At 71.3% G+C, this 115343-nt stretch carries 95 protein-coding genes and 3 pseudogenes; 50 read left to right on the forward strand and 48 right to left on the reverse strand.

Translation table 11 applies throughout. The annotated features are described in order from the left end of the window. Positions 1–574: 574 nt before the first annotated feature. Complete coding sequence (locus ACIBF8_RS25000; RefSeq protein ID WP_396786041.1) at positions 575–1297, reverse strand: dienelactone hydrolase family protein; 723 nt, start codon at positions 1295–1297, stop codon at positions 575–577. Between the two features lie 65 nt (positions 1298–1362). After that, positions 1363–1551 carry a hypothetical protein gene (locus ACIBF8_RS25005; RefSeq protein ID WP_112582944.1) on the reverse strand — a complete coding sequence of 63 codons (189 nt, stop codon included), beginning with the start codon at positions 1549–1551 and terminating at the stop codon, positions 1363–1365. 19 nt (positions 1552–1570) lie between these two features. On the opposite strand from ACIBF8_RS25005, the gene ACIBF8_RS25010 reads away from it, so the two are divergent. From ACIBF8_RS25010 to pulA, 5 genes are all read left to right on the forward strand, one after another. Continuing rightward, the gene (locus ACIBF8_RS25010; RefSeq protein ID WP_396786042.1) at positions 1571–2260 is read left to right on the forward strand and encodes a hypothetical protein; all 690 of its coding nucleotides are present in this window, start codon (positions 1571–1573) and stop codon (positions 2258–2260) included. Between the two features lie 36 nt (positions 2261–2296). After that, complete coding sequence (locus tag ACIBF8_RS25015) at positions 2297–2686, forward strand: hypothetical protein (RefSeq protein WP_396786043.1); 390 nt, start codon at positions 2297–2299, stop codon at positions 2684–2686. Between the two features lie 136 nt (positions 2687–2822). Then, entirely contained in the window at positions 2823–3503 is a 681-nt protein-coding gene (locus ACIBF8_RS25020; RefSeq protein ID WP_396786044.1) for a cellulose binding domain-containing protein, read from the forward strand. A gap of 100 nt (positions 3504–3603) precedes the next feature. Beyond that, the gene (locus ACIBF8_RS25025) at positions 3604–4296 is read left to right on the forward strand and encodes a cellulose binding domain-containing protein (protein WP_396786046.1); all 693 of its coding nucleotides are present in this window, start codon (positions 3604–3606) and stop codon (positions 4294–4296) included. 110 nt (positions 4297–4406) lie between these two features. Continuing rightward, positions 4407–9902, forward strand: a complete 5496-nt coding sequence (gene pulA / locus ACIBF8_RS25030) for a pullulanase-type alpha-1,6-glucosidase (RefSeq protein WP_396786047.1) — start codon at positions 4407–4409, stop codon at positions 9900–9902. A gap of 106 nt (positions 9903–10008) precedes the next feature. On the opposite strand, the gene ACIBF8_RS25035 is transcribed toward pulA, so the two are convergent. The 3 genes from ACIBF8_RS25035 to ACIBF8_RS25045 form a co-directional block, all read right to left on the reverse strand. Then, positions 10009–11667, reverse strand: coding sequence for a hypothetical protein (locus ACIBF8_RS25035; protein WP_396786048.1), 1659 nt, complete (start codon positions 11665–11667; stop codon positions 10009–10011). A 293-nt stretch (positions 11668–11960) separates the two neighbouring features. Further along, positions 11961–13862: a hypothetical protein gene (locus ACIBF8_RS25040; RefSeq protein ID WP_396786049.1), complete on the reverse strand. Its 1902-nt coding sequence runs from the start codon at positions 13860–13862 to the stop codon at positions 11961–11963. Between the two features lie 548 nt (positions 13863–14410). After that, positions 14411–15892, reverse strand: coding sequence for an aminopeptidase P family protein (locus ACIBF8_RS25045; RefSeq protein WP_396786051.1), 1482 nt, complete (start codon positions 15890–15892; stop codon positions 14411–14413). Positions 15893–16023: 131 nt separating this feature from the next. Here ACIBF8_RS25045 and asnB point away from each other — a divergent pair, with 131 nt between their 5' ends. After that, positions 16024–17985, forward strand: a complete 1962-nt coding sequence (gene asnB, locus ACIBF8_RS25050; RefSeq protein WP_347664621.1) for an asparagine synthase (glutamine-hydrolyzing) — start codon at positions 16024–16026, stop codon at positions 17983–17985. An 86-nt stretch (positions 17986–18071) separates the two neighbouring features. Here the strand turns inward: asnB and ACIBF8_RS25055 are convergent, their stop codons facing one another. Further along, positions 18072–19157 (reverse strand): lytic polysaccharide monooxygenase, encoded by a 1086-nt coding sequence (locus ACIBF8_RS25055; protein WP_396786052.1) that lies wholly within the window; start codon positions 19155–19157, stop codon positions 18072–18074. A 351-nt stretch (positions 19158–19508) separates the two neighbouring features. On the opposite strand from ACIBF8_RS25055, the gene ACIBF8_RS25060 reads away from it, so the two are divergent. Together ACIBF8_RS25060 and ACIBF8_RS25065 are read left to right on the forward strand one after the other, a co-directional pair. Then, positions 19509–20672, forward strand: coding sequence for an XdhC family protein (locus ACIBF8_RS25060; protein WP_396786054.1), 1164 nt, complete (start codon positions 19509–19511; stop codon positions 20670–20672). A 110-nt stretch (positions 20673–20782) separates the two neighbouring features. Beyond that, positions 20783–21718, forward strand: coding sequence for a carbohydrate kinase (locus ACIBF8_RS25065; protein WP_396786056.1), 936 nt, complete (start codon positions 20783–20785; stop codon positions 21716–21718). Positions 21719–21993: 275 nt separating this feature from the next. On the opposite strand, the gene ACIBF8_RS25070 is transcribed toward ACIBF8_RS25065, so the two are convergent. Beyond that, positions 21994–22824: an MBL fold metallo-hydrolase gene (locus tag ACIBF8_RS25070; protein WP_396786057.1), complete on the reverse strand. Its 831-nt coding sequence runs from the start codon at positions 22822–22824 to the stop codon at positions 21994–21996. Then, the gene (locus ACIBF8_RS25075) at positions 22821–23225 is read right to left on the reverse strand and encodes a thioesterase family protein (protein WP_396786058.1); all 405 of its coding nucleotides are present in this window, start codon (positions 23223–23225) and stop codon (positions 22821–22823) included. Before ACIBF8_RS25075 ends, ACIBF8_RS25070 begins: the two co-directional genes overlap by 4 nt. A 126-nt stretch (positions 23226–23351) precedes the next feature. Here ACIBF8_RS25075 and ACIBF8_RS25080 point away from each other — a divergent pair, with 126 nt between their 5' ends. Further along, a complete protein-coding gene (locus ACIBF8_RS25080; protein WP_396786060.1) occupies positions 23352–24446 on the forward strand; it encodes a phosphatase PAP2 family protein in 1095 nt (364 codons plus the stop codon). Between the two features lie 182 nt (positions 24447–24628). On the opposite strand, the gene ACIBF8_RS25085 is transcribed toward ACIBF8_RS25080, so the two are convergent. From ACIBF8_RS25085 to ACIBF8_RS25095, 3 genes are all read right to left on the reverse strand, one after another. After that, complete coding sequence (locus ACIBF8_RS25085; protein WP_396786061.1) at positions 24629–26026, reverse strand: PH domain-containing protein; 1398 nt, start codon at positions 26024–26026, stop codon at positions 24629–24631. Between the two features lie 43 nt (positions 26027–26069). Then, entirely contained in the window at positions 26070–26621 is a 552-nt protein-coding gene (locus tag ACIBF8_RS25090) for a PH domain-containing protein (RefSeq protein WP_396786232.1), read from the reverse strand. A 224-nt stretch (positions 26622–26845) separates the two neighbouring features. Next, positions 26846–27079: a hypothetical protein gene (locus tag ACIBF8_RS25095; protein ID WP_396786063.1), complete on the reverse strand. Its 234-nt coding sequence runs from the start codon at positions 27077–27079 to the stop codon at positions 26846–26848. A gap of 241 nt (positions 27080–27320) precedes the next feature. Here ACIBF8_RS25095 and ACIBF8_RS25100 point away from each other — a divergent pair, with 241 nt between their 5' ends. The 3 genes from ACIBF8_RS25100 to ACIBF8_RS25110 are packed head-to-tail and all read left to right on the forward strand — an operon-like array spanning position 27321 to position 30354. Next, positions 27321–28427 (forward strand): AAA family ATPase, encoded by a 1107-nt coding sequence (locus tag ACIBF8_RS25100; protein WP_396786065.1) that lies wholly within the window; start codon positions 27321–27323, stop codon positions 28425–28427. After that, positions 28406–29407 carry a DUF58 domain-containing protein gene (locus tag ACIBF8_RS25105; RefSeq protein WP_396786233.1) on the forward strand — a complete coding sequence of 334 codons (1002 nt, stop codon included), beginning with the start codon at positions 28406–28408 and terminating at the stop codon, positions 29405–29407. The genes ACIBF8_RS25100 and ACIBF8_RS25105 overlap by 22 nt, the downstream gene beginning before the upstream one ends. After that, positions 29404–30354, forward strand: a complete 951-nt coding sequence (locus ACIBF8_RS25110; protein ID WP_396786067.1) for a VWA domain-containing protein — start codon at positions 29404–29406, stop codon at positions 30352–30354. Before ACIBF8_RS25105 ends, ACIBF8_RS25110 begins: the two co-directional genes overlap by 4 nt. A 354-nt stretch (positions 30355–30708) precedes the next feature. On the opposite strand, the gene ACIBF8_RS25115 is transcribed toward ACIBF8_RS25110, so the two are convergent. The 4 genes from ACIBF8_RS25115 to ACIBF8_RS25130 form a co-directional block, all read right to left on the reverse strand. Continuing rightward, complete coding sequence (locus ACIBF8_RS25115; RefSeq protein WP_396786068.1) at positions 30709–31941, reverse strand: acyltransferase family protein; 1233 nt, start codon at positions 31939–31941, stop codon at positions 30709–30711. Then, positions 31938–32843 (reverse strand): alpha/beta hydrolase, encoded by a 906-nt coding sequence (locus tag ACIBF8_RS25120; protein ID WP_396786070.1) that lies wholly within the window; start codon positions 32841–32843, stop codon positions 31938–31940. Before ACIBF8_RS25120 ends, ACIBF8_RS25115 begins: the two co-directional genes overlap by 4 nt. A 99-nt stretch (positions 32844–32942) precedes the next feature. After that, entirely contained in the window at positions 32943–33605 is a 663-nt protein-coding gene (locus tag ACIBF8_RS25125; RefSeq protein WP_396786071.1) for a response regulator, read from the reverse strand. Beyond that, complete coding sequence (locus tag ACIBF8_RS25130; RefSeq protein ID WP_396786072.1) at positions 33602–34837, reverse strand: sensor histidine kinase; 1236 nt, start codon at positions 34835–34837, stop codon at positions 33602–33604. Before ACIBF8_RS25130 ends, ACIBF8_RS25125 begins: the two co-directional genes overlap by 4 nt. Positions 34838–34992: 155 nt before the next feature. On the opposite strand from ACIBF8_RS25130, the gene fabG reads away from it, so the two are divergent. From fabG to ACIBF8_RS25150, 4 genes are all read left to right on the forward strand, one after another. After that, positions 34993–35697 (forward strand): 3-oxoacyl-ACP reductase FabG, encoded by a 705-nt coding sequence (gene fabG, locus ACIBF8_RS25135; protein ID WP_396786074.1) that lies wholly within the window; start codon positions 34993–34995, stop codon positions 35695–35697. A 27-nt stretch (positions 35698–35724) separates the two neighbouring features. Continuing rightward, positions 35725–36492: an enoyl-ACP reductase FabI gene (gene fabI / locus ACIBF8_RS25140; RefSeq protein WP_130402568.1), complete on the forward strand. Its 768-nt coding sequence runs from the start codon at positions 35725–35727 to the stop codon at positions 36490–36492. Positions 36493–36592: 100 nt separating this feature from the next. Then, positions 36593–37621: a ferrochelatase gene (locus ACIBF8_RS25145; RefSeq protein ID WP_396786076.1), complete on the forward strand. Its 1029-nt coding sequence runs from the start codon at positions 36593–36595 to the stop codon at positions 37619–37621. Positions 37622–37636: 15 nt separating this feature from the next. Further along, a complete protein-coding gene (locus ACIBF8_RS25150) occupies positions 37637–38416 on the forward strand; it encodes an HAD-IIA family hydrolase (RefSeq protein WP_088988620.1) in 780 nt (259 codons plus the stop codon). 133 nt (positions 38417–38549) lie between these two features. Here the strand turns inward: ACIBF8_RS25150 and ACIBF8_RS25155 are convergent, their stop codons facing one another. Next, positions 38550–39344 (reverse strand): hypothetical protein, encoded by a 795-nt coding sequence (locus ACIBF8_RS25155; RefSeq protein WP_396786078.1) that lies wholly within the window; start codon positions 39342–39344, stop codon positions 38550–38552. 187 nt (positions 39345–39531) lie between these two features. Between ACIBF8_RS25155 and ACIBF8_RS25160 the strand changes: the two genes are divergently transcribed. Further along, entirely contained in the window at positions 39532–40344 is an 813-nt protein-coding gene (locus ACIBF8_RS25160; protein WP_396786080.1) for a DUF3097 domain-containing protein, read from the forward strand. Positions 40345–40375: 31 nt separating this feature from the next. On the opposite strand, the gene ACIBF8_RS25165 is transcribed toward ACIBF8_RS25160, so the two are convergent. After that, complete coding sequence (locus tag ACIBF8_RS25165; protein WP_396786082.1) at positions 40376–41677, reverse strand: serine hydrolase domain-containing protein; 1302 nt, start codon at positions 41675–41677, stop codon at positions 40376–40378. A 120-nt stretch (positions 41678–41797) separates the two neighbouring features. Here ACIBF8_RS25165 and ACIBF8_RS25170 point away from each other — a divergent pair, with 120 nt between their 5' ends. From ACIBF8_RS25170 to ACIBF8_RS25185, 4 genes are all read left to right on the forward strand, one after another. Then, positions 41798–42271 carry an NfeD family protein gene (locus tag ACIBF8_RS25170; protein ID WP_396786084.1) on the forward strand — a complete coding sequence of 158 codons (474 nt, stop codon included), beginning with the start codon at positions 41798–41800 and terminating at the stop codon, positions 42269–42271. Positions 42272–42276: 5 nt separating this feature from the next. After that, a complete protein-coding gene (locus ACIBF8_RS25175; protein ID WP_396786086.1) occupies positions 42277–43383 on the forward strand; it encodes an SPFH domain-containing protein in 1107 nt (368 codons plus the stop codon). A 150-nt stretch (positions 43384–43533) separates the two neighbouring features. Further along, a complete protein-coding gene (locus tag ACIBF8_RS25180; RefSeq protein ID WP_396786087.1) occupies positions 43534–44301 on the forward strand; it encodes a hypothetical protein in 768 nt (255 codons plus the stop codon). A gap of 206 nt (positions 44302–44507) precedes the next feature. Beyond that, on the forward strand, positions 44508–46706 hold the full coding sequence (locus ACIBF8_RS25185; protein WP_396786088.1) for a transglycosylase domain-containing protein: 2199 nt from the start codon (positions 44508–44510) through the stop codon (positions 46704–46706). A 202-nt stretch (positions 46707–46908) separates the two neighbouring features. On the opposite strand, the gene ACIBF8_RS25190 is transcribed toward ACIBF8_RS25185, so the two are convergent. Next, positions 46909–48798, reverse strand: coding sequence for a thiamine pyrophosphate-requiring protein (locus ACIBF8_RS25190; RefSeq protein WP_396786089.1), 1890 nt, complete (start codon positions 48796–48798; stop codon positions 46909–46911). Between ACIBF8_RS25190 and ACIBF8_RS25195 the strand changes: the two genes are divergently transcribed. From ACIBF8_RS25195 to ACIBF8_RS25205, 3 genes are read left to right on the forward strand one after another with little or no spacing between them, the layout of a single operon-like run. Further along, positions 48783–49697 carry a TrmH family RNA methyltransferase gene (locus tag ACIBF8_RS25195; RefSeq protein ID WP_396786090.1) on the forward strand — a complete coding sequence of 305 codons (915 nt, stop codon included), beginning with the start codon at positions 48783–48785 and terminating at the stop codon, positions 49695–49697. The genes ACIBF8_RS25190 and ACIBF8_RS25195 overlap by 16 nt on opposite strands. Positions 49698–49744: 47 nt before the next feature. Continuing rightward, positions 49745–51196 (forward strand): argininosuccinate synthase, encoded by a 1452-nt coding sequence (gene argG, locus ACIBF8_RS25200; RefSeq protein ID WP_396786091.1) that lies wholly within the window; start codon positions 49745–49747, stop codon positions 51194–51196. Between the two features lie 6 nt (positions 51197–51202). Further along, positions 51203–53080: a PucR family transcriptional regulator gene (locus ACIBF8_RS25205; RefSeq protein WP_396786235.1), complete on the forward strand. Its 1878-nt coding sequence runs from the start codon at positions 51203–51205 to the stop codon at positions 53078–53080. 158 nt (positions 53081–53238) lie between these two features. On the opposite strand, the gene ACIBF8_RS25210 is transcribed toward ACIBF8_RS25205, so the two are convergent. Further along, positions 53239–54591: a hypothetical protein gene (locus tag ACIBF8_RS25210; protein WP_396786092.1), complete on the reverse strand. Its 1353-nt coding sequence runs from the start codon at positions 54589–54591 to the stop codon at positions 53239–53241. An 82-nt stretch (positions 54592–54673) separates the two neighbouring features. On the opposite strand from ACIBF8_RS25210, the gene murD reads away from it, so the two are divergent. After that, positions 54674–56020 carry a UDP-N-acetylmuramoyl-L-alanine--D-glutamate ligase gene (murD, locus tag ACIBF8_RS25215; protein WP_396786093.1) on the forward strand — a complete coding sequence of 449 codons (1347 nt, stop codon included), beginning with the start codon at positions 54674–54676 and terminating at the stop codon, positions 56018–56020. Between the two features lie 61 nt (positions 56021–56081). Here the strand turns inward: murD and ACIBF8_RS25220 are convergent, their stop codons facing one another. Beyond that, positions 56082–57041: a hypothetical protein gene (locus ACIBF8_RS25220; RefSeq protein ID WP_396786095.1), complete on the reverse strand. Its 960-nt coding sequence runs from the start codon at positions 57039–57041 to the stop codon at positions 56082–56084. Positions 57042–57126: 85 nt separating this feature from the next. Here ACIBF8_RS25220 and ACIBF8_RS25225 point away from each other — a divergent pair, with 85 nt between their 5' ends. The 4 genes from ACIBF8_RS25225 (at position 57127) to ACIBF8_RS25240 (ending at position 61785) form a co-directional block, all read left to right on the forward strand. Then, positions 57127–58002 (forward strand): hypothetical protein, encoded by an 876-nt coding sequence (locus tag ACIBF8_RS25225; protein ID WP_396786097.1) that lies wholly within the window; start codon positions 57127–57129, stop codon positions 58000–58002. A 30-nt stretch (positions 58003–58032) separates the two neighbouring features. Further along, the gene (locus ACIBF8_RS25230; protein WP_396786099.1) at positions 58033–58800 is read left to right on the forward strand and encodes a hypothetical protein; all 768 of its coding nucleotides are present in this window, start codon (positions 58033–58035) and stop codon (positions 58798–58800) included. A 202-nt stretch (positions 58801–59002) separates the two neighbouring features. Continuing rightward, positions 59003–60301 (forward strand): aspartate aminotransferase family protein, encoded by a 1299-nt coding sequence (locus tag ACIBF8_RS25235; protein WP_396786100.1) that lies wholly within the window; start codon positions 59003–59005, stop codon positions 60299–60301. Further along, on the forward strand, positions 60298–61785 hold the full coding sequence (locus tag ACIBF8_RS25240) for a CoA-acylating methylmalonate-semialdehyde dehydrogenase (RefSeq protein WP_396786102.1): 1488 nt from the start codon (positions 60298–60300) through the stop codon (positions 61783–61785). Before ACIBF8_RS25235 ends, ACIBF8_RS25240 begins: the two co-directional genes overlap by 4 nt. On the opposite strand, the gene ACIBF8_RS25245 is transcribed toward ACIBF8_RS25240, so the two are convergent. Further along, the gene (locus ACIBF8_RS25245; protein ID WP_396786104.1) at positions 61757–63211 is read right to left on the reverse strand and encodes an acyltransferase; all 1455 of its coding nucleotides are present in this window, start codon (positions 63209–63211) and stop codon (positions 61757–61759) included. The genes ACIBF8_RS25240 and ACIBF8_RS25245 overlap by 29 nt on opposite strands. A 192-nt stretch (positions 63212–63403) precedes the next feature. On the opposite strand from ACIBF8_RS25245, the gene ngcE (ACIBF8_RS25250) reads away from it, so the two are divergent. The 3 genes from ngcE (ACIBF8_RS25250) to ACIBF8_RS25260 all read left to right on the forward strand — a co-directional run bounded on the left by ngcE (ACIBF8_RS25250) (position 63404) and on the right by ACIBF8_RS25260 (position 66680). Continuing rightward, the gene (gene ngcE, locus ACIBF8_RS25250) at positions 63404–64819 is read left to right on the forward strand and encodes an N-acetylglucosamine/diacetylchitobiose ABC transporter substrate-binding protein (protein ID WP_396786106.1); all 1416 of its coding nucleotides are present in this window, start codon (positions 63404–63406) and stop codon (positions 64817–64819) included. A gap of 65 nt (positions 64820–64884) precedes the next feature. Next, positions 64885–65793: a carbohydrate ABC transporter permease gene (locus tag ACIBF8_RS25255; protein ID WP_396786107.1), complete on the forward strand. Its 909-nt coding sequence runs from the start codon at positions 64885–64887 to the stop codon at positions 65791–65793. Next, entirely contained in the window at positions 65790–66680 is an 891-nt protein-coding gene (locus tag ACIBF8_RS25260; protein WP_396786109.1) for a carbohydrate ABC transporter permease, read from the forward strand. Before ACIBF8_RS25255 ends, ACIBF8_RS25260 begins: the two co-directional genes overlap by 4 nt. A gap of 199 nt (positions 66681–66879) precedes the next feature. Here the strand turns inward: ACIBF8_RS25260 and ACIBF8_RS25265 are convergent, their stop codons facing one another. Continuing rightward, the gene (locus ACIBF8_RS25265; protein ID WP_396786111.1) at positions 66880–67866 is read right to left on the reverse strand and encodes an N-acetylglucosamine kinase; all 987 of its coding nucleotides are present in this window, start codon (positions 67864–67866) and stop codon (positions 66880–66882) included. Positions 67867–68072: 206 nt separating this feature from the next. Between ACIBF8_RS25265 and ACIBF8_RS25270 the strand changes: the two are divergent. The 5 genes and pseudogenes from ACIBF8_RS25270 to ACIBF8_RS25290 form a co-directional block, all read left to right on the forward strand. Continuing rightward, positions 68073–69011, forward strand: a pseudogene (locus ACIBF8_RS25270) (MurR/RpiR family transcriptional regulator); the annotation flags it as partial. 176 nt (positions 69012–69187) lie between these two features. Then, positions 69188–69937, forward strand: coding sequence for a sugar isomerase domain-containing protein (locus ACIBF8_RS25275; protein ID WP_091403970.1), 750 nt, complete (start codon positions 69188–69190; stop codon positions 69935–69937). A 26-nt stretch (positions 69938–69963) separates the two neighbouring features. After that, complete coding sequence (gene ngcE / locus ACIBF8_RS25280) at positions 69964–71400, forward strand: N-acetylglucosamine/diacetylchitobiose ABC transporter substrate-binding protein (protein ID WP_396786113.1); 1437 nt, start codon at positions 69964–69966, stop codon at positions 71398–71400. Positions 71401–71418: 18 nt separating this feature from the next. Next, the gene (locus ACIBF8_RS25285) at positions 71419–72327 is read left to right on the forward strand and encodes a carbohydrate ABC transporter permease (RefSeq protein WP_396786115.1); all 909 of its coding nucleotides are present in this window, start codon (positions 71419–71421) and stop codon (positions 72325–72327) included. Continuing rightward, positions 72327–73253, forward strand: a complete 927-nt coding sequence (locus tag ACIBF8_RS25290; protein WP_396786117.1) for a carbohydrate ABC transporter permease — start codon at positions 72327–72329, stop codon at positions 73251–73253. Before ACIBF8_RS25285 ends, ACIBF8_RS25290 begins: the two co-directional genes overlap by 1 nt. 9 nt (positions 73254–73262) lie before the next feature. On the opposite strand, the pseudogene ACIBF8_RS25295 reads toward ACIBF8_RS25290, so the two are convergent. Then, positions 73263–74954, reverse strand: a pseudogene (locus ACIBF8_RS25295) (ABC transporter ATP-binding protein). Positions 74955–75004: 50 nt separating this feature from the next. Continuing rightward, a complete protein-coding gene (locus tag ACIBF8_RS25300) occupies positions 75005–76771 on the reverse strand; it encodes an ABC transporter ATP-binding protein (protein WP_396786238.1) in 1767 nt (588 codons plus the stop codon). A 120-nt stretch (positions 76772–76891) separates the two neighbouring features. On the opposite strand from ACIBF8_RS25300, the gene ACIBF8_RS25305 reads away from it, so the two are divergent. Then, a complete protein-coding gene (locus tag ACIBF8_RS25305) occupies positions 76892–78604 on the forward strand; it encodes a bifunctional 3'-5' exonuclease/DNA polymerase (RefSeq protein ID WP_396786240.1) in 1713 nt (570 codons plus the stop codon). A gap of 172 nt (positions 78605–78776) precedes the next feature. Continuing rightward, a complete protein-coding gene (locus ACIBF8_RS25310; protein WP_396786242.1) occupies positions 78777–79370 on the forward strand; it encodes an NTP transferase domain-containing protein in 594 nt (197 codons plus the stop codon). A gap of 86 nt (positions 79371–79456) precedes the next feature. On the opposite strand, the gene ACIBF8_RS25315 is transcribed toward ACIBF8_RS25310, so the two are convergent. After that, entirely contained in the window at positions 79457–80530 is a 1074-nt protein-coding gene (locus ACIBF8_RS25315) for an MFS transporter (protein ID WP_396786118.1), read from the reverse strand. A 184-nt stretch (positions 80531–80714) separates the two neighbouring features. Here ACIBF8_RS25315 and ACIBF8_RS25320 point away from each other — a divergent pair, with 184 nt between their 5' ends. Continuing rightward, positions 80715–80861: a hypothetical protein gene (locus ACIBF8_RS25320; RefSeq protein WP_396786120.1), complete on the forward strand. Its 147-nt coding sequence runs from the start codon at positions 80715–80717 to the stop codon at positions 80859–80861. Between the two features lie 54 nt (positions 80862–80915). Here the strand turns inward: ACIBF8_RS25320 and ACIBF8_RS25325 are convergent, their stop codons facing one another. From ACIBF8_RS25325 to ACIBF8_RS25395, 15 genes and pseudogenes are all read right to left on the reverse strand, one after another. Beyond that, positions 80916–81761, reverse strand: a complete 846-nt coding sequence (locus ACIBF8_RS25325; protein ID WP_396786122.1) for a helix-turn-helix domain-containing protein — start codon at positions 81759–81761, stop codon at positions 80916–80918. Positions 81762–81770: 9 nt separating this feature from the next. Next, a complete protein-coding gene (locus ACIBF8_RS25330) occupies positions 81771–82607 on the reverse strand; it encodes an alpha/beta fold hydrolase (RefSeq protein WP_396786124.1) in 837 nt (278 codons plus the stop codon). A 148-nt stretch (positions 82608–82755) separates the two neighbouring features. Continuing rightward, on the reverse strand, positions 82756–84165 hold the full coding sequence (locus tag ACIBF8_RS25335) for a GH1 family beta-glucosidase (RefSeq protein WP_396786126.1): 1410 nt from the start codon (positions 84163–84165) through the stop codon (positions 82756–82758). Further along, the gene (gene yicI / locus ACIBF8_RS25340) at positions 84162–86393 is read right to left on the reverse strand and encodes an alpha-xylosidase (RefSeq protein WP_396786127.1); all 2232 of its coding nucleotides are present in this window, start codon (positions 86391–86393) and stop codon (positions 84162–84164) included. Before yicI ends, ACIBF8_RS25335 begins: the two co-directional genes overlap by 4 nt. After that, positions 86390–87277, reverse strand: coding sequence for a carbohydrate ABC transporter permease (locus ACIBF8_RS25345; RefSeq protein ID WP_396786130.1), 888 nt, complete (start codon positions 87275–87277; stop codon positions 86390–86392). The genes yicI and ACIBF8_RS25345 overlap by 4 nt, the downstream gene beginning before the upstream one ends. Position 87278: 1 nt before the next feature. Next, on the reverse strand, positions 87279–88247 hold the full coding sequence (locus ACIBF8_RS25350) for a carbohydrate ABC transporter permease (protein ID WP_396786131.1): 969 nt from the start codon (positions 88245–88247) through the stop codon (positions 87279–87281). Between the two features lie 67 nt (positions 88248–88314). After that, complete coding sequence (locus ACIBF8_RS25355; RefSeq protein WP_396786133.1) at positions 88315–89619, reverse strand: ABC transporter substrate-binding protein; 1305 nt, start codon at positions 89617–89619, stop codon at positions 88315–88317. Between the two features lie 84 nt (positions 89620–89703). Continuing rightward, the gene (locus ACIBF8_RS25360; protein ID WP_396786244.1) at positions 89704–90753 is read right to left on the reverse strand and encodes a LacI family DNA-binding transcriptional regulator; all 1050 of its coding nucleotides are present in this window, start codon (positions 90751–90753) and stop codon (positions 89704–89706) included. Between the two features lie 444 nt (positions 90754–91197). After that, positions 91198–92105 (reverse strand): annotated as a pseudogene (locus ACIBF8_RS25365) (amidohydrolase family protein). Beyond that, positions 92102–92911, reverse strand: coding sequence for a metal-dependent hydrolase (locus tag ACIBF8_RS25370; RefSeq protein WP_396786135.1), 810 nt, complete (start codon positions 92909–92911; stop codon positions 92102–92104). The pseudogene ACIBF8_RS25365 and the gene ACIBF8_RS25370 overlap by 4 nt, the downstream one beginning before the upstream one ends. A gap of 103 nt (positions 92912–93014) precedes the next feature. Further along, a complete protein-coding gene (locus ACIBF8_RS25375; RefSeq protein WP_396786137.1) occupies positions 93015–94640 on the reverse strand; it encodes a protein kinase in 1626 nt (541 codons plus the stop codon). A 119-nt stretch (positions 94641–94759) separates the two neighbouring features. Further along, positions 94760–95194 carry a hypothetical protein gene (locus ACIBF8_RS25380; protein ID WP_396786139.1) on the reverse strand — a complete coding sequence of 145 codons (435 nt, stop codon included), beginning with the start codon at positions 95192–95194 and terminating at the stop codon, positions 94760–94762. After that, on the reverse strand, positions 95191–95352 hold the full coding sequence (locus tag ACIBF8_RS25385) for a hypothetical protein (protein WP_396786141.1): 162 nt from the start codon (positions 95350–95352) through the stop codon (positions 95191–95193). Before ACIBF8_RS25385 ends, ACIBF8_RS25380 begins: the two co-directional genes overlap by 4 nt. An 83-nt stretch (positions 95353–95435) precedes the next feature. Beyond that, positions 95436–96770 (reverse strand): glycosyltransferase family 4 protein, encoded by a 1335-nt coding sequence (locus ACIBF8_RS25390; RefSeq protein WP_396786143.1) that lies wholly within the window; start codon positions 96768–96770, stop codon positions 95436–95438. A gap of 137 nt (positions 96771–96907) precedes the next feature. Beyond that, on the reverse strand, positions 96908–98851 hold the full coding sequence (locus ACIBF8_RS25395) for an amylo-alpha-1,6-glucosidase (RefSeq protein ID WP_396786145.1): 1944 nt from the start codon (positions 98849–98851) through the stop codon (positions 96908–96910). Between the two features lie 42 nt (positions 98852–98893). Here ACIBF8_RS25395 and ACIBF8_RS25400 point away from each other — a divergent pair, with 42 nt between their 5' ends. Further along, positions 98894–101602, forward strand: a complete 2709-nt coding sequence (locus ACIBF8_RS25400) for an MGH1-like glycoside hydrolase domain-containing protein (RefSeq protein WP_396786147.1) — start codon at positions 98894–98896, stop codon at positions 101600–101602. A 188-nt stretch (positions 101603–101790) separates the two neighbouring features. Here the strand turns inward: ACIBF8_RS25400 and ACIBF8_RS25405 are convergent, their stop codons facing one another. Continuing rightward, entirely contained in the window at positions 101791–102168 is a 378-nt protein-coding gene (locus tag ACIBF8_RS25405) for a DoxX family protein (RefSeq protein WP_396786149.1), read from the reverse strand. Positions 102169–102353: 185 nt separating this feature from the next. On the opposite strand from ACIBF8_RS25405, the gene ACIBF8_RS25410 reads away from it, so the two are divergent. Further along, the gene (locus ACIBF8_RS25410; protein ID WP_396786151.1) at positions 102354–103241 is read left to right on the forward strand and encodes an RNA polymerase sigma-70 factor; all 888 of its coding nucleotides are present in this window, start codon (positions 102354–102356) and stop codon (positions 103239–103241) included. Positions 103242–103271: 30 nt separating this feature from the next. On the opposite strand, the gene ACIBF8_RS25415 is transcribed toward ACIBF8_RS25410, so the two are convergent. Further along, positions 103272–104489, reverse strand: a complete 1218-nt coding sequence (locus tag ACIBF8_RS25415; protein WP_396786153.1) for a low temperature requirement protein A — start codon at positions 104487–104489, stop codon at positions 103272–103274. A 178-nt stretch (positions 104490–104667) separates the two neighbouring features. On the opposite strand from ACIBF8_RS25415, the gene ACIBF8_RS25420 reads away from it, so the two are divergent. The 3 genes from ACIBF8_RS25420 to ACIBF8_RS25430 all read left to right on the forward strand — a co-directional run bounded on the left by ACIBF8_RS25420 (position 104668) and on the right by ACIBF8_RS25430 (position 107266). Further along, entirely contained in the window at positions 104668–105246 is a 579-nt protein-coding gene (locus tag ACIBF8_RS25420; RefSeq protein WP_396786155.1) for a TetR/AcrR family transcriptional regulator, read from the forward strand. A gap of 128 nt (positions 105247–105374) precedes the next feature. After that, a complete protein-coding gene (locus tag ACIBF8_RS25425) occupies positions 105375–106085 on the forward strand; it encodes an HAD family hydrolase (protein WP_396786156.1) in 711 nt (236 codons plus the stop codon). 401 nt (positions 106086–106486) lie between these two features. Next, entirely contained in the window at positions 106487–107266 is a 780-nt protein-coding gene (locus ACIBF8_RS25430) for a L,D-transpeptidase (RefSeq protein ID WP_396786158.1), read from the forward strand. A gap of 7 nt (positions 107267–107273) precedes the next feature. Here the strand turns inward: ACIBF8_RS25430 and ACIBF8_RS25435 are convergent, their stop codons facing one another. The 5 genes from ACIBF8_RS25435 to ACIBF8_RS25455 all read right to left on the reverse strand — a co-directional run bounded on the left by ACIBF8_RS25435 (position 107274) and on the right by ACIBF8_RS25455 (position 109933). After that, on the reverse strand, positions 107274–107549 hold the full coding sequence (locus ACIBF8_RS25435) for a hypothetical protein (RefSeq protein WP_396786160.1): 276 nt from the start codon (positions 107547–107549) through the stop codon (positions 107274–107276). A 47-nt stretch (positions 107550–107596) separates the two neighbouring features. Then, positions 107597–108028, reverse strand: a complete 432-nt coding sequence (locus ACIBF8_RS25440; protein ID WP_396786162.1) for a hypothetical protein — start codon at positions 108026–108028, stop codon at positions 107597–107599. A gap of 187 nt (positions 108029–108215) precedes the next feature. Beyond that, the gene (locus ACIBF8_RS25445; protein WP_396786164.1) at positions 108216–108920 is read right to left on the reverse strand and encodes a VOC family protein; all 705 of its coding nucleotides are present in this window, start codon (positions 108918–108920) and stop codon (positions 108216–108218) included. 36 nt (positions 108921–108956) lie between these two features. Further along, positions 108957–109139: a DUF397 domain-containing protein gene (locus tag ACIBF8_RS25450; RefSeq protein WP_396786246.1), complete on the reverse strand. Its 183-nt coding sequence runs from the start codon at positions 109137–109139 to the stop codon at positions 108957–108959. Further along, positions 109133–109933, reverse strand: coding sequence for a helix-turn-helix domain-containing protein (locus ACIBF8_RS25455; protein WP_396786166.1), 801 nt, complete (start codon positions 109931–109933; stop codon positions 109133–109135). Before ACIBF8_RS25455 ends, ACIBF8_RS25450 begins: the two co-directional genes overlap by 7 nt. A 277-nt stretch (positions 109934–110210) precedes the next feature. On the opposite strand from ACIBF8_RS25455, the gene ACIBF8_RS25460 reads away from it, so the two are divergent. Continuing rightward, the gene (locus tag ACIBF8_RS25460) at positions 110211–110465 is read left to right on the forward strand and encodes a flavin reductase (protein ID WP_396786168.1); all 255 of its coding nucleotides are present in this window, start codon (positions 110211–110213) and stop codon (positions 110463–110465) included. Positions 110466–110483: 18 nt separating this feature from the next. On the opposite strand, the gene ACIBF8_RS25465 is transcribed toward ACIBF8_RS25460, so the two are convergent. Then, entirely contained in the window at positions 110484–110681 is a 198-nt protein-coding gene (locus tag ACIBF8_RS25465) for a hypothetical protein (protein WP_396786170.1), read from the reverse strand. Between the two features lie 345 nt (positions 110682–111026). Here ACIBF8_RS25465 and ACIBF8_RS25470 point away from each other — a divergent pair, with 345 nt between their 5' ends. Genes ACIBF8_RS25470 through ACIBF8_RS25485 form a run of 4 tightly spaced genes read left to right on the forward strand, consistent with a single transcriptional unit; the run spans position 111027 to position 115341 of the window. Continuing rightward, positions 111027–112313 carry an ABC transporter substrate-binding protein gene (locus ACIBF8_RS25470; protein WP_396786172.1) on the forward strand — a complete coding sequence of 429 codons (1287 nt, stop codon included), beginning with the start codon at positions 111027–111029 and terminating at the stop codon, positions 112311–112313. Next, positions 112310–113284 carry a carbohydrate ABC transporter permease gene (locus ACIBF8_RS25475; RefSeq protein WP_396786174.1) on the forward strand — a complete coding sequence of 325 codons (975 nt, stop codon included), beginning with the start codon at positions 112310–112312 and terminating at the stop codon, positions 113282–113284. Before ACIBF8_RS25470 ends, ACIBF8_RS25475 begins: the two co-directional genes overlap by 4 nt. 1 nt (position 113285) lies before the next feature. Then, on the forward strand, positions 113286–114122 hold the full coding sequence (locus ACIBF8_RS25480; protein WP_363610435.1) for a carbohydrate ABC transporter permease: 837 nt from the start codon (positions 113286–113288) through the stop codon (positions 114120–114122). 10 nt (positions 114123–114132) lie between these two features. Next, positions 114133–115341 (forward strand): ABC transporter ATP-binding protein, encoded by a 1209-nt coding sequence (locus ACIBF8_RS25485; protein WP_396786176.1) that lies wholly within the window; start codon positions 114133–114135, stop codon positions 115339–115341. The last annotated feature ends 2 nt before the right edge of the window (positions 115342–115343 follow it).

Raw genomic sequence — 115343 nt, forward strand, 5'->3', positions numbered from 1 at the left:
TGCGCCCGCTCCGCGGACGACAACCTCTGCCCCGGCATGACCCCTCATCCTGACGAGAATCCACCCCGTTGCAACAACCACTTGAGCCCAAGGGCCGGGGACACCCCGACATCACGAAACACGAGTCGATCACGCCCGGCTGCGCCGTCCGCTCGGTCTGCGCCGTTCGCCCTGCGGGACCCGTACCCGACCCCGGGGCAGAGCGCCGCGCGGAGCGACCCGGCCCGGGCGGGGCTTCGCGCCGGCCGGTCCGGGCGGGGCTTCGCGCCGGCCGGTCCGGGCAGGGCTTCGCGCCGGCCGGTCCGGGCAGGGCTTCGCGCCGGCCGGCCCGGGCAGGGCTTCGCGCCGACCGGCCCGGGGGAGGGCATCGCGCCGACCGGACGGCGCAGGTCAGCAGCGCCATCCAGAACCCGACACGGCGGCCCAGCGCGTGATCGACTCGCGTTCACGGAAACCGGGGTGTCCCGGTGCCGGGGATACCCCGACATCACGGAAGTCGAGTGGATCACGAGACCGGTCGGGTTGGTGCCGGCCTGCGCGGACCTTGACCGGGCGTCGCCGAGGGTGACGGTGGTCAGGATGCGTCGAGGAGTTCCAGGACGGCGTCGCGGGCGGCCAGTACGGCTGCCTCGGACTGCGGGTTGTGGTCGAGGATGTCGAAGGAGTGCTGCCCGTCCGGCACCTCGATCACCTGCATCGGCCAACCCTGGGCGGTCGCTGCGGGTAGGAATGCGTCGATGCCGGCCAGGACCGGTGGGATGTCCTGGCCGGCCCGGGTCAGCACCAGTGGCACACGCGTGCCGGAGCTGAGTGCTTCGACGGGCAGGAACCGGGTGTCGACCTCCCAACCGGGAAACGGGATGAGCAGCGGATAGGTCAGTGCGATCCCGCGTAGCCAGGGTGGTGGGACGCGCAGCCAGTCGGCCGCGAAGAGGCCGCCGCCGGAGAAGAACCACGGCACCACCCGTTCGGGGTCGACCCGCGGGTCGGCGCGGACCTGCTCGACCATCGCGGCGATGTCGTCGGCTGCGGCGGGCAGCGCCGACAGGTCGGACACCTGGTAGCTGACCAGCGCGGTGACCACGCCGCCCGCGGCGAGCAGTGCGCCGTAGCCGCGGTAGAGCAGCCAGTCGCGAGGGTCGGGCGCGTCGGGCGGCAGCGGAGCGCCGTGCACCACCACGACGGCGGGCGCGGGACCGGTGTGGGTGGGCAGGTGCAGGTCGACGTTGCCGTGTCGTTCGATCGGCGCGGCCGGAGTGGACAGGACGAAGGGCCGTTGCGCTACGGGCGTCGTCATGTGCCCATGGTATCGATCTTCAACCTGCCGGAATGACCCGCCGGCGATCTACAGAGGACTGTCGGTCAGGCCGGGTCGCCGGGCTTCGCGGCGTCGCCGGCCTGGGCGTGCCGCTCCAGCAGCCGCTGCCGGATCTCCTCCGGGGTGTACGCGCGCCGACGCCGTTCGGCCCGCGCGATGACCACGCCGGAGGCCGCGACGCCGGCGAGCCCGGCCAGCCCGAGAACCTTCCACCACCGCATTCGTTGCCGCATCGGCCTAGGCTAGACCCTCATGAGCATCAGCCTGGATGAGGCCGTCGAGTTGACCCGCACCGGTGACGTGTGGGTGTTCCGGGGTCGCAGCGTGCCGGACCGGGCGATCCAGTTCACCACCAACAGCCCGGTGAACCACGTCGGAATGGCGGTGGTGCTGGACGACATGCCGCCGCTGATGTGGCACGCGGAGCTGGGTAGGTCCCTGCCGGACCTGTGGTCCGGTACCCACCAGCGCGGCGTGCAACTGCACGACCTGCGGGACGCGGTCTGCGTCTGGGCCAACCGGTACGGCCAACGGGCCTGGCTGCGGCAGCTCGACCCGCCGGCCGACGGGGAGATGGAACGGGCGGTGCTGCGGACGATCGCGCGGCTGGACGGTACGCCGTTCCCGTCGACGGCTCAGCTGGCGTGGCGCTGGGTGCGGGGTCGGGTGCCGACGCTGCCGCTCCCCGGGCGACCGGCATCCCGGCCGACCCCGGCCAAGCCCGCAAGCCCTGCCGTGTCCGCGGGGGAGCGGGACCGGGCGCTGGAGACGGCGTACTGCGCCGAGGTGGTGGCGGTGACCTATGAGGCCATGGGTTTGCTGCCGGCGGGCCGGCGTCCGAACTGGTACGACCCGGGGCGGTTCTGGAGTGGAGACGACCTCGGCCTGGCCGCCGACGCACGGTTGGGCTCGGAGATCGAGGTACGGGTGCCGCCGCGCTGAGGTTTGACCTGGGCGGTGACCGGCAATTGCTGTGGCGTGAACGCCTCCACGGACCTTGACACGTTGGCCGACTTCTTTGACCGGTACGGCGTGGCGTTGACCTCCGGCGACCTGCCGGCCATCGCCGGCTGCTATGCCCTGCCGGGGTTGGTGGTGGCCGACACCTACAGCTTCTCGTTCACCACGGCGGCGGCGGTGGCGCTGTCCTTCGTGGGCGCCGCACCCGACTACCAGGACCGGGAGTTGGTCGCGGCGCATGCCCGGATCGAGGATGTGCAGCCGCTGTCCGCGTTGTTGACGATGGTGGCGGTGGAGTGGGAGTTCCTGGACAGTCGGGGGCAGGCGGTGCCGGGGGAGCGGTACCGCTACCTGCTGCGTACCTCGGATGACGGACCGCTCATCTGTACGGTCGTCCGGACGGCCTGACCGACCGGGACCGTCCTCCGGGTCGAGCCGTTTTCCGTGGCCGGTCGGCCGGTCGGCCGGATCCGTACCCGCCCGGTTTCCGGTCGGTGCGGTGCTGGCTACGCTGGCGCGTCGGTGGGGGACGAGGGGAGACCTGGTGGCGGTACGGCCGGACGGTGCGGCAGGTTCGCGGGCGGCGCGGGTGTTGGTGTCGGTGCCGTGGATCGTGGTGCTGCTCGGTGTGTGTGCGCTGGTGGTGCTCCTGGTGGTCGCGCTGTTGTCGTTCCGGACCAGGGAGCGGGATGCCTCGCCGCAGGCCGCGCCCCCGGTGTTCCTGCCGACCATGCCGGCGGCCGCGTCGGCCACCGGTGGGCCGACCCCGGGCGGTGTGGAGCGGCGCTCGGTGTCGCCGAGGCCGTCGCGGAGCAGTCGGACACCGTCGCCGCAGGCCACTGCGACCGGCTCGCCGACGCCGGGCCGGACGAGCGCCCTGGTGGCGCCGGCGGCTCCGGCGGACGATCCGGTCAGCGCCCGGTACCAGGTCGGTACGAACGGCTGGGACGGAGACGCGGCCGTGTTGTCGATCGCGAACGAGTCGAGTCAGTCGGTGGACTGGCAGGTGGAGTTGACGTTCGACGACGACACGTGGGCGCTGCGCGTGCACGACGACTCGGGCATCTCGGTGCGGGGGCGCGGACACGGGGAGTTCGTGTTGAGCGGTACCCGTTCGCTGCAACCGGGTGACTCTCGGACGCTGCGGCTGCGCGTGGGCTGGGGTGAGTCGGCGGAGCGTCCGCTCAAGTGCACGATCAACGGGGTCAACTGCCGGATCGGCTGAGTTGGGGCCGGCGTCGGCGGCGTGGCGGCCCTGTGCCCGAGGCTTCCCGGTCCGGGCCGCCGATCGCTACGCTGCGCGGACGGTCCGCTGAAGGAGGTACATGTCCGGCATGCGCCGTGCCCCGCGCTCGTCGCACGGTCCGGTCGCGATCGCGTCGTCGCCCTGGATCGTGGTGGGCGCCGGTGTCGTCGTCATGGTGGTCCTGCTCGTCGTGGCCCTGGGCGCGTACCGGGGACGGAGCCCTGCGCCGGACGGCGCGCAACCGCCGCCACTACCGGTGCCGTCGGCGGTGGTCGTGCCGAGCGCGCCCGCGCCGGTGCCGTCGCCGGTGCCGGTCCAGCCGGGGCTGTCCGGGCGGGCCAGCGGGGTGCCGCCGAGCGCCGCGGCCGGGTCGGGTTCACCGTCGGCCGGACCGACGGTCGGTGCGACCGGGAGGCCGACGACGACGGGATCGCCGAGCCGGGCGGGGCAGGGGCAGTCGGCGATGAGCGGGCGGTACCGAGTGGTGCAGAGCTTCGACGGGGGTTTCATCGGCGAGGTGTCGATGGTCAACGCGTCGGCTCAGAGCCGCGGTTGGACGGTGCGGTTGGAGTTCTCCGGTGGGCGGCTGGTGACGGCCTGGGTGGAGGGCGTGCCACAGGGGACGGTCCGGCAGACCGACAACGGCTTCACGTACGTCAGCGGGGTTGACGTGCCGCCCGGCGGTTCGGTGTCGTTGCGGTTCCACCTGGAGCGGACGTCCAGCACGCCACGGGAGTGCACGGTCGACGGGGTGCGCTGCGGCGGGTTCTGAGCCGCACTTCCGCAAGGATGCTGCTGTGTTGCGACCATGTTTGCAAGGCATTGCAGAATGTTTCGGCAAGGGTTAGCGTGCGGCCAATCAGCGACCAGAGGAAGGCGTCGATGAAACCCCCGCCGAAACCGCGCACCGCTCTGCTGGCCCTTGCCTCCCTGCTCACCGTCACGCTCGTCGGCACTCCGGTCGCCGCGCATCCCGCCGCCGCGAGCCCCCGGCCGTCCGACGGGGCCCCCCTCGCGATCGGCGGCGCGACCCAGTGGCGCACCGAGCCCACCGCCGAGGCGTTGCTCAAGGCCGGGAACAACTCCGCCCGAGCCGAGCAGTTCTACTTCGTCCTGCCCGACCGGTTCGCCAACGGCGACCCCCGCAACGACCGGGGCGGCCTCACCGGCGACCGGCTGCGGACCGGTCTCGACCCCACCGACAAGGGCTTCTACCACGGCGGTGACCTCAAGGGTGTCATCGACAAGCTGGACTACATCCAGGGGATGGGCACCACGGCCATCTGGCTCGCCCCGATTTTCAAGAACCGGCCGGTGCAGGGTTCCGGCAACGACATCTCGGCCGGCTACCACGGCTACTGGATCACCGACTTCACCCAGGTCGACCCGCACTTCGGCACCAACGAGGACATGAAGCGGCTGGTCAAGCTCGCCCACCAGCGCGGCATCAAGATCTACCTCGATGTGATCGTCAATCACACCGCCGACGTCATCAAGTACGCCGAGGGTAAGTACGCCTACGTGGACAAGGCGACCTCGCCGTACACCGACGCGCAGGGGCGGGCGTTCGAGGACCGCAACTACGCCGACGGCACCCGCGCGTTCCCGCCGGTCGACAACGAGTCCTTCCCGTACACGCCGACGTTCGCGGAGCCGAAGGACGCGGGCGTCAAGGTCCCGGCCTGGCTGAACGACGTCACCATGTACCACAACCGGGGCGACTCCACCTTCGCCGGCGAGAACAGCGAGTACGGCGACTTCTTCGGCCTCGACGATCTGTGGACCGAGCGTCCCGAGGTGATCCAGGGGCTGACCAAGGCGTACGGGGACTGGATCGGCGCGACCGGCGTGGACGGGTTCCGGCTGGACACGGTGAAACACGTCAACATGGACTTCTGGCCGCAGTTCAGCCAGGGCATCGAGCGGGCCGCCGAGAAGGCCGGCAAGAAGGACTTCTTCATGTTCGGCGAGGTGTACAGCGCCGACCCGGAGATCAGCTCCAGCTACGTCCGGCAGGGCGGCCTGCCGGCCACCCTCGACTTCGCCTTCCAGGAGGCCGCCCGGGGCTTCACCGCCGGCGCCGGCTCCGCGAAGGCACTCGCCGACGTGTACGCCCGCGACGACCTCTACGCGGCCCGGGACACCGACGCGGGTCGGTTGACCACCTTCCTCGGCAACCACGACATGGGCCGGATCGGGTCGTTCATCGCCGGTGGCGGCACCGACCCGGCCAGCCACCTGCGTCGCGACCAGCTCGCGCACCAGCTGATGTTCCTGACCCGCGGCCAGCCGGTGATCTACTCCGGCGACGAACAGGGCTTCACCGGCCCCGGTGGGGACAAGGACGCCCGCCAGGACATGTTCGCCTCGTCGGTCCCCGACTACCTCGACGACGACCTGCTCGGCACCGACCGCACCCACGCCAGCGACCAGTTCGACAGGGCCCACCCGCTCTACCGGACCATCGCCGACCTGGGCCGACTGCGCCAGGCACACCCGGCGCTGCGCGACGGCGTGCAGATCACCCGGTACGCGGCCGACGGGCCGGGCGTCTTCGCCGCCTCCCGGATCGCTCCGGCCGATCGCACCGAGTACGTGGTGGCGGTGAACAACGCCGACACCGCGCAGACTGTCACCGTGGACACCTGGTCGCCCGGCGCCGCCTTCACCGGCATCTACGGCGGATCGGGCAGTACCCACGCCGACGGAGAGGGCGAGCTGACCCTCACCGTGCCGCCGCTGTCGGCGGCGGTGTACCGCGCCGGCACCCCCATCGCGTACGCGGCCGACAAGCCGACCGTCACCATCACCAACCCGCTTCCGGGCGCGGCGGTCGCCACCCGCGCGGCGGTCACCGCCCGGGTGACCGGTGACCCACTGGCGACCGTCACCGTCGCCGCCCGGGTGGCCGGTGGCCGGTGGACGCTGCTGGGCAGCGCCGACCACGCCCCGTACACCGTGCAGCACGACCTGACCGGCCTGGCCGGCGGCACCCGGATCGAGTACAAGGCGGTGGCCCGCGACGGCCGGGGTCGTATCGCCACCGCCCGGTCCACCGCCGTGGTGGGCACCCCGGCCCAGAGCAGCTCCCGAGAGTGGGCGGCGGTGCACTACCAGCGCCCCGCCGGGGGCTACGACGACTGGGGACTGTACGCCTGGGGGGACATCGACCCGGCGTACGTCACCGAGTGGCCCAAGGGGCAGCCGTTCGCCGGGGAGGACTCCTACGGCCGGTTCGCCTGGGTGAAACTCAAGCCCGGGGCGACGTCGGTGAACTTCCTGGTGGTCGACAAGGCTGGCACGAAGGACGTCGCCCAGGACCGCAGCATCGACCTCACCCAGACCGGCGAGATCTGGCTCAAGCAGGGCGATCCGGCGATCTACCCGAGCCGACAGGCGGCCACCGGTGAGCCGGACCCGCCGGTCGACGAGGGCACCGCCGTGCTCCATTACCGGCGGGCCGACGGCAACTACGACGGCTGGGGCCTGCACCTGTGGGACGGCGCGGCCAACCCGACCGAGTGGTCCGCGCCGCTGCGGCCGACGTCCGTCGACGCGTTCGGGGCGGTGTTCCGGGTGCCGCTGGCGGCCGGCGCCACCGGGCTCAACTACATCATTCATCAGGGCGACACCAAGGACCTGCCCGACGACCAGCGACTCGACTTCGCCAGTGCCGGCCGGGAGGTGTGGCTGCTCGCCGCCACGCCGGGTCGCCTGCTGCCGTCGACGGCCACCACCGCCAACGGGGACACCGACATCAGCAAGCAGAAGGCGCACTGGATCGACCGATCCACCGTGGCGTGGCAGACACCGCCGACCGACGGCAGGACGTACGCGCTGATCGCCGCGCCGACCGGCGGAGTCACAGTGGTCGACGGCGAGCTGACCGGGACGTACACCAGGTTGCCGCTGCGGGCGCAGCGCAACGGGCTCACCGAGGCCCAGCGCGACCGGTTCCCGCACCTGTGGTCGTACCGTAGCTTCACGCTGGACCGGGCGGACCTGGCCAAGGTCCCGGCGGCGCTGCGGGGGCAGCTGCTGGTCACCGAGCGCGACGCCGAGGGTGCGCTGCTCGCCGCCACCGGCGTGCAGATCCCCGGCGTGCTCGACGACGTCTACTCCCGGGCGACCGACGCCACCCTCGGGCCGACCTTCGCGGGCCGGACGCCGAGCCTCGCGCTGTGGGCACCGACCGCCCGGAGCGTGGCGCTGCAACTGTTCGACTCGCCCACCGCCGCGCCGAGGACGGTGCCGATGCGCCGCGACGACCGCACCGGCGTCTGGTCGGTGCGCGGCGACCACACCTGGACCGGCAAGTTCTACCGGTACGAGGTGCGGGCCTGGCAGCCGGCGGCGCAGCAGGTGGTCACCGCGTTGGTCACCGACCCGTACTCGGTCGCCCTCGCCGCGGACTCCACGCACAGCCAGCTCGTCGACCTGAACGACCCGGCGCTGGCCCCGACGGGCTGGCGGACGCTGCGCAAACCGGCACCGGTGCCGCCGGCGAAGGCGCAGATCACCGAGCTGTCGGTGCGGGACTTCTCGATCGCCGACGACACCGTGCCGGCCGAACGGCGGGGGACGTTCCTCGCGTTCACCGAACCGAAGAGCGCCGGCATGACCCACCTGCGGGCGCTCGGCGACGCCGGGATCACCCACCTGCACCTGCTGCCGGCGTTCGACTTCGCGACGATCCCGGAGAGGCGGGTCGACCAGCGCCAGCCGGCCTGCGACCTGGCGGCGCTTCCGCCGGATTCGCCGGCGCAGCAGAAATGCGTGGCGGCGGTCGCCGAGACCGACGGCTACAACTGGGGGTACGACCCGCTGCACTACACCGTGCCGGAGGGCGGCTACGCCGTCGACCCGGTCGGCGCGGCACGGACCACCGAGTTCCGGCGGATGGTCGCCGGGGTGAACGACGCCGGGCTGCGGGTGGTCATGGACGTGGTCTACAACCACACGTCGGCGGCCGGCACCGACGCGAAGTCGGTGCTCGACCAGATCGTGCCCGGCTACTACCACCGGCTGCTGGAGGACGGCACGGTGGCCAACTCCACCTGCTGCGCCAACACCGCGCCCGAGCACGCCATGATGGGCAAGCTGGTGGTCGACTCACTGGTCACCTGGGCCAAGCAGTACAAGGTGGACGGTTTCCGCTTCGACCTGATGGGCCACCACCCGAAGGCGAACATCCTGGCTGTGCGCAGGGCACTCGACCGCCTCACCGTCGCCCGCGACGGCGTGGACGGCCGGTCGATCCTGCTCTACGGCGAGGGCTGGAACTTCGGCGAGGTCGCGAACGACGCCCGTTTCGTCCAGGCCACCCAGACCAACATGGCCGGCACCGGCATCGGCACCTTCAACGACCGGCTGCGCGACGCGGTGCGCGGTGGGGGACCGTTCGACGCCAATCCACGGGTGCAGGGTTTCGCCTCCGGGCTCTACACCGACCCGAACGGCGACGCGGTCAACGGGTCACCGGAGGAGCAGAAGGCCCGGCTGCTGCACGCCCACGATTTGATCAAGGTGGGGCTCACCGGCAACCTGCGCGGCTACCGGTTCACCGACACCGCCGGGCGTCAGGTCACCGGGGCCCAGGTGGACTACAACGGCTCGCCGGCCGGCTACACCGCGGCGCCGGGGGAGGCCGTCACCTACGCCGACGCGCACGACAACGAGATTCTGTACGACGCGTTGGCGTACAAGCTGCCGCAGGCCACCACGGCGGCGGACCGCTCCCGGATGCAGGTGCTGGCGCTCGGCACGGTGGTGCTGGGACAGGGCACCGGGTTCGTCACCGCCGGCACCGAGCGGCTACGGTCGAAGTCGCTGGACCGCAACTCGTACAACTCCGGTGACTGGTTCAACCAGATCCGCTGGAACTGCGACCAGGGCAATGGGTTCGGCGCCGGTCTGCCGCCCGCGCCGGACAACGAGGACAAATGGCCGTACGCGAAGCCGCTGCTGGCCGACCCGGCGCTGGTGCCGGATTGCGGGGCGATCAACACCACCGACGCCCGGTACGCCGAGTTGCTGCGCATCCGGGCGTCGTCGCCGGTGTTCGGGCTGGCCACCGCCGAGCAGGTGCAGCAGCGGGTGGCGTTCCCGCTGTCCGGTGCGCAGGAGACGCCGGGCGTGCTGACCATGACCCTGGACGCCCGTGGGCTGGGCGGGCCGTGGAAGTCACTGACCGTCGTGTTCAACGCCACCCCGTCGGCGGCGACGCAGACGGTGACCGCTCTGAGCGGAGCGGACGTGGCACTGCACCCGGTGCTGGTCGACTCGGCCGACCCGGTGCTGCGCACCGCCTCGTTCGACCGGGCGGCCGGCACGTTCACCGTACCGGCGCGCAGCGTGGCGGTGTTCGTCCAGAAGTGACGTGGGACCGGCCCCCTTCCGCGTCTCGCGGAAGGGGGCCGGCCCGTTGTGCTGGTGTTGTGCCGTCGTCACCCGAGGGTGCTGTTTCGTCGTCACCCGGAGGTGATCAGGCGAAGCAGTTCTCGATGGTGCCGCCCGGGATGGCCAGGCAGTTGGTCGGACGGTTCGCGGTGATGGCGGACTTGTCGTCCACGTTCACGTCTCCGAAGAAGCTGAAGACACCGCCCGGCTCGAAGGTGGAGAAGTTGTGGGCGACCTTCGTCTTCAGCAGGTTGACCTCGCCGAAGATGTTGAAGATGCCGCCGCCGACCCCGATCGGACCCACGGCCCGGTTGCCGACAACCTCGCTGTCGCGCAGCGTGGTGACGCTGCCGGCGTTGAAGAGCCCGCCGCCGAAGAAGCCGGCGGTGTTGTCCTTGATGCTGCTCTTCTCGAACGTGGCCACGCTGTCGAAGGCGATGGCCACACCGCCACCGACACCGGCGGTGCTGTTCTTCTCGATGGTGGCCTTGTGCAGGTTCAGCTGGCTGTCCGCTGCGGCGATACCGCCGCCAGCGAGAACCGCGGTGTTCGAGACGAACTTGGTCTCGTACGCGGTGGTGTTGCCCTCGATGTCGAGGTAGCCACCGCCGAAGCCCAGCGTCTCGTTGTCGGTGATCTCGGCCTTCTTGAGCTCGACCGTTCCGCCGTCGACGTCCTCGGTGAAGATCTCCGCGGCGCCGTTGGAGATACCGCCACCACCGATGACGGCGGTGTTGTCCTTGATCTTCGACTCCTCGACCTTGAGGAGGCCGGCGTTGAAGACGCCGCCACCGAAGAAGAAGGCGGTGTTACGGGTCACGGTGCTGTGCCAGATCTTCGTGGTGCCGAAGTTGGCAACACCACCACCGTTGCCGCCCGACTGGTTCAGGACGACCTCGGACTCCAGGATCTCGGCGGTGCCACCCGGCTGGACCAGGATGCCGGCACCGTCGTTCTCCTCCGGCTGCTCGACGAGCGGCGTGACGACGCCCGGCGTGGCCTTCGGGGTGACCTTCGGCGCGGCCTTCAGGCCCGCCTTCGGGTTGGCCTGCCGCGCGCTGAGCGCCTGGGCCAACGAGGTGCCCGCCTTCACCTGCGCGGCGAGCGCCTCGGAGTCCGAGTACGCCGCCCAGACCGCAGCCGGCTCGACACTGTTCTCCAGTTCGAGGGTCTGGCCACCCTTGATGGTCAGGCCCTTGATCGTGAGGTGACCACCAGCGCCGACGTTGAGGATGCGGAAGTAGTCCGCGGTGGCTTCCCGAGAGATCGTGGTGTGCTCGCCCTTGAGCGTGATCCGCTCGGTGATCACCGGGAGGCCGTTGCCCTGGTAGTCGTTGCGGGTCAGGTTGTAGGTGCAGCCCTTGGCCAGCTCCAGCACACCGCCGTGCTTGTTGTTGGCGAACACGATCGCCTGGATCAGCTTGTCGGTGTCGCAGGGCACCTCCTTCCCGCGCTCGTGGTCCTTGTCCCGGTTCTTGTCCTTGTCCCGGTCCTTGTTGCGGTCCTTGTTGCGGTCCTCGTCCTTGTCCCAGTCGCGCGCCTCGTCACCCCGCTGGTCGCCGTCCTTGCTGACCTGCGCGGTGTTCCAGTTGAGGCCGACCGCTCCGGCGCTGCCCGCGACGCCCACCGCCGCGAGACTGATCACGCCCGTCAAACCGGCCACGCCACTGGCGAGCCAGAGCTTGCGGCGGCGCTTGGCCGTCGCCCGCCCGGAGGCTTCGTTGTTCGTTAGGTAGTTGGACATCGGAGCTCTCTGCCCTCTCCTCGTACCAGACAGGGTCGCCGCCGTCAGACGGGCGTCCCCTGCTACAAATCGGTTGTAGCTCCCAAAACCACCGTATGAGAAGGTTCCTCGCCTCGCGGGCTTATCCGAGAGAAGCCCACATTCGGTTCATGTTGCACCCAGCGAGGTCCGGACCGACACACCCCACCCAAGCCGGCCGGCAGGCCCGTGACCTGCCCAAATGGGTACGCCCCTCCGTGCCGTGACCGGCTCGGAGGGGCGCGCCCTCTATGTGGATCAGCCACCCGTTCCGGTCAGAAGCAACCGGGAACGTTCAGGCAGTTGGTGGGGCGGTTGGCGGACACCACAGACTCGTCGTCCAGGCGCACGACGCTGAAGAGGCCGTTGGAGATCCCGCCGGGCGGCAGGGTGGCGAAGTTGTGCGTGACCTTCGTCCGGTGGAGGCTGACCTCGCCGCCATCGGTGTTGTAGATGCCGCCGCCGCTGCCCAGCGGGCCGACGGCCCGGTTGCCCGTGACCTCGCTGTCGCGCAGCGTGGTGACGCTGTCATCGTTGTAGAGGCCGGCACCGAAGAAGCCCGCCGTGTTGTCCTTGATCTTGCTGTTCTCGATCGTCGCGACGCTGTCGAAGGCCACGGCCAGCCCGCCACCCACGCCGGCGGTGCTGTTCTTGACCACCGTGGCTTCCTTGAGGGTGAGCTGGCTGTCGGCCACCGCGACGCCACCACCGGCGAGGACGGCGGTGTTGTCGCTGACCGTCGTCTGGTGCAGCGTCGTGGTGCCCTCGACATCCAGGACGCCGCCGCCGAAGCCCAGCGTCTCGTTGTCGGTGATCTCGCTCTTGTGGAGCCAGACCGAGCCACCGTCGACGTCCTCGGTGAAGATCTCCGCGGCACCGTTGGAGATGCCGCCGCCACCGATGATTCCGGTGTTGTCCTTGATCTTCGACTCGTCGACCTGGAGCACGCCCGCGTTGAAGATGCCACCGCCGAAGAAGAAGGCGGTGTTGTGCGCAACCGTCGTCTTGCTGAGCCTGGTGCTGCCGAAGTTGGCCAGCCCGCCGCCGTTGCCGCCGGACTGGTTGTAGAGCAACTCGCTGTCCAGGATCTCAGCGCGACCGCCGGGCTGCACCAGCACCCCGGCGCCGTCGGTGAACCCGGGCTCCTCGACCAGCGGCGTCACCGCCGGCCCGGCTACGGGCTTGGCGGCTACCGGCTTGGCGGCTGCGGCTACCGGCTTGGCGGCTGCGGCTACCGGCTTGGCGGCTTTGGTGGCCGTCGGTGCGGCCTTGGTGGCTGCCGCCGGGGCCTTGGCTGCCGCTGCTTTCGCTGCCGTCGGTTTGGCCGCGGGTTTGGCCGCGGGTTTGGCGGCGGGCTTGGCGGCGGGCTTGGCGGCGGGCTTGGCGGCGGTCGCCGCCGGCTTCGCGGCCGTGGCAGCTGCGGGCTTGGCTGCCGGCTTGGCTGCCGGCTTGGACACGGTGGATTGGACCACGGCCGAGTACGGCGCCCAGACCGTCGCCGGGTCGGCGGTCATCGGAGAATCGAGGGTTTGGCCACCCCGGATGCTCAGGCCCTTGAGGGTGAGGTGCCCGCCGGGGCCGACGTTGAGGATGCGGAAGTAGTCGGCGGTGGCCGCACGACCGATGGTGGTGTGCTCGCCCTTCAGGGTGATGTGCTCGGTGATCACCGGAAGGCCGTTGCCGTCTTGGTTGCGAGTCAGGGTGTACGTGCAGTCCCGGGCCAGCTCCAGCACACCGCCGTCCTTGTTGTTGGCGAACGTGATCGCCTGGATCAGCTTGTCGCTGTCGCACGGAACCTGTTTGGTGCGGTCCCTCTCGTCCTGCTTGCCGTCCTTGCCGTCCTTGCCGTCCTTGCTGTCCTTGCCGTTCTTGCCGGACTGGTCGTCGAAGCCGCTCCAGTCGTCGCCGCTCCACTCGTCGTCCTGACCGCCGTCATCGTGAGCGCCAATCTTGTTCGCGCCGCCGTCGTCGCTGACGTTCTGCCGGTTGGTCGACGGCTGCGCGTCGGACACCTGGTCCGACTTTGGCTTGTCGTTCCGAGCGGCGACACCGCCCAGGGCCGCCAGGCCGACCACGCCGGTCAGCCCGGCCACGCCGGCGACCCAGAGCGCCCGCCTTCGTCGTGTCGGCGGAGCTGTCGAGGCCCCGCCGTCGGTACTCGTTACGTCGTTGGACATCAGAGCCTTCCGTCCTCTCCTGCTACCAGACGGGATCGCACCGCCCGAGGCGCCACGACCAGCTACAAATAGGTTGTAGCCACTGATCTCCACCGTATGAGAACCATCTTCGCGATGCGGACGTATCCGAGATAACCGCACATTCGGCCCAGGTGAGGCGAGGGCCGGCAACCGGCTCGGGCCGGCAGGGAAGGGCGTGACCAGCACGAACGCCGATGTGCAGATGTCGCACGTCTCCCGCCTTCCGACGTGATCCACTCGGCTTTGCGGATAACGCGGTATCGGAGCCGCAGTGATAGGCCGACTTCACGAAAGCCGAGTCGATCATCGCCGCCAGTCCCGCTACACAACGAACGCCGACCTCCGCTGGTCGGGCGGAGGCCGGCGTTCCGGTGGTCGTCGAGTGGTCGGGACAGGCTGGCGGAGCTGGCGGGACTGGCGGGACAGGCTGGCGGGACAGGCGGGACAGGCTGGCGGAGCTGGCGGGACTGGCGGGACAGGCTGGCGGGACCGGCTCGGCCGCGGGGCGCGCGCCGGCGTCTCGCTGGTCAGCCAGGGAGCCGGGGACCGGCCTCGCGCTGCTCGGCCAGCCAGGTCTCCACCTCGTCGGAGGTGCGCGGCAGCCCGGCCGACATGTTCACCGCACCGGTCGCGGTGACCAGCACGTCGTCCTCGATCCGAATGCCGACACCGCGCAGCTCGGCGGGGACCAGCTCATCTTCCGGCTGGAAGTACAGGCCCGGCTCGACGGTGAGCACGTAGCCCTCGCCCAGCGCGCCTTCGCGGTACGTCTCCTTGCGGGCGTTCGAGCAGTCGTGCACGTCGATGCCGAGCATGTGGCCGAAGCCGTGCAGCGTCCACCGCCGGTAGACCGTCGACTCCTCGTCCATCGCCTCGTCCACGCTGACCGGCAGCAGACCCAGCTCGGCCAGACCCTCGGCGAGCACCCGCATGCAGGTCAGGTGGACGTCCTTGAACTTCACCCCGGGGCGGATGGCCTCGATGCCAGCCTGCTGTGAGGCGTACACGATGTCGTAGACCTGGCGCTGTAGCGCGGTGAACCGGCCGGTAACCGGCAGGACCCGGGTCACGTCGGCGGTGTAGAGGTTGCGGCCTTCGACACCCATGTCCATCAGCAGCAGGTCACCCGGTCGGGTGGCGCCGTGGTTGTGCACCCAGTGCAGGATCGTGGCGTGCTCGCCGGCACCGACAATCGAGCCGTACCCGACGTCGTTGCCGTCGTGGCGGGCCCGCAGCGCGAAGACACCCTCCAGCAGCCGCTCGGAGACCGCCCGGTCGGCCGGCAGGATCCGGGCCACGTCCTCGAAGCCGCGCACGGTGGCGTCGATCGCGTCCTGGAGTTGGCCGATCTCCCACTCGTCCTTGACCAGCTTCATCTCCGAGATGGCGATGGCCAGCTCCCGGTCCCGGGCCGGCTGCCCCTCGGCGCGGGGTCCGTCGTAGGGGCGGACGGCCGCGTCCACCCGGGCGTCGAAACCGCGCAACACCCGGGTACGCCCCGGAGCCAGGTCGGCGAGCGTCGCCTCCAGGCCGGTCAGGTCGGCGGTGGGCAGGCCCAGCTCGGTCGACTTCTCGCCGAGGGTGTGCCGCCGGCCCACCCACAGCTCCCCGTTGCGGCTGCGGAAGAACTCGTCGGTCTCCCGGGAGGACCGGGGCCGCATGTACAGCGTCGCGTCGTGCCCCGAGCCGTTCGGGCGCAGCACCAGCACGCTGTCGGCGTCGTGGTCGCCGGTCAGGTAGGCGAAGTCACTGCCCGGCCGGAACGGGTAGTCGGTGTCGTTGGCCCGGACCTTGTCGGTGCCGGTGGGAATCACCAGCGTCTCGCCGGGGAACGCCGCCGAGAGGGCCGCCCGCCGCTTGGCGTAGTTGGGCGTCTCCGGGCGGGGCGTCACGGGAAGCGCGGTGTCGCGCCAGCCCTGCCGCATGAAGGACAGGAACGCCTCCGGGAAGTCCGGATCGTGCGATTCCGTACCGTCCGTCGGCGTACCGTCGGTGCGTCCCTCGGTCATTGCGCCGCTCCCTCCGCTTCGTTGCTGGTCCCGACGGTACCGCGCGCCCGATCGGCGGCGCCGCCCCCCGGAGTCGGGTGGATCGACGGACGGCTGCAAGGGCCGACAGGGCGCGTGGAAAGATGGCCACCATGTGCGGACTTCTGGCCTTCTTCAGCGCGAACGGCAACGCCGCCGCGCATCGCGACCACATCGCCGGAGCGTTGGAATGCCTGCACCACCGCGGCCCCGACGAGACCGGGGTCGAGGTGGTCGGCGACGCCTCCGGCCGGTACGCGGACGGCGTGTTCGCCCACAAGCGGCTGGCCATCATCGACGTCGCGTCGAGCCACGAGCCACTGCCCTACGCGAACGGCCGTTACCTGCTCACGTTCAACGGCGAGATCTACAACTACATCGAGCTGCGCGAGGAGTTGATCAGGAACTTCGGTGCCCAGTTCGCCACCGCGGGCGACGGTGAGGTGATCGTCGCGGGCTACCACTTCTGGGGCGAGCAGGTGCTCACCCGGCTGCGGGGCATGTTCGCCTTCGTCATCTGGGATCGGCAGGAGCGTCGGGCGTTCGGTGCCCGCGACTACTTCGGCATCAAGCCGATGCACTACCTGGAGACCGCCGACGGCCTCTACCTGGCCTCGGAGAAGAAGGCACTGCTGCCGTTCGCGCACAGCAACTACCAGGGCGACGCGGGCGTCGACACGGCCAACCTCAGCCATTACCTGACCCTGCAGTACGTCCCCGAGCCCGGCACCCTGCACAAGGGCATCAGCCGGATCGGCTCCGGGGAGTACCTGAACTGGACCCCGGGCGGCCGGATCGACGTCCGCCGGTGGTACCGGCCGGTGTTCCGGCCGGCGCCGGTCGACGACGAGCAGAAGCTCTACCACGAGATCCGCGAGACGCTGCGGGAGAGCGTGCGCATGCACATGCGCTCCGACGTGCCGGTGGGCTCGTTCCTGTCCAGTGGCATCGACTCCACGGCGGTGGTCGCGCTGGCGCGGGAGTTCAACCCGAACATCCTGACCTTCACCGTCGGCTACGACGTGCCGGGGTACTCGGAGATCGACGTCGCCCAGGAGTCGGCCCGGCACCTCGACGTCACCACCATCCCCACCAAGATCGGTCCGCAGGACATGATCGACGCGCTACCGAAGATCGTCTGGCACCTGGATGACCCGGTGGCCGACCCGGCGCTGGTGCCGCTGTACTTCGTGGCCAAGAAGGCCGCCGAGCACGTCACGGTGGTGCTCTCCGGTGAGGGCGCGGACGAGTTCTTCGGCGGCTACACGATCTACCGGGAGCCGCTGTCGTTGGGCACCGTCAACGGTCTGCCCGGCGGTGTGCAGAAGGGGCTGCGCGCGGTCTCCAAGGCGATCCCGCAGGGCGTCAAGGGCAAGAGCTTCCTGGAACGGGGCACCACCCCGATCGAGGAGCGTTACTACGGCAACGCCCGGATGTTCACCGAGGAGGAGAAGCAGCAGCTGATGCGCCGCTACGACCCCTCGGTGCGCTACACCGACGTCACCGCCCCGATCTACGCCGAGTGCACAGAGCTGGACGACGTCACCAAGATGCAGTACGTCGACCTCTACACCTGGCTGCGCGGCGACATCCTGGTCAAGGCCGACCGCATCTCGATGTCGCACTCGCTGGAGGTGCGGGTGCCGTTCCTCGACCGCGAGGTCTTCGACGTCGCGGCGAAGATCCCGGTCGACCTGAAGCTGCCGCCGCGCTCCGACGCCACCAAGTACGCCATGCGTCAGGCGTTGCAGGGGGTCGTGCCGCCGGCCATCGTCAACCGCAAGAAGCTGGGCTTCCCGACCCCCACCCGGGTCTGGCTGCGCGGCGAGATGTACGAGTGGGCCCGGCACGTGCTCAGCACCTCGGGTGCGGGCGACCTGCTCGACCTGTCGTACGCGTTGCGGCTGCTCGACGAGCACAAGCGGGAGGAGGCCGACCACTCCCGCAAGGTGTGGACGGTGCTGATCTTCTGCATCTGGCACGCCATCTTCGTGGCCAAGACCCTCGACCCGGGCATCCAGCGCAATCAGTCGGCGCTGCTCACGAAGCCGGTCGTCGGATCCATGGTCCGCTGACCCACGCCCCACCCTGTTGATCAAGAGGTTTGCGTCATCCGGAGCGGTTCCGGTGACGCAAACCTCTTGATCGTTTCAGGTGGTGGTTAGCGGCGGGCGCAGGTGACCGTGGGGAGTCCGTTGGTTCCTGTGGAGCTCGCTAGGAAGCCGAACGTGGTGGTGCCTCCCGGTGCGACCGTGCCGTTGTAGGCGACGTTCGTCGCCGTCACCGACGAGCCGGACGACGTCTGTGTGGCACCCCAGATCTGACTGATCGACTGTCCGTTGGGCCAAGTCCAGCTCGCGGTCCAACCGGCGAACGGCGTACTGCCGTGATTCATGATCGTGACCTCGCCCTGGAAGCCGCCCTGCCAGGTGCTGCTCACCTTGTAGGCGGCCATGCAGTCACCGCCGGCCGGCGGCGGGGTGGTCGGCGGCGGGGTGGTGGGCGGCGGGGTGGTCGGCGGCGGGGTGGTCGGCGTGCCACCCGGACCCACGCCGGTGACCTGGCCGTTGCCGCCGTCGAAGGTCACGTCGGAGCAGCCGAAGAAGTTCTCCTGCGAGTCCGAGCGGACCCAGCGGGAGTAGATGATGTGCCGGCCACTCTTACCCGACGGCAGGTTGCCGCTGAAGTAGTAGTGCCCATCGTTGGTGCCGACCGCCCCGCGCTGCGGCGGGTTGGTCACCGTCAGGAACGGCTCCTCCAGGTCACTCCAGGCCAGCGCCCGGGTCGGGCTCCAGCTGTTCTTCGTCACGTAGAAGTAGAACGTGCCCGGGTGGTGCGCCCAGTTGCTGTACTTGAAGTCCAACCGCGCCCCGGCGGTCAGGTGGGTCAGCGGCCAGTCGGTGCGCGGCAGATCATAGCCGCGGAAACCGGTGTTGCCGCCGCTGCACAGTTGCCCGTCCGGGATGAAGCCGGTGGTCCGGCCGCCAGCGTCGGAGCGCAGCACGCTGAACCAGTTGTAGAGCGAGTTCGCCCCGCTCTGCGCTACCGCGGCAGAGCACGCGGGGTTGTTCGGCCTGATCTCACCGGTCTGGCTGCGGCCGTCCTGCCAGCACAGGTAGGTGCGGCTGCCCGGCGTCATCGCCGCGCCGTGCGCGGCGGCCGGCTGCGGATTGGACGCCAGGGCGACGGCGCCCAGCGCGAGGGTCACGGCCGCGGTGAGCAACGCGGCCGTACGGGAACGATTCACGGGTTCTCCTGACTCGCGAGGCGCGCTGCCTGAGGCGCCCCGCCGCAATCGGGTCGGATGTGGCCTGATCGCCCCGCTGTCGTGAGCGGTGCGACGATCACAGCGACGTGCCCCGGCGGAACAGCCAGTGGACGTGCGCCGTCGACGGTCCTGTCCTGGACCGGTGCCCTCGCGTCTAACCAACCCGGCAACCGGCGGCGCCGCAGCCCTCGCACCGCCCGGTACGCGTCATCCCACCACGTCATGTGGCCGCAACGCAATAGCCGTTCCTCGATGAATGAGAAGAGCCACCGGCCGGCGTCGCACGCCATATCCTGCGTACGGGGAGAGGGAACGGAGAGGCTGCCGCCGGTGCCGGACGTGTTCGACGAGGTGCACCGCCGGTGCCGCGACGGTGAGCCGGTCGCGCTGGCCACCGTCGTGGCCACCTGGCACTCCGCCCCGCAACCGCCCGGCGCCGCCATGGCGGTCGCGACCGACGGCACCGTCATCGGCAGCGTCTCCGGCGGCTGTGTCGAGGCCGATCTGTACGAGCGAGCCCGCCGCGTACTCGACACCGGCCAAGCCGAGCTGTGCCGCTACGGGATCAGCGACGACGACGCGTACGCCGTGGGGCTGACCTGCGGCGGCATCCTCGACGTGTTCGTGGAACGGGTCGACCCCAGCGCCGTCCCGGAGCTGGACGCGGTCGCCGCCGCCCGCCGCGACGGCCACCCGGCGGCGATCGTCACCTGCGTGGCCGCCCACGCCGACGGCCCACTCACCGAGGCCCGTGCCGATCCGCCGACCGACCCGGCCCGGCGGCTGGGCCGACGGCTGGTGCTGACCGGCCAGGGGTCGATCGGCTCGCTCGGCGACGACCGGCTCGACGACGCCGCCAGCGCCGACGCCCTCGGTCTGCTCGCCGCCGGGCACAGCGGGATGCTCCGGTACGGGTACCACGGGCAACGCCGAGGCGGCGGCATCAGCCTCTTCGTGACCGTGTACGCCACCCCGCCCCGGATGATCGTCTTCGGGGCGATCGACTTCGCCGCCGCGGTGGCCCGGATCGGCGCGTTCCTCGGCTACCGGGTCACCGTCTGCGACGCCCGGCCGGTCTTCGCCACCGCGCGACGCTTTCCCGAGGCGGACGAGGTGGTGGTGCAGTGGCCGGACCGCTACCTGCGTACGGAGTTGGCGGCCGGTCGGCTCGACGAACGGGCGGTGGTGTGCGTGCTGACCCACGACCCGAAGTTCGACGTGCCGTTGCTGGAGTTGGCCCTTCGCCACCCGCTGGCGTACGTCGGCGCGATGGGCTCACGGCGTACCCACGACGAGCGGCACAAGCTGCTGAGCGAGGCGGGGCTCAGCCCGGCGCAGCTCGCCCGGCTCGCGTCCCCGATCGGGTTGGATCTCGGTGGTCGTACCCCGGAGGAGACCGCGGTGAGTGTGGCCGCGCAGATCGTCGCGGCCCGGTGGGGCGGCACCGGCCGTCCCCTCGCTGCGCTGGACGGGCCCATCCACCAGCCGGGGTAGCGCGGCGTTGCGTCGCCTTCGGCGCCCACCGGGCCCCGCGCTGTGCCAGCCTGGTGCCACGGCGATCGGTTCGGCGAGCGGCGGCCGGTGGCGACGACGAGAGGATCGGCATGGGATACGCGGTGGTGCTCGGCGAGGCGCTCGTCGACCTGCTCGACAGCGAACTCGACGGGGAGCGGGTCTATCGGCAGGCCATCGGCGGCGGACCGCTCAATGTCGCCGTCGGGGTGGCCCGACTCGGCGGTGCGGCACAGTTCGTCGGCTCGCTCGGTGACGACGCGCTGGGCGGCCGGATCCGCGCCTTCCTCACCGCGGCCGACGTCGGGGTGGCCGGTGCGATCACGGTTCCGGCGCCGACCACGCTTGCGGTGGTCACGTACGCCGGGCCGGAGCCGGACTTCCGGTTCTACGGCGAGCCGGCGTCGTACGGACTGCTCGGCCCCGACGATCTGGATCTCGCGCTGTTGGAGGGCGCCGACGTGCTCTACTGCGGCTCGATCGTGCTGCTGCGACCCGGCACGCTGGCCGCCGCCCGACGTGCCTGGTCACTCGCCACCGGTCTGCGGGTCTTCGACCCGAACGTGCGTCCCCGGCTGCTGAACGGACCGGCCGCGCTGGAGGAGTTGCGGGCGGTGGTGGCCGAGTTCGCCGCCGGAGCGCACCTGGTCAAGCTGAGCGCCGCCGACGCCGTGCTGCTCTATCCCGGCGAGCCGGTCGAGGGGGTGGCGGCGTACCTCCGCGAGCTGGGGGCAGCCACGGTGGTGGTGACGCTCGGCGCGGCCGGTGCGGTGCTGGCCGCCGCCGACGCCGACCCGGTCCGGGTGCCGGCCCCCAAGGTCAACGCGATCGACGCCACCGGCGCCGGTGACTCGGTGATGGCCGCGCTGATCGCCGACCTGCTCGCCGACGGCGAGCCGGAGGACCCGCAGGGCTGGGCCGAGCGGGTCGCCTTCGCACTGCGGGTGGCCGGCCTGGTCTGCGAGTCCCCAGGCGGCGCCACCGCCATGCCCACCCGCGCCGCCGTCCAAAACCGCTACAACACCTAACTCGGAAGTAGACCTACTTCCTCCCGGTTAGGGCCGCTTCGCGCAGCGGAGCGACAGGGACTAACCCCACCCCGCACCCCCGACCCCCGCGCCGATCTTGCAGTTTCGGTCGTCCTTTAGTCCGCTTTGCTCATCTTCATGCCCACACAAAGTGCAAGATCGCGGCAGAGGGGGCGCGCGGGGGGAGGGCAGGGGGGCGCGCGGGGGGGCGACGAGGGAGGACGGGTGGCGCCGGCGCCTACCGGCCGTGGCGGCGTACCCAGGCGTGGCCCGGGTCAGGCAGCGCCGGTCAGTTCGAGGTAGCCGCGGTGCGCGGCGACCAGGGCGGGGCGGGCACCGAAGGGAGCCTCGGCGGCCACCCGCTCCGCGGGCGCGCTGCCGGTGTGCGCGGCCCGGATCAGCCAGGCCAACTTCGCCAGCTCCGCGTGCTGGGCGCGGACGAAGTCGACGTCCACCGGGTCACCGTGGCCCGGGATCACCACCGTGCGCGCGGTGGTCAGCCGGAGCAGGTCCGCGACCGCGTCCGGCCACTGCAGCGGGTACGAGTCCTCGAAGGCGGGCGGGCCGCTCTGCTCCACCAGGTCCCCGGCGACCACCACGTCGGCGTCCGGCACGTGCACCACCAGGTCGGCCTCGGTGTGCCCGCGCCCCGGGTGCCGCAGCAGCACCCGCCGGCCGCCCAGGTCGAGAGCCGTCTCGACGTGCACGGTGTGCGTGGGGGCGAGCAGTGGGGTGTCGGCCAGCTCGGCGGCGAGCGCCGGGTGCTCGGTGCGCAACTCCTCGTACGCCTCCCGGCGCAGCCGCTCCGGCTCCTCGCGCAGGGCGGTGGCGGCCAGTTCGTGCGCGTACACCGGGCGGGGTGGGTCGCCGGCCAGGACGGCGTTGCCAAAGCAGTGGTCGTAGTGGTGGTGGGTGTTGACCAGCGTCAACGGACGGTCGGTGACCGCCCGCACGGCCGCGGCGAGCGCGGTGGCCTGGGCGGCCGACGAGAGCGTGTCCACCAGAAGCGCCTCGTCGTCACCGACGACCAGGGTGACATTGACCCGCAGCAGCGGCTCGACCAGCACGTGCACCCGATCGGCGACCTCGACGAAACCGGCGTTCACGACGCCCGCCCAGCGCGCTCGACGAAGCGTTTCCGGTCGACCATGATCCGGTCCACCCGGCCCCGGGCCACCGTCTGGTCGCCGTCGCTGACCGTGACCTCGAACGACAGCCGGCGACCGTCGACGGCCGCCAACAGCGCCTGCGCCCGGACCGTCCGGCCGACCACGGTCGGCGCCAGGTGCTCCAGCTCGACCCGGGTGCCCACGGTCGTCGAACCCGGCGGCATCCCGGTCGCCGTCGCCGCGACGGTGGCGGCCTCGGCCAGCGCCAGCACCCGGGGAGTGCCCAGCACCGGTACGTCCCCGGAACCGACCGCCTGCGCGGTGTCCGCGTCGGTGACGGTCAACTCGATCTGGGCGGTCAGACCCGGCGCGAAGGCCGGCTCGGGCTGCTCCTGCATGGTCGTCAGCCTAGGTGCTCACCGGGCTCGCCGAGCACGCGCCCGGCGATCCGGGCGCACCCACCCCCAGCGACCACCGGGTGGTCCCCGTCGGTCGATCCGTCCCCGTCGTTAACCTTGACGACGATGGCCGTCGTGACTGACCCCCAGCCCCCCGCCCGGACCGACCCGCCCGCGTCCCCGGACGGGGGTCGTCGGCGCGTCGTCGCCATGACCATCTGGGCGGTCGCGTTCGTCGGCGCGTGGCTGGCCATCGGATTGCCCACCGACCCGGCGTACGCCTTTGTCTGGATCTGGGCCGCGACCATCGCCTGGAACAGCGAGCGGCCGTGGCGCAGTCACCTGCGTTTCGCCCGGGACTGGGTGCCGGTGGTGCTGCTGTTCGTCGTCTACAACCTCTCGCGCGGGTTCGCCGACAACGGGGCCACCCCGCACGCCATGGAGTTGATCGTCGCCGACCGGTTCATGTTCGGCTGGGCCACCGGCGGGGAGGTGCCCACCGTCTGGTTGCAGCAGCACCTCTACCACCCGCAGGTGCACTGGTGGGATGTCGCGGCGAGCTGGGTGTACTTCTCGCACTTCGTGGTGGCGCTGGCCGCCGCCGCGGTGCTCTGGCTGCGCGACCGTCGCCGCTGGGCCGCGTACATGCGGCGCTGGGGTTTCCTCTGCGCGGCCGGCCTGGTCACCTACTTCGTCTACCCGGCCGCCCCGCCCTGGTGGGCGGCGCAGAACGGTCTGCTCACCGAGGTCGCCCGGATCTCGACGCGGGGCTGGAAGGCGTTCGGCATGCACGGCGCCGGCAACGTCCTCAACGCCGGCCAGATCGCCTCCAACCCGGTTGCCGCGATGCCGTCGCTGCACACCGCGTGGGCATTGTTCGTGGTGTTGTTCTTCCTGACCGCCACCCGCCGTCGCTGGTGGCCGCTGCTGCTCGCGTACCCGCTGGCGATGACCTTCACCCTGGTCTACTCGGGTGAGCACTACGTGATCGACGTGCTGGTCGGCTGGGCGTACGTGGGGCTGACCTTCCTGGTGGTCGGCCTGGCGGAGCGTGGCTGGGCGGCGTGGCGTGCCCGCCACCCGAAGCCCGAGTCGAACGGCCCCGCGGAGCAGCCCGCCGCCCCCGCCAACCCTGCCGACCCTGCTGCCAGCGCCGACCCCCCGACCCCCCGCGCCCCGGACACCACCCCCAACCACGCCCCAATCCCCGCCGACCACTAACGCCCCCCACCCTGCCGCCCGTCCGGCGCCCACCCCCACCCGGTGATCATGAAGTTGTTGCCCCGACACGCCGTGCGGGAGGGCAATAACTTCATGATCAACCCAACGGAGCGGGGTGGGGGAGGGAGGGAGCGGGGGAGGGAGGGGCGGGGGAGGGAGGGAGGGGCGGGGGAGGGAGAGCGTCAGGGTTGGGTGCGGGCCTGGTGGGCTCTTGTGGTCAGGTCAGCGGCCAGGGCCCAGGCCTCGGCCAGGTCGCGGTCCTGGGCGGTGGCGCCGGAGCCGCCGGCGGTGTCGGCGTGCACGGAGGCCAACCCGAGACGGCGCTGGATCGGCCCCTGCACCACCCGCACGCTCTGGATGCGGGCGTACGGCACGATCACCAACTGCCGGGTGAGCAACCCCGACCGGGTGGCGAACACCCGCTCGAACAACCCCGCGCCGAGCGCGGTACGGCCCAGTGGGTGCAGCCAACGGGTCCGAGGCGGCGGCGGGCTCAGCGTGAGCGCGTCGAGGCGTACCCCGGGCAGCACCTCAGCGACGATCATCGTCGCTGTCGGCAGGTCGCCGACGGGCAGCAGCCGGTCCGGCCGGTTGCGGTCGTCGGCCTCCGCGACGGAGAAACCGGCCACCTCCAGGCGTAGCCGCAGCCAGCCGTTCACCCGCCACAACAACGGCCAGGTGGCCCGTACGGTCTGTACCCGTTCCAACGGCACGGTCTGCGCCCGCGTCTCCACGAGACCGTTGTGCACCCGCAGCGTGCCCGCGTCGCGGGCCAGCCGGAAGTTCCAGTCGTCGAGCACCCGGCGGATCGGTTGCAGCAGCACACCCGCCATCGCGGTCAGCGTGCTCGCCACCGCGACGAACGACCACGACCCGGCGGTGAGGAACTGCACCACGACGAAGGCCACACCGAACGGGAGCAGGAACGCCTGCGGGGTGAGCAGTTGGCTGACCAGCAGGTTCTGGTTGCGTACCGCGTGCAGTGGCCGGCCCGGCACGGCCGGCGGCGCCGTCGTGCCCGGGGCGACCGGGGCCGCCGCGTCGCCCGGCGCGGGCAGCTGCGCCACCCGCCCGGCCAGCGCCAACAGACGTTCGCGGAGCAGGACCGCGTCACCCACCCCGAGGTACGCCAGTGGCGCCTCGGTCTTGCCCCCGCCGACCACCTCCAGACGCAGCTCGGCCAGGCCGGTCAGTTGGGCGAGCAGCGGCCGAACCACCTCCACGGCCTGCAACCGCTCCAGCGGGATGGCCCGGGTACGCCGCCAGAGCAGCCCCTCGTACACGCGTAGCTCGCGGCCCACCACGTGATAGCCGGTGTTGTACCAGCTGATCACCGACAGCACGGTCGCGCCGAGGGCCAGCATCGCCACCATGGCGGCGAACCAGCCGAAGCCCACCCGGGACAGCGTCGACCAGGACAACCCGGCGATCACCACGACCAGGGACTTGGCGCCGTGCAACACCGGGCTGAGCGGATGCAGTCGCTGCCTGGGCTCGCCGTCGCCAGCGCCCGGCGGTGCCGGCCACGGCGTGGGCACCCCCGGCGTCACGGTGCTCGGCTCGGCGGGGCCGTCGGTCATCGGGCCGGCCCCCGGTCCGGTCGGCGGCTGCCCACCCGGGTGCTCACAGCCCCTCCGCCCGGTCCTCGCCGAGCGCGGTGAGTCGATCGCGCAGCCGGGACGCCTCCGCCGGACGCAGGCCGGGCACCCGGGCGTCGCTCGCCGCCGCCGCGGTGTGCAACTGGACGGTGGCCAGGTCGAAGGCGCGCTCCAACGGCCCGGCGCTCACGTCGACGAATTGCATCCGCGAGTACGGCACGATGGAGAGCCGGCGGACCAGCAGCCCGTGCCGGACCAGCAGGTCGTTCTCCCGCTCGGCGTACCCCCAGGCCCGGACCGCGCGGACGATCGCGACGGCCCGCCACGCGCCGAGCACCAGCACGACGGCGACGGCGAGCCCGAGCAGCCAGTGGCCGCTGAACGCCCAGCCGACCGCCGTCACCGCCAGCCCGATGGCGACCACGATCGCCAGTCGGATCAGCTCCACCCAGATCAGGTCGGTGGAGATCGGCTGCCAGTTGACCGTGTCCGGCCAGGGTTCCAGCGGACCCCGGTCACCCGGCGCGGCCGTCAGCAGCGGGCCGGGCTCGGGCGGCAGGAGGCCGGGGGGCGGCAGGTCGGGTGCGCGCTGGCCGGCGTCGGTTGCCGGCCGATGGCCGGGCGGCAGCGCGCCCGGTGGCAGCGGGGCGGGCGACGACACATCCGGCGCGGCTGGCTCCGGGCCGAGCGTGCCGGGCGCCGGGAACGCGCCGGGCGGCGGCTCGACGCCGGGGGGTGCGGTGGCCGGGGTGGGCGGCCAGGACGGGGAGGTGGGGCCGGGGGAAGCCGGAGGGTCGCCGCTCACAGGTCGAGCGTAGGCGATCCGGGCACCGCAGTGACGGCACGCAGGAAGCCTCGAACCTCCAGGAAGTCACCGAGGCTGCCCCGATGGTCGGCGCAGGCCAACCAGGTCTTGCGCCGATCGGCGTCGTGCAGCCGCGGATTGTTCCACTCCAGCGCCCAAATGGCGGTGGACCGGCAGCCCCGGGCCGAACAGACCAGGGCCTCGTCGGCGGAGGAGGAGGGGGTGCTCATCCCGGCCAGTCTAGGGCGGCGGGACGGAGAGCTTGAGCGCCGGGCGACCACGGGGGGAGCCGCCCGGCGACGGGGTGAATCGTACACGCGGCGGGCCGGTATGTGCACACCCGCGCTGCACGATTCGGCTGCTGGGGACGGCGCGGCGAAAATCGGCTTCTCCCCACCTCGACACTCAGCAAGGCGTGCGAGTCTTGATACCGCACGAGCCGCGACGACCGACAAACGCTGTGGAGGACCGGTGGCCCAGCCGACCATGCCCGACGCCCCGACGCCGAACGGAGCGGCACCGCAGACGCCCGCGCCGCTGACCACACCCGCGCAGGACGCCACCCTGCTGGAGAAGGCGCTGTTCGAGATCAAACGTGTGATCGTCGGGCAGGACCGGATGGTGGAACGGATGTTCGTCGCGCTGCTCGCCCGTGGTCACTGCCTGCTTGAAGGCGTGCCCGGGGTCGCCAAGACCCTGGCGGTGGAGACCCTGGCCAAGGTCGTCGGCGGGTCGTTCGCCCGGGTGCAGTTCACCCCGGACCTGGTGCCGGCCGACATCATGGGCACCCGGATCTACCGGCAGTCGAGCGAGAAGTTCGACGTGGAGCTGGGCCCGGTCTTCGTCAACTTCCTGCTCGCCGACGAGATCAACCGCGCTCCGGCGAAGGTGCAGTCCGCGCTGCTGGAGGTGATGAGCGAGCGGCAGGTGTCGATCGGCGGGGAGAGCCACCGGGTGCCCGACCCGTTCCTGGTGATGGCCACCCAGAACCCGATCGAGCAGGAGGGCGTCTACCCGCTGCCGGAGGCGCAGCGGGACCGGTTCCTCATGAAGATCGTGGTGGGCTACCCGACCGACGCGGAGGAACGGGAAATCGTCTACCGGATGGGCGTGGCCGCGCCCGAGCCGACCGCGGTGTTCGACACCCCCGAACTGATCGCCCTGCAACGCAAGGCGGACCAGGTCTTCGTGCACAACGCCCTGGTCGACTACGCGGTCCGGTTGGTGCTGGCGACCCGCGCCCCGGCCGAGCACGGGATGCCCGACGTCGCGCAACTGATCCAGTACGGGGCCAGTCCGCGCGCCTCGCTGGGCCTGGTCCGGGCCACCCGCGCCCTGGCGTTGCTACGCGGGCGTGACTACGCCCTGCCGCAGGACGTGCAGGACATCGCGCCGGACATCCTGCGGCACCGGTTGGTGCTCAGTTACGACGCGCTCGCCGACGATGTGCCCGCCGACCACATCGTGCAGCGGGTGATGTCGACCATTCCGCTCCCGGCGGTCGCTCCCCGGCAGCAGGCCACCCCGTCGTCGATGGCGCCGCCGCCGGGCGCTGGCTGGCCCGGGCAGCGGCCGTGACCTCACCCACCCCTCGTCCCGCCCCCCTCGCCGACCGCAGCGAGGCCGTGCTGTCCCGGCTTCAGCTCCTCGTCACCCGCAAGCTCGACGGTCTGCTCCAGGGCGACTACGCCGGCCTGCTGCCCGGACCGGGCAGCGAGGCGGGGGAGTCCCGGGAGTACCGGCCCGGCGACGACGTACGCCGGATGGACTGGCCGGTCACGGCACGGACCACCACACCGCACGTGCGGCGTACGGTCGCCGACCGGGAGCTGGAGACCTGGCTCGCGTTGGATCTCTCCGCCAGCCTGGACTTCGGCACCGGGCAGTGGCTCAAGCGGGAGGTCGTGGTGGCCGCCGCGGCCGCCATCACCCACCTGACCGTGCGCGGAGGTAACCGGATCGGCGCGGTGATCGGCACCGGCGGCGGGGTGTCCGCGCCCGCTCGACGCTGGCGCGGCGGAACCCCGCCGGCCGGGCCCGGGGTGCTCACCCGACTGCCGGCCCGCTCCGGTCGCAAGGAGGCGCAAGGCCTGCTGCGTGCCGTCGCCGGCACCGCCATCCGGCCCGGCCGTGGTGACCTGGGGGCCCTGATCGAGATGCTCAACCGCCCACCCCGCCGTCGCGGGGTGGCCGTGGTCGTCTCGGACTTCCTCGCGCCGGCCGAGCAGTGGGCGCGGCCGATGCGCAAGCTGCGCGTCCGCCACGACGTGCTGGCGATCGAGGTGGTCGACCCGCGCGAGCTGGAACTGCCCGATGTCGGCGTACTGCCGGTGGTCGACCCAGAGAGCGGGGAACTGCACGAGGTGCAGACCGCCGACCCACGGCTGCGGCAGCGCTACGCCGACGCCGCTGCCGCCCAACGGGCCACGATCGCCGCCGCCCTGCGCGGCGCCGGCGCGGCCCACCTGCGTCTGCGTACCGACCGAGACTGGCTGCTGGACATGGTGCGATTCGTGGCCGCGCAGCGGCACGCGCGTACCCGGGGGACGACACGATGATCCGTTTTCTGCAACCGTGGTGGCTGCTGGCCGTGCTGCCGGTGCTCGCCCTCGCCGCGTTCTACGTCTGGCGGCAGCTGCACCGCCGGGCGTACGCCATGCGGTTCACCAATGTGGACCTGCTGCGGACGGTGGCGCCGAAGGGCCTGGGCTGGCGTCGGCACGTCCCGGCGACCGCGTTCCTGCTCTGTCTGCTGGTACTGGCCACCGCGCTGGCCCGGCCCGCGGTGGACACCAAGGAGCCGCTGGAGCGGGCCACCGTGATGCTCGCCATCGACGTGTCGCTGTCGATGCAGGCCGACGACGTGGCGCCGAACCGACTGGAGGCGGCCCAGGAGGCGGCCAAACAGTTCGTTAGTGAGCTACCGGAGAGCTACAACCTGGGTCTCGTGTCGTTCGCCAAGGCGGCCAACGTGTTGGTGCCGCCGGGCAAGGACCGGGACGCGGTGACCAGCGCCGTCGACGGGCTGGTGCTGGCCGAGGCGACCGCGACCGGCGAGGCGGTGTTCACCTGTCTGGAGGCGATCCGGTCGGTGCCGGCCGACGGCGCGGCGGGCATTCCGCCGGCCCGGATCGTGCTGCTCTCCGACGGGTTCCGCACCTCGGGCCGGGCGGTGGAGGAGGCGGCGGCGGCCGCGCAGGCCGCCAACGTGCCGGTCTCCACCATCGCCTTCGGCACCGACACCGGCCAGGTCGACATCGGCGGGCAGTTGCAGCGAGTGCCGGTGGACCGGTTGGCCCTCGCTGAGCTCGCCGAGACCACCGAGGGCTACTTCTACGAGGCGGCCTCGGTGAGCGAGCTGAAGCAGGTCTACCAGGACATGGGCAGCTCGATCGGGTTCCGCACCGAGCCGCGTGAGGTGACCCAGTGGTACGCCGGGGTGGCGCTGTTGCTGGCGCTCTGCGCCGGCGCGCTCAGTCTGCTCTGGTCGTCCCGGATGCTCTGACCGCTGGGCCGGCGGCGGTCAGTGATCGCCGCCGGCACCAGCACGGCGCAGTGCCCGCCGCCGGTCAGCGGCGGTCAGTGACCGCCGCCGGCCAGGACGAAGACGACGGCCACCCAGACGGCGGCGAGGGTGAAGCCCAGCGGGGCGACGTAGCGGCTCATGGACGGCTCCGGGTGGCGGCTGGACGGTCCGCGTGCGGGGGCGGACCGCAGGGGGTGGGGACGCGCACACGAAGTCGTGACCGGGCGGCTCCCGGCGACCGCCCGGGTTCGGGCGGCGCGGCACACTCACCTCGGCAGCTGCCGAAGTGGCGGGGGAGCGGAGCGGGGTCAGCTCACCAGACTGAGTCGTGGCTCAGCGGGACTGACCATCGGCCCGGCCACGACTGGGAGGATCGCTATCTCGCACAGCGATCACCTCCTGCAAGTCGGGCGGACCGGAACGTTGATGATCGTACACCTGCGGTGCCGGCGGAGCGCACTCGGCCGACCGGTCGGCGACCCCTCCACCGCCCGGTCGGCGGGGCGCCCCCGGCTGACCGACCCGCACGACCGTGACCAGCACCACGGCCAGCAGCGGCAGCCAGCAGCAACGCGCCAGCACCCAACCCGGGCCGTCCGGGGTGGTGTGCAACCCGGGCAGGGTCAGCCCGCTGCGGGCGGTGAGCGCGGTCACCGCCACCAGAACCGGCTGGTGCCACAGGTAGATCCGGACCGCGAAGCGGTTCACCTCGGTCACCGCTCGGCCCGGCAGCGGCCGGGTCAGCAGCCGCTGCAGCGCCGGCCGCGCGAGCAACCCCAGCCCGACCTGGGTGACCGCCAACGCCACGACCAGCAGCGATGGCGGGTTCAGGTTGGACACCCCGGCCCCGGGCACGCCGACCGCACTCACCGGGTAGCCCAGCGCCAGCAGCACCGCCAGCGCGACCGCCCCACCGGCCGCCACTCCGCCGCCGGCCCGCCGGCCGGTCAGCCGCCCATCGGCGTGCGCCACGCCCAGCAGGTACGGCACCGACCAGGCCGCCAGCACGGTGACCGGTGGCAGGTCGGTGCCGGCCGGCAGCAGGCGGACGATCAGGTCGGCCGCGCCGACCACGGCCACCGCCGGTGCCCCGCAGCGCGCCACCCCCCACCGGCGTACGGCGGCACGCAGCGGGCCGGTCAGCGCGACCAGGAGGACCAGCGGTAGCAGGAACCACAACGGGCTGACCGCGAGCCGCAGCGCGACGGCGAGTGTGTCGTCCGAGGTGCCGATGACGGTGGCCGCCAGCAGCACGGCGGCGCCCACCCCGAGCAGCGCCACCGCGGGCAGCAGCAGCCGACGCAGCCGACCGGCCAACCAGCCGCCGGAGCCGCCCCGATGGTGGGCCAGCGACCGGGTCGAGCCGAACCCGGCAGTGAAGAAGAACAGCCCGAGCGTCTGCAACACCCAGGTCACCGGGGCCAGGCCGGGCAGGGCGGTGAGCGGGCTGGCCTGGTGCAGCCCACCGTCGCCGTTCAGCACCAACCCGGTGACCAGCCAGTGCCCCAGCACCACCCCGCCGATGGCGTACGCCCGCAGCGCGTCGACGGCCCGGTCCCGGCTCACCGGGCGTCCCCGATCCGGTCGGCGTCGACGCGGCCCAGCACGACCGCCGCCACCGCGACCAGCGCGGAGCTGCCCGGCGCGAGGTAGCCGTCGTGCCCCGCCACCCCACCCACCGGCAGCGGCCGAGCGCCGAACGCCGGGTCGCCGGGGCGACGGCCGAAGCCCAGGCCGGGCAACCGCACCGGTGGCACCCGGCGGATCCAGTCGGTGGGCGCCTCGGCCGCCCAGAACCGCCGCCCGCCGGGCAGGTCGTCGGCGCGCTGCACCCCGGCGCCCACACCGCCGAGGCTGACCACGTCGGTGACCTGGGTCGGGGCGTCGGCCGCCGCCAGCGACACCACCAGCGCCCCGTAGCTGTGCCCGACCAGCGTGATCGTCGCCGACGGCCGCCGCCCGGCCAGCTCCCGCAGCAGCGTGGCGAGCCCGGCCGCACCACGTCGGGCGCTGACGCCGCCGGCGGCGGTCAACACCCCGTCGGGCGGGTCGTAGCCGAGCCAGGCCAGCACCGCGACCTGCGCCGCCGGGTCGGTCGCCCGCACCTCCCGGTAGAGCTGCCCGGCCTGCACCGCCGGCGCCCGCCGGGCCACCCCGCCCAACCCCCGGTCGAAGTCGGCGAGCGTGCTCCCGACCCCCGGCACCAGCACCGCTATCCGGTCCGCGTCGGCCAGGTCGCCGAGCACCTCGACCGCGCGGCCGTCGCCGCGCGCGTCGAACAGCAAAAACCGGCGTCCGTGGGCCGCCCAGTCCGCGTACGGGGGGCCGGCCGCGCGCATCGCTGCCGCCATCTGGGGGTACGCCTCGACGAACCCCGCCGCCGTGGCCGGCTCGGGTTCGGTCGGCAGGACCAGGTTCACGCCGAGCAGCGCGGCCACCGCCACCCGGCTGGCACCTCGTCGTCGCATCACGTTCTCCCTCCGGAATGTCGTCCGGAGGGAGAGTGCGTCCACGGGCGGGGCACGGTCGTCGTCCCACAGAGCCATTCGCGAACTGGCTCCCCGGGGCTACTCGCCGGCGGCCACCAGACCCGTCTCGTACGCCAGCACCACGGCCTGCGCCCGGTCGCGCAGACCGAGCTTGGCCAGGATCCGCCCGACGTGCGTCTTCACGGTCTGCTCGGCCACCACCAGGTCACCGGCGATCTCCGCGTTGTTGCGGCCCCGGGCGATCAACCGCAGCACCTCGGTCTCGCGTGGAGTGAGCCCGGCCAGGTCGGTGGGGCGCGGGCGGCGGCGATCCGGACGGGCCGCGAACTCGGCGATCAGTCGCCGGGTGACCGCCGGGGCGAGCAGCGCGTCCCCGGCCGCCACCACCCGCACCGCCTGCACCAGGTCGGCCGCCGGGGAGTCCTTGAGCAGGAACCCGCTGGCCCCGGCGCGCAGCGCCTCGTACACGTAGTCGTCCAGGTCGAAGGTGGTGAGGATGAGCACCCGGGGTCGCTGGGCCGACCGGTCACCGAGCAGCGTGCGGGTGGCCGCCAGGCCGTCCATCACCGGCATCCGCACGTCCATCAGCACCACGTCCGGGTCGAGCCGGCGGGCGGCGGCCACAGCCTGCGCGCCGTCGGCGGCGTCGCCCACCACCAGCAGATCCGGTTGGGCGGCGAGCAGCGCGCCGAAGCCCTGCCGGACCATCGCCTGGTCGTCGGCGATCAGCACTTTGATCATGCGTCTCCGCCCTCCGCCTCGTACGGCAACTCGGCCGTCACCGCGTAACCCCCGTCGGGCAGCGGCCCGGCGGTGAACGTACCGCCCAGCGAGGTGGCCCGCTCCCGCATACCGGTCAGCCCATGCCCGGCGCCCGCCTCGCCCGGCCGGGAGTTCGCCTCGGCGGGTCGCGCGTTCTGCACGCGTACCCCCAGGCCGGACGGACCGACGCGGACCGTGACGTGCACCGCGGCGCCGGCCGCGTGGCGGGCCGCGTTGGCCAGGCCCTCCTGCACGATGCGGTACGCGGCCAGCCCGACCGGCGCGGGCACCCGGTCGTCGTCGACCGGCCCGACGTCCAGCGTCACCGACAGCCCGGCCCGCCGGGCCGCGTCCACCATCGCCCCCAGGTCGGTCAGGTCCGGTTGCGGTGCGGTCTGCGGCCCGGTCGTGTCACTGCGCAGCACCCCCAAGAGCCGCCGCATGTCGGTCAGTGCGTCACGGGCCGACGCGGCGATGGCGACGAACTCCGCGGCTGCCGGGGCCGGCACGTCCGTCAGCCGGTACGGCGCGGTCTCCGCCTGCACCGCGATCAGCGACATGTGGTGGGCCACCACGTCGTGCAGCTCCCGGGCGATCCGGGTGCGTTCCTCCAGCACCGCGCGGCGCTCCTGCTCCCGTTCGCTCAGCTCGGTCTGCGCGGCGAGCGCGTGTCGGGACAGCCGGTTGCGCCGGATCAGGTCGCCGACGATCGCCAGCGCGCCGAGCAGCAGCAGGATCGGGACCCAGTTGTCGGAGTGCACCAGGTAGAACACCGGCACCGTGGTGATCGTCACCACCCAGAGCAGCACCGGCCGGTCGACCCGCGCGACGACCACCGCGACCACCGCGACCGACCCGAGCGCCAGCGGCGGCGTCCACGGCCAGGACTGGTCGGCCGGCGCGTTGAACGTGCAGATCAGCAGGGCCAGCACCGTCAGCCGCCAGGCCAGCAGCGGACGCCGGGGCAGCGCCAGCAGCGGTGCCACGGTCATCGCTGCGAACAGCACCGCTACCGGCAGCGGTAGGCCCCACTCGCTCTCCACGGTCAGCGTGATCAGGAAGAGGCCGAGCGCGGCGAGCAGCCCGACCGGTGCGGCGTACGGGGCCAGCGCGGGCCAACGGGTCAGCAGCGGCCGTTCGACCGGGGCGTCCGGGCCCAGCAGGGTCTGCCGCAGGGCCCGCCGGGCCGTGGCGATCGGTTGCCGGTTCACCACCGGGAGGCTACGGGCCGACCCCGCCACGAGGCGTGCCACCAGGGGTTGATCCCCGTGTCGTACCCCGGTGTGACGCGACTCCCGTTAGCGCTTACCTACCGGTAACGCCTAGGCTCCGACGCGTCCGTGCTGACCATTCGCAAGGGGGAACAGTGGCCCGTACCGTGCTGGTGACCGGGGGCAACCGGGGAATCGGCCTGGCCATCGCGCAGGCCTTCGCCAAGCAGGGCGACCGGGTGGCGGTCACCCACCGCAGCGGCGAGGCACCCGACGGGCTGTTCGGCGTACGCGCCGACGTCACCGACGCCGCCTCGATCGACGCCGCGTTCACCGCCGTCGAGGCCGAGCTGGGGCCGGTCGAGGTGATCGTCGCCAACGCCGGCATGACCGCCGACACGCTGCTGCTGCGGATGTCCGAGGAGCAGTTCACCGACGTGCTGGACACCAACCTCACCGGCGCGTTCCGGGTCGCGAAGCGGGCCTCCGGCAAGATGCTCCGCGCCAAGTGGGGTCGCATGATCTTCATCTCCTCGGTGGTCGGCCTCGCCGGCGGAGCCGGGCAGGTCAACTACGCCGCCAGCAAGGCCGGCCTGGTCGGCGTCGCCCGCTCGATCACCCGGGAGCTGGGCAGCCGCAACATCACCGCGAACGTGGTGGCGCCCGGCTTCATCGACACCGACATGACCGCCGGCCTCTCCGACGACCGCAAGGCGGAGATCCTCAAGTCCATCCCGGCCGGCCGGATGGCCAGCCCGGACGAGGTCGCCGCCGTGGTCACCTGGCTGGCCTCGGACAGCGCCGGGTACGTCTCCGGCGCCGTCATCCCGGTCGACGGCGGCCTCGGCATGGGCCACTAACCCTTTTGACTACGGAGGAAATCTGCGATGTCCGGACTGCTCGCCGGTAAGCGGCTGCTCGTCACCGGTGTCATCACCGACGCCTCGATCGCCTTCTCGGTGGCGAAGCTCGCTCAGGAAAATGGCGCGCAGGTCGTGCTCACCGGCTACGGCCGGCTCTCCCTGGTCGAGCGGATCGCCAAGCGGCTGCCCGAGCCGGCGCCGGTCATCGAGGTGGACGTCACCAACACCGAGCACCTGGCCGGCCTCGCCGACCGGGTCCGCGAGCACGTCGACGGCCTCGACGGTGTCGTGCACTCGATCGGCTTCGCCCCGCAGAGCTGCCTCGGGGGTGGCTTCCTCGACGCGCCCTGGGAGGACGTGGCGACCGCCCTGCACGTCTCCACCTTCTCGTACAAGTCCCTCGCGATGGCGGCGCTGCCGCTGATGTCGCCCGGTGGCGCGGTGGTCGGCCTGACCTTCGACGCGACGAAGGCGTGGCCGGTCTACGACTGGATGGGCGTGGCGAAGGCCGGCCTGGAGTCCGCCTCCCGCTACCTGGCACTGCACCTGGGCAAGCAGGGCATCCGCAGCAACCTGGTCGCCGCCGGGCCGCTGCGTACCATCGCCGCGAAGTCGATCCCCGGCTTCGACCAGTTCGAGGACGCCTGGGCCGAGCGTGCCCCGCTGGGCTGGAACCTCACCGACCAGGAGCCCGCCGCGCGGGCGTGCCTGGCGCTGCTCTCCGACTGGTTCCCGGCCACCACCGGCGAGATCGTCCACGTCGACGGTGGCTACCACGCCATCGGTTCCTGACGCCGCACCGCGACGCTCCCTGGTCGCCGTTCGCGTGATCTACGCGTCCGGACCAGGGGGCGTCGCCGGGGCGTCCCGGCCGAGGGGCAAGAATGACCCCATGTCGTACGACGCGGTGGTGCTGGTGTCCTTCGGCGGGCCGGAGCGGCCCGAGGACGTGATGCCGTTCCTGCAGAACGTGACCCGGGGCCGGGGGGTGCCGCCCGAGCGGCTGGCCGAGGTCGCCGAGCACTACCAGCACTTCGGTGGGGTGTCCCCGATCAACCAGCAGTGCCGGGACCTGCTGGCCGCCGTCCGCGCCGACTTCGCCGCGCACGGTGTCGACCTGCCCATCTACTGGGGCAACCGCAACTGGGACCCGATGCTCGCCGACACCGTGACCCAGATGCGCGACGACGGGGTCACCCGGGCGCTGGCCTTCGTCACCAGCGCGTACGGCGGCTACTCGTCCTGCCGGCAGTACCAGGAGGACATCGCCGCCGCCCGTGCCGCCGTCGGCCCGGACGCCCCGGTGATCGAGAAGCTGCGCCAGTTCTGGGACCACCCCGGCTTCGTCGAGCCGCACGTCGACGCGGTCCGGGCGGCCCTGGGCCAGCTCGACCAGGCGTTGCGGGACACCACCCGGCTGGTCTTCACCGCCCACTCCATCCCCAGCTCGATGGCGGCCAACGCCGGCCCGCACGGCGGCCGGTACGAGGCGCAGCTGCACGAGACCGCCCGGCTCGTGGCTGCGGCCGCCGCCCCCGATCTGGCGTACGACCTGGTCTGGCAGAGCCGTTCCGGCCCGCCGCAGGTGCCCTGGCTGGAGCCGGACATCAACGACCACCTGGCCACCCTCGCGCAGCGCGGCACCACCGCCGTGGTGGTCAGCCCGATCGGGTTCGTCTCCGACCACCTGGAGGTGGTGTGGGACCTGGACACCGAAGCGCTGGAGACGGCCAAGCAGCTCGGCCTGGACTTCGTCCGGGCCGCCACCCCGGGCATCGACCCGCGCTTCGTGACCATGGTGCGTGAACTGGTCACCGAGCGGACCGACCCGGACGGCGCGCAGCTGCGCCGCCGCCTGGGCGAACTGCCCAGGTGGGACACCTGCCCCACCGTCTGTTGCGTGCCGACCCGTCGCCCCTGACCTCTGAGGATCATCATGCATGACCGCAAGCCCGTGCAGAGTTGGCTGACCGACATGGACGGCGTGCTGGTGCACGAGGGCCAGCCGGTGCCCGGCGCGCCGGAGTTCATCAACCGGATGCGCGCCTCCGGCAAGCCCTTTCTGGTGCTGACCAACAACTCGATCTACACCCCGCGGGACCTGACGGCCCGGCTCAGCCGGATGGGGCTGGACGTGCCGGAGGAGTCCATCTGGTCCTCCGCCCTGGCCACCGGCCAGTTCCTCGCCGACCAGCGGCCGGGCGGCACCGCGTACGTCATCGGTGAGGCCGGGCTGACCACGGCGCTGCACGCCGTCGGCTACGTGCTGACCGACTTCGCCCCCGACTACGTGGTGCTCGGCGAGACCCGCACCTACAGCTTCGAGGCGATCACCAAGGCCGTCCGCCTGATCAACGACGGCGCCCGGTTCATCTGCACCAACCCCGACGTCACCGGCCCGTCCGTGGAAGGCGCGCTACCCGCCGCCGGCTCGGTCGCCGCCATGATCTCCAAGGCGACCGGGGTCGAGCCGTACTTCGTCGGCAAGCCCAACCCGATGATGATGCGCTCGGCGCTCAACACGATCAACGCGCACTCGGAGAGCACCGCGATGATCGGTGACCGGATGGACACCGACATCCTGTGTGGCCTGGAGGCTGGGCTGGAGACCATCCTGGTGCTCACCGGGATCAGCAGCCGCACCGAGGCGGAGCGCTACCCGTACCGCCCGTCCCGGATCGTCAACTCGGTCGCGGACCTGCTGGACGAGATCTGACCGACTGACGCCGGGCGCCGGCCGCCATGCGCCGGTGCCTGCGCCGGACCGTCACGAACGCCCAACCGAGGAGCAGGACCTCGACGGCGGCGAGTATCCAACCGACCAGGGCCTCGGTCATCGTGGCCTCCCGTCAGGGGCGCAGTGGGGCGTTGCAGGCGGCCACCAGCGCCTGACGGCAGGCCGTGGTGAGCGGCCGCAGGGCCGCGTCCCGTTGCTGCGCCTCGTAGTTGTTGATCGCCCCACCCGGTGCGGCGTGCCCGGCCAGAGCCAGCACTCGGTCGAGCACGGCGGCCCGGGCGAAGAGCCGGCGGGCCCGCGGGTCGAAGCCCGGTGGCAGGTCGGTGGCGCCGTCCGGGCGGCGCAGCGCGGCCAGCGCGCCGGCCAGCTCGGGCCGCCACTGGGCCACGTCGAGACGGGTCAGCGCGGCGGTCGTCTCGGCCAGTGCGGCGGCCAACTCGGCCTCCGCCTCGGCGGCGCCGGGCAACGAGAGTGAGGCGGCGGGCGCGTTGGCCGGCAACGGGTAGACCCGCCAGAGCACCGTCTCGAAACAGTCCCCCGAGCCGGAGGTGTGCATTCGCACCTCGGGAATCAACCCGAGCCCGCCGGCGACCACCGCCTCGCCGGTGATCAGCGCCGCACCGGCGAAGTCGCCGGGGCCGGGCAGCCCCCGGGGATCGCCCGGCGCGGGCAGCACCAGGCGGATCTCGTCCGGGGAGAGCTTGGCCAGAGTGGGCAGCGCGGCGCCCAGCGGGACGTCGGTCCAGGTGCCGGGGGCGTCCGCAACGAGGTGCTCCTCGTCGCCGGCGATGGCGTCGGCGACCTCGTCGAACGGCACCAATCCGGCGCGCCACGCGCGCACCCAGGCAACGAACCGGCTCGACCGGCGCGGCGCGACTGTGACCGCGCCCGTTGCGGGGGTGGACATGCCGAAAGGGTACGTGGTCGCGACCGGCCCTGTCTCGACTGCAGCTCCGGTCGCCCGGCCTGCCCCCAACTGCCCTGTTCGCCCCAATCCCCGTGCCGGGGAGACGCGGTCCTGCGGTGGTTGGTGCGGGCGCCGGGCGGTGTGTCGAGGGCCGGGGTGGGCGTGGGACGGGGTTAGCGTGCTCGACATGGCGGGGCGATACGGCGAGGACGTGTTGGCGGGCGACTGGCGGCGGCGGAAGGTCACCCCCGAGGTGGACGCCGAGGCGGACCTCGTCGTGGAGGACGCCGACTCCGGGTTCTGCGGAGCGGTGGTGGGCTTCGAGGCCGGCGCGGTGGTGTTGGAGGACCGGCACGGTAAACGGCGCAACTTTCCGTTGCTGCCGGCGGCGTTCCTGCTCGACGGACGCCCGGTGACGCTGCGCCGCCCCACCCGCGCGACGGTGCCGGCGGCCCGTCGGCGGACCGCGTCCGGTTCGGTCGCCGTGGACAACGTCCGGGCACAGGTGGCGAAGGCCAGCCGGATCTGGGTGGAGGGCATCCACGACGCCGCGTTGGTCGAGCGGATCTGGGGCGACGACCTCCGGATCGAGGGCGTGGTGGTGGAGCCGTTGGACGGCATCGACGCTCTCGACGCCGACGTCCGCGACTTCGGCCCCGGTCCGACCCGACGACTCGGTGTGCTGGTCGACCACCTGGTGCCGGGCAGCAAGGAGAGCCGGATCGTCGCCCGGGTGAACTCGCCGTACGTGCTGGTGACCGGGCACCCTTACGTGGACGTGTGGCAGGCGGTCAAACCGGCGGCGTTGGGCATCGCGGCCTGGCCGGTGGTGCCGCCGGGGCGGCCGTGGAAGGAGGGGGTCTGCGCGGCCCTCGGGGTAGCTGAGCCGGCCGACATGTGGCGGCACATCCTGTCCCGGGTGAACAGCTTCGCCGACGTGGAGACACCCCTGATCAATGCCATGGAACGTCTCATCGACTTCGTCACCGAGCCCGCCTGACCGCCTGTCCGCCAGATCCGCCCGGCGGCGGTCAGGGAGCCTCGTCCGGGCTGCGGGTGAAGACGAACGTGGCGATGTCGACCGCCAGCACCCGTCCGCTGTCGTCGCGCAGCACCGACAGGAGCTCACCGTTCTCCGGGCCGGAACGTCCCCGCCAGCGGTCCGTCCCCTCGGCGACGAACCGGCTGACCCTCTCCCCGCGTACATGGGCAACCAGGTCACCCGCGTCCCAGCGCAGGTCCAGCGGAGTGCCCATCCACCACCAGCGACCGGTCAGCTCGGCCACCTCCTCGCCGGGCGCGGTGGTGGCCGGCCGCCACGGCTGCGGGAACGCCGGCTCGGCATCCAGCACGGTGGTCAGGAGTTGGCGGCCGAGCCCGGTGATCGGGAAGCCGTACGAGTTGGCGAAGCCGACCACGGCGGTACGGGTGGGCCGGTGCACCACGAGGGCGGCCACGTACCCGGGCATCGAGCCGCCGTGCCCGACGTACACGCGCTCGCCGTCCCGGTAGAGCTCCAGACCCAGGCCGTGCCCGCCGGTCCAGGAGTCGGGGTCGCTGATCACCATGGGGGAGCACATCTCGGTCAGGGTCTCGGTGGCCAGCACCGACGGGTCGGGTTCGGCCAGGAACGCGGCCCAGCGGCCCAGGTCCTCGATCGTCGACCAGAGCTGCCCGGCCGGGGCCATGGCACCGGTGTCGGTGCGGGGTTCCTCGCGCAGCGTGCCGTGCCAGGGGTGGACGACGTAGCCGCGGGCGTACGGCTCGGTGGCCGCGTAGGTGGTGCGGCGCAGGCCCAGCGGGGTGAGGATGCGTTCGTCGAGCAGGTCGGCCCAGCTCGTTCCGGTGAGCCGTTCGAGCACCCCGCCGAGCAGCCCGTACGCCAGGTTGGAGTAGTGGTACGTGCGGTGCGGTGGGTAAGCGATCTTGTCGGCGTTGACCCCGGCGAGCAGGGTGGTCAGATCGACGCCGGCGGCCCGCTCCCACCAGTCGCCCTCGGGTTCGCGTTGGATGCCGCTGGCGTGGCTGAGCAGTTGGCGCAGGGTGAGCTCGCCCACGCCGGTGCCCGGCAGGTGCTGCTCCAGCCGGTCGTCGAGGGCCAGTCGCCCGGCGTCGCGTAACTGCATGATCAGGGTGGCGGTCATCGTCTTGCTGATCGAGCCCACCCGGTACTGGAGGTCGACGTCCGGGCGGGGGTTTTCGCCGGCGACGGCCAGGTGCGCGAGTGCGCCGTCGCGGACCACGCCCAGCACCAGCGACGGAACGTGACCGTCGGCCTGTGCCTGGGCGACCCGGATGTCGATCCGTCGGGCGGTCTCGGGTAGCAGGGTCAACGGGATCTCCTCGGGTCGGGCCGCCGATTCGTGGTGTTTTGGCGAACCGGAAAGGGCTTCGCCGAGCTTACTGATCTTCGCGAAGAAGCCGCGCGTGCATTTGCGTGTCACGATTGGGGGGTGGACGCCGTGGTGTGGATCGTGTTGGGTGTGCTGTTGGCCGTCGCCGAGATCTTCACGACGACGCTATTTCTGATCATGTTCGGGGTCGGTGCGTTCGCCGCCGCCGGTGCGGCCGCCCTGGGCGCCCCGGTCGCGGTGCAGGCGCTGGTCTTCGCGGTGGTGTCGGCGTTGAGTCTGGTGGTGGTCCGACCGGTCATCCGCCGGCACAGCCGATCCGCGCTGGAGAGTGGCGAGCAGCCGTTCGGGGTGGAGGCGATCGAGGGTTCCAGCGCGCTGGTGCTGGAACGGGTGGACGCCGAGCACGGCCTCGTCAAGGTCGACGGTGAGTTGTGGAGCGCCCGGTCGTACGACGCGACACAGGTTTACGAGCCAGGTCTACGGGTTCGGGTGATAAAGGTCCGGGGCGCGACCGCCCTGGTGTGGCAGGACGATGTTTCTTCCGCCGGCGAGCTGCCGGAAGCGAGAGGGTGAACGGGATGCCGTTATTCGGAGTGCTGGTGATCGCGGTGGCGTTGATCGCCGTGATAACGCTGGCCAAGGCTGTGCGGATTGTGCCGCAGCAGCGTCAGGACGTGGTGGAACGGCTCGGCAAGTACAAGCGCACCCTCAGCCCCGGCCTCAACCTGCTGGTGCCGTTCATCGACGCGGTCCGTACCAAGGTCGACATGCGGGAGCAGGTGGTCAGCTTCCCGCCGCAGCCGGTGATCACCTCGGACAACCTGGTGGTCTCGATCGACACGGTCCTCTACTTCAAGGTGGTCGACTCGGTCCGGGCGACCTACGAGATCTCCAGCTTCCTCCAGGCCATCGAGCAGCTGACCGTCACCACGTTGCGTAACGTGATCGGTTCGCTCGATCTGGAGCGGGCGCTGACCAGCCGGGACGAGATCAACCGGCACCTCTCAGGTGTGCTGGACGAGACCACCGGCCGCTGGGGCATCAAGGTGACCCGGGTCGAGATCAAGGCGATCGAGCCGCCGGCCAGCATCCGCGACTCGATGGAGAAGCAGATGCGCGCCGAGCGGGACCGCCGTGCGGCGATCCTGACCGCCGAGGGGCACAAGCAGTCGGTGATCCTCACCGCCGAGGGTGACAAGCAGTCGGCGGTGCTGCGGGCCGACGGTGACCGGCAGGCCCGGATCCTGCAGGCCGAGGGTCAGGCGAAGGCGATCCGGACGGTTTTCGACGCGATCCACCAGGCCAACCCGAGCCAGAAGGTGCTCGCCTACCAGTACCTGCAGGCTCTGCCGCAGATCGCCCAGGGCAGCGCCAACAAGGTCTGGATCGTCCCGGCCGAGCTGACCAAGGCCCTGGAGGGGATGGGTGGCGCGCTCGGTGGGCTGAGCCAGATGGTGGGGGATCTGCCCGCACCGGAGGCCGCGGACCAGGCGAGCCAGGTCGAGCGCGAGGCCGCGGAGGCGGCGCAGGCCGCGGCGGACGCCGCCCAGCAGATCCATGACGAGGTACGCGTCGCCGAGGCGCAGGCCACCGGCGGCAAGGGGCCGAAGGGGCTGCCCGCACCGGAGCCGGTGTCGCCGACCAGCCTCGTCGAGGACCCGGCGGACCAGCGCGAGCGCGGCTGACCCCCGGGCGACGGCTGGGCGTCGTAAATACGAGAAAGACTCATGGGGCGCTCCGACGCCTGCCACGATCGGTCCTAGGACGGGTGGTGACCAGGCAATCGGGGCGCCCCGGCGCGTCGGTGCACCGCTCGACGACGAGCGAGGTGACGCATGAAGGATCCGGCGAATCGGATGTGGTCCTCGGCCCCGGTGCCCGGCGCGCACGACCCGGTCGCCCCACTGGGCTCCCGGCGCAGCGGTGGCGGGTTCGGCGTACTGCCCTTCGTCGGCGAGCCGACCCCGGGCGCCCCGGCCACGAACGCCAGTTGGGCCTGGTCGGTGCGTCGGTTCGCGCGGGCGGCGGTCTGGCTGCTGCCGGCGTACGCCATCCTCTACGGCGCGGTGGCGATGGCCAGCGACGGAGGGGTGGGCAACGACCCCTACCCGGCCGACGGCCGGGCGGTGTATCTGATCGGCTGGGTGGCGGCGATCTGGCTCGGCCTGCTCGCACTGCTGGCCCTCACCGGGCTGCTGGCCGCGACCCGCAGCCGCCGAGTGGCCGCCGCCGGGCTGCTGGTCAGCATCGCCGGCACCGTGTTGATGCTGCCCTTCGCCGGGTTCGAAGAGCAGACGCCGGTCTTCGGCACCACCGCGCGGTCGCTGGTCCTGCTCGGCGCCACGTTCTACAGCGCGGGCTGGTTCCTCACCGGGTGGGCGGTGGCCCGCTCGGGCACCTTCAGCCTCGGCGACGGGGTCATGCTGATCATCGCCGCGCCGCTGCTCGGCCTCGGCGGTGCCCTGATCGGCTCGTTGCAGACGTTCGGCGCGATCTTCGTACTGATCGCCGGCATCGGCATCGGCTACCGCTCCGGCCGCCTGATGCCCCGCGAAACCGCCAGAGACGCCGCCGCCGCCAGCCTCAACACCCCAACTCCCTAACCCGGCCCCACCTCCCGCCCGTTGATCATGAAGTTATTGCGCTCGGGCTCGGCGTGTCGCGGCAATAACTTCATGATCAATGGGGGTGGGGTTGGGCGGGGAAGGGGAGGGGTTGGTGGGGGTTGGCTGGTGGGGGGCCGTGAAGTTGGTGACAATCGTGGCCCGGGGGTGGTCGGTTGGCGGTTTTTGTGGCAATGCTGGGGAGCATGGCCGCCTCCCGCTCGCCGCTGTCGCGGCTGTTCACCGTGCTGCTCGCCGGCGTGTTGGCCGGGCTTGTCCTGGCAGTTGCCGCGCTGCCGGGCAATCTGCTGCTCGGGCTGACCGCCCGCTCCGCGCTCGGGTCGTACGCCGCGTTGCCGGCCTCGCTGAAGACCCCGGCCACCCCGCAGCGTTCGTACCTCTACGCCAACGACGGCAAGACGCTGATCACCACGTTCTACGACGTCAACCGCACCGACGTCCCGTTGTCGGAGATCGCCCCGGTGATGCGGCAGGCGATCGTGGCGGCTGAGGACCGGCGCTTCTACGACCACGGTGGCGCGGACCCGCGTGGCCTGGCCCGGGCGCTGGTGGCCAACGTCAAGGGCGGCGGCACCGAGCAGGGCGGCTCGACGCTGACCATGCAGTACGTCCGTAACGTCCTCAAGACCGACCCCACCCGCACCGCCGAGGAGCGCGCCGCCGCCACCGATCCCACCGTCGGCCGCAAAATCCAGGAGATCCGGTACGCGAGTGCGCTGGACAAGAGCCTCGGCAAGGACGAGATCCTCGACCGGTACCTGAACATCGCCTACTTCGGCTCCGGCGCGTACGGGATCGCGGCGGCCAGCCAGCGGTACTTCGGCAAGCCTCCGGCGCAGTTGACCCTGGGCGAGTCGGCCCTGCTCGCCGGTCTGGTGCAGTCCCCGGACGCGTACAGCCCGATCGACGGGAGCAAGGACGACGCGCTGGCCCGCCGGTCGTACGTGCTGGACTCGATGGTCGCCACCAACGCGATCACCGCCGCGCAGGCCGCGCAGGCCAAGGCGGAGCCGCTGGGCCTGCACCCCACCGCGCAGCCCAACGGCTGCACCGCCGTGGCGCAGGGGCACGACGACTGGGGTTACTTCTGCGACTACCTGCGCCAGTGGTGGCTGACCCAACCGGCCTTCGGGGCCACCGTCGCGGAGCGCGAGCAGGCCCTGCGCTCGGGTGGCTACACCGTGATCACGTCGCTCGATCCGAAGGTCCAGGCCACCGCGCAACAGCAGGCCACCAAGGTCTATGGGTACGACAACAAGCGCGCCCTGCCGATCGCGGCGGTCCAGCCCGGTACCGGGCGGGTGCTGGCGATGGCGGTCAACCGGCACTACAGCCTGGCCGACAACCCGGCCGGGCAGGCGAACTACCCGAACACCGTCAACCCGCTGATCTCCGGCGGGGCCAGCGTCGCGGGTTACCAGGCGGGTTCGACGTTCAAGCTGTTCACCATGCTCGCCGCGCTGGAATCGGGCCGTACCCTCTCCACCGGCTTCGACGCGCCCGCCAAGCTCCCCACCCGATACCCGGCCGAGGGCCCGGGCAGCTGTGACGGCCACTGGTGCCCGGCGAACGCCAACCCGGACTGGATGGACGGGTACCGGATGATGTGGGACGGCTTCGGCCGCTCGGTGAACACCTATTTCGTCTGGTTGGCCGAGCAGGTCGGCCAAGACAAGGTGGTGCAGATGGCGCAGCGGCTCGGCATCACCTTCCGGGCTCGCTCCGACGCCGACTTCGCGAAGAACGACGCCGCCGACTGGGGCTCGTTCACCCTCGGCGTGGCCGCCACCACCCCACTGGACCTGGCCAACGCGTACGCCACGGTGGCCGCCGAGGGCACCTACTGCACGCCGGTGCCGGTGGTTTCGGTGACCGGCGCGGACGGCGCGAAGGTGCCGGTCGGGCAGCCGTCCTGCAAGCGCGTTCTCGACGCCGACATCGCCCGTGCCGCGACCGACGCGGCGCGTTGCCCGGTGGGCCAGCAGTCGGCGTTCGGGCAGTGCAACGGCGGCACCGCCACCGGTGTGAACGACATCCTCGACGGCCGACCGGTGGCGGGCAAGACGGGTAGCTCGGAGCAGAACTCCACCGAGACGTTCGTCGGTTTCACCCCGCAGGTCGCGGTAGCCGGGATCGCCGCCAACCCGGACGATCCGGGCGACTCGGTGGGGTCGGCGGTGCAGACCAAGGTGATCGACGCGGTGGCCCGGGTCATCGCCACCGCGGTGAAGGGCCAGCCGGAGAAGGCGTTCGCCGCGCCCAGCCACGAGGTGGCCGGCGACCCGCACCGCCCGGTCGAGCGCCCAGCGGTCCCCGACCGCCAGCAACCCACCACCGAGGACCCCCGCTCACCCCTCCAACGCTGGCTCGACCGCCGCGGCTAACTCGGAAGTAGACCTACTTCCTCCCGGTTAGGGCCGCTTCGCGCAGCGGAGCGACAGGGACTAACCCCCACCCCACCCCGCCCCACCCAACTCACCCACGATCTTGCACTTTCGGTTGCTGATTAGTGCCCTTCTGCGGCTTTTGTCGCAGCAGAAAGTGCAAGATCGCGGGAGGGGGCGAGGGGTTGAGCGGGACAGGGGGTCAGCGTTCGCGGCGGCGGGGGCGGTAGCTGGCCAGGGTGGCCGGTAGGCCGCGGCGGACGATTCCGGCCCAGTCGGTGTCGCCGCGCAGTACCGCCGCCGCGGTCTTGCGGGCCTGTTCGACGGTGAAGTGTGGTGGCAGCATCAGTTCGGCCGGGTCGACCAGGGCGTTGATCACCACCGGCCGGTCGGCGGCGAGCGCCCGGTCCCACACGTCCGGGATCTGGTCCGGCGAGTCGATCAACTCGCCGCGCAGCCCGAGCACCTCCGCCCACTGGTGGTAGGCGATGTCCGGCAGCTGCTGGCTGTCCGGGAACATCGGCGTGCCCTCGGTGGAGCGCTGTTCCCAGCTGACGAACGCCAGGTCCCGGTTGTTGAGCACCAGCACCACGAATCGCGGGTCGGCCCAGCTGCGCCAGTACTTGGCCACGGTGATCAGCTCGTTGACGCCGTTCATCTGCATGGCGCCGTCGCCGATCAACGCGACCATTGGCCGGTCCGGGTGCGCGAATTTGGCGCTCAGCGCGTACGGCATGGCGCCGCCCATGGACAGCAGCGTGCCGGACAGGCTGGCCAGCATCCCGGGGCGTACCTGGATGTGTCGGGCGTACCAGGCGGTGGTGGTGCCGCAGTCGACCGCGAGCATGACATCGTCGGGCAGTCGCTCACTGAGGGTGTGGAAGAGCAACTGTGGGTTGACCGGGTCGCCGTCCTGCGCGGCCAGGTCGCGTTGCGCCCGACGCCACGCGGAGGTGGCCTCGGCGACCTCCGCCCGCCAGGCGGTCGGCCCGGGGCCGGGGCCCAGCTCGTCCAGCAACGCCCGCAGGGTGGGGCGGGCGTCGCCGGTCAGGTTCACCTCGGTCGGGTACCGCAGCCCGAGCTGGGTGCCGTCCAGGTCGATCTGCACCGCGCGGGCCTGCCCGGGTGGCGGGTAGAACTCCGAGTACGGCATGTTGCTGCCCACGATCAGCAGTCGGTCGCAGCCGCTCATCAGCTGCCAGCTCGGTCGGGTGCCGAGCAGCCCGATCGCGCCGGTCACCCACGGCTCGCGGTGGTCGACGGCGGTGAAGCCGAGCAGTGCGGTGGCCACACCGGCCCCGAGCCGATCGGCGATCTCGCGGACCTCGTCGCGCGCGCCGAGCGCGCCCTGCCCGACCAGCATCGCCACCCGCTGCCCGCCGCGCAGCACCTCGGCCGCCCGGCGTACGTCCGCCGGCGGTGGCACGGTCGGCGTGCTGCTCGGCGCGTTGCTGGTGTGGTAGTAGCCGTGCGCGTGCGGCGGGTCCGGAATCGCCGGCTCGTCCTGGATGTCCAGGGGGAGGATCAGGGCGGTGACGGTACGCCGGGCCAGCGCCGTACGGCATGCCCGATCGACCAGGTGACGCACCTGCGCCGGGTGGTCGAGTTGGGCCAGGAACGCGGCGGCCACGTCCTTGTAGAGGGCGAGGAGGTCGACCTCCTGGTAGTAGCCGCCGCCCTCGGCGGTGGTCGCGGTGTGCCCGACCAGGGCGATCACCGGTTGGTGGTCGAGTTTCGCGTCGTACAGGCCGTTGAGTAGGTGGATGGCGCCCGGCCCGCTGGTGACCAGCGCGCAGCCCAGCGGGCCACCGCCGTACTTGACGTGTGCGGAGGCGGCGAAACCGGCGGTCTCCTCGTGGCGGACCTGGATGAACTGGGCCCGCTCGTTGGTGCGTTGCAGGGCGGAGGTGAGGCCGTTGATGCCGTCGCCGGGATAGCCGAAGTAGCGGTGTACGCCCCAGCTGAACAGTCGTGACACGATGTGGTCCGCGACGGTCGGGTGCCGGGGCAGGGTGCCCGCTTCGTCCGGCGCCGTGTGGTCTGCGCTCACCTGGCTGGTCCTTCCGGTCGAGTCCGATGCTCCGCCGGTCATTCCCCTTCTTCTTCGGACAAAACACCCCGTCGAACCGGCGTCCAAGCGCGACGCCCCGCGTCCGGCAGAATCGTCCGGTGCCCGTTCACCAGATCACTGACCCTGACGACGACCGGATCGCCGACTATCGGGCGCTTACCGACGTCGAGCTGCGCACCCGTTGGGAGCCGCCGCACGGCCTGTTCATCGCCGAGGGGGAGTTGGTGCTGCGCCGGGCGTTGCGCGCCGGCTACCCGGCCCGGTCCTACCTGGTCGACGCCAAGCGGGTCGACCAGCTCGCCGACCTGGACACCGGCGACGCGCCGGTCTACGCCGCCACGCAGGACGTGCTGCAACGGGCCACCGGTTTCCACGTACACCGGGGGGTGCTGGCCTCGTTCCACCGCCGCCCGCTGCCGACGGCGGCCGAGGTGCTCGCCGCCGCGCGCCGGGTCGTGATCCTGGAGGACGTCAACAACCACACCAACCTCGGTGCGGTCTTCCGGGGCGCCGCCGCGCTCGGCATCGACGCGGTGCTGCTGTCGCCGTCCTGCGCCGACCCGCTGTACCGGCGCAGCGTCCGGGTCAGCATGGGCGAGGTCTTCGCGATGCCGTACGCGAAGCTCGACCGCTGGCCCGAGGGCTTGGACCAGGTCCGGGACGCCGGCTTCACCGTGCTCGCCATGACGCCGGCGCCGGACGCCGTACCGATCCAGCGGTTGACCCCGGCCCAGCGCGAGCGGGCGGCGTTGCTGCTCGGCGCCGAGGGGCCCGGCCTCACCGCGGCGGCCCAGGCCGCCAGCGACGTGCGGGTGGTCGTTCCGATGCGCCGCGGCGTCGACTCGTTGAACGTCGCGGCCGCCGCGGCGGTGGCGTTCTGGGAGCTGGGCCGCGACGATCCGCCGTTCGGTGGCGAGTAGGTCGCTTCGGCTTGCATGGCCATGCGTTCTATTGCATAATTTTCCCCGTGTCCAAGGTTCTCACCTCCCTGCCCACCGGCGAACGTGTCGGCATCGCCTTCTCCGGCGGCCTCGACACCTCGGTCGCGGTCGCGTGGATGCGCGACAACGGCGCGATCCCCTGCGCCTACACCGCCGACATCGGCCAGTACGACGAGCCCGACATCGCCTCGGTGCCCGGCCGTGCGCTCAGCTACGGCGCCGAGGTCGCCCGCCTGATCGACTGCCGCGCCGCCCTGGTGGAGGAGGGTCTGGCCGCGTTGACCTGCGGCGCCTTCCACATCCGCACCGGCGGGCGGGCGTACTTCAACACCACCCCGCTGGGCCGCGCCGTGACCGGCACCCTGCTGGTGCGGGCGATGGTCGCCGACGACGTCCAGATCTGGGGCGACGGCTCGACCTTCAAGGGCAACGACATCGAGCGGTTCTACCGGTACGGCCTGCTGGCCAACCCGATGCTGCGCATCTACAAGCCGTGGCTCGACACCGCCTTCGTCACCGAACTGGGTGGGCGCAAGGAGATGTCGGAGTGGCTGCTCGAACGCGGCCTGCCGTACCGGGACAGCACCGAGAAGGCGTACTCGACCGACGCCAACATCTGGGGCGCCACGCACGAGGCGAAGACCCTGGAGCACCTCGACACCGGCATCGAGACGGTCAACCCGATCATGGGCGTCCGGTTCTGGGACCCGACGGTGGAGATCCCGACCGAGGACGTCACCGTCGGCTTCGACCAGGGCCGCCCGGTCACCATCAACGGCAAGGAGTTCGGCAGCGCCGTCGACCTGGTGCTGGAGGCCAACGCCATCGGCGGCCGGCACGGCCTGGGCATGTCGGACCAGATCGAGAACCGGATCATCGAGGCCAAGAGCCGGGGCATCTACGAGGCGCCCGGGATGGCCCTGCTGCACGCCGCGTACGAGCGGCTGGTCAACGCCATCCACAACGAGGACACCCTGGCGAACTACCACAACGAGGGCCGCCGCCTCGGTCGGCTGATGTACGAGGGCCGCTGGCTGGACCCGCAGGCGCTGATGCTGCGCGAGTCGTTGCAACGCTGGGTCGGCACGGCGATCACCGGCGAGGTGACGCTGCGGCTGCGCCGGGGCGAGGACTACTCGATCCTGGACACCACCGGCCCGTCGTTCAGCTACCACCCCGACAAGCTGTCGATGGAGCGTACCGAGGACTCGGCATTCGGCCCGTCGGACCGGATCGGCCAGCTCACCATGCGCAACCTCGACATCGCCGACTCGCGGTCGAAGCTCGAGCAGTACGCCTCCCTCGGTTTGGTCGGCGGCGGCAACCCGCAGCGGATGATCGGCGCTGCCCAGGCCGCCTCGACCGGGCTGATCGGCGCGATGCCACAGGGTGGCGCGGAGGCCATCGCCTCCCGGGGCGTCGCCTCGGCCGAGGACGCTGCGCTCGACCGCGCCGCGATGGAGTTCGGCGTCGACTGAGCCCCGCTGACCCCGGTCAGCGGCGGCAAGTCGAGTTCCGGCGTCACGGACGGTAGCGTGTCGGCCGTGTTCCCTACCGTCCGTGAGGTCCTCGCCCTGGACCCGGTCCGCCATGGTGCGCCGCGCGTGGTCGCCGGGGACGACGGGCTGGACCGGCCCGTCCGCTGGGTGCACGTGGCCGAGGTGCCGGACATCGCCACCCTGCTCGGCGGCGGCGAGCTGGTGCTCACCACCGGCATCGGCCTACCCGCGGACGACGCCGGGCTGCGCGCGTTCATCGGTGATCTCGCCGACGTCGGGGTCTCCGGGCTCGTCGTCGAGCTGGGCCGCCGGTACGTCAGCGGGGTGCCCCGGGTGATGGCCGCCGCCGCCGAGCGGCGCGGGCTGCCGCTGGTGGAGCTGCGCCGGGCCACCCCGTTCGTGCGGATCACCGAGGCGGTGCACGCGCTGATCGTCGACGCGCAGCTCACCGAGCTGCGCGCCACCGAGGAGATCCACCAGCGGTTCAACGACCTGTCCGTCGAGGGCGCCGAGGCCACCGAGGTGATCCGCCAGGCCGCCGAGCTGTCCGGTTGCCCGGTCGTGCTGGAGAACCTGTCCCGGCAGGTGCTCGGGTACGACCCGGCCGGTGAGAGCGCCGAACTGCTGCTGGACGGCTGGGAGCAGCACTCCCGGCGGATCCGGCCGGCCGGGCGGACCGCGTACGACCCGGACAGCGGCTGGCTGGTGACCACCGTCGGCGCGCGGGGGCAGGACTGGGGTCGGCTGCTGCTGCGCTGGCCGGCCAGCGGGGACGTGCCCAGCGCCCAGGCCATCGCACCGACAGCCGGCCCGCCCACCCGGCTCACCATCCTGATCGAGCGGGCCGCGTCCACCCTCGCGCTGGGCCGGCTGATCCGCCGCGACGCCGAGGGCCTGGAACGGCAGATCCACCGCACCCTGCTCACCGCGCTGCTCGACCACTCCCGCCCGGTGGACGAGGTGGCGCTGCGGGCCAAGGCGCTCGGCGTGCTGCTCGACCGGCGGCACCTGGTCGGTGTCATGGTCCGGCACCGCGCCGACGACCCCGCCGGGGAGGTCGGACCCGAGGCCGCCCAGGCCCGGCTACGGGATCTCTCCGAGGCGGTCGGCCAGGCCCTGCGGGAGGCGAAGCTGACCGCGTTGACCAGCGCCGTCGACGACAACTCGGTGGGCGCGTTGCTGGCCCTGCCGGACCCGGCCGTCGAGGACCGTGCGCTGTCCGCGTTCGCCAGCGCACTTCGACGGGTACGCCTGGAGGCCGGCGCGGGTCGGCCGGGAGCCGGTGTCGAGCCGGCTCGGGTTGCCTCCGGCCCCGACGCGCCTCGTTCCGCCCCCGGCGTGGACGCCTCCCGTACGGGGTTCGTGGTCGAGGCCACTCGCGCGGCTGTCGAGGGAGTGCGGGGCGCCGTCCCGGGCGGCGTGATCGTGGCCGCCGGGTCCGGGGTGAGCACCCTGCGGGAGGCTCGACGGTCGTTGGTCGAGGCGCGGCAGATCGCCGAGGCGGCCCGACGGGACCGGCGTGACCTGCCGATCTTCCGGCTGCCACACGTCGGTCTGGCCGGGCTGCTGCATCTGCTGCGCGACGAGCCCCGCCTGCAGACGTTCGTGGAGCGTGAACTCGGCGCCCTGCTGGAGTACGACGCCGGGCACCCTCGGGAGCAACTGCTCGACACCCTGCGCGCGTACCTGGAGCAGGGGCGCAACAAGTCCGCCGGCGCGGCCGCGGCCCACCTGTCCCGGCCGGCTTTCTACGAACGCCTGGCCCGCATCGCCCGCATCCTCGACGTGGACCTCGACTCCGTAGAGGCGACCCTGTCCCTCCACGTAGCCCTGCTAGCCCTAGAAGCAGTCCGAACCCCCTAACCCACCCCCCGCGCCCCCACCCCACCTACCCACCCCACCTACCGGCGGTGATCAAGAGATTTGCGTCAGAAATCTCGCGCGGGATGACGCAAACCTCTTGATCAACGAGGCGAAAGAGGGCCCGGGTGGGGGGTGGGGTGGGGTGGGGTGGGGTGGGGTTAGGCGGTGAGGGTGTTGAGGGCTTTGGCGTAGGTGGGGGGAATGTGGTTGGGGCCGCCGGGGGTGAAGACGTCGGACGACGCCACCGCGGACCAGGCCGTCTCCGGGACGGCGTCGACCAGGGCCTGGATCACCGGAGCGTCGCGCCACTGGTCCTGCTCGGCGAGCAGACCGAGGGCCACCACAGATTCCTCGACCTCGCCCACGCACTCGAACGGCTTGTGCCCGTCGACGCCCAGCAGTTCGCGGTAGCCGGGGATCTGCGACTCGTCGGCGAGCAGGTCTCCGCCGAAGATGTGGGTGACCCGCTCCCGGGGCATGAACGGCGCCATGGCCAGGAAGACGAACCGGCACTTCGGGCAGTCACGGCACCAGCGCGCACTCGCGTCGCGCAGCTTGAACGCCTGGTTGCAGCTCGTCACCACGTCGTCGTAGCGGGTGAACTCGGCGAACAGTCGGGCGATGTGCAGCTCGGACAGCGAGCGCAGCAGGGAGAAGTACGGTTCGGTGAGGCCGGCGTGCTCGGCCAGCGACGCCCGCAGCAACCCCTCCGCCTCGACGCCCTTGGACCACTGGTGGTTGATCTCGTGGCCGTTCCAGACCAGGTTCGGGTCGGACGCCGAGCGCTCGTTGGACATCACCACCGGGCCCAGCCCGTGCAGCACGGCGGTGGCCACCGCGATCAGCGAGTTGATGGCGGTGACCGGGATGTGCCCGTTCAGCGCGCCGGCCGCGTTCAGGTCGAACAGCACCGGGTCGATACGCCGCCGGGCGGCCAGCGGGACCAGCCCGGATGCCTCGTTGACGGCGACGATCACGTGGTTCGGGTTGACCGAGAACGGCACCGGGTCCAGCTCGGCGCGGCGCAGCGCCTCCAGGCTGACGATCGAGTCCTTACCGCCGCCGACCGCCGAGAGTGGGCGACGGTCGGAGTCGTCGTACACCCGGGGGGATTCCGGCGAGCCGGCTGGCACCTCCGGGCGCAGCTGGAGCACGTGCGGGAGCTGGTTGCGGTACGCGTACTCCGCGAGGCCCTTGGTGTAGACGGCCGTGACGTAGTCGACGGTGGCCGCGCCGAGCGGCGCCGGCAGCACGAGCCGGGGCGGCGCGGCGGCCTTGTAGTAACTGACCCCGGCGACGAGGTGCAGCACCTCCAGCACCCGGTCGAGGGTCGCCACCGTCTCGTCGGAGGGCGGCTCCGCCGGCAGGGGAAGTGTGATCACCTCGGTGAACCGCTGCTCACCGGCCGGGCCGGTCAGGGCGTAGTCGAACAACACCTCGCCGGTGGCGAAGTCGATCGAGTAGGACGGGAAGGTGAAGGCGTCCATCCGCCGGAGCTGCTCGTTGGGCACACGCCATACTAGGCCCTGGTTCGTCCGGCCGTGTCCGGACCGGGCCCGCCCTGCCGCCGCCGTGACCCCCGAGGAGAGCCCTGTGCGCCTTTCTGACCTGCGCGGACGTACCGTTGCCGTCTGGGGCACCGGTCGGGAGGGCCGGGCCGCTGTGACCGCCATCGCCGCGCACGGCCCGGCCGAGCTGGTCGCCGTCGACGACAGCGCGAATTTCCTGTCGCTGCCGTGGGACGGTCCGCTGGCCGAGGCGGCGCCGCTGGTCACCGGGGAGGCGGGCTTCGAACGGCTGGCCGGCGCGGACGTGGTGGTCCGCTCCCCGGGCGTGCCCCAGACCCATCCGTGGCTGGTCGAGCTGCGCCGACGCGGGGTCCTGGTGACCCAGGGGACCGCGCTGTGGATGGCCGACCACGCCGCGCGCACCGTCGGAGTGACCGGAAGCAAGGGCAAGAGCACCACCTCCAGCCTGATCAGTCACCTGCTCACCGCGATGGGCCGGCCGAACGTCTTCGGCGGCAACATCGGCGTGCCGACCCTGGACCTGCCCGAGGCGGACCTGTACGTGCTGGAGCTGTCCAGCTATCAGTGCAGCGACCTCACCGACTCGCCCCGGGTGGCGGTGGTCACCGCGCTCTTCCCCGAGCACCTGGACGCGCACGGTGGGGAGCGGGAGTACTACCGGGACAAGCTCAACCTGCTCGCCCACGACCCGCAGACGATCGTGGTCAACGGTGGCGACCCCCGGCTCGCCGCCGAGTTGGGTGAGCTGCCGGCGGTCCGGGCCGGTCGCCCCGACACCTTCCACGTCGCCACCGGCCCCGACGGCACGCTCTGGTTCCACGTCGGTGACCAGCTGCTCTTCCCGCGTGCGGTGCTGCCGCTGGTCGGCCGGCACAACGAGGGCAACCTCTGCGTCGCGCTCGCCGTGCTCGACGCGCTCGGCCTGGACGTGCTGGCCGGCAAGGACCACCTGGCCATCGCGGTCGCCGAGTTCCAGGGGTTGGCCCACCGGCTCACCGAGATCACCGACCCGTCCGGCCTGACGTTCGTCGACGACACCCTGGCCACCAGCCCGTACGCGGCCATGCACGCCATCGACGCGTACGACGGACGGCCGTTGACGGTGATCGTCGGGGGCAACGACCGGGGTCTGGACTACACGCCGTTGGCCGAGCACCTGGCCGAGCGGGAGCTGACCGTGATCGGCATTCCGGACAGCGGCCCCCGCATCGTCGAGGTGCTGGCCGGTCTGCCGAAGGTGCGTACCGAGCTGGTCGACGACCTGGTGGACGCGGTTCGGCTGTCCCGCGAGGTGACCCCGGCCGGTGGGGTGGTGCTGCTGTCCCCGGCCGCGCCCAGTTACGGCCGGTTCCGCAACTTCGAGCACCGCTCCGAGGTCTTCGCCCAGGCCGTCGCCGACACCGCCGGCTGAGTCGGGCGTAGCGACACCGCCGGCTGAGCCGGGCGTAGCGACACCGCCGGCTGAGGCTGGTTCAGCGGCGGTCGTGCAGGGCGCGCATCGAGCGGATCGCCGAGCGGATCTCCTGGAGGTAGCGCCCGGGTGTGAGCGTCTGCTCGGGCAGCACCGCCAGGTCGGCCAGGGTCGGGTCCACCCCGACGGTGTCGATGGCGCAGCCGTACGGCACGGCGAGGGTGCGCAGCGCGTCGCAGTGCTGGAACGGCACGTAGATCGGCGCGGTGACCATCAGCACCTCGTCGCCCGGGGCGAGCCGGACGTGGCCGGCCCAGAAGCGCTGGGTGTCGGCGGTGTGCGCGCGCCGCCGGTCCGGTTCGCTGGACGGCGCGGCCAGCACCCGGATCGGCGGCAGCCCGTCCGGTCGGTAGGTCCGCGACGACCAGGAGTGGTGCGGGTGGCCGGCGTCGACGCCGTCCTGCTCCGCCGGGGCGGCCACCCCGAACACCCGGCGGACGGCCGTGTCCAGCACGTCCACCTCGGTGTCGTCGGCGGGCAGGTCCGCGTCGGCCAGCGTCCGGCGCTCCGAGTCCGACAGAGGCCGGAAGCTGCCCAGGACGGCGACCTCGCCGCTGACCGGTAGGCCGGCGCGGAGCAGGTGTGCGGCGTACCCCACGCGGCGTACGCACGCGTGCGCCAGGCCGCCGAGCACCACCAGGTGGGTGTACGCCGACCGGGCCGGCGGCACCGGGTGGATCAGCCCGAGCGCGGCAGCCGCGTCGAGCACCAGTTCTGCGGTGGCCGGGTCGAGGTCGGGCTCCCGGGCCTCGGGCCGCTCCCGGCCGCCCCGGAAGTCCCAGTGCCGGGCGGAGAAGTCGTCCAGGAAGCGGAGCACCTCGGTGAGGTCGCCGTCGGGCCAGTCACCGCCGAACCGCCGGACCAGGCCGCGGAGCGGGGTGGAGCAGATCCAGGCCCGAACCTCCGCCGCGATCCGCTCGTCGATCGTCCCGGTCGACAGGGCCCCGTCCGTTCTCTGCACCTGCCGGATGCTACCGGCCGCCACGCAGGAACAGCGGTTGTCGATGCTGCTTACGCTGGCGGTAGCGCCCGATTGGGGGATCTTGATGACCCGTGATGTGGCCCGTCAGCGACTGCGGGAACGACGCGGCAGCCCCCACGGCGGCGTTGCCCGTCTGGTGGCGCACACCGATCCGGTGGCGTTGGTCGGCATCACGCTGTCGATCACCCTCAGCGTCGTGCTCGACCTCAGCAACGCCGCGTCCGGGGTGGAGTCACTGCTGGCGGGCCTGATGGGCATCACCATCTCGCTGCTGGTCGACTCGCTGGCCCGCGCCGAGCGCCGCTTTCATCTGCGCACCCTGCTGGACGGGCCGCCCTGGCTCGTCCGCACCACCACGGAGCTGGCCGGGTCCATCCGGGACGCGGCCGAGCAGCACGCGGGCACCCGGGTCGCGGTGGAGGCGCAGCGCCGGTACGAGCAGTTTCGGCTGGAGGCTGAGCAACTCGCGGAGGGTCGGATCATCCGGCGCGGCGACGAGGACGCGGACCTGGTGGGCGCGACCCGCACCTGTGTGCACCGGTTGGACGCGTTGACCAATGTGATGCCCCGGGTCAGCGGGGAGCTGAGCTGGTGGCGCGGCGAGATCGGCCGGCGTTACTGGGAGGCCAACCAGGAGGCACTGCAACGGGGTGTCCAGATCACCCGGGTCTTCGTCTACGCCACGCTGACCGACGAGCTGTCCGCGCTGGTGCAACAGCAGCGTGCGGCCGGAGTGCGGGTGGGCCTGTTGCCGCTCGGTGTGGTCGGTCCGCAGCTCCACGTCAATCTGACGCTCTGGGACGGGTCGAGCTGTTGGGAGGCCCGCATGACCGCGCACGGCGAGATCGCCGAGAACAAGTTCTCGGTCAACCGGGCGGACATCGACCGGCTCACCCGCGTGTTCGACCTCTGTGCGAGCGCCGCGACCTTCCGGGACTGACGGTCCCACGAGGGCGGAGGCGGGTGGGCCATGACGTGGAGCGCCGTCCTGCTGGTGACGGCCGTGGTCTGGGCGGTCAGCGTGATCCGCTCCGTCCGGCTCCGAGCGCTGGTCTACAGCCTGCCGCTGCCGATGACGCTCGCCCTGGTCAGCACCGACTACCGGGTGGACGGTGCGCAGTTGCTCGGCGTGCTCGGGCTGAACCTCTTCTTCGTCACCGTGGCGGTCACCTACCAGCGGCTGCGCTGGCCGATCCTGCTGGCCGACGTCGCGGGGATCGCCGTCTACGTGGCGCTGAGCGCCGGCCTGTTGGCCGTCGGGATCCCGTTCGTGGTGGCCCTCGCCGGCACGCTCGTACTCTGGCTGGCGACCAACCTGGTACTGCGCCGTTCCGCCGGCCCGCGCGCGGCGCCCGCCGAGAACTCCGCCGCCGTCGCCGAGAAACCCGCCGCCGTCCCCGGGACCTCGATCGACGCTCACCCGGACAGGCTGCCTGCGTTGCTCATGCTGGTGGTGATCTTCGCTGGGGCGATCATCACCGCGCTGCTCGGCGCTGTGCTGCGCGGCATGGTGGTGACATTTCCGTACTCGGGGGTGCTGGTCGCTGTCGAGGCCCGTCGTCACCTGTTCGGGTTCAGTCGGCACTTCGCCCGCAACAGCCTCGCGCTCGTCGGGTTCCTCACCGCCTTCCACTACCTTCAGGACGTCTCGTCGACGGTGGCGCTGGCCGTCGGCTGGGCGGTCTTCGCGGTGGTCGCCGCCGTCCTGCACCTGCCGCACCGGCCCTCCACACGGTGACGGACCTTGCCGTCAGACTACGGATCGAGTGGGAGAGGCCCGTTGGTGCTGCGGTAAACAGCGGTCAACCATGATCGGTGCCCCGGAAACCGTTGACGTGCTGTCAGGTCGCGACGTCCTTGCGCTACACGCTGACAGTTGTTCGCATCGACCGGCGGTGGGAGCGTGCGGTATCCACGATCGCCGCTGAAGGGTTGCCACGATGACCGACGACCTGCTGGCCCGGCACCGGGCCGTGCTCCCGTCCTGGATGCCGTTGTACTACGCCGAGCCGATCGAGCTGGTGTCCGGCTCGGGCCGCCGGGTCACCGACGCGCAGGGACGCAGCTACCTGGACTTCTTCGGCGGCGTGCTGACCAACATGATCGGGTACGACATCCCGGAGATCCGGGAGGCCGTCGAGCGGCAACTCGCCACCGGCATCGTGCACACCTCGACGCTCTACCTGATCCGGCAACAGGTGGAGCTGGCCGAGAAGATTGCCCAGCGCTCCGGCATCCCGGACGCCCGGGTGTTCTTCACCAACTCCGGCACCGAGGCGAACGAGGCGGCGCTGCTGGTCGCCACCAACCACCGCCGCTCGCACCAGATCCTGGCCGTGCGCAACAGCTACCACGGCCGGTCGTACGCCGCGATGGGCGTCACCGGCAACCGCAACTGGTCGGCCAGCGGCCTCAACCCGCTCCAGGTGGCCTGGCTGCACTCGGGTGACCGGGTGCGTGGCCTGCTCGCCCGGCTCACCGCCGACGAGCAGGTCGACGCGGCGGTGGAGGACCTGCGCGAGGTGCTGGCCACCCAGACCGCCGGTGACGTGGCTGCCCTGATCGCCGAGCCGATCCAGGGTGTGGGCGGTTTCGTGCACCCACCGGACGGGCTCTTCGCCGGCTGGAAGAAGGTCCTCGACGAGCAGGGCATCCTGTTCATCGCCGACGAGGTGCAGACCGGTTGGGGGCGTACCGGGGAGCACTTCTGGGGTTACCAGGCACACGGCGTCACCCCGGACCTGCTCACCTTCGCCAAGGGCATCGGCAACGGGTTCGCCCTGGCCGGGGTGGTCGGCCGGGCCGAGGTGCTGGAGTCGGTGTCGGCCATCAGCTTCTCCACCTTCGGCGGCAACCCGATCTCCACGGCGGCCGGCAACGCGGTGCTCGACTACCTGATCGAGCACGATCTCCAGGCCAACGCGGCCCGCGTCGGCGCGATCCTCGCCGACGGCCTCCGGTCCGCCGTGGGCGGGCTCGACTGCGTCGCCGAGGTACGCGGAAAGGGGCTGATGCTCGGCGTCGAGTTCGTCCGACCGGGCACCAGTGAGCCGGATCCGGGGTTGACCAACCAGGTCTTCGAAGCCGCGCGGGACGGTGGCCTGCTCACCGGTAAGGGCGGTCTGCACGGCAACGTGCTGCGAATGGGGCCACCGTTGACGCTGACCGAGGAGGAGGCCCGCAAGGGCCTGGCGATCCTCGTCGACGCGATCCGCTCGTGCGCGGGGGTTACGGCATGAGCATCGGGCACTTCATCGACGGCAAGCGGGTCGGCGGCACGTCGGAGCGGCGCGGCGACGTGTTCGACCCGGCGACCGGTCGGCGTACCGCCGAGGTCGAGCTGGCCTCGACCGCGGACGTCGACCTCGCGGTGCAGTCCGCCGCCCGCGCCGCGCGGGCCTGGCGGGATGCGTCGCTGGCGCGTCGCTCGGCGGTGTTGTTCGCCTTCCGGGAGCTGGTGCACGCCCGTCGGGACCGGCTCGCCGAGGTGATCACCGCCGAGCACGGCAAGGTGCTCGCCGACGCCGCCGGCGAGGTGCAGCGCGGCCTGGAGGTCATCGAGTACGCGTGCGGCCTGCCGTCGGCGCTGCGCGGCGCGTTCAGCGAGAACGTGTCCACCGAGGTCGACTCGTACACCATCCGGCAGCCGCTCGGGGTGGTCGCGGTGATCTCCCCGTTCAACTTCCCGGTGATGGTGCCGCTGTGGTTCGTACCGGTGGCCGTGGCCTGCGGGAACGCCGTGGTGCTCAAGCCGAGCGAGAAGGATCCCAGCGCGGCGCTGCTGCTGGCCGAGTGGTTCGCCGAGGCGGGCCTGCCCGACGGGGTGCTCAACGTGGTCAACGGCGACTCCGAGGCGGTCGACGCGTTGCTGGAGCACCCGGAGGTGCGAGCCGTGTCGTTCGTCGGCTCCACCCCGATCGCCCGGTACGTCTACCAGCGGGGCGCCGCCGCCGGCAAGCGGGTGCAGGCCCTCGGTGGGGCGAAGAACCACATGGTGGTGCTCCCCGACGCCGACCTGGACCTGGCCGCCGACGCGGCGGTCAACGCCGGGTTCGGCTCGGCGGGGGAGCGGTGCATGGCCATCTCGGTGCTGGTGGCGGTGGAGCCGGTGGCGGACGCGCTGGTCGAGCGGATCGCCCGGCGGGTGGCCGGTCTGCGTACCGGCGACGGACGGCGGGGCTGCGACATGGGTCCGCTGGTCACCGCCGCGCACGCGGCGAAGGTCCGCTCCTACGTGGACGCAGGTGTCGCCGCCGGCGCGGTCCCGGTGGTGGACGGGCGGGACGTGACACCGGACGGCGACCCGGACGGCTTCTGGCTCGGCCCGACGCTGTTCGACCGGGTGACCCCGGACATGTCGATCTACACCGACGAGATTTTCGGGCCGGTGCTGAGCGTGGTCCGGGTCGACTCGTACGACGAGGCGGTGGAGCTGGTCAACGCCAGCCCGTACGGCAACGGCACGGCGATCTTCACCAATGACGGCGGTGCGGCCCGGCGTTACCAGCACGAGGTGGAGGTGGGCATGGTCGGGATCAACGTGCCGATCCCGGTGCCGATGGCGTACCACTCGTTCGGCGGCTGGAAGTCGTCGCTCTTCGGTGACCTGCATGCGCACGGCGAGGATGGGGTGCGCTTCTTCACCCGGGGCAAGGTCGTCACCAGCCGCTGGTTGAATCCCCGGCACGGCGGGGTCAACCTCGGGTTCCCCACCCAGACCTGAGCAGCCGCAGCACGCCCGCCCCGGCCAGGTACGCGACCAGGGCCGGGACGGGCGTGCCGAGCGGCTCCGCTGCCTGCTGCGGCGTGGTGCTGTTGACCAGCAGCGCGGCCACCACGGCGGCGTAGGCGGCGACCGCCGACACCGCTCGGGCCGGGGTGCCCCGACCGGTCCGACGTCCGGCGCGGTGCCGGCCGCTGCGCGCCTCCACCGACCCGAAGATGGCGACCAACGCCGCCAGCACGGCGGTGAGCAGCAGCAACCAGGGCACCCGCCAGGCCCACCAGGCGGCGGAGTCGACCGCCGGGGTGGGCAGCGTCCCGATCGCGTCGAGCAACCCGATCAGCAGGATCGCGGCGGTCAGATGCCAGAGGAAGACGGTCAGCACCACCAGGTTCACCCCGATCACCACCTGCCACGGTCCGGTGCGGCGCAGCAGGCGCTCCGCCGGGCCGCGCAGCAGCAGGATCAGGCCGAGCTGGCCGGCGGCGACGGCCAGCAACGCGAGGCTGGGCGGCGCGGCGTTGTCGAGCCGCTCGTCGGGCACCTTGAGCATGGCCACCGGCCACGGGCCGAGCACGGTGAGCAACAGCAGCGCGCCCAGCCCGCCCGCCAGGAACACCAGGCCGGCCCGGCGGGAGATGGGCAGCCGTCGTCGGCGTACCCCCGGGCGGTCGGGCGTCGACGGCCCGGCGGCGTCGTCGGTCGCCGCATGCGGCGGCGCGGTCCGATCGGCGGCCGGCGGTGGCGCGGTCTGATCGGCGGGCGGCGGCACGGCGCGGGTGTCGTGCCAGGCGAAGCCGAGCTGGTGGACGGCCAGCCAACCGAACAGGTAGTTGCCGTAGCTCAGCTCCTCCGGGCCGGTCAGCCGGCCCAGGTCGCCGAGGCCGACCAGGGCCACCAACACCAGCGGGACGGCCAGGCCGAAGCGGCGGTGCAGCGCGTACATCGGTGCGGTGAGCACGACCGCCGCCAGGTAGGCGACCAGGAACCACAGCGGAATGGTGGCGAACCAGAACACCTCCCGGATCCGCGTCGGCTCGGCGCCGAGCAGCCAGGCGACCGCCGCCGCGGCGGTGAGCACCAGCAGCAGCGTGCTGGTGGGGCGGACCAGGCGGGCACTGCGGTCGATCAGCCAGCCGGCGGCGTCGCCGCCGCGGGCCCGCAGCCGGGTCAGCGAGGCCGCGTTGGCATAGCCCCCGACCAGGAAGAAGACGGGCATCACCTGGGCCAGCCAGGTCAGCGGGTACGCCCACCGCAGGTCGCCGAGCGCGGAATGCCCGGTGGCCTGCCCGGTGGCGTCGCGCCCGATCACCGTGACGGCCCAGTGTCCGATAACGACCATGGTGATGGCGAGCGCGCGGAGCAGGTCGACGTACCGCTCCCGCCCTGCCGGGGTGCGCTCGGCCAGCTGGCGCAGACGGCGCATCGCCCCAGGTTAGGCGATCCGACGGCGGCTGGTGGTGATAACGGTTCGACCGTCAGGACTTGAAGTCCGAGCCCGGCTGTCGTAGAAATTCTTCAGCAACAGCGCGTTAACTGAAGAGAATCACCGAGCCTCGCGCGGCGGACGCCTCCCCCTGACAACGGCGACCCGCCCGACCCGACCCGAGGAGAACGTATGAACAGGCGTGACATCCTGCGGCGCAGCGCCGCCGCGGGCCTCCTGGCCACCCCCGCCGCCGGCCTGCTGTCCGGCTGCGCCACCGGCGGTGGTGGTGACAAGAACGATGCCGACACCTACCAGGGCACCAAGAGCGCGCAGAACCCGCTCGGCGTGCAGGAGGACGCCCCTCTTGAGGTGGTGATCTTCGGTGGCGGGTTCGGTGAGGAGTACGCAAAGGCCCACGAGGCCATGTACACCGAGAAGTACCCGAAGGCGAAGATCAACCATTCCGCCACCCAGGAGATCAGCAAGACCCTTCAGCCGCGCTTCGTCGACGGCTCGCCGCCGGACGTGGTCAACAACTCCGGCACCGGCCAGATCGACTTCAACGGACTGGTCAGCCAGAACGCCCTCGCCGACCTCGGTGAGCTGCTCGCCGCCCCGAGCCTCGACGTGCCCGGCAAGACGGTCAAGGACACCCTGCTGCCCGGCGCCGTGGAGATCGGCTCGTACGACGGCAAGTTCCTGGTGCTGAACTACACCTACACCGCCTACGGCATCTGGTACTCCAACAAGCTGTTCACCGAGCGCAAGTGGGAGTACGCGAAGACCTGGGACGAGCACATCGCGCTCTGCAAGCAGATCAAGGCCGCCGGCATCGCCCCCTGGACGTACGCCGGCCTGCACCCGCGCTACATGAGCTGGCCGCTGATCTCCACCGCGATCAAGCTCGGCGGGCCGTCGGTGGCCCTCGCGCTCGACAACCTGGAGCCGAACGCCTGGAAGTCCGACTCGATGCGGGCCGCCGCCGACGCCTGGCACCAGATCGTCAAGGACAAGTACATCCTGGACGGCTCGCCCGGCCTGGACCACAAGCAGTCGCAGACCGCCTGGTGCCAGGGCAAGGCCGCCTTCATCTCCTGCGGCTCCTGGCTGGAGAGCGAGCAGAAGGACGTCACGCCGGCCGGGTTCAACATGACCATCGCGCCGACGCCGAGCCTGGGCAGCGGCGACAAGCTGCCGTTCGAGGCGATCCGGGGCACCGCCGGGGAGCCGTTCATGGTGCCGGCCAAGGCCCGCAACGTCGCCGGTGGGCTGGAGTACTTCCGAACCATGCTCTCCAAGCGGGGCGCCCAGGACTTCACCAAGAAGGTCGCCAGCCTCACCGTGGTCGCCGGCGCCACCGAGGGCGTCGAGCTGCCGTACGGGTTGACCACCGTGGTCAAGGCCCTCGACGCGTCCGGCGCCAACGGCTTCAACTGGGTCTACAACAACTACTACCGCAAGTTGGAGCGCAACCTCGTCGACGCCGCGTGCGGCGAGTTCTTCAGCGGCCGCATCGGCCCCGCGGAGTTCCTCAACCAGTGCCAGAAGGGCGCCGACTCGATCGCCCAGGACAGCTCGATCAAGAAGTACAAGCGAGCGGCCTGACCGCCCGGCCGGTGGGGGAGAGGTACGCCCCCACCGGCCGTACCCCCACGGAAGAGGTCCCTCTCGTGAAACATGGCAAGTGGCCGCTGATCGTCACGTTCCTGGTGCCGCCGGTGGTGCTGTACGTCTTCTTCGTCGTCTCGCCGTACCTTCAGGCCTTCCAGATCTCCACCACCGACTGGCTCGGCTACTCGGCGGACGCGAACCCGGTCGGCCTCGCGAACTTCAAGACCCTGTGGCACGACGACTACGTGTGGAACGCGCTGAAGAACAACGCGATCCTGCTGGCCCTGGTGCCGGTGCTGACCATCGTGCTCGGGCTCTTCTTCGCCACCATGCTCGCCATGGGCGGGCGCAAGGGCCGCGCCGGCGTGACCGGGGTACGCGGCGGCGCGCTCTACCGCACGGTCTACTTCTTCCCGCAGGTGCTCTCCGTGGTGATCATCGCGCTGCTCTGGAAGGAGGTGTACCACCCCAATCAAGGGCTGCTCAGCGCTGCCGTACACGCGGTCGGTCTGCCCGCGCCGACCTGGCTGGGCGACCCGGCCACCGCCTTCTGGTGCGTGCTGGCGGTGATGGTCTGGAGCAACGTCGGCTTCTACGTGGTGCTGTTCGGTGCGGCGATGTCGGCTGTGCCGAAGGAGATCTACGAGGCGGTGCTGCTCGACGGCGCGTCCCGGTTCACCACCCTGCGCCGGGTCACCCTGCCGCTGCTCTGGGACACCGTCCAGGTCGCCTGGGTCTACCTGGCCATCTTCGCCCTGGACGGGTTCATCCTCGTGCAGCTGATGACCAACGGCGGACCGAACTTCTCCACCGACGTGATCGGCGTGCGGATGTACGACACCGCCTTCGGCAGCGAGACCAAGTTCGGCTACGCCTCGGCGATCGGCGTGGTCATGTTCTTCCTGACCCTCTCGGTGGCGGTGCTGTCGCTGCGGGTCGGCCGGCGCGAACGGATCGAGTACTCGTGACCACTCTGGATCAGCCCACCGCGACCGTGGTCGTCAGCCGGGACCGCCCGGTGCGCCGGGAACTCGGCGTGGCCAACACCCTCTCGCACGGCTTCCTGCTGCTCTGGGGCCTGCTCACCGTACTGCCACTGCTGTGGATGTTCATCAGCTCGTTCAAGACCAACGGCGAGATCCTCGCCGACCCGTGGGGGCTGCCCGGCGCGCTGCACCTGGACAACTGGGCGCGGGCCTGGACGGGCGCGCACATCGGCCGGTACTTCCTCAACAGCCTGGTCGTGGTGACCGGCTCAGTCACCCTCACCATGCTGATGGGCGCCACCGCCGCGTACGTCTTCGCCCGGTACGAGTTCCGCGGCCGGCAGGTCGTCTACTACCTGTTCGTCGGCGGCCTGATGTTCCCGGTGTTCCTCGCCCTGGTGCCGCTCTTCTTCGTGGTCCGCAACGCCGGCCTCTTCAACAGTTGGCGCGGGCTGATCCTCGTGTACGCGGCCTACTCGCTGCCGTTCACGGTGTTCTTCCTGACCGCGTTCTTCCGGACCCTGCCGACCTCGGTGGCGGAGGCCGCGTTGGTCGACGGCTGCGGTCACTTCCGGCTCTTCTTCCGGGTGATGCTGCCGATGGCACGTCCGGGAATGATTAGCGTCGCGATCTTCAACTTCCTCAGCCACTGGAACCAGTTCCTGCTACCGCAGGTGCTGTTGCAGGGCGACGAGTCCAAGTGGATGCTGGCGCAGGGCCTGTTCGCGCTCTCGGTCAGCCAGGGCTACGCCGGTGACTACGCGCGGCTCTTCGCCGGGCTGAGCATCGCGGTGCTGCCGGTGCTCGCGATCTACGTGGCCTTCCAGCGTCAGGTGCAGGCCGGCCTCACCGCTGGCCAACTCAAGTAGCACTCACCCGCTACCTGACCGATCCCGATCACCACACCCGTACCCCTCGACTCATCCGCCCCGGCGTGGGCCCCCGCCCCGGCGTGGCCCCCGCCCCGGCGTGGCCCCCGCCCCGGCGTGGCCCCCGCCCCGGCGTGGCCCCCGCCCCGGCGTGGCCCCCGCCCCGGCGTGGGCCCCGAACCGGGCGGGGCGCGGTGGGTTACGAGGTGGGGAAGAGGTGGGCGTGCAGGGCGGCCGGGTCGGTCATCTCGGGTAGGCCGCGGGCGGCGAGCCAGGCCGCTGCGGCGGCCCCGTCTCCGGCGGTGCGCAGTGGCGCGTCCGGCCAGTGGTGGGCGATCTCGTCTCGGACGGCGGCGGCGAGCGGGGTGTCCGCGGTGAGCAGGCCGCCGCCGAGGACGAGCGGTGTCACCGCATCGGCCGGGCGGATGCGGCTCACGCTCTCGGTCAGGTGTGCGGCGGCGTCGGCGATCAGTGCGGTGGCGACCGGGTCGCCGTGGGTGGCGGCGTTGACGACCAGCGGCGCGAGTCGGGCCAGCTCGATGGGGGGTCGACGGGTCACCGCCTGGATGGTGGCGTCGACGGTGTCCCGGGGGCGGGGGGCGATGTCGGCGCTGCCCAGCAGTTCGGTGAGGACCGTCGTGGCCAGCGCGCCAAGCCCGCGGCCCGTGTCCAGGTCGGCGAGCAGCCGGCGGACCGATTCCCGGCCGAGCCAGAAGCCGGAGCCGGCGTCGCCGAGGAGCCAACCGTGGCCGTCGGCGATCCGGTCGAGCCGCAGATCGCGGACCTGGGCGGTGATCGCCCCGGTGCCGGCGATGAGGACGGTTCCGTCCGGGGCGGCGGTGCCGGAGGCGTACGCGACCAGGGCGTCGCCGTGCACCTCGTACGGGCAGCGCAGGCCGGCGTCGTGCCAGGCCCGGTCGAAGGCGGCCCGCCCCTGCGGGTCGGCGAGCAGCCGGCCCGCTCCGGCGAGCCCGATGGTGCCGGCGGCCACCCGCGTCGGGTCGACGTCGGCGAGCGCGCCGCGGAGCGCGGTCAGCAGTTCGGCGGCGGCCCGTTCGGCGCCGTGGCTGGTGGGGTTGCCACCGCCGGCGTGACCGGTGCCGAGGCGTTCACCGGTGAGGGTCAGGGCGGTCGCCCGGGTGGACGTACCCCCGACGTCGAGACCGACCACGACGGTGTCGGACATCGGCACGGGCCTCCTTGCGCTGTGCGGCTGTGGGCCCTGTTCATGCTGGTCGGCGCACTCGCGAAGGGCAAATTCTGGCGACCCCGGCAGCCTGTGCGCCAGGTAACAGTTTGAAAACTTCGCCCACAGTCTTGACACGGAGGGCCGTTCAGTAAGAACTTTTACCACTAACAGTTAACAGTCTTTTCGGAAAGGCGAGGCGTCTCATGGTTGATCACGAGGTGGACACCGTCGCGGGGACCGCGGTGGTCGACGCCGATGTGATCGATCGAAGGACCTCCGCCTCCGACGGGGTGCTGACCCGCGTCCGCACCGGGCTCGACGAGTTGACCGGCGCCCTGCGCCGGGTCGCCGAGCACGTGCTCAGCGACCCGGAGGCCGCCGCCCGCTCGACCATCGTCGAGTTGGCCGAGCGCAGTGGCACCTCACCGGCGACCATCACCCGCTTCTGCCGGGCGATGGGCTTCGAGGGGTACGCCGACCTGCGACTGGGCATCGCCTCCGAGACCGGCCGTGCGCGTTCGGCCGGTTGGACCGTCGACATCGGACGGGAGATCCAGCCGAGCGACCCGCTCGCCCGGGTGCTCGACCAGATCATGGCCGCCGACACCCGGGCCATGCACGACACCGCCACCCTGCTCGACCTCGCCGAGGTGGAGCGGGCCGCGGTGGCGATCGCGGGCGCCAGTCGGGTGAACATCTTCGGCGCCAGCGGCAGCGCGCTGGTGGGCGAGGAGATGCAGTTCAGCCTGCATCGCATCGGGGTGGCCGCGTGGGCGTGGAACGACGTGCACGAGGGGCTGGCCAGCGCCGCGTTGTTGCGAACGGGGGATGTGGCGCTCGGCATCTCGCACACCGGGCAGACCCGGGAGACGATCGAGATGCTCGCCGAGGCGGGCAGTCGGGGCGCCACCACGCTCGCGCTCACCGGGTTTCCCCGCTCACCGTTGGCCGAGCTGGCCGACATCGTGCTGCTCACGGCCAGCCAGGCGACCACCTTCCGGCCGGACGCGCTCTCCGCCCGGCACCCCCAGCTGGTGGTGCTCGACCTGCTCTACATCGCCGTCGCGCAACGCACGCACGACCGCGCGCACGCGGCCTTCCGGCGTACCGCGCAGGCCGTCGACGGGCACAAGGCAGCCAAGAGGTTGTCGGGAAACCCGGGGGCGAGCGAGGCGGAGTCCAGCCGGCGATCCGGCAAGGCGGAGATCGGTCCGGATACCGGTGTTGTATCCGGACCGATCGCCAACGCGGCCGGTCGTCGGCTGGGCCCGCCGCAGCCGACGCCAGGTTTCCCGACAACCTCTGAGGGAGCCGTTTCATGATCAGCGCTCAGGGGTACGCGGACGCCGTCCGCCCGGTGCTCGACCGGCTGCTCGACTCGGAGGCCGACGGGATCACCCGGGCCGCCGACCTGATCGCCGACAGCCTGCGCGACGGCGGCGTGCTCCAGGCGTTCGGCGCCGGGCACTCGGAGGCGTTCGCCGCCGAGCTGGTCGCCCGGGCCGGCGGGTTGGTCCCCACCAACCGGCTCTCGGTACGGGACCTGGTGATGCACGGTGACGCCCCGCGCGACGTGCTCGCCGACCCCAAGCTGGAACGTGATCCCTCCATCGCCCACCAGATCTACGCGCTCGCGGCACCGCAGCCGCGCGACGTGTTCGTGGTGGCGTCCCAATCCGGCATCAACGGCTCGGTGGTCGAGCTGGCGGCGCTGGTCACCGAGCGCGGTCACCCGTTGATCGCGGTCACCTCGGTCGAGCACACCGCACGGGTGGCTCCACGGCACCCGTCCGGGCATCGGCTCGCCGACCTCGCCGACGTCGTGCTGGACAATGGCGCGCCGTACGGCGATGCACTGCTGCCGCTCGAGGGCGGCGGCGCGGTCTGTGCGGTCTCCTCGGTCACCACGGCGCTGCTGGCGCAGCTGTTGACGGCGGAGGTCGTACGACGGTTCCACCAGGCCGGGGAGGTACCCCCTATCTACCTCTCCGCCAACGTCCCCGGCGGGGACGAGCACAACCTCGCCCTCGAGTCGCGGTACGCCGGGCGTCTCCGGCGTACCGCATGACCCGAATTCCACAAGGAGAGACGACGATGTCGATTACCCCCGAACACCCGGCCGCACTCGACCGTCGCACGGTGCTGCGTCGCGCCGCCGCCGTGGGCATGCTCGCCACTCCGGCCATCGGCCTGCTCGGCGCCTGCGCCACCAGCGGCAGCGACGGTGACAACGAGCAGGTCGCCGGCGGCACCAAGAGCGAGAAGAACCCGCTGGGCGTCAAGGAGGACGCCCCGATCGAGGTGGTCATCTTCAACGGCGGCTACGGCGAGAAGTACGCCACCGACGTGCACGAGCCGCTGTACAAGACGGCGTTCCCCAAGGCGGAGATCAAGCACCAGGCCACCCAGGCCGTCTCCACCGTGCTCCAGCCGCGGTTCGCCTCCGGCAACCCGCCGGAGTTCGTGAACAACTCGGGCGAGAAGCTGATGGACTTCGGCGCGCTGGTGGCCGACGGTCAGCTCCAGGACCTCACCGAGCTGTGGGACGCGCCGTCGGTCGACGACCCGGCCAAGAAGGTCCGCGACACGGTGGTGCCCGGCACCATCGAGGCGGGCTCGTTCAACGGCAAGCCGTACGTCCTGTACTACGTCTCCACGGTCTTCGGCATCTGGTACTCGGGCAAGCTGTTCAAGGACAACGGCTGGGCGCCGGCGAAGACCTGGGACGACTTCATCACCCTGCTCACGAACATCAAGGCCAAGGGCATCACCCCGTACGGCTACGCCGGTGCGAACGCGGCCTACTACCAGTGGAACGTGATCCTCACCCAGGCCGCCAAGATCGGCGGCACGGACGTGCTGAAGAACATCGACAACCTGGAGGACGGCGCCTGGAAGCAGGACGCCGTGAAGCAGGCGGCCGCCGCGTGGGCCGAGGTGGGCGCGAAGTTCAGCGACAAGAGCTTCGAGGGCCTCAAGCACACCGACGTCCAGCTGCGGCAGAACCAGTACAAGGTGGCCCTGTACCCCAGCGGTGACTGGCTGGAGGGCGAGCAGAAGAAGGACACCCCGGCCGGCTTCGACTACCAGCTCATGCCGGTGCCGAGCCTGACCGCCTCCGACAAGCTGCCGGCCACGGCGCTGCGCGCCACCGCCGGTGAGGGTTACTTCGTCTCGGCGAAGAGCAAGAACCCCAAGGGCGGCCTGGAGTACATGCGCCAGATGCTGTCGAAGGCGGGCGCGAAGGGCTTCACCGAGGTGGTCAAGGCCCCGACCGTGGTCACCGCCGGTTCGGAGGGCTTCGCCTTCCCGCCCGGTGTGGCCAGCTCGCAGGCCGCGCTCAAGGCGGCCGGTCAGGACGTGTTCAACCTGTACTTCGACGGCTGGTACAAGGAGCTCGACACGGAGGCGCGGACCGCCACCAACGAGCTGATGTTCGGCCGGATCAACGCGGACGCCTTCGTGGAGCGGATCCAGAAGCGCGCCGACGCCATCAAGAAGGACAGCTCCGTCACCAAGTTCAAGCGTTGATCGATCGGAGCTAGGGTCATGCGGCACGGCAAGTATCCATTCGTGGTCGGGTTCCTGATCGCCCCGGTCGCGCTGTACGTGACATTCGTGATCTGGCCGTACGCGCAGGCGTTCCAGATCTCGATGACCAACTGGCGGGGGCTCTCCGCCCCGCAGTGGGTGGGCTTCGACAACTACCGGAGGTTGCTCGACGACGGCGCCTTCTGGAAGGCGGTCCAGCACCACGGCGTACTGCTGCTTGCCCTGCCGCTGATCACCATTGCCATCGCGCTGTTCTTCTCCTTCCTGCTCAACGTGGGTGGCAAGAGCAGCGGTGGCCAACGCCAGGGGGTCTGGGGGGCGAAGTTCTACCGGGTGGTGTTCTTCTTCCCCCAGGTCCTGGCGGTGGCCATCATCGCGGTGCTGTTCCAGATGGTGTACCGGCCGAACGAGTCCGGCCTGATCAACGGCGTGCTGATGAAGTTCGGCCTGGAGCCGATCCTCTTCCTGGTGAAGCCGAGCCTGGCCCTCTGGTCGATCCTCGCGGTGCTGGTCTGGCAGGCGGTCGGCTTCTACGTGGTGCTCTTCTCGGCCGGGATGGCCTCCATCCCGGGTGAGATCTACGAGGCCGCCGAGATGGACGGGGCGACGAAGGTGACCCTGTTCTTCCGGGTCACCCTGCCGCTGCTGTGGGACACCCTCCAGGTGGCCTGGGTGTACCTGGGGATCGCGGCGTTCGACGCGTTCGCCATCGTGGCGGTGCTCTCGGTGGACGGTGGCGGCCCGGACGGCGCCACCACCGTGCTGGCCATGGAGATCTACCGCAACGCGTTCGTCTACTCGAAGTACGGCTACGCCTCGGCGATGGGCGTGGCGCTGTTCTTCCTCACCCTCACGTTCGCGGCGCTGACGCTGCGGCTCACCAAGCGGGAAAGCGTGGAGTACTGATGAATCCGCAGTCGACGCTGCCGCCGCCGGCGGCGCTACCGCCGAAGACCGGTGACCCGTCCGCCACCGACGCGCGAGGGCGCAAGGGCCCCCGCTCGGAGGTACGGCTCCTCGCCAACCTGGGGCACGTCGCGCTCGCCGTCTGGGCGGTCATCGTGATCGTGCCGATCCTCTGGACCTTCCTCGCCGCGTTCAAGAACACCAGCGAGATCTTCAGCAGCCCGTGGACGCTCCCGGCCGAGCTGCGCTGGGAGAACTTCTCCCGGGCCTGGACCAAGGCGAACGTCGGCCGGTACTTCCTCAACAGCGTGATCGTGGTGTCGTGCAGCACGTTCCTCACCATGCTGCTCGGCTCGATGGCCGCGTACGTGCTGGCCCGCTACAAGTTCTGGGGCAACCGGGCGATCTACTTCCTCTTCGTCTCGGGGTTGGCCTTCCCGGTCTTCCTGGCGCTGGTGCCGCTCTTCTTCGTGGTGAAGAACCTGGGTCTGCTGGACACCCACACCGGTGTGGTGCTGGTCTACACCGCGTACTCGTTGCCGTTCACGGTGTTCTTCCTGGCCGCGTTCTTCAAGACGCTGCCGTCGTCGGTGGCCGAGGCCGGGATGATCGATGGCTGCTCGCACAGCCGGCTGTTCTTCCAGGTCATGATGCCGATGGCGAAGCCGGGCCTGATCAGCGTGGCGATCTTCAACATCATCGGTCAGTGGGCGCAGTACCAGCTTCCGTTGGTGCTGCTCTCCAACGCGAAGGACAAGTGGGTGCTCACCCAGGGCATCGCCGACATCTCGGTGAACGCCGGCTACGAGGCGGACTGGTCCGGGTTGTTCGCCGCGCTGACCATCGCCATCCTCCCGATGATCATCGTGTACGCGGTCTTCCAGCGTCAGATCCAGGCCGGTCTCACCTCCGGCGCGGTGAAGTAGGGCGCCTCCTCACCGCTCGTCGACGCGGGTGTGCCAGGAGCGCCACAGCGCGGCGTACGCGCCGCCGGCCGCGACCAGCTCGTCGTGGCTGCCGATCTCGGTGATCCGGCCGTCGGCCAGCACGGCGACCCGGTCGGCGTCGTGCGCGGTGTTGAGCCGGTGCGCGATCGCGATGACGGTCCGCCCGACCAGCACGGCGGCCAGCGCGCGCTCGGTCCGCCGGGCGGTGGACGGATCGAGTGCGGCGGTCGCCTCGTCCAGGATCAGCGTGTGCGGGTCGGCGAGCACCAACCGGGCCAGCGCCAGCTGCTGGGCCTCGGCCGCGCCGAGTTGACGGGCCCCGTCGCCGAGCTGGGTGTCCAGGTCGTCGGGCAGCTCGGCGTACCACTCGGCGCCCACGGTGAGCAGCGCGGCGCGCATCTGGTCGTCGGAGGCGTCCGGTGCGGCGAAGGCGAGGTTGTCGCGCACCGAGCCGATGAAGACGTGGTGCTCCTGGGTGACCAGGGCGATCCGGCGACGTCGCTCGGCCGGGTCGAGGTCGGTGACCGGGCAGCCGCCGATGCTGACGACGCCCTGCCGCGGTGCGTCGATCCCGGCCAGCAGCCGGGCCAGGGTGGACTTGCCGGCGCCGGACGGGCCGACGACGGCCAGCCGCTCACCGGGCCGCACCTCCAGGTCGATGCCGTGCAGCACGTCCGGCCCGTCGGAGTAGGAGAACCGCGCCCCCCGCACGACCAGCCGCTCGCCCCGTGCCGAGGTCGCCGCGCCGGGCGGCTCCGGCGGAACCATGCCGACGCCGAGCACCCGGGCGTACGACGCGAAGCCGCGTTGCGCCTGCTCCGTCCACTGCAACAGCCGGTCCATCGGGTCGATCGCCTGTTGTAGGTAGAGCGCGGCGGCGACCACCGCGCCGAGCGACACCATGTCCCGGGAGAGCAGGAAGCCGCCGACGAGCAGGACCATGGCTACCGGTAGCGGGTAGCTGGCCTCGACGACCGAGAAGAACACGGTACGCAGCGCGAGCGTCGCCCGGCGGGCCCGCCAGACCCGGGTGATGTGGGTGGTGCCATGGCGGACCCGGTCGTCGGTCAGCCGCAGCGCCTCCACCGTGCGGGCACCCTCGGCGGTGGTGGTCAGCGTCTCGGTCAGCTCGGCCGCCGCCGCCCCCTCGGTGAGGTACGCGGAGCTGGCCCGCCGCAGGTACCAACGGGTCACCGCCACGATCGACGGGAGCCCGGTCAGCGCGGCCAGGCCGAGCAGCGGATGCAGCAGGAAGACCGCCCCGAACAGCAGGGTCAACTACACCGAGGCGATGACGATGGTGGGCACCACGTCCCGGACGGTGGTGCCGACCGTCGCCACGTCGACGGAGCTGCGGGTCGCCAGGTCACCGGAGCCGGCGCGTTCGACGACCGAGACCGGCAGCCCGAGCGTGCGGGAGACGAACTCCTCGCGCAGTTCGGCGACGGCCCGTTCGCCGAAGCGGTGCCCGGCGTACTGGGCGTACCGGGACACGACCGCGCTGACCAGGACGCAGCCGGCGATGGTCAGCGCCAGCCGGTCCACCGTGGCCACGCCCGCTCCGGCGGTGACCCGGTCGACGATGGTGCCGAGCAGCCACGGCGGGGCCAGCCCGGCGACCGCGGCGGCGCTGTGCAGCGCCAGCACGACCGCGACGGCGCGCCGATGCCGACTGATCATGTCGCGCAGGGCCCGGCGGACGGTGGCTCGGTCGGCCACCGGCAGTCGGTTCACCGGTACGCCTCCTCGGCGTCGGCGGGCTGCGTCGGATCGGAGTCTTCGCTGCCCCGGGCCACCAGGTGCCGATAGGTCGGGTCGCGGTCGAGCAGGTCGGCGTGGCTGCCGGTGGCGGTGATCCGGCCGGCGCTCAGGTGCGCGACCCGATCGGCCTGGCCGAGTAGCAGCGGCGAGGTGGCGATCACCACGGTGGTCCGCCCGGCGCGGGCGGCCCGCAGCCGCTCGGCGATCCGCGCCTCGGTGTGCGCGTCCACCGCCGACGTCGGATCGACGAGGATCAGCACCTCCGGCTCGGCGCACAGCGCTCGGGCCAGTCGCAGGCGTTGGCGTTGACCGCCGGAGAGCGTCCGGGCGCGGGCGTCGATCGGGGTGTCCAGCCCGGCCGGCAGGGCGTCGACGATGTCCTCGGCCGAGGCGGTGCGCAGGGCCGCGCCGACCCGCTCGTCATCGTCGTCGTCCCCGGCGCGCAGGATGTCGCGCAAGGTGCCGGCGAAGAGGTACGAATCGTGGTCGGCCACGAGGATCCGGGCGCGGACCTCGTCCAGGGCGACCCCGCTCAGCGGCACACCGCCCCAGGTGGCCCCGCTGACGACGTACCGGCCGAGGCGGTCGGCCAGGGCCAGCGCCTCCGCCGGAGCGTCGGCGGCCACGCCGGTCAGCCGCCCGGCGACGACGGTCAGCCCGGTCACCGGGTCGTGCAGGTCGGCGGGGCCTTCCGGCGCGGCCGAGCCACCTGGCCGGCGTGCCTCGGGCACGGAACCCGCCCGGCGTGCCTCGGGTGTGGCATGCGGCCACCGGCGACCCGGCCCGCCGACGTCGTCCGGTGTCACGTTCATCAGGTCGGCGATCCGCCGGGCCGCGACCCGACCCCGGATGAGCTGGTGACTGCCCTCCAGCAGGAACCAGACCGGCACGATCAGGGTCGCCACGTAGCCGTAGACGGCCACCAGCTCGCCGATCGACACCTCACCGGTCACCGCCATCCGCGCCGTCAGCCACACCACCGCCGCCAGGAACAACCCGGGGATGGCGACCGTCGCCGCGTCGATCCAGCTGTTGACCGCGCCGACCCGGTACCCCTCGGCGCGCAGCTCCTGGGACCGGGCCGCGTACCGCCGGGCGAACAGGTCCCGGCCACCCACCCCGGCGAGCACCCGCAGCCCGGCCACGATGTCACCGGATCGGGCGGTGAGCGCTCCCTGCTGCCCCCGGTAGACCGACTCGACCCGCTCCAGCCGACGCAGCAGCGGCCCGACGACCAGCCCGACCACCGGCACCCCCACCAGCACGCAGAGCGCGAGCAGCGGGGAGACCGACCAGAGCACCACGGCGATCACCCCGTACGCGATGACCGCGCCGACACCCGGCCCGGTCAGCGTCAGCACCTGCGCCGTCCAGTCGATGTCGGAGCCGCCGATGGTGGACACCTCGCCGGCGCCGACCCGGCGTGGCAGCACCGAGCCGATCCGGGACAGGTGACGCAGCAGCACCTCCGCCGAGCGGGCCTTGGCGTCCTCCCGGATGAAGGTCATCGTGCGGTGCCGCATGATGCCCAGGTAGGACAGGGCCACGCCCGCGACGACGATCGCCGCGACCCAGAGCGCGAGGGCGCGGGTGTCGCGGGCGCGCAGCCCGTCGTCGACGGCGCGGGCGATCAGGTAGGGCCGGGCCGAGAGCCCGATCATCCAGGCCGTGCCGAACAGGCTGCCGCGCAGCACCCGCCAGGGCTGGCAGCGGACCAGCCACCAGAGGTAGCGCATCGGACCGCGGGTGTCGGGAGTGCCAGGATCGGGATGCGGGATCTGCGGAGGCACCTGGTCACGCTACCGACCATCGCCGACACCCCACCGACCCGATCATGGTGAGGTGCGCCTCCGTTTCTGTCGGATGGGAGAGGCAGAATCACGTTCGTGCTGGTGGCGGTGGTGTCCGACGAGCGGGGTGGGGGAGTGCTGTGCCCGCTGGACGCCACCGGCCGGCCGACCGGTCCGGCTGAGGTCGTCATCGACCTGGTCGCGGCGGTGGCCGCGCGCGAGGCCGCCGAGCACCCCCGCTGGGTCTGGTCCACCGCGGCGGCGATCTACCCGACGTTGCTGCGCGCCGGCGTGCGGGTCGATCGGTGTCACGACGTGGAGTTGACCGAGGCGTTGCTGCTCGGGCATGCCGGGCGCTGGGGCGAGCCCCGCTCGTTGGCCGCGGCCTGGGCCCGGCTGACCGGCGCGGCGGTGCCGCCCGACCCGCCGCCGCGCGCCGCCGCGCCGCCCGGCCACGGCCAGGGCGCGCTCTTCGACGCCCTGCCCGGCCCGCCGGGGCCGGGCATCGAGGCACTGACCCGGGTGTACGCGGACCAGCTCGCTCGCGTCGCCGCGACCGAGCATCCCGGCCGGTTCCGGTTGCTGGTGGCCGCCGAGTCGGCCGGCGCGCTGATCGCGGTGGAGATGGGCGTCGCCGGGCTGCCCTGGCGTGCCGACGTGCACAACGAGATCCTGCACGAGTTGCTCGGTGAGGCGTCCCCGGTTGGCGGCCCGCCACGTCGACTTGCCGAGTTGGCCGCCCGGATCGCCGACGCGCTCGGCGTACGCGGTCTGCACACCGACTCCCCGGCGGAGCTGCTGAAGGCGTTCGCCCGGGTCGGGGTGGAGTTGCCCAACACCCGGGCCTGGGTGCTGCGTGGGGTGGACCATCCGGCGGTGCCGCTGGTGTTGGAATACAAGGAGCTCTACCGGATCTGGACGGCGCACGGCTGGGCCTGGCTCGATCAGTGGGTGCAGGGCGGTCGGTTCCAACCCGAGTACGTGCCCGGTGGTGTCGTCTCCGGCCGGTGGGCCACCCGGGGTGGCGGGGCGTTGCAGATCCCCAAGGTGATCCGGCGGGCGGTGGTGGCCGATCCGGGCTGGCGGCTGGTGGTCGCCGACGCCGGTCAGTTGGAGCCTCGGGTGCTCGCGGCGGTGTCCGGCGACGCCCGGCTGGCGGCGGCGGGCGGTGCCGGCGACCTCTACGCGGCCCTTGCCCGGGACTCGTTCGGCGGTGACCGGGCGAAGGCCAAGGTGGCCCTGCTCGGCGCGATGTACGGGCAGACCGGCGGGGCCGCGGTGCCCGCGCTGGCCGTGCTGAAGCGCAGCTATCCGACGGCGTTCGGTTACGTCGAGTCGGCCGCGCGTACCGGTGAGGCGGGCGGGCTGGTGCGGTCGTGGCTGGGTCGGACGTGCCCGCCTGGCTCGGCCGGGTTCGGTGATCTCGACGACGCGTCCACCGCCGACCCGGGCGGGGCGGCCGATCCGCAGAGTCCACGGGCCCGTGCCGCGCGATCCCGGGGGCGCTTCACCCGCAACTTCGTCATCCAGGCCACCGCTGCGGAGTGGGCCTCCACGTTGCTGGCGACACTCCGCACGGAGGTGTCCGGCACCGACGCCGAGTTGGTCTTCTTCCAGCACGACGAGGTGGTCGTGCACGCTCCCGCCGATCAGGCGGATGCGGTCGCCGAGGCGGTCACCCGGTCCGGCGAGCGGGCGTCCGCGCTGCTCTTCGGTGCGACGCCGGTCCGGTTTCCACTGGATCTGTCCATCGTCGACTGCTACGCCGACGCGGCCTGACCGACCGATTGTCCGGGTGGGGGCGATGCCGGGCGTGTAACGGTTGTGCTATTTCTCCTTTTCGCCCCGCCACCCTCGGCCCGCCGTCCTCGTTGCAGTGTCCGTAGGAGGGGACGGACCGGTCACGGTTCGTCCCGTGCTGGAGGGGGCGCAGCTGAACCGGATCGCAGGAATGATCATCGCCGCAGGCGGGGGACGACGGATCGGTGGTCCCGAGGCGCTGCTGCACCAGGGGGACAAGCCCCTGGTCAATCAGATGATCGACACGATGACCGAGGCGGGCTGCGAGCAGATCGTGGTCGTGTTGGGTGCCGCCGCCGAGCAGGTTCAGGACACCGCCGACCTGGGCAAGGCCACCGTTGTGATCAACAAGGCGTGGGGCACCGGGGTCGGCTCGTCCATCCGCGCCGGCCTGGCCGCCATGGACGACGAGGGGATCGAGGCGGTGGTGGTGGTCCCGGTCGACATGCCGGGCCTGACCGCCACGGCGGTCCGCCGGGTGGCCGCGCTGCCGTACCCGGATGTGCTGGTCTGCGCCACCTACGACGGGTTGCGCGGCTACCCGATGCTCTTCGGCCGCCGGCACTGGCCCGGCATCGCCACCCTGGCCAGCGCCGACGTGGGCGCGAGGCCGTACCTGTTGGCGCACAAGGACCAGATCGTCGACATCGCCTGCGACTCGGTGGCCGACGGCAGCCGCGTCGACACCCCCGAGCTGATGGAGCTCTACGGGCTCACCGTCCCGCCGCAGCGCGTCGGGGTCTAGATGATTGAGTCCTAAACTCTGGCTGGTCCATGGTCGTAAAAAGACGGCCGAGCACGGCGGACTGACAGCTTGGCGACAGCGCTCCGCTATCCGCGCAGGCGGGTCGCGATCCGGTCGGCCTCGTCGGCGTCCAGGGGGTAAGGGCTGCCGTGCAGGATTGGGCCGGTGATAACGGCGGGGCCGGTGACCGGCGGCAAGCCATGCTCGGTGGCGAGCAGGCTCGCTGCGGGGTTGGGCTGCCCTGCCTTGGCCCGGCCAGGGCTGTCCTCGGCGTGCCACAAAGTCAGGTCGGTGCCGAGCCTGGTGGATCGGATGTTCTCCGAGCCGAGCAGTCGGGCCACCTCCTGCACGAGATCCATCCCGAAGGAGGCTGTCGTCACCTGCTGGACGCCGCCGACGGTCACCAGCAGCAGTTCGGCCGTCTTGCCACGTTCATGCGCGATCGGGGGATCACTCGGCCCGCCTGTCGACGCGGTCGCGGTCTGACCGGACGTGGCCTGAGGCTGAGTCGGCCGGGACGCGTGCTGTATCAGCACGATGATCCCGGTCACCGCGGTGACCAGCAACGCCACCGCCCCAAAGGGCACGGCCAGCAGGAAAGGCCACCGCCAACCGACCGCCCGCCCCACAAGCACTCCCGCCACGGGCCCGAGACCCAGCGCCAGCACCACCACGCCGGCGACGAGGGGCAATACCCACACGCGTCGTGCCCCCATCTGGGCCACCAGCATCGCCGTGACGCCCCACGCCAAACCGGCCCCGAACCCCGTCACCGCGCGGCCGAGTAGCAGCAGAGCGTCCCCCGAGGCCAGCGCGGTCAGCAGCGACCCGGGAACCAGCAGCGCGATCGCGGACAACGCGACGGCAGTCGGCCACCGCCGACCGACCAGAGCGCCACCCGCGACCGCCAGTACCGCCGGCAGCAGATAAGCGACGAAGATCCAGAGGACTGCCGACGTCGGCAGGTCCATGTCCCGCTGGATCGCAGCCCATTGCGGCCCGACGGTGACGGCGAGCAAGAAGGCACCGAGCGACGCAGCGAGTGTCGGCCCGATCAGCAGCCAGACTGGACGGGAAACGTCTGGCCGATCACCGAGCACGACGGAGCGTGAACCGTACGGGGGAACCTGGCTGGAGGTGCTGGGGAAGGACGCGGTCACGTCGGCGAATATACCGGGCCCGAGGCCTTGTGGAGCGTCCCAGCAAACGGCACTGTCTGGCATTCGGTGGCGACGGAGGGCGTCGGCCACCCGGCCCTCAAAGGTCAACTCTCGCTGGAGCGCCACTGCGCAACGTCGCACTCGCTCATGGGAACGACGGTTCCCGGGCTGCTGGTCGTCCGTCTTGGACAGTTGTCAGCGGCGGCGGCTGCTCGGCGGCCTGGCGGACCAGTACGGGCTGGTCACCGCCTTCGCCCTTGAGCCGGTGCTGATCGGCAGCTGCGTGCTGCTGCTGTGGGGCGGGCTCCGTGCCCGCCGCGCCAGCAGGTGAGCCGAGGTTGTCCAGCAGCGACCAGACGAAGTAACCGCCGCAGCGCGTCGGGGTCTAGGTGGGCGAGGGGGCGGGCCACGCCACGTCGTCGATCGCGAGCCACGGCGCGGTGGCCAGCGCCGTGGGCGTCTGCGCGGCGAACTCCAACACGTCGCGGTGCAGGTGTGACTGGTCGACGTAGCCGCTCTCGGTGGCAACCGTGGCGGCGGGGTGGCCTGCGGCGAGAAGGTGCGCGGCGTGGTCGAACCGCACCAGGCGGGCGGCGCGTTTGGGTGTGATGCCCAGCTGGGCCCGAAAGCGGGACAGCAGGCGTTTGCGGCTCCAGCCGACCTCGTTGGCCAGGCTGTCGACCCGTAGCCGGCCTCGGCTGGTGCGGGTCCGCCGCCAGGCGTGGACGACCTCTGGATCGGCCGGTCGACGGGTGCCCAGCCGTCGGCCGAGGAGCTGCGCGGCGACGGCGAACCGTTCGTTCCACGACGCGGTGGCGCGCAGCCTGGCCTCCGCGCGTTCGGCGGCGCGGCCCCAGAGGTCGTCGAGGGAAGCCACCGCCCCGCAGATCTCCGTCGACCCGCCGAGCACGGCGGCCGCGACGACCGGGTCCAGCCGGATCTGGAGGCACTCGCCGAACCCTCGGCCCGTCGCCCGGAGGTCGCCGGGAAGCAGGCCGACGACGGCACTGCCACTTCTGTGCCGGCCGTCCACGGCGTAGGTGAGACCCGGTTCCTCGCTGAGGTCGACGAGCAGGGTGATCGACGGGTGCGCGACCATGGCGATGTCCACCGGTGCGCGGGCGCGGTGCCGGAACCCGGCCATCCGGACCCCCGACAGCCGGGCCGACGGGCGTGGCACCACCACGTCCACCAACGACCAGTCGAGCGGGGTCGTCCCCATCGGGCGCATCTGCCGAGTCTAGGCAGTCGGAGTCGCCGGCGGGGTGTCCGCGGCCGGGGCCGTGAAGCCCAGCAGCAGCCTGCTGGTTGCCTCGGGCGCCTCCAACATGGGTACGTGTCCGACGCCGGGCAGCAGCTCGACCCGCGCCTTCGGCACTGCGTCGTACCGGTGCGCCGACGACGGCTCCCAGCGGGGGTCGTCGCCGCCGAAGACCACCAGCACCGCGACGTCGAGAGCGCTGAGGCGCTCGGGCACGTTCCGCTCCTCGATGTACGCGCCGTAGGCGCGCAGCATCGATCTCAGCCCGCGGTAGGTGAGGTGTCGGACGTCGCTGACCAGATCGTCCGGAACGTCGACCGGACGCGCGCAGGTGACGCTGATCCCCCTACGAATCATGGCGTCCGATCGTCGCGCCCAGAGCAGTGGACCGAGCGGCGGCGCCAACAGGGCCCGGAGCAGGGCCGGCTGTGGAAGCAGAGCGTCGGGGCCCGGGCCGGTGCTGACCAGTGCGAGCGAGCGCACCAGGTCCGGGCGTCGTTCGGCGAGCGCGGTGGCGGTGTAGCCGCCGCTGGAGTGCCCGAGCGCGACGACGGGCCGGACGCCGAGGTTGTCGAGCACCGCCGCCACCCGGTCCGCCTGGTCGGGCACCTCGTACGACGGCGGGGCCGGAGACCGGCCGCAGCCCGGGAGGTCCACCCGGATGACGTGGTGATGGCGGGCGAGCGCGGGAAGCACCGGATTCCAGGAGGCGCCCGACATCCCGGAGCCGTGGATCAACAACAGCGGTGGTGCCTCCCGCGGACCGTCGTGCACCACGTGCATGCCCGGCGACTGCGTAACGTCGTACTCGCTCATGGAAACGACGATGCCCGGGGCCCCGGTCGTCCGTCTTGGACAAATGTCATCGTGGGTTTAGTCGGGTGCCGGCGAGGGTGGCCACCGAAACGACGTCGCCGCCACCAGCCCGTTGGCGGGCGGGTGACGGCGACGCGTCAACGGTCGGTCAGTCCTGTGCCTGGTCCAGCTTTCCGGTGGCGGCGAGCCGCTGGTACCAGTGCGCGCTGTCCTTCCAGGTGCGGACCTGGGTGTCGTAGTCGACCCGGATGATCCCGAAGCGACGGTCGTAGCCGTAGCCCCACTCGAAGTTGTCCAGCAACGACCAGACGAAGTAACCGCGGACGTCCGCGCCCTGCGCGCGGGCGTCGGCCATCGCGCCGATGTGCCGACGCAGGTAGTCGATCCGCCGGTCGTCGTGGATCCGGCCGTCGGCCGACACCACGTCGTCGAACGCCGCGCCGTTCTCGGTGATCATCATGGGCTGGCTCGGGTATTCGCGCTGAAGGCGCAGCAGCAGCTCGGTCAGCGCCGGCGGGTCGATGTTCCAACCCATCGCCGTGTACGGGCCGGGCTGCGGCAGGAAGTCGACGTTGTCCGCGCCGACCCACGGCGACGAGGTCGACGCACCGTGCCCGTCGGCGTCGGAGCGGGCCGACACTCCGTCCCAGGCCCGGACCAGGGTGCTGGAGTAGTAGTTGACCCCGAGCACGTCCAGTGGCACCGCGATCAGCTTCTCGTCACCCTCGCGGACGAACGACCAGTCGGTGACGGCGGCGGTGTCGGCCAGCAGGTCGGCCGGGTACGCCCCGTCCAGCATCGGGCCGAGGAAAGCCCGGTTCGCCAACGCGTCGATCCGCCGGACCGCGTCCTGGTCGGCGGCCGAGTCGGACGCGCCCCGCACGACGTGCAGGTTCAGCGTCACCGACAGTTCGGCGGTCGGGGCCAGCTCCCGCACCACCCGGCCGGCCAGGCCGTGCGCGAGGTTGAGGTGGTGCACCGCGGCCAGTGCCGCCGCCGGCTCGGTCCGACCCGGCGCGTGCACGCCGGAGGCGTAACCCAGGTACGCCGAGCACCACGGCTCGTTGAGCGTCGTCCAGGTGTGCACCCGGTCGCCCAGCGCACCGACGATGCCCGCCGCGTACTCCTGGAAGCGCAACGCGGTCTCCCGCGTCGCCCACCCGCCGGCGTCCTCCAACTCCTGCGGCAGGTCCCAGTGGTACATGGTGGCCACCGGGCGGACGCCCCGTTCCAGCAGCCCGTCCACCAGCCGGGAGTAGAAGTCGATGCCCGCCTGGTTGAACCGGCCCGAGCCGCCCGGCTGCACCCGGGGCCAGGAGATGGAGAACCGGTACGCGCCCAGCCCGAGGTCCGCGATGTGCCCGAGGTCGTCGGCCCACCGGTGGTAGTGGTCGGCGGCCACGTCACCGGTGTCACCGTTGAGCGTCCGACCGGGCGTGTGGCTGTAGGTGTCCCAGATGGACGGCCCGCGCCCGTCCTCGGTGACCGCGCCCTCGATCTGGTACGCCGCGGTGGCCGACCCCCAGACGAAGCTCTCCGGGAAGTGGTGTTGCGTCATCGTTCTGTCCCCTGGATCTCGCAGATGTAGCCCGTCGAGGTGCCGGCGACCAGTTCGGCACTGGCCGTCCCATCCTCGTAGCGCACGTCGAACTCGGCGCCCGGTCCGTCGCCGGGTGACGGTACCCGTACCCGGACCCGCTGCCCCTCGGCCGGTGCGTACAGCCGCAGTCGCACATCGTCGGCCCACTCGTAGTCCGGTCGGTCGGTGCGGGAGCCGAACGGGATGACCGAGCCGGGACGGGCCAGCACCGGCAGGCTGTCGAAGCCGTGCTTCTCGGTCACCCAGGCCGGGCCGGTGACCTGCGCGCCGGTGACCAGGTGCGTCCAGGTGCCGGCGGGCACGTAGTACGTGACGTCGCCGTCGGCGCTGAGCACCGGGGCGACCAGCACGTCCGGGCCGAGCATGTACTGCCGGTCCAGGTGTGCCGTGGCCGGGTCGTCCGGGAACTCCAGGAACATCGGCCGCATCATCGGCGTCCCGTCGCGGTGTGCCTCCTGCGCGGCGCCCGCCAGGTACGGCATCAGGCTCAGCTTCAGGTGGGTGAAGTGCCGCAGCACGTCGACGGCTTCGTCGTCGTACGCCCACGGCACCCGGTACGAGCCGGACCCGTGCAACCGGGAGTGCGAGGAGAGCAGCCCGAAGGCGACCCACCGCTTGAACACCGCCGGGTCGGGGGTGCCCTCGAAACCGCCGATGTCGTGGCTCCAGTAGCCGAAGCCGGACGCCGCCAGGGACAACCCGCCGCGCAGCGACTCGGCCATCGCGACGAACGTCGACTCGCAGTCGCCGCCCCAGTGCACCGGGAACTGCTGCCCGCCGGCGGTGGCCGAGCGGGCGAACAGCACCGCCTCGCCCTTGCCGCGTTCGGTCTCCAGCAGCTCGAAGACGGCCTTGTTGTAGAGGTAGGAGTAGTAGTTGTGCATCCGCTGCGGGTCGGAGCCGTCGTGCCACACCACGTCGGTCGGGATGCGCTCACCGAAGTCGGTCTTGAAGCAGTCGACGCCCATGTCCAGCAGCGCCTTGAGCTTGCCGGTGAACCAGCTGACCGCGTCCGGGTTGGTGAAGTCGACAAGCGCCATGCCGGCCTGCCACTTGTCCCACTGCCAGACCGAGCCGTCGGGGTTGCGCACCAGGTAGCCGGCCTGCCGGCCCTCCTCGAAGAGGTACGAGCGCTGCGCGATGTACGGGTTGATCCAGACGCACACCTTCAGGTCGCGCTCGTGCAGTCGGCGCAGCATCCCCTCCGGGTCGGGGAAGGTCGCCGGGTCCCAGATGAAGTCGACCCAGTGGAACTGGCGCATCCAGAAGCAGTCGAAGTGGAACACCGACAGCGGCAACCCGCGCTCGGCCATCCCGTCGACGAACTCGGTCACGGTCTTCTCGTCGTACGAGGTGGTGAACGACGTGGACAGCCAGAGGCCGTACGACCAGGCGGGGATTCGGGCCGGACGCCCGGTGAGCGCGGTGTACCGGCGCAGCACGTCCTTCGGGTCGGGCCCGTCGATGACGTAGTAGGTGAGTGTCTGACCCTCGACGCTGAACTGGGTCTGCGTGACGACCTCGGAGCCCACCTCGAACGAGACGTGCTCCGGGTGGTCCACGAAGACGCCGTAGCCGGCGCTGCTCAGATAGAACGGGACGTTCTTGTACGCCTGCTCGCTGGCCGTGCCGCCGTCGGCGTTCCAGATGTCGACGGTCTGCCCGTTCTTGACGAACGGGCCGAAGCGCTCACCCAACCCGTACACCGTCTCACCGACCCCGAGGGCGAGCCGCTCGTGCACGTGCCGGCGGCCCTCGGCGTCGGTGACGATGCCGATGCTGCGCCCGGTGGATGCGGTGATCACCCGATCGCCGTGCAGGAAGTCGACCCGCCACCCGTCGATGAGCGCGACCCGCGCGGTCAGCTCGCCGGTGGTCAGCGTCGCGCTGAGCCCGGTGACGTCGACGGTGACCGGGTGCGTCTCGTCGGTGCTCAGCCCGAAGTGCGGCTCCCGGGGCAGCCCTCCGGTGTGGTGGGCGATGGTCACCCCGATGACGCCGGGGGCGGGGGAGAAGAACCGGACGGTGACCAGGGGCCGGTTGAGGGTGTCGCCGCGCCCGGTGAGCTGACCGGTCGGTGCGAAGACGGTGAAGCCGCGCTCGTCCGGCTCGACCGACTCCACGGTGCCGGGGCGCAGGACGCTGACGCCGGGGCGCAGCTGCCAGTACCCGTCGGTGAACTTCACTTCTCGGCTCCTGCCGTGATGCCGCGCGCGAGAGTGCGCTGGAAGATGAGGAAGAAGAGGATGGCCGGCACCAGGCTGATCAGCGCGCCGGCGTTGGTGGTCGGGGCGTCCATCAGTCGGTCGCCCTGCAACGACGCGAGCGCGACCGGAATGGTCTGCGTCTGGTTGTCGATCAGCATGACCAGCGGGATGAGGAACTCGTTCCACGTCCAGATGAAGAAGAAGATGAGCAGCACCGCGAGGGTGGGCCGCAGGTTGGGGAAGACCACCCGCCACAGCACTGTCCACTTGCCGGCGCCGTCCAGTGCCGCGGCCTCCAGCAGTGAGCGTGGGAACGTGCTCAGCACCGAGGCGAGCAGGTAGGTGCCGAACGCGCTCTGGATCACGGTGAAGATGATGATCACCGAGAGTTGGGTGTTGTAGAGGCCGATCTGCTTCGCCACGTAGTACAGCGGGTAGATCAGCGCCTCCTGCGGCAGCATGTTGGCCAGCAGGAAGAGACCCACGATCCACAGCCGGCCGCGGACCCGGCCGATACCCAGCGCGTACGCGTTGAGCAGCGAGACGGCGACGCCCAGCACGGCCACGGAGCCGGCGATGAGCGCCGAGTTCCAGAGCTTGAGCGGGAAGTTGACCTCGGTCCAGTAGGTGCGCAAACCCTTGGTGTAGAACTCCGTCGGCCAGCTCAGCGGGCCACCGGACGAGTAGTCTCCGGGCGACTTGAACGCGTTGAGCAGCATGAACGCGAACGGCACCAGCATGACGAGCGCGCCGAGGGTGACCAGGGCGAGCACCACCCAGCGGCTGGCACCGCGGTGGTGCCGATCGCGTACGGGTCGGGCCGGCGTCACCGGTGTGCTGCTCGGTGTGAGCATGACGGCCATGTCAGAACCCCCGGTCCCGGCGCTCGCTGCGGGCCTGCATCCAGATGAAGATCCCGGCCACCACGACGATGATCAGGGTCAGCACGGTGGAGATCGCGGAGCCGTAGCCGACCTGCAGCTTCTTGAAGAACGTGTAGTACGCGAAGTAGGACGGCACGTTGGTCGCGTTGTCCGGGCCACCCCGGGTCAGCGCGAAGATCGGCCCGAACACCTTCAACGCGGCGATGGTGCAGGTCAGGGCCACAACGAAGGTCTCCGGCCGGATCTGCGGGAGGGTGATCGCCCGGAACCGGTGCAGCCAGTTCGCGCCGTCGACCTCGGCCGCCTCGTACAACTCGGGGTCGACCCGCTGGAGCGCCGCCATGAAGACGACCACCGGGTAGCCGATCTGCACCCAGATCATCACCGCCATGACGGCCGGCAGTGCGGTGCCCGGGTCGCCGAGCCAGTCGTGGCGGAGCGCGCCGAGACCGACCGCGTCGAGGAGGCTGTTGAACGCGCCGTCGGGGCGGAGGATCCAGCCCCAGACGATGCCGGCCACCACCACGGGCAGCACCTGCGGGAGGTAGAACGCGGCCCGCAGGGCGGCGGCGGTGCGGGGCTTGAACCGGCGGCCGATGACGTCGAAGAGCACCGCGGCGAGCAGCAGCCCGAGCAGGGTGGGCACCACGACCATCGCGACGAGCATCCAGACGGTGTTGCGGAACGACGCCCAGAACACGTCGTCGTGCAGCAACTGCTGGTAGTTGTCCAGGCCGACCCACCGGGGGTCGCCGATGCCGGACCACTTGGTCAGCGACAGGTAGAGCGTGCCGATCAGCGGTGCCCCGATGACCAGGAGAAAGAGCGTCGCTCCGGGGAGCAGGTAGAGCCAGTACGCCGCGTTGCGGCCGCGGCGTCTGCGGCTGGGCGCGGGCGGGGTGGGCGTCGCGGCCGGTGGTGTGGCGGCGACGGTCTCGGAGACTGCCATGGAAGATCCTTCCCGGCGGGGCGGGCGGGCGCGCCGGTGGTACCGGTCGCGCCCGCCGCTCGCCGTGTCACTTGCCGGTGATCTCCTTGACGCCATCGGCGTACGGCTTGGCGATCGTGTCGAGGACCTGGTCGGGCGTCTTCGAGCCGTTGATCAGACCCTGGAAGCCGGAGACCAGCACGTCGTAGTAGCCGGGGACCGGCCAGTCCGGGTAGAAGGCGAGCCCGTCCTGCTTGCTGACCGTGTTGAAGTCCTCGATCAGCTTGCGGTCCTTCGGGTCGGTGATCTTCGACGGGTCGGCGGCCACCGGCACACCACCGTTGTTGCCGATCAGGTCCTGGACCTCCGGACGCAGGGTGATGTCGATGAAGTCGTACGCCAGGCTCTTGGCCTTGCTGTTCTCCGGGACGACCCAGAGGTTGCCGGACGAGCCGGCCTGCAGGGTGTTGCCGGGGAAGAGGAAGGTGTCCCAGTTGGCCTTCATCTCGGCCTTGAACCGGCCGTACCACCAGCTACCCGAGACGATCATCGGAACCTTGCCGCCGATGAAGGCGGTGCCCATGTCCTCGGCCTTGAGGCTGGCCGAGTTCTTGGCGACGTAACCCTTCTGGACCCACTGGGCGAAGGTCTCCGCGCCGTACTTGAGCGGGTCGGCCTTGAAGTCGACCGGGTTCTTGTAGAGCTGGTAGTTGTCGACGAACTGCCGGTCGCCCTTGGAGAGGGCGAGCTGGTAGAAGAGCTGCCCGGCCGGGTATTCGGCACCGGCCATGCCCAGCGGGGTGATGCCCTTGCCGACGAAGGTGTCCATCGCGGCGGTCATCTCGGCCATGGTGGTCGGGACCTTGACGCCGTTCTGCTGGAACAGGTCCTTGTTGTAGTAGACCGTGACGTACTCGCCGTAGTTCGGCACACCGAACCACTTGCCCGAGCCCATCACACCCTTGTCGCTGTAGCGGGCGGTGGTCTGCAGGCTGGGGCTGAGCTTGCCGGCCCAGCCGCGCTTGTCGGCCTCGCTGCTCAGGTCGGCGAGCAGGCCCTGGGAGGAGAGCAGGCCCGCGGTCGCGTTGCCCTTGTTGTACTCCATGATGTCCGGGCCCTCGGACGAGTTGATGATCATGCCCGCGTTCTGCTGGATCTGCTCGAACGCCTTGCGCTCGAAACGCACCTCGACGCCCGGATGCTCGGACTTGAAGATCTCGATCGCCCGGTTCCAGCCGACCCCCATGGCGCTGTTCTCGCTCTCGTAGTGCCAGAGCTTCAGGACCTTGGCGTCGCTGTTGTCCCCGTTGTCACCACCGCCGCAGGCGGCCACGGTGGTCGTCGCGGTCGCCGCCAGGGCGATCGCGGCGACGAGCCGGTGGAATCGCTGCATTACTATCCTCCTCGTTGAGTACTAGCCGGTACTTCACGGGGCCCGTCGTCGCGTTGCAGCGCGGTGGCGGGCCGTTTTCGCTGGTCAGCCCCCGTCGCTCGACGAGGGACCAGAGGGAACCAGTGCCGGCCGTCGTGGCGCGGCAGTCGATCCCCGGATCTCCAACGTGCACGGAAGCAGTTGCTGGTGACGCTGGTCGGCGGGGCCATCCAGGTGGCGGGTCAGCGCCTCGATCGCGATCCGACCGAGCGCCGAACCGGGCGACGTCATCGCGGTCAGCGCCGGGGTGGCCAACTCGGCGACCTGCGGCGAGGTGACCATCGAGACGACGGAGACGTCGTCGGGCACGGACAATCCACGACCGGTCAGCTCGCCGAGGATGCCGAAGATCGCCGTCTCGTTCATGGCCAGCACGGCGGTCAGCTCCGGGGCCTGCGCGAACGCCGCGGCCAGGGCTGCCCGCCCGCCGGCGGCGCTGTCCTCGGCCGCGATCATCACCGGGTCCAGGCCGTGCCCGGTCATCGCCGCGGTGAAGGCGTCACGGGTACGCAGCGCAGGCCCGTAACCGCTGGCCAACGTGGCGGCCGAGTGGTTGACGTAGACGATCCGCCGGTGCCCGAGGCCGACCAGGTGCGCGACGGCCTCCCGGACGGTCTGGTCGAAGTCGATGTCGACGTAGGAGAGCGCGCTGGTGTCGCCGGTACGGCCGATCAGCACCAGCGGCACCCCGGCCTCCTGGAGCACGGTGACCCGTTCGTCGGCCAGCTGAACCTCCATCAGCACGACGCCGTCGAGCATCCGCTGGCTGGCCAGCCGACGCAGATCGTCGAGGTTGCCCCCGCCGACCGGCGAGAGCACCAGGTGGTAGCCGGCGACACTGGCCGCCGCGGCGGCGCCGGTGACGAAGGCGGTCTCGGTGGCACCGAGACCGCGTTCGTCCATCGGCATCAGCAGGCCGAGAATCCGGCTGCGGCGGCTGGCCAGCCCTCGGGCCATCGCGTTGGGCTGGTAGTCGAGCTCGGCCATCGCGGCGAGCACCTTGTTACGGGTGGCCTGCGAGATCGGCCGGGCGCCGGTGAGCACGTACGAGACGGTGCTGACCGAGACCTGCGCGAGGCGGGCGACGTCGTGCATGGTGGCCACCGCGCACCTCCTCCGGCCTGGGGTGGGACCGCTCCCGAGCTTCGTCGAAGCGTTTCGACGAAGCGGTTCGACAGGACGCTAGGCCACCTGTTACGGCGACGTCAATAGCCGATGTCGAAAAGAATTCACGCCAACTCCGTCACCCCCGCGCCCACCCCCGCGCCGCGCCCCCGCGCCCTGCCCCCCGCGCCCCGCCCCCCGCGCCCCGCCCCCGCGCCCCGCCCCGTCGATCATGGAATTGTGGTGGGTGACAAAGGACCCGTAAACCTCCAAACCGGGCACCACAACTCCATGATCGACGAGCCCAACCTGGCCCGGGCTCCGCGATCTTGCACTTTCTGTCCCGACCTAAGGTGCATATCCACCCATGTCGACAACAGAAACCGCAAGATCGGCGCGGTCCTCTGGCTGACACACGGCGTGTCCTGTTGTTGGTCAGGTCAGGTCGAAGAGGGTGGCGGCGTTGTTCCAGCAGACCGCGCGTAGCCAGTCGTCGCCTAGGTCCAGTCGGGCCAGGCCGGTGAGCTGGTCGGCGTACGGGTACGGGATGTTCGGGAAGTCGCTGCCCAGCAGCACCTTGCCGGCCAGCCCCAACTCGCGCAACCGGGGCAACTCGTCGGCGGGGAAGGGGATGAACTGGTCGAAGAAGGGCGTGAACGCCATGGTGGTGTCCAACCGGACCGCTCGTACGTCTCGGCGAGGTCCAGGAAGGCCCGGTAGTCCGGGGCGCCCAGGTGTGCCACCACGGCGGTCAGCCGAGGGTGGCGGGCGAGGAGAGCGGTGAACGGGTCCGGGCCGGTGTGGGCGGTGCCCACCGGTGCGTGCCCGGCGTGCACCACCACCGGCACACCCGCGTCGGACAGCATCCCCCACACCTGGTCGAGCGCCGGATCGGTCGGTGCGAAGCCACCGACCTGGAGGTGCACCTTGAACAGCTGGGCGCCAGCGGCGAGGGCAGCCTCGACGTACCCGGGGGCGTCCGGCTCGGGGAAGAACGTGGCCGACGGCAGGCAGCCCGGGGTGCCGCGGGCGAACTCCAGGGTCCAGCGGTTGAGGTCCGCCGCCATGCCGGGCCGGTGCGCGTACGCCAGGGCACTGAACGCCCGCACCCCGAGCCGGCGCAGGTGCGCCACCCGGTCGGGGTCGCTCCAGCGGTAGCGGATCGGCCACTCGGTACCGACCAGCGGCCCGGCGGCGTCGAAGTAGGCCCACACCCGACGCAGCAGTCGCGGCGGCAGGAAATGCACGTGTACGTCGGCGAGACCGGGCAACCCCAGCGCGCGCCAGAACTCCGGAACGCGGTCGTCCGCGGCCGGCGGGAGCGCCGGGGCCGGACCGGTCATATGTCGATGTCGAACCGGCGCAGCACCGAGGGCGCGATCAGGCCGACGGTCGCCAGTGCCGAGATGGCGGTGAGCGCGAGGCGCATTCCGACCACTTCGGCCTTGCTGCCGACGCGCAGGGCGATGCTGTTCGGCAGACCGACCATCATCCACATCCGCCGCTTGATCGGGATCGGCCAGAGGATCGGTACGCCAGCTCGGGTGATCATGTCGCCGAGGATGTGCACGAAGCAGCCCACGCCCAGCGCGGTGCCGATCAGCGGATAGCCGCGTCCGCCCGGCAGGTTGGCGAAGGTGAACCAGGCCGCCCCGGCCGACGCGAGCGTGATGATCACCCAGCCGGCCCGCTCGGCCCACTCGTCGAACAGCCCGCGCAGTGCCAGGCCGAACATGAAGAACAGGATGGTGATGACCGCCCACTTGCCGTACGCGGCGCAGAGCGCGGTGGTGCCCCAGCCGACCAGCACGGTGAACGGCAGCGTGTGGGTCAGCGTCCGGTGCCCGTTGTTGCGGCGCGGATCCCTGCTGAGCTTCGTGGCGTAGTAGACGCCGAGGGACACCTTCTCCATCACCTCGGCGGCGAAGAGCGAGAAGACCCCGAAGGTGCGGGCCACGGTGGCCCCACCCTGGTTCTTGGTCACCTTGCCCGACATGTCGAGGTCGGGAAAGAGCGCGCCACCGGCGCACACCGCGGTGCCCACCGCCAGCGCGAGCGGCGACTGGTGGTAGTCGGCGAACTGCTCCAACGCCCAGGAGCCAGCCAACCACACCGCGGCGCCGGACAGCGCGTGTTGCGGTCCCATCATCTCGGCTCACCCTCCCCAGGGATCTTGAGCGCCCAAAACTACGCCACTGTAGTCAGCGTCAGCGCCGCAGGGGCATCACCCGGAAGGTCCACATCGGACCGAGTCACAGGGCGGGGGTGAAGCTCTGCCGGATCATCGGCAAGTATGCCGCGTTGACCTGCCAGTCGAACTCTTCTGTCAACCACGAGACGGTGTAGGAGCGGTCGGCCGAGGTGTTGGCCAGCAGCCGGAAACTGTGCACCGGAACGCCGAGGGCGTTCTGCCAGCCGCACTCCCACACCGCGCCACCCTGGAAGATGTCCATCGCGGAGATGTCCACCTTGCGATAGCCCGGTAGCGACTCGCTCGCGGTCAGCCGTGCTTCCTCAGCCTTCCAGTACGCCACCGGGTCGGTGCGGGCCGGCCCCGCCTCGACGCTGAGCACCCGGGACCCGCCGGACTTTCGGAAGCAGGTCGCCGGGCCCTCGGTCCAGCGCGCCCAGCCCACCGGCGCGGCGATCCGGAAGCCGGTGGGGTCGTCGTACCAGGTCCAACCCTCGCGCAGGCGGTACTTCGCGTCGGGGGGCGGAGACACCGACGCCACCGGGGTCGCCGTCAACGGCGGTGCCGACGCACAGGCGAACGCGGCCGGCCGGGAGGTCGGCGCACCCCCGCCGGCGCCGGACGGCGGGGTCTGCTGGTCGTGTCGGTTGAGCAGCGCCAGCGTGACACCCCCCGCGACGAGCAGGGCGGTCGCCGCACCGCCCAGCGCGGTCAGGCGTCGTCGTCGGCCGTGCCGGCTCGGCGGGCGCGGGGTCGGTGTCGCCGGTACGCCGGGCGGGGCCACCGGCTCGACCGGGTGGGACGCGATGGCACGGCCGGCGCTGAGGACCGCCGCGACCGCCGAGGACCGGACCGACCCGGCCGACTCGTCGTGGCTCGCCGCGGCTCTGCCCAGCAACGGCTCGGCCTCCAGCGCGGTCAACCGTCGCCAGGGGTCGCGTTGCAACAGACCGGTGAGGACGGGACGCAACGGACCGGCCCGCCGCATCGGATCCGGTGGTTCGGTGGCCAGCGCGCTGAGTGTCGCCATCGCGCTCGACCGCGCGTACGGCGACTGCCCCTCGACCGTCGCGTAGAGCGTCGCGCCCAGCGACCACATGTCGGTGCGCGCGTCCGACACCCCCTCGCGGGCCCGCTCGGGGGCGACGAACTGCGGTGAGCCGAGCACGGTGCCGGGGCCGGTCATCACACCGTCGCCGCCGTCGAAGGTGGCCAGCCCGAAGTCGGTGAGCACCACCCGCCCGTCGTCGGCCACCAGCACGTTGTGTGGTTTCACGTCGCGGTGCAGCACTCCGGCGGTGTGGGCGGCCCGCAGCGCGGCGAGCACCGCCAGCCCGATCCGGGCGGTGCGCTGCGGACTCAGTGGCCCCTCGGCGCTGATGATCTGCTGCACTGACCGGGACGGCACGTACTCCATCACGATCCAGGGGTTCTCCCGGTCGTGCACCACGTCGTAGATGCGGACCACGTTGGGGTGGTTGAGCCGGGCGGCGGTGCGTGCCTCACGCAGGGTCCGCAGCCGCAGCTCCTCGCGTTCGGTCTCGGCCAGGAAGGACGGCGGCACAACTTCCTTCACCGCCACGTCGCGATGCAGCATCTCGTCGCGGGCAAGCCACACCCGGCCCATTCCGCCGGTGCCGACCAGGTCGAGCAGCCGGTACCGACCCGCGATCAGCAACTGATGCACGGTCGCTCCCCCTCGGTCACCCCGGGTTCCACGATAGCCACCAATGCTGGCTTAATCATCCACTGAGCGGCCTCGATCCACGCCGGACGGTAGTGCGGATCATGGCCATACGGTGCTGGTCAGCGGGGTGGTCGGAAACTCTCTCGCACGGTTTCCCAGTCGGCCGTGGCCGCGGTCCAGTCGCCGTCCCGGGTGATCCACCCGAGCGTCCAGCGGTTGGCGTCGACGATCTGTTGCCGGGCGCGCAGCCGGTTGCCGTGCGGTGTCCGCCAGCGGCTCTCCCACTCGGCCCCGCCGCCGCTCTCGGTGAGTCGGATCTCGTCGTACTCCGGCAGGGACCCCGCCTCGACCGCCGCGTCGCGGGCGGTCCGCAGCCGCTGCAGGGGATCGGCGGCACCGCCCTCGGCGACGCTGAAGGCCCGAAGGGTCGCCGGGTCCTGGAAGCACGCCACTCCGTCGTCCCGGGAGGTCAGCCGCGTGGCCGGTACGGAGACCCGGAAGCCGGCGGCATCCGCGTACCAGACCCCAGCCGGGTGGTGGCCGGAACTCTTCACCGGCGGCCGGGTGCGGGACGGGACGGGACGTACTCCATCACGATCCACGGGTTGCCGTCGACCGCGACGACGTCGTAGAGCCGGACCACGGCGGGGTGGTTGAGCCGGGCCCCGCGACCCACCAGGTCGAGCAGCCGGTACCGACCGGCGATCAGCACCTGTGCATGCTCCTCCTCAGCCGCTGTCCGGGCTACACCCTAACCAGCGGATCGGAGGTCACCTATCGGTCGTCCGACTCGGCTCAACAGGCGGCGTGGTCGGCGGTGGCGAGCAGATTTCCTTCCGGGATGGCGATTCGGGTCCGTCCGCCGGCGAGTCGGGCGGCGGCCCGTCGGGCCTGCACCGGGCTGTGCTCGCGACGAGCGGCGGCGTAGCTGGCGGCGGTGCGGGCCGCGATGGTGGCCCAGCCGTACCGCTCGCCGACCATCGTGCGGGCCCGCCGGGCGACCCGCCGGGCGAAGACCTCGTCGCCGAGCAGTTGACCGACCGCGCCGGCGAGCGCGTCCGGGTCGCTGTGCGGGAACGTCACCCCGGTCACGCCCGGTTCGACGATCTCGGCGAGGCCGCCGGTGCGGGCCACGGCGAGGGGCGCCCCGGCGGCCGCCGCTTCCAGCGCCACCATGCCGAACGGCTCGTAGAGGCTGGGCACCACTGTCGCGTCGGTGGCGCCGAGCATGGCCGGTAGTTGGGTGGAGTCGAGGAAGCCGGTGAACCGGACGGTCGAGCTGAGTGCCAGCCTCCGGGTCTCCGCCTCCAACTCCGGGCGGTACGGGCCGTCGCCGGCGATCACCACGCGCAGCCCGGGGTGCTGTTCGCGCAGCCGGGGCACGGCGTGCACCAGGTGCTGGACGCCCTTCTCGTAGACCAGCCGCCCGGCGTACCCGACCAACGGGCCGTCCCCGGCGAACCGTGCCCGGGCCGACGCGACCGCACGGGGACGGGCCCGCCAGGCCCGGTCGTCGACCCCGTTGGGCACCACGTCGACCTGGCTGGCCGGTACGTCGAACAGCGCGGTCACCTGGTCACGCATGTAACCGGAGCAGGTGATCACTCGAATGGAAGAGTCGCTGAGCCAGTGCTCGACGCCGTGGATGGTGCGGTTCATCTCCTCCGGCAGCCAGCCCTGGTGCCGACCGGCCTCGGTGGCGTGCATGGTGGTGACCAGGGGGAGGTCCAGGTGCTCGGCCAGGGTGACAGCCGTGTGCGCGACGAGCCAGTCGTGGGCGTGGATGACGTCGTAGGCGCCGGCCTGGGTGGCGCGTAGGGCGGTGCGGGTGAGGGTGTGGTTGAAGGCCATGGTCCAGGCCAACAGGGAGCTGGTGGCGAGCGGGAAGGTGACCGGGTCCTCCGGGGCGCGCAGGATGCGCACGCCGTCGGCGTATTCCTCCAGGGGCGCGCCGTCGCTGTGCCGGGTGACGACGGTGACCTCGTGGCCGGCGGCGGCGAGGGCGACGGAGAGGGCGTGCACGTGTCGGCCGAGGCCGCCGACCAGCACCGGCGGGTACTCCCAGGAGAGCATCAACACCCGCAGCTGTCGGGCGGGGTTGATGTCGATCACGTGGGCATCGAGTGACATGCGGCCCCCTTTGAGTTGTCCCCGGGCGCGCGCCGACCGACACCGGAATCGATGTCGCCGTCGCGTCTGGATCGAGGCCAATCCTGCCGGGATCGCGATAACCAGCGGCGACACCACCGTTGCGGTCGTGTAAAGCGCTACTGGCCCTTTCGACGCACCCGCAGCAGCTCGGCCACCGACCATGCCTGGAACGGGCAGCCGGTCGCGGTGTGCGGCGCCAGGCCATCGGCCGTCTCGCTCACCGAGCCTATCCCAAATTCCATCAAATGGGCCTCAATGCCGACGAATACGTCATCGACTGACATCTTTCCTCGGCGGGCGGCGTCCACGTACGGGCCGAGCAGCCACGGCCAGACGGTGCCCTGGTGGTAGCCCCCATCCCGGTCGGCCGGGCCACCCCGGTGCCGGCCCACGAACTCCGTCGAGTCCGGGGCGAGGCTGCGCGGCCCGAGTGGGGTGAGCAGCCCGCCCGCGATCCGGCGCAGCACGGCCTCGTCCGGCTCCATCGGCGCGTACGGCAGCGACCAGGCCAGCAACTGGTTGGGGCGCAACGCGTCGTCGTCGTGCAGGGCGGCTCCACCCAGGGGGTACGCCGGCGCGGGCGCGTCCAGCACGTCGTGCAGCCACCCGGTCGGGGCCGGGAAACGCTCCCGGAACGAGGCGGTGGCCCGCCCATGGAGTCGCCACAGCTCGGCCGCGTCCTGCCCGGCCAGCTCGGTCAGCTCCGCGAGCCCGGCCAGCCCGTTGATCCACAACGCGTTGACCTCGACCGGCTTGCCGGTACGTGGGGTGACCGGCACCCCGTACACCCGGGCGTCCATCCAGGTCAACGCGGTGCCGGCGGCGCCCTGGGTGAGCAGCCCGTCGGCCGGGTCGACGCGGATCCCGTAGCGGGTGCCGGCCGCGTGGGCGTCGATCACCGCGCGCAGGGCGGGCAGCAACTCGTCGCCGAGGTCGGTGTCGCCGGTGACGGTGACGTGCCGGCTCACCGCGTGCAGGAACCACAGCGTGCCGTCGACGGTGTTGTACTCCACCCGGCCGGTGTCGGCCGTGTTGGCGAGCATCCCCTCGGACAACGTCGCCGCGTACGCCCGCAGCAGTTCCCGCCCCTCGTCGGCCCGGCCGGTGCAGAGGAACAACCCCTCGTACGAGATCATCGTGTCCCGCGACCAGGCCCCGAACCACGGGTAGCCGGCCACCACGTCCACCGCCGCCTGGTTGGTGCGCACCACGAACGCGTCGGCGGCCAGCGCCAGGGTTGCCTCCACGTCGTCGGCCGGCTTCGCCGTCTCCACCACCTGCCGGTTGCGTCGCCGGGCCGTCGCCACGATCTCCTCCGCCGGCATCGGCTCCACGTCGAGCGGCGCGGCCCAGGCCCGCACCGACACCGTGTCGCCGGGGCGTTCCAGCTCGCCGGAGAAGCGGCCCGCGCACCAGAGGTCCTCGTCCGGGTGTAGACCCCGGTTGGCCTCCTCGCGGTGGTGCACGCCCAGCCACCACTGCCCCTCGGGCGCCCAGCCCGGCCCGGCGAGCCGGTACGCGCCCTCGACCACCGCGCCGTCGGCCACCGACTCGACCTGCGGCGTCGGGCCGTCGGCCCGCCGTTCGCCGTGGGCGTCCCGCCAGGTGCAGGCGGCCGACAGCTCCAGCCGGACGGGACCACCGGCGACCAGCCGGTGCACCACCGCGACGCAGGAGCGGCCGGGCAGCATGGCCAGCTCCCGTTCGATCACCACGGCGCCGATCCGCCACCGCCACCGGGGCAGCCCGTCGATCAGGTCGAAGCGCTCCAACAGCTCGAAGCCGCGCGGATCCACGTCGCCGGAGGCCCACTCGTGCGCGCCGAGGCGCACCCGCGCGCCGGACGGCAGGGTGACCGCCGGGTCGAGGCTGACCAGTCCCACCTGGCGGGAAGCTGGCGTTTCGCCGGGGACCACCAACAGACCGTGGTAGCGGCGGGTCCGCAAGCCCCCGGCCGTGCCCATCGCGTACCCGCCGAGGCCGTCGGGGACCAGCCACTCCCGGCTGGCGGCGCTGGTCAGATCGCCGCAGACCTGCGGGCCGAAGTGAATGTCGATCAACTTTCCTCCACCGGCGGCAACGTGTAACACGCCACGACGAGAATGGCCGCTGTGGTCAAGTACCGCGGCGACGTCAAAGATGTGCACGTGATCACTGACCGATCGTCCTCCGACGCCTCGCCAGCCGACGCTGAGCGGCTCCGGCTCGCCCAGGCCGACTCGGGGGAGCAGGACTGGCGTGCATGGGGTCCCTATCTGTCCGAACGGGCGTGGGGGACGGTACGGGAGGACTACAGCGAGCACGGTACGGCCTGGGACTACTTCCCGCATGACCACGCGCGGTCCAGAGCCTACCGGTGGAATGAAGACGGGATGGCCGGCGTCTGCGACGAACGACAGACCTTCGCGTTCGCTCTCGCCCTCTGGAACGGCAAGGACCCGATCCTCAAGGAGCGGATGTTCGGCCTCGGCGGCGACGGCGGCAATCACGGCGAGGACGTCAAGGAGTACTGGTGGTACGAGGACTCCACGCCCACCCACTCCTGGATGCGGTGGCGCTACCACTACCCGCAGGCGGCCTTCCCGTACGACGAACTCGTCGCGGTGAACGCGTTGCGCGGCCGCGACGACACCGAGTACGAGCTGGTGGACACCGGGATCTTCGACGACGACCGGTACTGGGCGGTGACCGTCGACTACGCCAAGGCGTCCCCGACCGACCTCTGCATGGTGGTGACCGTCGCCAACCGGGGCGACCAGGCGGCGACGCTGCACGTGCTGCCCACCCTGTGGTTCCGTAACACCTGGTCCTGGGGTCTGCCCGGCGGCGATCGGATCCCCCGGCTGACCGGGCAGGGCACCCGGCTCGTCGGCGAGCACCGGGTGCTCGGTCAACTGCTGCTGGAGGGCGACGGCGGGCCGGTGCCGCTGCTCTGCGACAACGACACCAACGCCGAACGGCTCTGGGGCCTGCCCGGCCGCTCCCCGTACCCGAAGGACGGCATCAACGACTACGTCGTCAACGGCGCGGCCACGGTCAACCCCGACCGGGAGGGCACCAAGGGCGCGCTGCACTACGTGCTCGACGTGCCGGCCGGTGGGCAGCGCCAGATCCGGCTGCGACTCACCCGCACGGCGTCGCCGCCGGCCGCCGCGCCGCCGCCCCCGGCCGACCTCAGCGAGGGCTTCGAGGCCGTGGTGTGGGCGCGGCGGGCCGAGGCGAACCGGTTCTTCGCCGGAGTGATCCCACCCGCCGCCACGCCCGACGAGGCGCTGGTCGCCCGGCAGGCCATCGCCGGGCTGATGTGGGGCAAGCAGTTCTACCACTTCGACGTCAAACGCTGGCTGGAAGGCGACCCGGGCTCGACACCGCCGCCGGCCGGGCGTCGGCACGGGCGCAACAGCGCCTGGTGGCACATGACCAGCTTCGACGTCATCTCCATGCCCGACCCGTGGGAATACCCCTGGTACGCGGCCTGGGACCTGGCCTTCCATTGCGTGAGCATCGCCCGGGTCGACCCCGGCTTCGCCAAGGAGCAACTGCTGCTCCTGCTCCGCGAGTGGTACCTGCACCCCAACGGCCAGATCCCGGCGTACGAGTGGGCGTTCGGTGACGTGAACCCGCCGGTGCACGCGTGGGCGGCGCTGAAGGTGTTCGAGATCGACGGCGGCCGGGACTACGAGTTCCTGGCCCGGGTGATGCACAAGCTGCTGCTCAACTTCACCTGGTGGGTCAACCGCAAGGACACCGGCGGCAACAACGTCTTCGAGGGCGGCTTCCTCGGGCTGGACAACGTCGGGCCGTTCGACCGCTCGGCGGCGCTGCCGGTCGCCGGGGTGCTGGAGCAGTCCGACGGCACCGGCTGGATGGGCATGTACGCGCTCAACCTGCTGGACATGGCGATCGTGCTCGCCGAACACGACCGGACCTGGGTGGACACCGCCACCAAGTTCTTCGAGCACTTCGCCTACATCGCCGCCGCCGCGTACGAGCAGGGGCTGTGGGACGACGAGGACGCCTTCTTCTACGACGTGCTGCGCCTCGCCGACGGCACGAAGGTGCCGCTGAAGGTCCGCTCGGTGGTCGGGCTGCTGCCGTTGGCGGCCACCACCCGGCTCACCGCGAAGACCCTGCACCGCCTGCCGGAGCTGGGCGCCCGGTTGCGCTGGTTCCTCACCAACCGCCCGGAGTACGCCCAGGTGATCGGCACCCGGCGGCTGGGCCCGGACGGCCGGCAGCAGCGGCTGCTGTCCATGGTCGGCCCGGAGCAGGTGGTCCGCCTGCTGGCCCGGATGCTCGACCCCGACGAGTTCCTCTCCGACTTCGGCCTCCGTACGCTGTCCCGCGCGCACCTGGACAAGCCGTTCTCGGTGACCCTCGGCGGGCAGGAGTTCTCCGTCGGCTACGAGCCGGCCGAGTCGACCAGCGGACTGTTCGGCGGCAACTCGAACTGGCGCGGTCCGATCTGGATGCCGACGAACTTCCTGCTGATCAGCGCGCTGCGGGACTACGCGGCGTTCTTCGGCGACGACCTCCAGGTGGAGTACCCGACCCGCTCCGGGGTGAAGCGCACCCTGGACGAGATCGCCGACGACCTCTCCGCCCGGCTGATCGCGCTCTTCACCCAGGACGACTGGGGTCGACGGCCGATCTACGGCGCCTGCCAGCTCTTCCAGACCCACCCGGACTGGCGGGATCTCGTCGCGTTCCCCGAGTACTTCCACGGCGACAACGGGGCCGGCCTGGGCGCCTGGCACCAGACCGGCTGGACGGCCCTGGTCGCCGACCTGATCATCACCCTGCGTCGCTGACCGCTCGCCCGCCCCGCCCACCCGCCGCACCGGTCAGCCCGCCCCGCCCGCAAGATCCGCGCAACTTCACCGATGTTGCTGCCTCAGGGCCGCCGGAGGCAGCAACATCAGCCGACGTGGACGATCAGCTTGCCGTCTCTGGGGTGCGCCCCCACGTAGACGAACCCCGGGTCGAACAGGGTCAGCTGTCAGAAGGATTCGGGTCCGAGTCGACCCCAGGCCACGAAGGCGGCCAGCGCGAGATAGATCAGATTCAGCCCGATGAACTTCGCCTCGTCATGGCGCAGGTGGGTGATCATCGCGCCGACCATCAGCAGAACCCAGCAGATGGCGGTCACCGGCACCAGCACCGGTGCGATGTCCAGCACGGCGGGCAGGATGAGACCGACCGCGGCCAGGAGTTCGAGGACCCCGAGGGTCTTGACGAAGCCGACGCTGGCACTGTCCGTCCACCCTCCGCCGTTGATCGCGGCCAACTTCTCTTTGGGTACGAATATCTTGGTGACGCCGCCGGTCAAGGCGACTGCGGCCAGCAGTCCGGCCACGATCCACAGGGCCAGGTTCATGAGCTTTCCTCCATGTCAGGTCGTACAGAAGACACCGGCGGCCGGTGCGCTGTGACAGCTCGGCACGTGACGTGGCGCACGGGGGATCGGTGTCACAGGAAGCGGGCGGCCGGTGTCTGGTGCGCGACGCGGTCGAGCTCGGCGAGACTGAAGGACACCTGGATGTTGGGGGCGGAATCATGAGTGTGGACGGCCATGGAGACCTCGCTGTCGATGCCTTCGTCACCCACCGAAACCTGCTCTTCACCGTCGCGTACGAGCTGCTCGGCTCGGCCGCCGACGCGGAGGACGTACTCCAGGAGACCTGGCTGCGGTGGGCGGACGCGGATCTTGCGGCGGTGCGGGATCAGCGCGCCTACCTGGTCCGGATCACCACCCGACTGGCGCTCAACCGGCTCCGGGCGGTCGGCCGGCGCAGGGAGTCGTATGTCGGCTCCTGGCTACCGGAGCCACTGCTGACCGCACCCGACGTCGCCGATGATGTCGAACTCGCCGAGAGTGTCTCGATGGCGATGCTGCTGGTGCTGGAGACGCTCGCGCCGACCGAGCGGGCGGTGTTCGTGCTTCGCGAGGTCTTCGATCTGGCGTACGACGAGATCGCCGAAGCGGTCGACAAGAGCCCGGCGGCGGTCCGTCAGATCGCCCACCGGGCGCGGGCGCACGTCGCCGCGCGGCGGCCCCGTGGGAGGGTTTCTCCGGCCGAGAGCCGGCGGGTGCTGGAGGCGTTTCAGGCGGCGCTGGAGACCGGCGACGTGCAGGGTCTGCTCGACGTGCTCGCGCCGGACGTGGTGCTCCTCGGCGACGGCGGCGGGATCAGACCGGCGGTGCTGCGGCCGGTCGCCGGGGCCGACAAGGTGGCCCGCCTGTTGTCCGCCACCCACCTCAGGGTCGCGACCATGGCGCTGCACCCAGCCCAGGTCAACGGTCACCCGGCGCTGATTCTGCGACTCGACGGCGCGCTCGACACAGTCCTCACGCTGCGAATCGACGACGGCCTCGTCAGCGGGGTCTATGCCGTGCGCAATCCCGAGAAGTTGTCGCACCTGCGACGTGAGACCGCGCTGCGCCGTTGACGGCCGGCCCGCCAGCGCCGCCCACGGAAGTTAGAACGGCGGCGAGGGTGTCTCCGGTGGGTGCCGGTGCGAGCGTCGGGTGTCCGCGCCAGCGACGCCGAGCAACACCACAGCGGCGGCGGCGCCCGCGGTGAGCGGGTCGACGTGCAGCCTCACCGGTGTCAGCAGGACGAGGGTCAGCAGGATGAGGGCTAGCAGGCCGGCTATCCGGGACCGGGAGACCCGGCCGAAGACCTCGTACTCGAGGGTCGCCCGTCCGGCCAGGAAGAGCGCCGGGCCGCCGAAGATGGCGAGGAGCCAGGTCGCCGGGAGGTGCCCGAGCGGCTCGGCGATGAACAGCTCGAAGCCGACGCCGGTCAGCACGATCCCCGCGATCATGATCATGTGGGCGAACGCCATGTCGGTCGCGAGCCGGGCCGGGTCGCGGGAGCGGTCGACGGCAGTGCCCAGCATCCCACCCGCCACGTGGAAGTAGATCCGCCAGAGCAGGACGGTGCTCGCCAGCGCCAGGACGAACCCACCGGTCTGGTCGGTGTGGAACTCGCTGCCGCTGAAGGCGAGCCCGATGACGAAGATCGCTTCGCCGAGCGCGATGAGCAGGAACTGTTGGTACCGCTCGGCCAGGTGCTCGGCCGCGATCATCTGGACGCCGATTCGTCGCGCGCCGAGTCGGGGGGTCGGCCAGCCGAGGAAAAGCCCGATGTAGTCGATCAGCACGGCGACGGTCCAGAGTGCCCCGCGAACCCGCCCGTCGTCGACCAGCCCGCCGACGACCCAGAGCGGTGTGCTCAGGCCGAACCAGAACAGAATCCGGATGGACTGGTACGGATCCGGCCGGCCGTGCCCGGCGACGTGGAAGTACACCACCCGGCCGATCTGGAGGGTCACCAGGGTGATGGCGAAGAGTGCGGCCCGCGCGCCGAAGGCGTCGGGCACCGCGACGGCCATCGTCATGGCGCCGACCACCGTCATGATGATGACGGTCTGGACGACCGGCGCCTCCGGGTCCAGCCAACTGGTCGACCAGACCGTCACCGACCAGACCGCCCACAAGGCCAGGAACAGCAGCAGGGCCTGGCCGAGGCCCGCGTAGACGCCGCGCTGGCCGTCGGTGAAGTCGACGATCAGCCGGGCGGAGATCCGGGTCAGGGCGAAGACGAAGACCAGGTCGAGGAACAGCTCCAGGAAGGTTGCCCGCTGGCGGGTGGCGTCGTCGCGAAGCAGCCGGTCGCTGCGCTGTTCTCTCATCGGCCCGCCCCGCATCGGTGCCGTCGAACGGCCACGTGCCCTCCCGTCGCGGTGATTTCCTCGCCTAACGAGCCAGGGGGCCGCTCTGGCACGTGGGGAGAGGCGGCGAGGCAACCACAACAGTCACCAATCCGTCACCTGACAGCTACGGCGGGTGTACGCCCTTACGCTCGTGTGCGTGCCCGGACCTGCCGAGAAGGCCATTGAACAGGACCGGCGTGACCTGCTTGTCACGGTTGCGCGGGAGCTGGCCGAGGCGGAGGGCTGGGCGGGGGTGACCACCCGACGGCTCGCCGAACGTACCGAGATCGACATGGGCGACATCTATCGGCACTTCCCGGATCTGGAGGCGCTGATCGCCGCCGTCGCGGTGTGCGCCTTCGCCGATCTGGCCGCCGATCTCGCGGAGGCGCACGCGGAGACCGTCGGCAGCCCCGAGGGGATCTGGTCGGCGGTCGCGACCGCGTACCTCGACTTCGCGTACACCAATCCGGAGGTCTATGACGCGATGCTCGCGCTGACCCCCGACCTGGCCCTCGGCGTGGATGGCGTGCCGGCCGCGCCGCGGGCGGTCTTCGCGGAGCTGCGGGCGGCGCTGACCCCGCTGGCCGAGGGCCGGGACCCGGACACCCTCGCCGAGGTGGGCTGGAGCCTGCTGCACGGCGTGGTGATGCTCACCCGTGGTGGTCGGCTCCGGCCCGAGGGGCAGGAGGAACGCGAGGCGCTGATCGCGCAACGGCTGCTGCGCTGGCCGTGACCACGCCGCCGCAGCCGATCGTGCTCAATCAGGCCAGGCGGTTCACGAAAATCCGGAAGATCTCACCTCCGCCTCCCGCCTATCCTGTCCCTCAGTCTTCCAGGCAGCGGGCACGGGGAGGGGATGCTATGACGGTCGCCGAGGAGGCGCGGCGGCAGGCGCGGGTGTTGATCTTCGACGCGGACGACACGTTGTGGGAGAACAACGTCGTCTTCGAGCGGGTGATCGACGACTTCTTGAGCTGGTTGAACCACCCCACTCTGGACCGGGCCGAGCTGCGGAGCGTCCTCGACGACATCGAGCGGGCCAACGCGGTGGCACACGGGTACGGCAGCAAGGTCTTCCTGCGAAGTCTGGCCGAGTGCCTGGAGCGGCTGCGTGAGCGGCCAGCCACCGACTCCGAACGCCAGGAGATCGACCGACTGGCGGTGGCCCTCGTCGAGCACAAGGTGGAGCTGATGCCCGGGGTGGCCGACGCGCTCGACGAGCTGGCCGGCCGGCACGAGTTGCTGCTGCTGACCAAGGGCGACAGGGAGGAACAGCAGCGCAAGCTGGACGCCTGCGGCCTGCTGCACCACTTCGGTGCGGCGCACATCGTGGCCGAGAAGAACGTGGACACGTACCGGTGGCTCGTGCAGGAGCACGGCTTCGCGCCGGCCGACGCGTGGATGATCGGCAACTCCCCGAAGTCCGACATCCTGCCGGCGCGGGCGGCCGGGTTGAACGCCGTGTTCATTCCGAACGCGAACACGTGGGTGCTGGAGGACGACGAGCTGGACCCGACCGACGGGGGAGTGCTGCGGCTCGCCGCGTTCCCCGACCTGCTGCGGCACTTCTGACCGTACGAAGCCAAACAGCGCCGGCGATCATGGTCGCGTTACGCCGAGATGCCTGATTTTCATCGTGAGATCAAGTCCCGTCATCGGCCTCGGACCTGGCTTGTCCGGCCGGTCGGAGCCTGCCTAACCTGTGCCGGCGTTCACGGCTCGGGGTGTGCCGGGGGCGCGGCGGCGTTCGACGGGTGAGCACCGTGGAGCTGAGTGCGGAGTGGCCGGCTCTGCCCGGTCTCGCGTGGCGTGCCACGCCCGCGCGGCGGGGTGCCGGAGCTGTCCGCTCCCCGGTCGGACAGCCGTGGGTCAGGGCCGGGTAGTTGCGGACCCGGCCCTGACCCGGTCCGCGAATCGTGCAACGCGGCGAGCGGGGGCAGACCGCACGCCGGGTCGACTGTCAGGATGACGGAATGAAGCGCAGATCCCTCCTGCTCGGCACCGCGGCGGGCCTGGCGGCGCCGACCCTGCTCGCCCCGACGGCGCCCGCGTTCGGTGCCACCTCTCCGCCGGCCTGGGGCATCGCGCCGGCGCCACACCCCACCGGGCCGTTGCCGCGGCACAACCTGGCCGCCCGGTTGACCACCCTGCCGACGCAGACCCGGCAGGTCATCGTCGTCGGCGCCAGCAGCTACTCCACCACCTACGCCCGACTGGAGACGTACGTGCGGGTGCAGGACCGCTGGCAGCCGGCGTCGGCGTCGTTGCCGGCCCGGATCGGCTCGAAGGGCTTCAGCGACAACCACGTGGAGGGTGTGCCGACCACGCCCACCGGTGTCTACTCGATCGGCCCGACCATGTACGGCATCGCCGCCAACCCGGGCGTGCGATACCCCTACCACCGGCTGGTCAGCGGCGACTGGTGGAACGAGAACCCGGCGTCCTCGCTCTACAACACCTTCCAGCACAGCACGACGAGCCCGGGCGGGGCCAGCGAGGCGCTGTGGAAGGAGGTCCCCGCGTACACGCACTTCGCGGTGATCACCTACAACATGGCGCCGAACGTGCCGAAGCCGGTGCCGAACGCGGGCAGCGGGATCTTCCTGCACGAGTTCAGCAGCAGCGGTGGCAACGCCACCGCCGGCTGCGTCTCACTCGCACACAATCACCTGGTCGATGTGCTCAACTGGCTGGACCCGGCGCTGTCGCCGCGCATCGTGCTCAGCCCGTACGACCAGCTCAGCCGATACTGACGAATGCTCAGCCGGCCTCGCGCCGGACGATCGCCACCGCCACGCGGCAGAACTCGTCCATGTCCGGGTTGAAGCGGGCCGCGATGTCGGGATGCAACCCGGAGCGGGTCTCCTCCAACAGTCGCTGGCAGACCTGCTCGACCGGCTCGCCGGCGTAGCCGGCGCGGACCCGGTCGGTGGCCGCCTGAAGCGCCGAGGTCAGCTGCTCCTCCAGCGGGCCTTGCAGCTTCTGCTGCACAGGGTCGAGCCCGCGGGGGTCGAGCGTCACATGTGGCTCCGACATCGGTGCTCCCTTCGTCGGCGTCCGCGGTACCCCACCGCGAACGTCGGTCAAACCCCGGTCGGTACGGCGGCGACCCGCACCTGGTATGAGAAGTCCTCCGCCGGCTCCTCGTGGTACGACAGTCGGCGGATCTGCCGGTCGTCGTCGTAGAGGGCGACGTCCACCAGGACGCCGAGGTGGGCGAGGCCGATGTTCGACACTCGCTTCTTGTCCTGCAACACCGCGCAGACGCCGCCGAGCAGGGTGCTGGCGTCGGACGTGCGGTGCCTGGGCGGGCAGCGCAACACCAGGTCGATCTCGATCGGCCCGGGCAGCGGTGTCCAGCCGGTGCGCTGGGCCGCTTCGAGGGCGGCCTGGAGCAGAGTGCGAACCCTCGTCGCCTGCCGATGGCCGGCGGCGAAGATGGACAACGCTTCGGTCTTGACCGGTGGCAGGCCGCTCACCTCGAACGTCAGGGCGAGAGCGCGGGTGTCCTGCACGACGGCACCTCCTCGTTGGGACGATCCTGCCGAACCGGGGGAGCGGCGGTGGGGCGTTCCCGCGATTACCAACCGATCGGGCAGGCGTGGGGTCGGCCGGAGGCGTGTCGACGGCGGCGGCGAACGCGCCGGCTGCGGCGCTACGAAAAACGCTAGCCGACCCGGCCCGCGCTCGGTAGTCGGTCGTTCACCCGGTTGGACGTGGCGCGAAGGCGCAGAACTCGTTGCCCTCGGGGTCAGCCAGCACCCACCACCAGTGCTCCTCGTCGAGCGGCTCCCGCAGCAGCGTCGCGCCCGCCGCGATCAGCGCCATCGGCTCCGGGTCGGCCAATTCGACGTCCCAGTGCAGGCGGTTCTTGACCGTCTTGGGCTCGGGCACCCCGTCGAACACCCAGTACTCCCACGGGAACCCCGCCGCGCCGGCCACCGACGAGGTGGTCGACCCGTGTTCCACGGCGCCGCCGAGCACACCGGCCCACCAGGTCGCCTGCGCGGCCGGGTCGGCCGAGTCCACGACCAGCTCGAACGGGCCCGGTCGGGTGCCCTCGCGCGCCGGGAACGCGCAGAACTGGTTGCCCTCCGGGTCGTCCAACACCCACCAGGTCGCCTCGCCGGCCGGCTCGCGAACCAGCCGCGCGCCGGCCGCGAGCAGCGCCGCCGGCTCCGCGCCGGCCAGGCGCACATCCAGGTGTACGCGGGTCTTGCCGGTCCGCGGCTCCGGCACCTTGTTCACCCAGATCGACTCGGCGTCCGAGCGCGCCGAGCGGGGGTCCACCCGGGTGTCGTCGTCGCCGGCGTCGGCCATGTCACCGTCGAGCATCCGGGCCCAGAAGCCACCGAGCGCGAGCGGGTTGTTGGCGTCCAGACAGAGATCTTTGAAGCGCGCGATCATGGTCCCAGCATGCCTGGTCCGGGCCGTCCCGTGGGCTCAGTGCTGCTTGGCGTACTCGACGAACGCCTTCCAGGCCGTCGGGTCGAGATGCAGGGTGCCGCCGTCGCGGTCCTTGGTGTCGCGTACCAGCACCACGGTCGGCAGGTTGTCGGCGACCTCGACGCAGGAGCCGCCGTTGCCGCCGGACTTGGTCGACTTGCGCCACTGGGGGGTCAGCATGCCCATGACTTCGCCACTTCCTTGATCAGCTCGGTTGACTGCCGGCGGGGGAGCGCCTCGTTCCGCACGATCTCCCACGTCTTCGCCAGCTTAGCGACGTCGGTCGGTGCATCGACGAACTGCGCGGTGAGCTGGTTGTCGGCGTGAGCCACCCGCTCACCGTCGGGCATCTCGGCGATGATGAACTGACCGGCGAGCCCCAGGTACATCCCAGCATCCGTCGGGACGATGTGCACCTGGATATGCTCCGCCGTCGTCAACTGGGCCAGGTGCTCGCACTGCTCGACCATGAGGCCCGGCTGGTCGAGCACCGGCCGGCGCAGCACCGCCTCGTCCAGCACGGCGATGAGCTGCGGCGGGCGCGGGCGGTGCAGGATCGCCTGCCGCTCCAGCCGGGAGGCGACGATCCGGTCCACGTCCTCGGCGTCGAACCGGCCACCGGCCAGGGTGGCGCGGGCGTACCGCTCGGTCTGGAGCAGGCCCGGCACGTACGCCAACTCGAACCAGCGCAGCGTGGTGGCCTCCCGCTCGAACTCGATCCACTCGCGCAGCCAGGCCGGCTCGGCGTCGAGTCGGGCCAACCCGTCCAGCATCCGGAGGAAGCGCCCGCCGGTCTGGTGATGGGTGTCGATCGCCCGCATGTACTCCTTCGTGGGCGGTCGCCCGCCGGTCTCCACCGAGCTGACATGTGAGCCCGAATATCCGATGCCCCGGCCGAAATCGTCCTGGCTGAGCCCGAATCCTGTTCGGAACAGACGCAGTTCCTCCAGCACGTAGTCGGTGACGGCCCCCATCGATTCCCCAATCTCTGCCCAGTGTGGATCGGCGTGTCCCTCAGCGCCGCTCGTCTGCGTCGCTGAGCTGCGCGAATGATGCGAGCACGTATCGACGGTAGTCGCGTGATCACCAAACTGTCACCAGTGGCGGGTTCGCTGGTAGCCGGAATGGCGGCGGCGGGCTCTGCCCTCGGGGTCGCTCCCGTTTCCCCCTTGCGGGAGCGACCCCTCCTCGTCCCGAGGAGGTCGATGTGTTGAGCCCGACAGACCAGCTGCCCGCGGCGCGGTGGCGATGATGGTGGTCCGGCCGCCCGTGCCGCACGTGGCCATGCGCCCGCTGTGGCGGTGCCGCAGCTGCGGCAAGGAGTGGCCCTGCCAGCCGGCCAAGCTCGCCCTGCTGATCGAGTACCGGGCCAGCCGGACCGCGCTGCTGATCTACCTCGGCACCCTCATGCATGAGGCGACGAACCAGCTCACCCAACTCCACCCAGATCATCCACCGGCCCGAATGACCGAGCGCTTCCTCTCCTGGGCGAGGGCCCGGAGCTGACGCTCGGCCCGCCGTGGTTCATCCCGGGAAGTGGATCAGCGGCACCCCGTCGGAGTAGCCGGGCCCCTCGCCGGTGAGCACCGCGGCGTCATGGGTCAGGCCCGCCACGGCGGCGGCCAGGTCGAAGCGGCGGGTCCTGCGCTGCCAGAAGGTCAGCTCCGGCAGGTCCTGCGCACGCTCCGGCAGCAGTGCGCAGGCGGGCGGGGCCAGCAGCACCGTGGCGCCCGCCGTCTCAGCGCTCGATCGACTCGTCTTCCTGAAAGGCGGGGCTTCCCTGGCACGGCAATGGCGCGACTTCCAGGAAGCCGAGTCGATCACGCCCCGTCTGGGCGGTCGGTCCAGGCGGCTGAGTCGATCACGCGCGGCGTCTGGGCGACGGCCGGTGGCTGTGCGCACGCTCGGCGTGACAGCCAGGTTTCGCGACTTCGCGGGTGGGGCAGAGTAGCCGCTACAGAGCATCCGCGCCGGAGTTTCCGCAGCTTACCGGCTCGGAACCGGCTCGCCGTGCGCCGGGGCACGGATGCCCCTCCCCGGTCTTTCGCCGAGGAAAGGGGGAGGGCGATGACGGACCCCGAAACGGCTCGACACCGACGCCGGCCGGTTGTGCGGCTGGGGGCGGCGGCTGCCGCGCTGGCGCTGGTCGCACCGCTGGCCGCGTGCGGCGCGGACGACGACGGCGGCCCAGCGACGATCAACCTGTACTACCCGCCCGAGCAGAACCTGCAGAAGGTCGTCGACGACTGCAACGCGCAGGCCCAGGGACGGTACGAGATCGCCTACCGGGTGCTGCCCCGGCAGGCCGACGACCAGCGGGTGCAGATGGTGCGCCGGCTCGCCGCCGAGGACAGCGGGATGGACCTGCTCGGCCTGGACGTCACCTGGACCCAGGAGTTCGCCAGCGCCGACTGGATCCGCGAGTGGACCGGCCAGGACAGGGCCGAGGTCGAGCAGGGCACCCTCGCCGGGCCGCTGGAGACCGCCCGGTACGAGGACAAGCTGTACGCGGCGCCGAAGAACACCAACGTCCAGCTGCTCTGGTACCGCAAGGACCTGGTGCCGCAGCCGCCGACCACCTGGGACCAGATGATCAGCGCGGCCCAGCAACTCAAGGACCAGGGCAAGCCGTACCAGGTGCTCACCATGGGTGCCCAGTACGAGGGGTTGGTCGTCCTCTACAACACCCTGGCCGAGAGCGCCGGTGGGAAGATCCTCAGCGACGACGGCAAGAAGGCCGTGATGGACGACGGCACGGTCCGGGCGTTGGAGCAGTTGAAGAAGTTCGCCACGTCGGGCGTGACCTCGCCGTCGTTCAGCAACGCCACCGAGGACCCGGTGCGGCTGGAGTTCCAGTCCGGCTCGGGCGCGTTCCAGGTGAACTGGCCGTTCGTCTACCCAGCCCTGCAGGAAGCCAACCCGGAGCTGGCCAAGCAGGTCGGCTGGGCCCGGATCCCGGGCATCGACGAGGGCACCCCCAGCAAGGTCACCATCGGCGGGGTCAACCTGGCGGTCAGCTCCTACTCCAAGCACCCGGAGCAGTCCTTCGAGGCGGCCCGGTGCATCCGCAGCGCCGAGCACCAGAAGTTCTCCGCCATCAACGACGGCGTACCGCCCACCATCGAGGCGGTCTTCGACGACCCGGAGATGACCGAGGCGTACCCGATGAAGGACACCATCCTGGAGGAGCTGAAGGACCCGGCGACACGTCCGCTGACCCCCGCCTACCAGAGCATCTCCACCGTCATGTCGGCGATCCTGTCGCCGCCGTCCGGGATCCGTCCGCAGCAGACCGCCGACGAGCTGCGCGGCGCCATCGCCGACGCCCTCCAGTCGAAGGGGGTCCTGCCATGACCCAGCCCGCCACCACGGAAACCCCCGAGAAGACCGACGGCCGGCGCGCCACCGTTCCCACCCAGCGGGGCGGCCGCGGTAAGCCGCCGTTGAGCGAGAACAAGAAAGCCGAACGCCGGCTCGGCCTGCTGCTCTGCGCCCCGGCCGCGCTGGTCATGATCGGGGTGACCGCGTACCCGATCATCTACTCGGTCTGGCTGTCGTTGCAGCGCTTCGACCTGCGCTTTCCCGACGAGCGTGAGTTCATCGGGTTGGAGAACTACGTCACCGTGCTCACCAACGAGTTCTGGTGGACCGCGTTCGGGGTGACCGCGCTGATCACGGTGGTCACCGTGGCCGTCGAACTCGTGCTCGGCATGGGCTTGGCGATCATCATGCACCGCACCCTGGTCGGTCGCGGCCTGGTCCGGACCTCGGCGCTCATTCCGTACGGGATCGTCACCGTGGTCGCGGCGTTCTCCTGGCGGTACGCCTGGACGCCCGGCACCGGCTACCTGGCCGACCTGTTCAGCGACGGCGCACCCCTCACCGAGCGGGCCAGCTCCCTGGCGATCATCATGCTCGCGGAGATCTGGAAGACCACCCCGTTCATGGCGCTGCTGCTGATGGCCGGGCTGGCACTGGTGCCGGAGGACCTGCTCAAGGCCGCCTCCACCGATGGCGCGACCGCCTGGCAGAAATTCACCAAGGTGATGCTGCCGGTGATGAAGCCGGCGATCCTGGTCGCGTTGCTGTTCCGCACCCTGGACGCGTTCCGGGTCTTCGACAACATCTTCGTGCTGACCGCCGGTGGCAACGAGACGTCCTCGGTGTCGATGCTCGCCTACAACAACCTGCTCCGGGGTCTCAACCTCGGCATCGGCTCGACGATGTCGGTACTGATCTTCATCACCGTGGCGATCATCGCGTTCGTCTTCGTGAAGCTGTTCGGCACCGCTGCCCCCGGCAGCGACGACTCCGAGAGGCGCTGACATGGCTGTCGAAACCACGACCAGGGCAAAGCTGCGCTGGGGTCTGCTCGACGTCCTCGTGGTCGTCTTCGCGCTGGTCCCGGTGCTGTGGATCGCGTCGCTGTCGTTCAAGACACCGGCCACCCTCACCGACGGGAAGTTCATCCCCCGGGAGTGGACGCTGGACAACTACCGGACGATCTTCGACACCGACCAGTTCGTCCGGGCGCTGATCAACTCGATCGGCATCGCGCTGATCGCCACACTGATCGCGGTGGTGCTCGGCGCGATGGCCGCGTACGCGATCAGCCGGCTGGACTTCCCCGGCAAGAAGTTGCTGGTCGGCGTCTCCCTGTTGATCGCGATGTTCCCGCAGGTGTCGCTGGTGTCACCGCTGTTCGAGATCGAGCGTCAGCTCAAGATCTTCGACACCTGGCCCGGGCTGATCCTGCCGTACATCACCTTCGCGCTGCCGCTGGCGATCTACACGCTGTCGGCGTTCTTCAAGCAGATCCCCTGGGACCTGGAGAAGGCCGCGAAGATGGACGGCGCCACCCAGGGGCAGGCGTTCCGGCGGGTGATCGCGCCACTGGCCGCGCCCGGGCTGTTCACCACGGCGATCCTGGTCTTCATCTTCTGCTGGAACGACTTCCTGTTCGCCATCTCGCTGACCTCGACCGAGCGGTCGCGCACGGTGCCGGCCGCCCTGTCGTTCTTCACCGGCGCGTCACAGTTCGAGGACCCCACCGGGGCGATCTGCGCCGCCGCCGTCGTGATCACCGTACCGATCATCCTGTTCGTCCTCTTCTTCCAGCGTCGCATCGTGTCCGGTCTGACCTCCGGCGCAGTCAAGGGATAGGTGAGTAGTCATGGCTGACATCGTGCTGGACAAGGTGAGCAAGAGCTTCCCGGACGGGACCGTCGCCGTGCAGGACGTCGACCTGGAGATCGCCGACGGCGAGTTCGTGATCCTGGTCGGACCCTCGGGCTGCGGAAAGTCCACCACCCTCAACATGATCGCCGGGCTGGAGGACATCAGCTCCGGTGAGCTGCGCATCGCGGGGGAGCGGGTCAACGACAAGGCTCCCCGGGACCGGGACATCGCGATGGTGTTCCAGTCGTACGCGCTGTACCCGAACATGACCGTGCGCGAGAACATGGCGTTCCCGCTGCGGCTGGCGAAACTGGACAAGGAAACCATCAACCAGAAGGTCGACGAGGCGGCGAAGGTGCTGGAGTTGACCTCGCTGCTGGACCGCAAGCCGGCCAACCTCTCCGGTGGCCAGCGCCAGCGGGTGGCGATGGGCCGGGCGATCGTTCGCCAGCCGAAGGCGTTCCTGATGGACGAGCCGCTGTCCAACCTCGACGCCAAGCTGCGGGTGCAGATGCGCACGGTGGTCTCCCGCCTGCAGAAGCAGCTCGGCACCACCACCGTCTACGTCACCCACGACCAGACCGAGGCGATGACCCTCGGCGACCGCGTGGTGATCATGCGCGGGGGCGCGGTGCAGCAGGTCGGGCCACCCCAGGAGCTGTACGACCACCCGCGCAACCTCTTCGTGGCCGGCTTCATCGGCTCGCCGTCGATGAACTTCCTGCACGCCGCCGTGCAGGAAGGCCGGCTGCACACAGCCCTGGGCGACGTACCGCTCGGGGACCGGGTCCGCCGGGAGTTGGAGTCCGCCGACGCGCCCCGCGAGCTGATCCTCGGCATCCGGCCCGAGCACTTCGAGGACGCCGAGTTGGTCGACGACGACACCCGTCGGCGGGGCATGGAGTTCGAGGCGCCGGTGGACATCGTCGAGTCGATGGGCTCGGACAAGTACGTCTACTTCACCGTCGAGGGCGAGAAGGCCAGTGCCGCCGAGTTGGAGGAGTTGGCCGCCGACGCCGGCGCCGCCGACTTCGCCGGTGCCGGCGGCAACCTGGTGACCCGGCTGTCCGCCGAGTCCCCGGTCGCCGAGGGGCAGACGCGGCGGGTCTGGTTCAACCTGGAGAAGATCCACCTGTTCGACCCGGCCACCGGCCGCAACCTGACCCTGCACGAGGGACGGGCCGCCGGAGCGCTCGCCGACTGACG

Source organism: Micromonospora sp. NPDC050276 (assembly GCF_044459545.1).
Taxonomy (GTDB): Bacteria; Actinomycetota; Actinomycetes; order Mycobacteriales; family Micromonosporaceae; genus Micromonospora.

Bases quoted from the DNA above. Each gene is read 5' to 3' on its own strand.
- ACIBF8_RS25000 (WP_396786041.1), bottom strand. From the start codon at position 1,297: ATGACGACGCCCGTAGCGCAACGGCCCTTCGTCCTGTCCACTCCGGCC.
- ACIBF8_RS25005 (WP_112582944.1), bottom strand. From the start codon at position 1,551: ATGCGGCAACGAATGCGGTGGTGGAAGGTTCTCGGGCTGGCCGGGCTC.
- ACIBF8_RS25010 (WP_396786042.1), top strand. From the start codon at position 1,571: ATGAGCATCAGCCTGGATGAGGCCGTCGAGTTGACCCGCACCGGTGAC.
- ACIBF8_RS25025 (WP_396786046.1), top strand. From the start codon at position 3,604: ATGTCCGGCATGCGCCGTGCCCCGCGCTCGTCGCACGGTCCGGTCGCG.
- pulA (WP_396786047.1), top strand. From the start codon at position 4,407: ATGAAACCCCCGCCGAAACCGCGCACCGCTCTGCTGGCCCTTGCCTCC.
- ACIBF8_RS25035 (WP_396786048.1), bottom strand. From the start codon at position 11,667: ATGTCCAACTACCTAACGAACAACGAAGCCTCCGGGCGGGCGACGGCC.
- ACIBF8_RS25040 (WP_396786049.1), bottom strand. From the start codon at position 13,862: ATGTCCAACGACGTAACGAGTACCGACGGCGGGGCCTCGACAGCTCCG.
- ACIBF8_RS25045 (WP_396786051.1), bottom strand. From the start codon at position 15,892: ATGACCGAGGGACGCACCGACGGTACGCCGACGGACGGTACGGAATCG.
- asnB (WP_347664621.1), top strand. From the start codon at position 16,024: ATGTGCGGACTTCTGGCCTTCTTCAGCGCGAACGGCAACGCCGCCGCG.
- ACIBF8_RS25065 (WP_396786056.1), top strand. From the start codon at position 20,783: ATGGGATACGCGGTGGTGCTCGGCGAGGCGCTCGTCGACCTGCTCGAC.
- ACIBF8_RS25075 (WP_396786058.1), bottom strand. From the start codon at position 23,225: ATGCAGGAGCAGCCCGAGCCGGCCTTCGCGCCGGGTCTGACCGCCCAG.
- ACIBF8_RS25080 (WP_396786060.1), top strand. From the start codon at position 23,352: ATGGCCGTCGTGACTGACCCCCAGCCCCCCGCCCGGACCGACCCGCCC.
- ACIBF8_RS25085 (WP_396786061.1), bottom strand. From the start codon at position 26,026: ATGACCGACGGCCCCGCCGAGCCGAGCACCGTGACGCCGGGGGTGCCC.
- ACIBF8_RS25095 (WP_396786063.1), bottom strand. From the start codon at position 27,079: ATGAGCACCCCCTCCTCCTCCGCCGACGAGGCCCTGGTCTGTTCGGCC.
- ACIBF8_RS25110 (WP_396786067.1), top strand. From the start codon at position 29,404: ATGATCCGTTTTCTGCAACCGTGGTGGCTGCTGGCCGTGCTGCCGGTG.
- ACIBF8_RS25120 (WP_396786070.1), bottom strand. From the start codon at position 32,843: ATGCGACGACGAGGTGCCAGCCGGGTGGCGGTGGCCGCGCTGCTCGGC.
- ACIBF8_RS25125 (WP_396786071.1), bottom strand. From the start codon at position 33,605: ATGATCAAAGTGCTGATCGCCGACGACCAGGCGATGGTCCGGCAGGGC.
- fabI (WP_130402568.1), top strand. From the start codon at position 35,725: ATGTCCGGACTGCTCGCCGGTAAGCGGCTGCTCGTCACCGGTGTCATC.
- ACIBF8_RS25145 (WP_396786076.1), top strand. From the start codon at position 36,593: ATGTCGTACGACGCGGTGGTGCTGGTGTCCTTCGGCGGGCCGGAGCGG.
- ACIBF8_RS25150 (WP_088988620.1), top strand. From the start codon at position 37,637: ATGCATGACCGCAAGCCCGTGCAGAGTTGGCTGACCGACATGGACGGC.
- ACIBF8_RS25155 (WP_396786078.1), bottom strand. From the start codon at position 39,344: ATGTCCACCCCCGCAACGGGCGCGGTCACAGTCGCGCCGCGCCGGTCG.
- ACIBF8_RS25160 (WP_396786080.1), top strand. From the start codon at position 39,532: ATGGCGGGGCGATACGGCGAGGACGTGTTGGCGGGCGACTGGCGGCGG.
- ACIBF8_RS25175 (WP_396786086.1), top strand. From the start codon at position 42,277: ATGCCGTTATTCGGAGTGCTGGTGATCGCGGTGGCGTTGATCGCCGTG.
- ACIBF8_RS25180 (WP_396786087.1), top strand. From the start codon at position 43,534: ATGAAGGATCCGGCGAATCGGATGTGGTCCTCGGCCCCGGTGCCCGGC.
- ACIBF8_RS25185 (WP_396786088.1), top strand. From the start codon at position 44,508: ATGGCCGCCTCCCGCTCGCCGCTGTCGCGGCTGTTCACCGTGCTGCTC.
- ACIBF8_RS25195 (WP_396786090.1), top strand. From the start codon at position 48,783: ATGCTCCGCCGGTCATTCCCCTTCTTCTTCGGACAAAACACCCCGTCG.
- ACIBF8_RS25190 (WP_396786089.1), bottom strand. From the start codon at position 48,798: ATGACCGGCGGAGCATCGGACTCGACCGGAAGGACCAGCCAGGTGAGC.
- ACIBF8_RS25225 (WP_396786097.1), top strand. From the start codon at position 57,127: ATGACCCGTGATGTGGCCCGTCAGCGACTGCGGGAACGACGCGGCAGC.
- ACIBF8_RS25230 (WP_396786099.1), top strand. From the start codon at position 58,033: ATGACGTGGAGCGCCGTCCTGCTGGTGACGGCCGTGGTCTGGGCGGTC.
- ACIBF8_RS25235 (WP_396786100.1), top strand. From the start codon at position 59,003: ATGACCGACGACCTGCTGGCCCGGCACCGGGCCGTGCTCCCGTCCTGG.
- ACIBF8_RS25240 (WP_396786102.1), top strand. From the start codon at position 60,298: ATGAGCATCGGGCACTTCATCGACGGCAAGCGGGTCGGCGGCACGTCG.
- ACIBF8_RS25245 (WP_396786104.1), bottom strand. From the start codon at position 63,211: ATGCGCCGTCTGCGCCAGCTGGCCGAGCGCACCCCGGCAGGGCGGGAG.
- ngcE (WP_396786106.1), top strand. From the start codon at position 63,404: ATGAACAGGCGTGACATCCTGCGGCGCAGCGCCGCCGCGGGCCTCCTG.
- ACIBF8_RS25265 (WP_396786111.1), bottom strand. From the start codon at position 67,866: ATGTCCGACACCGTCGTGGTCGGTCTCGACGTCGGGGGTACGTCCACC.
- ACIBF8_RS25275 (WP_091403970.1), top strand. From the start codon at position 69,188: ATGATCAGCGCTCAGGGGTACGCGGACGCCGTCCGCCCGGTGCTCGAC.
- ngcE (WP_396786113.1), top strand. From the start codon at position 69,964: ATGTCGATTACCCCCGAACACCCGGCCGCACTCGACCGTCGCACGGTG.
- ACIBF8_RS25285 (WP_396786115.1), top strand. From the start codon at position 71,419: ATGCGGCACGGCAAGTATCCATTCGTGGTCGGGTTCCTGATCGCCCCG.
- ACIBF8_RS25290 (WP_396786117.1), top strand. From the start codon at position 72,327: ATGAATCCGCAGTCGACGCTGCCGCCGCCGGCGGCGCTACCGCCGAAG.
- ACIBF8_RS25300 (WP_396786238.1), bottom strand. From the start codon at position 76,771: ATGCGCTACCTCTGGTGGCTGGTCCGCTGCCAGCCCTGGCGGGTGCTG.
- ACIBF8_RS25310 (WP_396786242.1), top strand. From the start codon at position 78,777: ATGATCATCGCCGCAGGCGGGGGACGACGGATCGGTGGTCCCGAGGCG.
- ACIBF8_RS25325 (WP_396786122.1), bottom strand. From the start codon at position 81,761: ATGCGCCCGATGGGGACGACCCCGCTCGACTGGTCGTTGGTGGACGTG.
- ACIBF8_RS25330 (WP_396786124.1), bottom strand. From the start codon at position 82,607: ATGAGCGAGTACGACGTTACGCAGTCGCCGGGCATGCACGTGGTGCAC.
- ACIBF8_RS25335 (WP_396786126.1), bottom strand. From the start codon at position 84,165: ATGACGCAACACCACTTCCCGGAGAGCTTCGTCTGGGGGTCGGCCACC.
- ACIBF8_RS25345 (WP_396786130.1), bottom strand. From the start codon at position 87,277: ATGGCCGTCATGCTCACACCGAGCAGCACACCGGTGACGCCGGCCCGA.
- ACIBF8_RS25350 (WP_396786131.1), bottom strand. From the start codon at position 88,247: ATGGCAGTCTCCGAGACCGTCGCCGCCACACCACCGGCCGCGACGCCC.
- ACIBF8_RS25355 (WP_396786133.1), bottom strand. From the start codon at position 89,619: ATGCAGCGATTCCACCGGCTCGTCGCCGCGATCGCCCTGGCGGCGACC.
- ACIBF8_RS25360 (WP_396786244.1), bottom strand. From the start codon at position 90,753: ATGCACGACGTCGCCCGCCTCGCGCAGGTCTCGGTCAGCACCGTCTCG.
- ACIBF8_RS25370 (WP_396786135.1), bottom strand. From the start codon at position 92,911: ATGATGGGACCGCAACACGCGCTGTCCGGCGCCGCGGTGTGGTTGGCT.
- ACIBF8_RS25390 (WP_396786143.1), bottom strand. From the start codon at position 96,770: ATGTCACTCGATGCCCACGTGATCGACATCAACCCCGCCCGACAGCTG.
- ACIBF8_RS25400 (WP_396786147.1), top strand. From the start codon at position 98,894: ATGGCCGCTGTGGTCAAGTACCGCGGCGACGTCAAAGATGTGCACGTG.
- ACIBF8_RS25405 (WP_396786149.1), bottom strand. From the start codon at position 102,168: ATGAACCTGGCCCTGTGGATCGTGGCCGGACTGCTGGCCGCAGTCGCC.
- ACIBF8_RS25415 (WP_396786153.1), bottom strand. From the start codon at position 104,489: ATGAGAGAACAGCGCAGCGACCGGCTGCTTCGCGACGACGCCACCCGC.
- ACIBF8_RS25425 (WP_396786156.1), top strand. From the start codon at position 105,375: ATGACGGTCGCCGAGGAGGCGCGGCGGCAGGCGCGGGTGTTGATCTTC.
- ACIBF8_RS25430 (WP_396786158.1), top strand. From the start codon at position 106,487: ATGAAGCGCAGATCCCTCCTGCTCGGCACCGCGGCGGGCCTGGCGGCG.
- ACIBF8_RS25435 (WP_396786160.1), bottom strand. From the start codon at position 107,549: ATGTCGGAGCCACATGTGACGCTCGACCCCCGCGGGCTCGACCCTGTG.
- ACIBF8_RS25445 (WP_396786164.1), bottom strand. From the start codon at position 108,920: ATGATCGCGCGCTTCAAAGATCTCTGTCTGGACGCCAACAACCCGCTC.
- ACIBF8_RS25450 (WP_396786246.1), bottom strand. From the start codon at position 109,139: ATGCTGACCCCCCAGTGGCGCAAGTCGACCAAGTCCGGCGGCAACGGC.
- ACIBF8_RS25455 (WP_396786166.1), bottom strand. From the start codon at position 109,933: ATGGGGGCCGTCACCGACTACGTGCTGGAGGAACTGCGTCTGTTCCGA.
- ACIBF8_RS25460 (WP_396786168.1), top strand. From the start codon at position 110,211: ATGGTGGTCCGGCCGCCCGTGCCGCACGTGGCCATGCGCCCGCTGTGG.
- ACIBF8_RS25470 (WP_396786172.1), top strand. From the start codon at position 111,027: ATGACGGACCCCGAAACGGCTCGACACCGACGCCGGCCGGTTGTGCGG.
- ACIBF8_RS25475 (WP_396786174.1), top strand. From the start codon at position 112,310: ATGACCCAGCCCGCCACCACGGAAACCCCCGAGAAGACCGACGGCCGG.
- ACIBF8_RS25480 (WP_363610435.1), top strand. From the start codon at position 113,286: ATGGCTGTCGAAACCACGACCAGGGCAAAGCTGCGCTGGGGTCTGCTC.
- ACIBF8_RS25485 (WP_396786176.1), top strand. From the start codon at position 114,133: ATGGCTGACATCGTGCTGGACAAGGTGAGCAAGAGCTTCCCGGACGGG.